This window comes from Aeromonas popoffii, assembly GCF_000820025.1.
GTDB classification, from domain to species: domain Bacteria; phylum Pseudomonadota; class Gammaproteobacteria; order Enterobacterales; family Aeromonadaceae; genus Aeromonas; species Aeromonas popoffii.
Genome location: NZ_CDBI01000047.1, coordinates 1 through 115,343 on the forward strand (window position 1 = coordinate 1; position 115,343 = coordinate 115,343).

Sequence of the window (115,343 nt, forward strand, 5' to 3'; positions counted from 1 at the left end):
AGATTTAGCGAAAAGCTAGCCAAATAGCGGAGCGGTAGTTCAGTTGGTTAGAATACCGGCCTGTCACGCCGGGGGTCGCGGGTTCGAGTCCCGTCCGCTCCGCCAGTAACAAGAAGCCCAGTCTAACGACTGGGCTTTTTTCGTTTCCGACCATTCAACACCCGCTTTTACCATTATCCCCCCCTCTTCCTTTCTCTATGCCGAGCCATCTTGATGATCGCCGCTGGCTTTAGTTGTCGTTATAATGGCCGCCCTCAAGCAAGGTGATGGTATGACAGCAGAATATCTACAGCGATTCGGGGGCATTGCCCGTCTTTATGGTCAGAGCGCACTTGGCTCCTTCAGTCAGGCCAGGGTCTGCGTGGTCGGGATCGGCGGGGTAGGCTCTTGGGCGGCGGAGGCGTTGGCCCGTGCCGGCATCAACCAGATCACCCTGATCGACATGGATGATATCTGCATTACCAACACCAATCGCCAGATCCACGCCATGCAGGGTACGGTTGGTCGCCTCAAAACCGAGGTGATGGCAGAGCGCATTCGCGCCATCAATCCGGATTGCGAGGTGATCGAGGTGGATGATTTCGTCACGCCCGACAACCTGGCCGAGTATATCAAGCGTGAGTTTGACTATGTGGTGGATGCAATCGATTCGGTCAAGGCCAAGGTGGCGCTGATTGCCTTCTGCAAGCGCAACAAGATCCCGGTGATTGTGGCGGGTGGTGCCGGCGGGCAGATGGATCCGACCCAGATCACTGTGGCCGATCTGGCCAAGACCATTCAGGATCCGCTGGCGGCCAAGGTACGCTCGGATCTGCGCCGGCTGCACAACTTCAGCAAGAATCCTGCTCGCAAGTTCGGGGTGGAGTGCGTCTTCTCAACCGAGCAGTTGAGCTACCCGGATGGTCAGGGTGGCACCTGTCAGGCCAAGGCGGCCAGCGATGGCTCCATGAAGATGGATTGTGCCTCTGGCTTCGGGGCCGTGACGGCGGTGACGGCGACCTTTGGGCTGGTTGCCGCCTCCCGGGTATTGAAGAAGATTGCCGAACGGGGCGCTAGAGCCGAACGTCTGGCAAGTGAAACGACAACAGCGATAGAGGCGCCTTTGGCCAGTGATCAGGCCGACGCCTGATCCCGCATTGCCAACACGATCGCTCTGAGCCCGTTACCCCGTGACGGGCTCAAGTGTTTCTCCAGTCCAAGTTCGGTGAAATATCCTTCCATATCAAAAGCCTGGATCGCCGCAGACGATTGGTGGTTGAGCGCCGCCAGCACGATGACGATCAGTCCGCGGACTATGCGGGCATCGGAATCACAGGCAAAGTGCCAGCAACCATCCTCGCTTTTTTCTCCCTTCAGCCAGGCTTGGCTTTCACACCCCTTGAGGCGGAATGCCTCCTGTTGCCATTCGCCGGGTAGCGTGGGCAGCTGTTTGCCGAGCTGGATGATGAGCCGATACTGGTTCTCCCAGCCATGGGCTGCAGCAAACTGCTGGCGGATGGTGTCGGCGTTGGGCTCAAGGCCGATTTGGGTATAGGTTACGAGGCTGTTCATTCGGTGATTTGCCTTAGAAGAAGTCACTGAGTTTGTGCAGGGCGGCCAGCAAGGCGTCGACATCGTCCCGATTGTTGTAACAGGCCAGTGAGGCGCGCAGGGTGCCGCCGATCCCGAGTGATTCCATCAGTGGCATGGCGCAGTGATGGCCGACTCGCAGGGCGATCCCCTGCATATCGAGCAGGGTAGCGGCATCTTGCGGGTGGATATCCTCCAGCAGGAAAGAGACCGATCCGGCACGTTGGTCGGGCTCGCCGACCAGACGCAGCCCCGGCACCTGTTGCAAGCCAGCGACCAGATAGTCGGTCAGCGCCTGCTCATGGCTGGCGAGCCATTGCCGGTCTTGCCCCATCACAAAATCGACAGCGGCGGCGAGGCCGATAGCGCCAGCAATATGGGGGGTGCCCGCCTCGAACTTGAAGGGCAGGGTATTGAAGGTGGTGCCGCTGAAACTGACTCTGTCGATCATCTCGCCGCCCGCCTGCCAGGGCGGCATGCGTTCCAGCAGTTCGGTTCTACCCCACAGCACACCGATCCCGGTTGGGCCATAGAGCTTGTGGCCGGAGAAGGCGTAGAAGTCGCAACCAATGGCCTGCACATCCACTTCAAGATGAGCCACCGCCTGGGCGCCGTCGATCAGCGTCACGGCGCCCACCGCTTTGGCCGCCGCCACTATCTGTTCGACCGGATTGACGGTACCGAGGGCATTGGAAACGTGAGCCACGCTCACCAGCCGGGTCCTTGGCCCCAGCATAGCGTGATAGGCGGCCAGATCGAGATCGCCCCGCTCATCGAGGGGAATGACCCGGATAACCGCGCCGGTGCGCTGGGCGACCAGTTGCCACGGGACGATATTGGCGTGGTGCTCCAGCGTGCTGAGGACGATCTCGTCCCCCGCCTTGAGCTCGCTCATTCCCCAGCTTTGGGCCACCAGGTTGATCGACTCAGTCGTTCCACGGGTCCAGATCACCTCGCGGCTGTGGGGGGCGTTGATGAAGCGGGTGACCGCCTCGCGGGCGGCCTCAAAGGCGCGGGTAGCGCGACCACTCAGGGCATGGGCGGCGCGGTGCACGTTGGCGTTGTCGGCCCGATAGTAGTGCGCGATGGCATCCAGCACTGCTTGCGGCTTCTGGGTGGTGGCGGCGTTGTCCAGATAGACCAGAGGGTGGCCGTTCACCTCCTGCGCCAAGGCCGGAAACTGGCCGCGCAGTCGGGCGTGCTGTTGCTGATTCATGCTCCCCTCGTCATCATCTGGAAAAGTCGGCCATGATCCTGAAAATGGCGTTCGAACACAAGGCGCACGATGCTAGCCGACTGATGGTGTGTGGCGCAGCGATGCGGCTCACCCGCTGATTTCTGTTACAATGCCGCCCCTCATCATAAGCCAAGAGATCCGGCCCATGAAGCTCAACCCCAATCAGAACGAAGCGGTCAAGTTTGTCTCCGGCCCTTGCCTGGTGCTGGCGGGAGCCGGATCGGGCAAGACGCGCGTCATCACCAACAAGATCGCCTACCTGGTACAGCAGTGTGGCTATAACGCCCGCAACATAGCAGCCGTCACCTTTACCAACAAAGCGGCGCGGGAGATGAAGGAGCGGGTCGGTCAGACCCTGGGTCGCAAGGAGGCGCGGGGACTCATGGTCTCCACCTTCCACACCCTGGGCCTCGATATCATACGCCGTGAGCACAAGAGTCTGAATCTCAAGGCTAACTTCTCTCTGTTCGACGATACCGACCAGCTGGCGCTGCTCAAGGAGCTGACCGAGGCTGAGCTGGATAATGACAAGGACAAGCTGTCTGCCCTCATCAGCCAGATCTCCAACTGGAAGAACGACCTCATACTGCCGGCGCGCGCCATGCGTATCGCCCAAGGGCCGGAAGAAGTACTGATGGCCCAGCTCTACGAGCGTTATCACCGCCAGATGGTGGCCTACAACGCGCTCGACTTCGATGACCTTATCGTGATGCCGACCCTGCTGCTCAAGAGCAATGACGAGGTACGCACCCGCTGGCAGAACAAGATCCGCTACCTGCTGGTCGATGAGTATCAGGACACCAATACCAGCCAGTACGAGCTGGTGAAGCAGATCGTCGGCGAGCGGGCTCGCTTTACCGTGGTGGGGGACGATGACCAGTCCATCTACTCCTGGCGTGGCGCCAAGCCGCAAAATCTGGTGCTGCTCAACGAAGACTTTCCGAGCCTCAAGCTCATCAAGCTGGAGCAGAACTACCGCTCCAAGGGGCGCATTCTGAAATGCGCCAACATATTGATCGCCAACAACCCCCACGTGTTCGACAAGGCGCTCTTCTCCGAGCTCGATTACGGGGTGCCGGTCAAGGTGCTGTTTGCCAAAAATGAGGAGCACGAGGCGGAGCGGATCGCCGCCGAGTTGATGGGCCACAAGTTCATGAACCGTACCCGCTTCAAGGATTACGCCATCCTCTATCGTGGCAACCATCAGTCGCGCATCTTCGAGAAGGCGCTGATGACCAACCGCATCCCCTATCGCATCTCGGGCGGTACCTCTTTCTTCTCCCGTACCGAGATCAAGGACATCATGGCTTATCTCAAGCTGCTGGTGAATCCGGACGAGGACACCGCCTTCCTGCGGGTGGTCAACCTGCCACGGCGGGAGATAGGTCCCACCACGCTCGAAAAGCTGGGTCAGTATGCCAACCAGCGCGGCAAGAGCCTGTTTGCCGCCAGCTTCGAGCTGGGGCTGGAGCAATCGCTCTCCGGCCGTGGTCTGGTGGCCCTGCAGGCCTTCACCAACTGGCTGGTGCGACTCGGCGATCAGGCGCAGCGCGGCAACCCGGTGGAGGCGGTGCGGGACATGATCAAGGAGATCCACTACGAGGAGTGGCTCTACGAGACCTCCCCCAGCCCGAAGGCGGCCGAGATGCGGATGCAGAACGTCTCCACCCTCTATCGCTGGATCACAGAGATGCTGGAAGGGGATGAACTGGAGGAGTCGATGACGCTCGCCCAGGTGGTGACCCGTCTTACCCTGCGCGACATGATGGAGCGTAACGAGGGGGAGGATGATGCGGATCAGGTGCAGCTGATGACACTGCACGCCTCCAAGGGGCTGGAGTTCCCCTACGTCTTCATGGTGGGGATGGAAGAGGGCCTGTTGCCCCACCAGACCAGCATCGATGAAGACAACGTGGAGGAAGAGCGGCGTCTCGCCTACGTGGGCATTACCCGCGCCCAGACCGAGCTCACCTTCACCCTCTGCAAGGAGCGGCGCCAGTATGGTGAATCGGTGCGGCCCGAGCCGAGCCGCTTCCTGCTGGAGCTGCCTCAGGACGATCTGGAGTGGGAGAACCAGAAGAAGGTGACGGCCGAGGAGCGCCAGCAGAAGGGGCAAGTCGGGGTTGCCAACCTGAGGGCGCTGTTCAAGAAGGATTGAGCCGGCGGCTAGCCACGCTCACCCTTGGTCTGGGTGAGCAGGGGTGTGATATCGGCTCCCGGCATGGGGGGGGAGATGTAGCGCCCTTGTCCCATCAGGCAACCCATGTCGATCAGCTTCTGTAGCTGTTGCTGGTTCTCGATCCCTTCGACCACCAGGGTGAAGTCCAGATCCTGGCAGATATCGCGCATGGCGCGGATCAGCGCCAAATCCTTGGGGGATTGCAGCATGCGATGGGTGAAGCTGTCATCCACCTTGATGTAATCCACCGGGAAGTGGAACAGGGCGTTGAGGGAGGAGAAGCCGGTGCCAAAATCATCCAGACTGATCTGAATGCCCTTGGCCCTCAGCTCGTGCAGGGAAGTGAGGGCGTCGGAATCTTGCCGCGACAGCTCTCGCTCGTTGAATTCAAAGATCAGATAGCCAGGCGCTATCCCCTCGGTTTCTATGATGTCCATCAGCCGCATGATCTGCTCGTGATTGACCAGATGCTTGCCGGAGAGGTTGATGGCGACCTTGAACTTGCACTGGCCTGAGATGGGCAACCACGCTTTCAACTGTTGGCAGGTGTGGCGCAGTATCTGGTAATCCAGCTCTTGAATGAGGCCGCACTGTTCCGCCAGCGGGATGAAGTCGAAGGCATCCTTGAGCACCCCCTCTTCGGTGATCCAGCGTGCCATCACCTCCAGTCCGGTCAGGCGGCTGTCCTTGAGCCGGATCACCGGCTGGAAATAGGGCAGTATGCGGCCCTCCCGCAGGGCCTTGGCCAGCATCTCTTCTGGTGAAGCCCAGGTCTGGGCAGAACACTCCTCCGAATAGCTGACGATGCGACTGCGTCCGTTGCGCTTGGCCTGATACATGGCCAGATCAGCCTGATGCAGCAGTTGGCTGATGTCGGTGGTCTGCTCCGATACGCTGGCCACCCCGAGGCTGACCGTGATGCTCAGCTCGTTGCCTTGCAGCCGGAAGGGATAAGAGAGGCGGCTGATGATGCGGTTGAGCACAGGGCTGATATCCTCCTCGTTTTTGCTGCTATCCAGATAGATGACGAACTCGTCCCCTCCCAGTCTGGCCACCATGTCGTTTTGCCGGATGCAGCTTTGCAGGCGGCGGCTCATCTCCTTCAGCAGTTGATCGCCAGCGCCGTGTCCCAGGGTGTCATTGACTTGCTTGAAGTGATCCAGATCGATGAAGATCAGCGAAAACCCGGGTGACTTGTAACGGTGGAAGTGGGTCATGGCGTGGTTGAGGTGGTTCATCAACAGGGCGCGGTTGGGCAACTGGGTCAACGGATCGTGCAGGGCATCGAACTGAAGCCTGCGTTCCTGTTCCTGATGCTGCTTGAGCTGCTTCTGCAATCTGAGGTTGGTCTGTCGCAGCTGTTGCAGGCGTTGATTGATGGAGTCTTCCGAGTTGATGTCGTGCAGCTGTTGCCGGATCCGTCTCAGCTCCAGCAGCAGGGTCAGCTGGCTGCGCAAGAAGTCGAGGAACAGCCGATCGTCCGTCTCCAGCAGCTGCGGGGTGCTGATGATGAAATGGGCAAAATATTGCTGCTGTAGCCGTAGGGGTTGGCTGTACCAAAACAGCTGCTCCTTATGCTGCTCTATGTTGTTGGTGCTGTGGCACATGCCCGCGATGAACTCATCGCCGTGCAGCGGCAGCTCGGGATAGATCTTTTCCAACTGGTGGCTGTCGATGCGTACCAGCAGCACGTCCTTAATGGCCAGCATCTGGCGCAGCACGGCTTCCAGTTGGGAGAACAGGGCCTGGCTGGGCAGGGTATTGGCCAAGCGAATGATGCGATTGATGCTCTCGATTTTTTTCTGCCAGTCCGGGTCCTTGCGGATGAGCGGAGAAGCCAGCTCCGAGAATTGCGAGCCGGCCTGGGTTTCATTCAATCGTGTGGCGAGGCACTCCAGCAGCAAGCGTAGGGTGGGTAGCTCCTTGGGCTGGCTGCAGGCCAGCAACCACTGCACCTGACCATGTTCGATGGGAAACACACACCAGCCCTGGGCTTCATCAAGTTGGGTTAGCTGTTCAGTGAGCAGTGACGCTTCCAGCCCCAGCTGCAGTTTGAAACTATCGGAAATCTGATGTTCACATACCCAGTGCAGCCCAGACTCTGACAAGCCCAGCATGCCGAAATGCTGCAGCGGGCAGAGCTGGTCCAATTGCTGGATCAGGGTGTCGTACTCTTTGGGCGTGGCAGAGGAGGGGGCAGGAAAATCCATAATGGCGGACATTAACGCCAGCAAGGGAGTCGAATACTGTGATGCTCTGGGTTGCGCTGACATAGAAACTCCCAATGTGCCTACCCTACAAAGAGTAGTCGGAAGTGAACAGATTGAAAGGGCCGCAAGTGCGGCCCTTTCAATCACTTAGAGCTTGTCGATCATGTAGTGAATGGCGTTTTCGATCTCTTCATCGCTACAGGTGGCGCAAGTCCCCCGTGGCGGCATGACACCCGCCTTGCCAGTGAAGCCTTCGATGGCATGTTTCTTCAATGTATCGATGCCTTGGGCGATGCGTGGTTCCCACGCTGCCTGGTCGCCGCGTTTGGGGGCACCGGCAATACCCATGTCATGACAGGCAAAGCACGCACCCTTGTACACGGCCTCGCCATCACGTGGGCCGGATGGTGCTGCCGCCACAGAAGCTGCGCCTGCGGTCGCAATCCCTTCCAGATCCTTGGCGGTATAGACTTGACCGACAGGTTTGATCCGTTCGGCAATCGCTTCCGGCGACATATCATCGGCAGCAAACACCACGCCGGACAGACTGGCAGCCGTCATCCCGACAACCAGCAAATAGCTCAGTTTTTTCAACACGCTCATGTACTCCCAGCAGGCTTTTATTATCCCTAGAAAACGACGGGATTATAACCGAATAGTTACAGCCATTTAAACGCTTGTGTGTGAAGTGTTAAGCACTCTGCGTGCAAAGTTTCTTCGTCAGATCACAAACTGGCGAGGAGAGGCGCAGAAAAAGAAACCCGGTCTTCACCGGGTTTCATGGGATTGAGCCGCCGGGAGGCTTATCTATCCCAGCTGAGGATCACCTTGCCGGACTGGCCGGAGCGCATGGCATCGAAGCCCTGCTGGAAGTCATCGATATCAAAACGGTGGGTGATGATGGGGGACAAATCCAATCCGGACTGTATCAGGCTGGCCATTTTGTACCAGGTCTCGAACATCTCGCGACCGTAGATCCCTTTGATAAACAGACCCTTGAAGATCACCTTGTTCCAGTCGATGGCCATGGTGGCAGGCGGGATGCCGAGCATGGCGATCTTGCCGCCGTGGTTCATCTTGTCGATCATATCCTGGAAGGCGCTGGGCACGCCGGACATCTCCAGCCCCACGTCGAAGCCTTCGGTCATGCCCAGCTCGGTCATCACGTCGGAGAGTTTTTCCTTGGCCACGTTGACGGCGCGGGTGGCGCCCATCTTGCGGGCCAGATCCAGCCGGTATTCGTTGACGTCGGTGATCACCACATGGCGGGCGCCCACGTGGCGACAAACGGCGGCAGCCATGATGCCGATGGGACCCGCGCCGGTGATGAGCACATCCTCACCTACCAGATCGAAGGAGAGGGCGGTGTGCACCGCATTGCCAAAGGGATCGAAGATGGCAGCCAGCTCGTCCGGGATGTTGTCCGGCAGCTTGAAGGCATTGAAGGCCGGGATCACCAGATATTCGGCGAAGGCGCCCGGGCGGTTGACGCCAACGCCAATGGTGTTGCGGCAGAGGTGAGTGCGGCCTGCGCGGCAGTTGCGGCAATGTCCGCAGGTGATATGGCCTTCGCCGGATACCCGGTCTCCCACGGCAAAGCCGCGGACTTCCTGGCCGATTGCGACCACTTCACCGACATATTCATGGCCAACCACCATGGGCACCGGAATGGTCTTCTGGGACCAGTCGTCCCAGTTGTAGATGTGGATGTCGGTGCCGCAGATGGCGGTCTTGCGGATCTTGATCAGCAGGTCGTTGTGGCCGAGTTCGGGGGCCGGTACGTCCGTCATCCAGATACCGACTTCTTTGTGCAGTTTGGATAGTGCTTTCATGGTTGTTCCTTCATGCCAGTCAATCACGATGAATGCAGAAAAAAGGGGCTGCAGCCCCTTGATTCAAATCAGATAACGCCGAGTTCACGGCCGATGCGGATGAAGGCGTCGATCGCCTTGTCCAGCTGTTCGCGCGTGTGGGCGGCAGACATCTGGGTGCGAATGCGTGCCTGACCCTTGGGCACCACCGGGAAGGAGAAGCCCACCACATAGATGCCAGCAGCCAGCATGCGGCTCGCCATCTCGGAGGCGAGTTTGGCATCTCCCAGCATCACCGGAATGATGGCGTGGTCGGCCCCCGCCAGGGTGAAGCCGGCGGCGCTCATCCGCTCGCGGAAGTAACGGCTGTTCTCTTTGAGGCGGGCGCGCAGGTCGTGACCTTCGGCCAGCATGTCGATCACCTTGATGGTGGCGGCGACGATGGAGGGGGCCAGCGAGTTGGAGAAGAGGTAGGGGCGGGAGCGCTGACGCAGCCAGTCGATCACCTCCTTCTTGCCGGAGGTATAGCCACCGGACGCGCCGCCGAGCGCCTTGCCCAGGGTGCCGGTGATGATGTCAACCCGATCCAGCACGCCGCAATATTCGTGGGTGCCGCGACCGTTCTCGCCGATAAAGCCGACCGCGTGGGAGTCATCCACCATCACCAGCGCATCGTATTTGTCCGCCAGATCGCAGATGGATTTGAGGTCAGCGATGACCCCATCCATAGAGAAGACGCCGTCGGTGGCGATCAGCTTGAAGCGGGCTCCATCGGCATCCGCCTGTTTGAGCTGGGCTTCCAGCTCGGCCATGTCGTTGTTGGCGTAGCGATAGCGCTTGGCCTTGCACAGCCGCACGCCGTCGATGATGGAGGCGTGGTTGAGGGCATCGGAGATGATGGCATCTTCGGCGCCGAACAGGGTCTCGAACAGGCCGCCGTTGGCATCGAAGCAGGAGGAGTAGAGGATGGTGTCCTCGGTGCCGAGGAAGGCCGACATCTTCTGCTCCAGCGCTTTGTGCTGGTCCTGGGTACCACAGATGAAGCGCACCGAAGCCATGCCGAAGCCATGGCTGTCGAGCCCCTGATGGGCGGCGGCGATCAGATCCGGGTGGTTGGCCAGCCCCAGATAGTTGTTGGCACAGAAGTTCAGTACCTGCTCACCGCCGACGGCGATGCTGGCTTGCTGGGCGGAGGTGATGATGCGCTCCTGCTTGTACAACCCCTCAGCTTGCACCTGGTTCAGTTGCTCGGTCAGGTGACGATAGAATCCGTTAGACATCCTCGATCCTTATTGGCTATTTCAGCTGCGTATCAACAGAGGGCAACATTTTACTGCAATCTGTTGCGGCAAATTCAAATGATTGTGCTGATATTCAACAAGTGTGAAACAGATCTCACTAAGCTGGTTGGGCCAGCTGACGGTAGTGTTGTTCCAGCTGCTGGATCTGTCCGGCCACCTGCGGTTGGATATAGGGGCGCAGCAAAAATAGTACCTTCAACACCCCCTGATAGAGCAGCGGTTTGGTGATGCGGGTATTGGGCGCCTGGGCAATCTGGAACGGGATCCAGCAGGTCACCACCATCTTGATGGTCTGGCCAAGGTCGGGCAGGTCTGCGTCGTTGACGTCTATGATGCCCCCTTCACGCAGGCTCCTGAGCAGGGCGACCACGGAGGAGCGCATCTGTTCCTGGGCCTTGAGGTACTTCTGCTGCAGCGGTTCGTCGCGGCTCAGAATGTCCGGCAGGTTGGCGTAGAAAAAGCGGAACTGCCACATCAGATAGAAGATGGCATCCAGATAGCCCATCAGGTTTTCCAGCTTGATTTCGTTACTGCGCGCGGGGGTGAAGCTCTCGCTCAGGTGGCGGGCGTATTGATCAAAAATCGAGTGGATGATGTCTTCTTTATTCCTGAAGTGGTAATAAAGGTTGCCAGGGCTGATGCCAAGATGGGCGGCAATGTGGTTGGTGGTGATGTTGCGCTCACCCTGATCGTTGAACAGCTCGGTGGCGCTGTGAATGATCCTGTCTCTGGTTTTCATCACTGTTCCCTCTGGCGGGCCCGTTGCATCAAGGTCGAATCCCCTTGCGGCCCGTGATAAACTTTTCGGCAATTTCAAATTGGTTCACTATACACAGCTTTAACAAGCAGTCACACGTGACCATCAACGTACGCGAGGCAAACTCCATGATCGTAGTAACTGGCGGTGCTGGCTTTATCGGCAGCAATCTGGTCAAGCAGCTGAACGCTCAAGGACGGACCGATATCGTGGTCATCGATGACCTGACCGATGGCACCAAGTTCGTCAACCTGGTCGATCTGACCATTGCCGATTACATGGATAAGGACGAGTTCCAGGCGCGGATCGTCTCCGGCGACGAATTTGAAGAGTGGGGCGACGGCATCGAGGTGATCTTCCACGAAGGCGCCTGCTCCGCGACCACTGAGTGGAACGGCAAGTTCATCATGGAGGTCAACTACGAGTACTCCAAAGATTTGTTCCACTACTGCATCGAGCGGGAGATTCCCTTCATCTACGCCTCTTCCGCCGCGACTTACGGTGGCCGCAACGACAACTTCATCGAAGATCCCAAGTTCGAGCAGCCGCTCAACGTCTATGGCTACTCCAAGCAGCTGTTCGACCAGTACGTGCGCCGCTGGATGCCGGAGATCAACTCCCAGGTTGTGGGTCTGAAGTACTTCAACGTCTACGGTCCGCGTGAGCAGCACAAGGGCCCCATGGCTTCCGTTGCCTTTCACCTCAATACCCAGGTGAAGAAGGGCGAAAAACCCAAGCTGTTCGAAGGTTGTGACGGTTTCCCGAACGGCGGCCAGATGCGTGACTTCATCTATGTGGATGACGTTTGCAAGGTGAACCTCTGGTTCTGGCAGAACCCGCAACACTCCGGCATTTTCAACTGCGGCACCGGTCGTGCCGAGCCGTTCCAGAACGTGGCCGAAGCCGTGATCCAGCATCACCAGAAAGGGACTATCGAGTACATTCCCTTCCCGGATCACCTCAAGGGTCGCTATCAGAGTTTCACCCAGGCAGACATGACCAAGCTGCGCGGTGTCGGTTATGATGCCGAATTCAAAACCGTTGCCGAAGGGGTCGCGGATTACATGGCCTGGCTCAACCGCTAACGGGTGAGCACAACGCGACCGTTTGAGCGCAAAACCGGAAGCAGACACTCGCTTGCTTCCGGTTTCTGGCGTCTGGCACGGCTTGTCGTTCCTCTCTTCTCCACCGGGTAACCGCGCAATGAATGTATTGATGGCACTCTCCCAGCTCGAAGTGACGGGAGCTGAGGTCTATGCCACCACGGTCGGTAACGAACTGACCCGGCGTGGTCACAACGTTTTTTATGTTTCAGATACCCTGACCAAACCGACCCTTGGTCCCGTCTTCAAGCTTCGATTCAACAAGCGCAGCATACTGCGCCGCTTCTGGCACGTATTTTACCTCATCTATCTCATCAAGAAGCACCATATCCAGTTGGTGCATGCTCACTCCCGCGCCTCTGGCTGGAGTAGTTATGTGGCCTGCAAGCTGACCGGTACTCCCATGATCACCACGGTGCACGGTCGCCAGCCGGTACACGCGTCACGCAAGGCGTTCCACGCCCTTGGCTATCGGGCGGTTGCCGTCTGCGAGGATATTGCCCACCAGATCATCGACAACCTGGGGGTGGATCCCCAGATTGTGCAGGTGCTGCGCAACGGTATTGAAACCGACAAGTTTCAGCCCGAACCCGCGCCGGATAATCCCAAGCCGGTGATCGCCATCATTGGGCGGCTGAGCGGCCCCAAGGGGGAGCTCTGCTATCGCCTGCTGGACGAGGTACTGGATCTGGATGCCTGTCAGGTACGGGTGGTGAGCGGCAGCCAGTTACCCGAGCGTTTCCACCGCTTCCAGCACCAGGTCGATTTCGTCGGTTATGTGGACGATGTCCCTGCCTTGATGGCGGGATGTGATTTGGTGATCGGTGCTGGCCGGGTGGCGATGGAGGCGCTGCTGTGCGGGCGTCCTGCGTTTGCCATCGGCGAGGCCAAGGCGATTGGTCTGGTGACTGAACAGAATCTGGCAGAGGCGCTGGCGAGCAACTTTGGTGACATAGGCCCCAAGGATCTGGCGATCAACTTCACCACCTTGAGGGCAGAGATAGCGCTCGCGTTGACCAGCAAGCGTGTGCCTGAGGCCATTCGCCTGTGCATTCAGGATGAGTACGGCTTGCAGGGGGTTGTATCCGGGCTGGAAGCTATCTATCAGGATGCGGTGGTGGAGACCCTGCGCCGTGAGATGCCGGTCATCATGTACCACCGTTTCATCGAGCATGACAGCGAGAAGGGGGTGCATGGTACCTGGATGCCGATCGCCATGTTCGAGAAGCATCTGCGACTGATGAAGTGGCTCGGCTACGAGACCCTGACGTTCCGCGATCTGGCGGACAAGGGTTTTATCCATCGCCTTGAATACGGCAAGAAGTACCTGATGATCACCGCCGATGACGGCTATCAGGACAACCTGACGCGCATGCTGCCACTGCTGGAAAAATATGGTTACAAAGCGGTGGTGTATGTGGTGACCGGAGAGGCACATAATCGCTGGGATGTGGAGCACCCGACCAACCCGGATTCCCAGGTTTCCTTGATGAATGGGGAGCAGATAAAGGCCCTGGTGGCCTCAGGCCATGTGGAGATTGGTGGCCATACCCTGACTCATCCCCGTCTGAGTCAGCTTTCATCCGAGCAACAAGCTCATGAAATACAGGAAAATAAACGTCAGCTGGAAGCCCTGCTCGGTTATTCGCTGGTCTCGTTTGCCTATCCGTACGGAGATATGAACGACAGTGCCAAGGAGCAAACCATCGCCGCCGGGTATCGTTTTGCCGTCGCGACTAACAGTGGTCCCAGAGCAATGCATCAAGATCCTTACCGGATCCGGCGCATCGCCATTTTCCCTCGTACCGATGTTTTTGGGCTGTGGCGTAAGATCCGCGGGAATTATGTTTTTAGAAAGGCATGATTATGACGCTAGTTAAAAAATACGTTCATCGAATTAGCATTGTACTCTGTTCAATGACGTTGTTTTTCACATTGTGTGGGCTATTTATTGTTCCATTAGGCCAACATTATTTGACTAAGTTGCTGGTTTTATCATCCATAATAGGGGTGATAAATTACTTTGTAGGGAATAAAGAGCTGATTGGTGTATCAGCAAAAAATCTTTACTGGTGCGTGTTAATTTACATTGTGGCAATTGGCATCAGTAGACTGGTTCACGATGATGAAAGCTGGTTGATAAGGAACTTGTTATATATTTTGGCATTCTTCTTATTAATGCCAAGAGAGGCCGTTTTGGTTAGTGTATTCAAACTGGGTTCCCTGGTCGGTGGGATTGCGATTGGTTTGCTTGCTATATGGCAATATCATAATGGAATGCTTCGGGTTGAAGGGTTTACCAATGCTATCCTGTTTGCTCAAGGTGCACTTATTTTGGCCATCTTGAATAGTTTTTTCGCACAGGAATCATCATCTCTTTTGGCTAGATGTCTTTATATTATTAGCTCGATATTTGCAATTTCAGCTATATATCTATCTCAGAGTCGAGGTGCATGGCTGGCACTGGTCGTCGTAGTTACATTTGTACTTTTTGTTAAAGCTATAAAAGAGCCAATAAAATATTTTTCGTGGTTTTTAATACTATCTTGCGTGCTGGTAATTACTTTCTATGAGAGTGATATGTTAAGAGCCCGGATTCTCGAAAGTATTTCTGAAGTTAATATGATGGAGAGCAACGACTATACATCATCATGGGGACTAAGATTAATGGCTTGGAGGAGTGCCTGGGCTGGGTTTGTTGATAACCCATTGCTAGGTGTTGGGTTGGATGGATTTAAAACCATGCAGCAGCAACAACTCTTGGATGGTATAGTAAATAAATTTTATGTTGATTATGGCATGTATCATGCTCATAACCAATTTATTCAGAATATGGTAATCAGAGGCATTTTGGGGCTGCTAGCAGCATTGGCCATATTGGTTTATCCGATGTGGTTATTTTGGCAACAATCAAAATTGGTCTCTGTAGGTTTTATAATTACACTGAGTACATTTGTTTGTGCTCTTACTGATGTTCCGATAGAACACCAAAACACTCTTTATATATATTTGATTTCTTTATTTTTTATCTTTTTTAAGAACGAAGGCAGATTCAATGAAAAGGTTGTCTTATGACTAAACGCCTTTTGTTTTTTATCCATTCTCTAGGTATGGGGGGGGCTGAAAAAGTACTGCTCACATACGTAAAAGGATTGGTGGATAATTATGAATACCATATTACTATTGTTACCAACGAGGATAGTAGTGAATATGTTGTTGCTAAGGAGATCGCCAAGGTAGCAGAGGTAGTTAATCTCGACTTTAAAATGGGTAATTCATTTTTTGCAAAATTGAATGGGTCAATAAAAAAGCGACATGCTATTAATAAATTGGTTGAGAGTAGCGATCTGGTAATTGATTTTCTTGATGGCGATTTCTTCAAGTATTTCAATGATTGCCCTAAGCCAAAGGTGATGTGGTTACACTCAAGTTTTTATAACCTTGAGGGACGTAAACGCCATATGCGAAAGCGGTGCGCAAGTTATGATAGAGTGATCCTGATCTGCCAAGATATGCTTGCAGAACTTCAAAGAGAGCAGATGGGTTGGTTGAAGAATGCTCATGTTTTATATAATCCTTTCGATTTTTTACGAATTATTCATCAGTCTGAGCAATATGAAGAAAACTCTGCGTTAGACAGGAAGCTGCTGCAGGAGGAGTATATCTTGAGCGTCTCTCGTCTAGATGAGCAGACCAAGGATATTGAGGGGCTGATCCTGGCTTATGCCAGAGCGCTGGATAGTGGGCTAAATAAAAAACTGGTTATCATCGGTGATGGCCCAGATAGGGAACATCTAATATCTGTAGCCGAAAAATTTAAATTGCATGATCGAATTCATTTTATCGGGCTTAAAGCCAACCCTTATGTATGGATGAAGCATGCTGATACCTTCGTGCTGAGTTCCCGAGGGGAGGGATTTGGTCTGGTATTGGTAGAGGCGCTATTGTTGTGTGGCAGGGTTATTTCTACCGATTGCCCTGTTGGTCCCAGCGAGGTCCTTGAGCGGGGGCGGCTTGGTACCCTGGTTCCTATGGGGGATGTATCAGCATTGACAGATGCACTTCTCAATCCACCCTCTAAAATATCGAATATTGATCTTAATAAATATTCAAGCGAGAGTGTCTTGCGAGAGTTTGATATGATGTTGCGAGAGCTTTTATAGACTATTTTCTCACCCTTATTCACTGGATGAGGGGTTTCTGAACGGTAGATAACATGATCCCAGTTTTTGTCATCAGTCTTTCCCGTAGCGCCGAACGCCGAGAGATGGCGATCAAGCAGATGAAGCATCTAGGCATTGAGTTCAGCTTTTTTGATGCCATTGATGGCCGTAATTTGACGGAGGAAGATGTTGGGCTTGTTGATATGGTTGCAGCCAGGACCTTTTCAGGCCATGAACTGAGTCATGGCGAGATAGGGTGTGCACTGAGCCATATCAAGCTCTACGAGATGATGGTGGCAAAGGGAATCGAGCGTTGCGTCATTCTGGAAGATGACGCTTACCTACACATGCACTTCAAAAAAATCGTTGAAAGGATAGTTTCATGCAACAGCTCTGACATTGCTTTTCTGCACCATGGCAAGGCTAAAAAGTGGCCTCTTTTGCGAGCCCTGCCAGAGGGTTACCGGCTTGCCAAATACAGGACGCCCAGCAAACACTCCAAGCGTGCTGTGTTGTCTGCTGCCGGTTACATGTTGACGCTGAGTGGGGCCAAAAAATTATTGGCCAAGGCCTATCCGGTGCGAATGCCGGCGGACTACCTGACGGGTCTCCTGCAGCTGACTGGCCTGACCGCTTCCGGCGTTGAGCCCTGCTGTCTGGATGTGGATCTCTTTACCACCACGATTGATGATCGGGCTTATGGCCACTATCTGGAATAAGCATGGGTTGAATAATAATGCCTCTGTCATGGCAGTGGATAGCCCTGACAGCACGGGGTAGAAGATAGGCTGTTGCATTCTGGATAACGTATGAATTTCAAAAAATTGCTCATCAATCAGATTGCCAAGTGGATGATTGGCAGGCAGCCTCTTGCCATTCCAGGTGCGGTAGAAGTGGAACCGACCCGTGTTCTGGTGATTTGTTATGACGCCATCGGCGACTTCATTCTCTCCCTGCCCGCCATTGCCCGGCTCAGGGAGATGTACCCCGCCGCTCGCCTTGAGCTGGTGTGCAGCCGGCGCAACGAGATGCTGGCGGCCTCGGTCGCCGGGATCGATGAATGCCATGTGATCACCTTGAACGATACCCTGTTATCGGCGGGTATGTGGTGTAAGCTGCGTGAGCTCAGGCACCGGCAGTATGACATGGTCATCAACCTGTTCGATGAGCCCGATGACATTGCCATGGCCAAGCTGTTGTTTCTGGCCAATGGTCGCCTGCAGTCATTGCCCTTGCGTTTCAAGAGCGAAGCGCAGCAGCGGGTGCTGCCACTGTTCAACCAAAAGGCCACCATAGTATCGTCACGCCCCATCCGGGAGCATTTTGTCTATCGCATGCTTAGCGTGACAGGCGATCAAACACATGTGCCGGTCACCATACCGTCACCTTGCAATGAGCAGCTGGATACCCGTGCTTATGGCCCCTATCTGCTGGTTAATCTGACGGGCAGTCAGGTGGGTAATTCGATGGTGGATGAGCAAATCAACGGCATTCTGGCCCAATTGCCAGTGTATCCGGGGGTTTCCTACCTGGTCTTCTCCAAGCGCCCTCTGGCATGTCAGCGGCAGGATATGACAGCTCTGTTTCCCGACACCATTCTCGATGCCGCCAAGATCATCAAGGATGCTCGGGGTGTCATCTCGACGGATACCTCTATCATCCATATCTCGTCTTCGTTCGGGGTGCCCACTCTGGTGTTGATGAACAACGAGTCCTGGCGCGATGCGTTTATTCCGCTCTCTGGCCGCAATATCATCCTGAGATCGACCACGGATAGCCTTTCCGCGCTTTCGCCTGTCGAGATCAGCCGTCAGGTCGATGCCCTGATGACACTGTAGTGGTGTCAGCCTGTTATCATATCTCCCCAATTCAACGGCCATCCTGGTAGATTCATGTCATTAATCAACGATCTGCAACTCAAGCGTGACATTCTTCGCCGCAAGGTGGGACGGTTTCTGTTTGATCGAAAACGGCCTGAACCCACCAGGGAGAGCGAGGGAAAAGTCGTCCTGCTGCGCTGGGATGCCAAACTGGGTGATGCGATCGTCTCGTCCTGGGTGGCCCGTGAGCTAAAGCGAGTCAACCCGGCACGTGAGGTATGGATCGTGACAACGGCAGCCATGGCTCCCCTGTTTCGCGAGCATTTCGGCATGGATAGGGTCATCGAGGTGCCCAAGCGCCCCGGTTATTGTCAACTCAGGCGGCTGGCACAGTCACTGGGGGAGGTCGGTTGCCTGGTTCACTTTGGCAAGATGTTGAAGATGAAGGATATCTTTTTCATCAGCCAGGTCAGGGCAGACTGGGTCGCCGGCATGGACGATGCCCTGCAGGCCATCAATCTCAAGCTGGGAGCCGCGTCCAGCGGCATGCACTTCTCCGACAAGTTTGCCCTGCTGTTGAATCGACTTGGGGTGGCAGACCCGGATCAGCGCTACATAATCCCCGCTCCGGGTCAGGAGGCGTCGGTTGCGAGCTGGTGGCCCGATGATGTCGTGCTCTGCTTCAACCCTTATGGCAGCGGCAGCTCTCGCCGTCTGAAGCCCGAGCTGATCCGGCAGATGCTGGAGAGGATGCTGGACGCTTGCCCATTTGCTATCTGCCTGCTTTATCCACCAGGCATGGGGGCTGAAGTAGCAGGGATCCGGGCCGGGCTCTCCCGACCCGAGCGGATGGTATTGTCACCCGATGCGCCCTCGCTGGCGGGCCTTTTCGCCCAGTTGCGCCAGAGTCAGGGTCTCATCTCGGTGGATACGGCGACCATACATATCGCGGCCGGGTTGGAGCAACCCATTCTGGGTCTCTACAACCCGGATATAGGGGGCGGCAACGAGAATTTCATGGAGTGGCATCCCAATTCCCCACTGGCGACCGTCCTGTTCTCGGAGAATCTCCGTGAACAGGACATCAACTCTCTCAACCTGACCGAGTTCGACCGGCTATTCAGGCAGTGGTTGCTTGCCAATCAGGCAGCGCTGTCAGTCGGGCAATCACCAGCTCAGGCGTGATGGCGCGCAACAGGGTGTCGTCGATGAAGTCTTTCTCCGCATTTTGCGGCAGCTGGAAGGCCGGCCCCTTGGCATCGAAGATATCAATGGCCTGATAACGGGGGTGGTTGACCGGGTTGGCGATGATTTTGTCGCCGCCGGGGGCCACTATGGTCAGCAGGGGCAGGTCGATGGCCTGGGCCATGTGGCGGGGGCCGGTATCGTTGCCGACAAACAGTTTGCAGTGGGCAAACAGTCCCACCAGCTCCCGCACCGAGCGGGTCTTGATCTGATCAAATATGCTGCCCTGCAAGGCTTTGGGCAGCAGCGGCTTGAGACCGCGGTTGTACTCCTCTTCCCCTGGCCCGCAGTAGATCAGGATCTGGGCGTTGTGCTGTTCGATGAGCCACTGGGCAACTTGGGCGAAGCAGTCGATGGGCCAACGTTTGTAGTGCCCCAGCGAGTTCACCCCCATGGCGATCAAGGGCCGAGCGAGATCGATGCCGGCTGCCTGCAAGGTTTCACGTCCCTGCTGTTTTTCTTCCTCACTCAGCCAGAGATAGTAATTGCGATCTTCCCTAGCCAGGTTGAGGGGCTTGAGCAGCGAGAACCTGTCGTCAACCAGGGTGCTGTTGCCCTGGAATTCGGTGTCTTTGCGAAAGCGTACAATGCGGTTGTGGCCGAGCCGCCAGGGGAAGGAGTCAAATCCTATCCGCAACCTGGCGCCGGAGAAGAGGCAGGTCAGCAGGCCTATCATCTGGCCCTGGCTGTTGACCACCACGTCATAGTGTTCGCGGCGGATATCCAGCAGCAGGTCTTTCATGTAGCGCCAGTCGTTGCGCCTGGCTTTCTCTATGATGAGGAGTCGATCAATATTGGGATTGCCCTGCGCCATACCCGCGCAATAATCCATGACCAGATAGTGAACTTCCCCGCTTGGATCGTTCTGCTTGAGGTTGTTGCACAGCGCGGTGGAGATCAGCACATCCCCTATCTGTTTGGTTTGTACTACAAGGTATTTCATAAGGCGGGCCTCAATAGAGGTCGTTGTTGGGCATCAGCGTGACAGCATACCGCACAAGCGAGTCAGATGCTGTCGGACAGGAATGAAAATCCGATCTGGCTCAAGCCAATGGTGGTGTGGTGCAGACATGGAGTAGAAGCCCGTCGTTGACGGGCTTCTTGCATCCATTGCTCTATGTTCTGGATCTGATTACATGCTGGACTGTAAATAGCTATAAAAATCATATGTATGATGTGATTTTTATTATTTTTTAAGAAAAAACTACCCAAAATACTACCCAGGCAATGGTGATAGCCCCCTGTTTATGCTGAACCATCCCCACGCTGGCCAAGTAGAGGTGGGAAAAGTGGGAAACCGGGAAAAACTGTGCCTGGAGGTGAGGTTGCAATGGTTGGTGCTTATGTTTTGTCTCTGGCCAGGATTCACTTCACTTGGTTGACGACCGAGTTAAACGCTGCGCTCTGGTGCTGAGGCCATCCAGAATCGAGTCAGCAATCTGGGTGGGAAATGTATCTGGTAACTGCTGACGGACGGCCGAGATCACTTCATCCAGACTACTTGCCATTTCGTTTAGGATTATTTCCATTTGCACCTTCTCAAATCCAACCGCTTTGGCAGTCTGATAGAAATGGCGAGGAAATATCTGCTCTATCGCATATTTCTTGCCCTTGGTCGCGGTCAGGCCCATGGCCAGCTTTGCATCGCGTGGGTGTAGACCTCGACCACCAAACGCGGGATACATGGAGAGGATGTCGTAAAAAGGGGTCAGGCGAAAACGCCCTTCCGGCTCAATAAAGACCGAGAAGTTCTTTGCATGGCCATCGGTGGCCGCCAGCAGCCAGAACAGGACCTGAGATTTCATGAACAGGTAGCGATCCTGTTCCGGTGTCGCAGAGCCCAGCAAGGTTTTCATGATGTCAGTGATCCCCGGTCCGCCATGGCTCTCGTATTTCCGTGCTGATGGAACATTCAATACCTGACAGAAATCTTCTTGGGGAAGGCGCATGATCCAACTGCGATCTGTAGCGTAACGTCTGTCGAAGCGTTCCACCGCAAGTGCTTTGACTTGGCCAACCTGCATCATGAAGCAGTGAGGTACGGGTAGACCAAACTCCTTGGCAATCAGAGTGCAGAGATATTCGTTTTCTACGCTCAGGGAGAGGTCTATCGAGTAGGAGTGGCTTTCAATCTTGCCTATGGGGAGTTTGATAATGTGGGTTGTCGGTGTTGCGTTGAGTGGCAAGTACCAACGGCCATCGAGATAGAGCAGCGCTGTTTTTTCCTGTGCTCCGGCGATGGAGATCCGGAACTCCTCTTGCTCCCTGACCATACCCAAAGGGATTCCTGATTTGTAGCTGGTCAGGATCTGTTCTAGTTCATCATCGGAAAGGGCCTTGTAGTCGATTCGCCTGACATCTGGAACATCGCCCCCTTCGGTAACCAGCTGTAATGCCCCTACGCTATCCTGGCCAATGCAACTGAGCAGATCGAAGGGCTGGGTTGATGCCGCCTGATAGCGTGCTACAACCCTGTTCCTCACCTCCGGATTATCCGGCAGCAGGTTGTCGAAGAAGTTATAGGCTTCATCGCCCCGGTAGGCCTGATGGCGCAATGGCATGGAGAGCGAGATGGGACGGCAACCTGACTGTGCCAGCCATGACTCATGGTACAGAAACTGATGGGCACCGCTGGTAGTTTTGGTGAATGTGCCTACCCGATAGCCGTTCATGTAGACAGCCAGATTGGCCATTACCACTCCTCCTTCCAGCCTGACGAAGGGTTATCGGATGACTCATTGCGGGGTTTGATATCCAGTGATAATTCGAGTGCTGCGAGGATTTTGAACAGGGTCTCCAGCTTGGTGGACTCAGGGTTGAGCTCGAAGCTGGAGACAGTGTCTTGCCTAATTCCCACTTTCTCGGCCACTTTGCCTTGAGAGAGCTTTTGAGAAAGCCTGGCATCCTTGATACAGGCGCTGAGCTGCTTGGCGCTGGTTACTTTCATGATCCGACTACCTGGTCGCGTGCGTTCTTTCAATTTACACGCTATGGCAGGTATATCAATGTTTACCTGTTACAGCGGGTAAATATTTTTTACACGCCACAGGCGGTATTTAACATTTATCCCCTATAGCGGGTAAGAGAACAGCAAACGGGGGGATGACGTCGAAATTTCAATCAATATGGGCAGCCAACCAGTCGAGACCTTGCTCTGCAAACGTGAACAGCTGGTCGCTATAGCCAGGATTGTGAGGGACGCTACGCATTATCGTGCAGCAAACCTACCGCTCCTGACTGAAGTATGTGGGTGGTCTGTATCAAGCGTTCAAAGACAACTCAAAAGCGATCTATTGGTGAAGGCGCAGACTTGAAGTGTATTCCGTCGGATCAAAAGGCTACCGAAAGGTCGTGTTTTGATGCCGTGCGGTGGTTCCAAAAAGGTATGCCCTTCAAAGAGCATTCAGCGCGACATGGTGATGCCATTGCCAGACGTTTCCTTGACCAGAAGGCTCGCCATCAAGAGCTGCTCTCCTTGTTGCTTTATGAGTCTGAAATCAACAAAACTCGGCTGATTTTATGAGAGAATCTTGAGCAATATTGTCCCCCGACCGGAAGAGTGCTCATGGCCGAGATCAACAAAGCGACCCTCACCGAAGCCGACATCATCTCCAAATACCTGCTGCCTGCCATCAAGGCGGCGGGGTGGGATGATCTGACCCAGGTTCGCCAGGAGGTGAAGCTGCGGGATGGCAAAGTGGTGGTGCGCGGCCAGATGGCGGCACGTAAAAAGGTCAAATCGGCCGATATCGTGCTCTATCACAAGATGGGCTTGCCACTGGCGGTGATCGAGGCCAAAGCCAACAAGCATGAGATTGGCAAGGGAATGCAGCAGGGGCTCGATTATGCCCGTCTGCTGGATGTGCCGTTCGTATTTGCCAGCAACGGCGATGGCTTCGTATTTCATGACAAGACCAATCCGGCCAAGCTGGAATCCGAGATCGCGCTGGAGGACTTCCCCAGCCCGGGCCAGCTTTGGGACAAGCTCTGCACCTGGAAGGGTTACACCGAGGCACAGCTGCCTGTCATCAGTCAGGACTATTACTCGGATGGCAGTGGCAAATCTCCCCGCTACTACCAGCTGCAGGCTATCAACAAGACCGTAGAAGCCATATCGAAAGGTGAGGATCGGGTATTGCTGGTGATGGCCACCGGCACCGGCAAGACCTACACAGCGTTCCAGATCATCTGGCGTTTGTGGAAGGCGGGCGCCAAGAAGCGCATCCTGTTTCTGGCCGATCGCAACATTTTAGTGGATCAGACCAAGATCAATGACTTTCAACCCTTTGGCTCAGCGATGACCAAAGTGATAGGGCGCACAGTCGATCCTGCTTTTGAAATTCATCTTGCCCTCTACCAAGCGCTCACCGGACCAGAAGAGGCTCAGAAAGCTTTCAAACAAGTCTCTCCAGATTTCTTCGACCTGATCGTGGTGGATGAGTGCCATCGGGGCAGCGCCGCCGAAGACAGCGCCTGGCGTGAGATCCTCGAATACTTCTCATCGGCCACCCAGATTGGCCTCACCGCCACGCCCAGAGAGACCGAAACCGTCTCCAACACCGATTACTTCGGTGACCCTGTTTATACCTACTCCCTCAAAGAGGGGATCGAAGATGGTTTTCTTGCCCCCTACAAGGTGGTGCGGGTCGATATAGACGTTGATCTGCAGGGGTGGCGCCCAACCAAGGGGCAACTGGATAAACAGGGAAACCCGATTATCGATCGCATCTATAACCAGAAGGATTTCGACCGCACCCTGGTGATCGACGAGCGCACCCGGCTGGTGGCCGAGACCATCACCAACTACCTCAAGAAAACCGACCCGATGGCCAAGACCATCGTATTCTGCAACGACATCGATCATGCCGACCGAATGCGCCGTGCCTTGGTCAACCTCAACCCGGATCAGATGGCCAAAGACGATCGCTATGTGATGAAAATCACCGGCGATGATGACCTTGGCAAGGCCCAGCTCGACAACTTCATCAACCCGAAAAAGCCCTATCCGGTCATCGCCACTACCTCCGAACTGATGACCACTGGCGTCGATGCCAAAACCTGCAAGCTGGTGGTGCTGGACCAAAACATCCAGTCCATGACCAAGTTCAAGCAGATCATCGGCCGTGGCACCCGTATCGACGACAAGTACGGCAAGCTCTGGTTCACCATTCTCGACTTCAAGAAGGCCACCGAGCTGTTTGCCGATCCTCGTTTCGACGGCGAGCCGGAGCGCGTCATGGTGGTCAAACCGGCAGACATCAACAACCCGGATGAAGGCCTGGGCGATCTCATCGACGGCACCGATCCACTGCCAACCGATGAACCCGGCGATAATGACGATCCGTTTGCCCCCGGGGTCGATGAAGAGCCCAGCACTTACACAACCGGTAGTGATGGTGGTCAGAGTGGCGCAGGGGGTCAGGGCGCAGGCCCGCTGGGTGGTCCAACGCCCGGGGTCAGCAAGTATTATGTCAACGGCGTGGCGGTCAGCGTCATCGCCGAGCGGGTGCAGTATTACGATGCCGATGGCAAGCTGGTGACCGAATCCTTCAGGGACTACACCAAAAAGACCCTGCTCAAGGAGTTTGCCACCCTCGATGCCTTCACCAAACGCTGGCAAGCCGCGCAGCGCAAGCAAGCCATCATGGATGAATTGGCACAGGCGGGCGTGCTGTGGGAGGTGCTGCAAGAAGAGGTGGGCAAGGATCTCGACCCGTTCGACCTTATCTGCCATGTGGTATACGATCAGCCGCCACTGACCCGCCGCGAGCGGGCCAACAACGTCAAAAAGCGCAACTACTTCACCAAGTACAACGATACCGCCCAGCAGGTGCTCACCAGCCTGCTCGACAAGTATGCCGATCAGGGGGTGACCGAGATTGAGACCAAGGATGCGCTAAAAGTGGCCCCCTTTACCGAGTTGGGTCGCCCGCTGGAGTTAGCCAAGAAGGGGTTTGGTGGCCCCAAACAGTTCGAGCAGGCCATCACCGAACTGGAGCAAGAGATCTATCGCCACCAAGAGCGCGAGCAGCAGAGCGCCTGACGCCAGGGCTGCAACAGCTCCACAGTGCGGCCATGGCAATCATGGCCGCTTGTTTTATCGATCTTCCTGACGCATTCGCCCCTGTATTCGTCACCATTTTTGTAAAAAGCAGAGAATCCCATGTCATCCATCAGCTCAGTCATCAAATCCATTCAGGACATCATGCGCAAGGACGCCGGTATCGACGGTGATGCCCAGCGCCTCGGCCAGCTCTCCTGGCTGCTGTTTTTGAAAGTGTTCGACGCCCAGGAAGAGGAGCTGGAGTTTGAGCAGGATAACTACCGCTGCCCCATCCCCGAGCGCTTCCTGTGGCGCAACTGGGCGGCCGATAGCGAAGGGCTTACCGGTGATGCCCTGCTCTCATTCGTCAACGATGATCTGTTCGACTCCTTAAAAAACCAGCCTGCCAATATCAGTCTCAACCCCCGTGGCTATGTGGTGAAAGAGGCGTTTTCTGATGCCTTCAACTACATGAAGAACGGCACCCTGCTCAAGCAGGTGATCAACAAGCTCAACGAGATCGATTTTACTGACAGCAGCGAGCGCCACCTGTTTGGCGACATCTACGAGCAGATCCTGCGCGACCTGCAAAGCGCCGGTAATGCGGGCGAGTTCTACACCCCCCGCGCCGTCACCCGCTTTATGGTCAACCGTATCGATCCCAAACTCGGCGAGCGGATCATGGACCCGGCCTGCGGCACCGGCGGCTTTCTCGCCTGCGCCTTCGATCATGTCAAAGAGCACTATGTCGAGACCGCTGCCGACCACCAGACCCTGCAACAGCAGATCCTGGGGGTCGAGAAGAAGCAGCTGCCGCACCTCCTTTGCACTACCAACATGTTGCTGCACGGCATCGAGGTGCCGGTGCAAATTCGCCATGGCAACACCCTCGACAAGCCGCTGTCGAGCTGGGATAGCGATATCGATGTGATCCTCACCAACCCGCCCTTTGGCGGCACCGAGGAGGATGGCATCGAGCAGAACTTCCCCGCCGATCTGCGCACCCGCGAAACCGCCGACCTGTTCCTGCAGCTGATTATCGAAGTCCTTGCCCCGGCAACAAATGGCAAAGGCGGTCGCGCCGCCGTGGTACTGCCCGATGGCACCCTGTTTGGCGAAGGGGTCAAAACCAAGATCAAGCAACTGCTCACCAGCGAGTGCAACCTGCACACCATAGTGCGGCTGCCCAACGGCGTGTTTGCCCCCTATACCGGCATCAAGACCAATATCCTCTTCTTCACCAAGGGCCAGCCCACCCAGCATGTCTGGTTCTACGATCACCCCTACCCGGCTGGGGTGAAAAACTACAGCAAGACCAAGCCGATGAAGTTCGAGGAATTTGAAGCCGAGATCAATTGGTGGGGTGATGAGGCGGACGGCTTTGCTGCCCGAATCGAGAACGAGCGGGCCTGGAAGGTCAGCATCGACGAGATTGCGGCTCGTAACTTCAACCTCGATATTAAAAATCCCCATGTCGGCGAGCAGATAAGTCATGACCCCGACGAGCTGCTGGCGCGCTATGCCGCAGAGCAGACCGAAATTCAGAGCCTGCGTGAGCAGCTAAAAACCATTCTGGGCGAGGCCTTGGGAAACAAGGCACAACTTGGCAAGGGCGAGGCAGGTCAAGACCATGAGTGACACGGCGCAACAGATCGCCATCTTCGAGGGGGAGAGCGGTGAGATCAACGTCACTTTGCAACAGGAGACCGTCTGGCTAAATCAGGCCCAACTGGCCCAGCTGTTTGCCAAAAACAAACGCACCATCTCCGAGCATATTCGCAACCTGTTTAAAGAGGGCGATCTGGAAGAGAGCGCAGTTGTCCGGAATTTCCGGACAACTGCCAGCGATGGTAAAAGCTACGATACCCAACACTACAACCTCGATGTCATCATCTCGGTCGGCTATCGGGTCAAATCACCGCAAGGGGTGCGCTTTCGCCAGTGGGCCACCCGGCTGTTAAAAGAACATCTGGTCAAGGGCTACACCCTCAATCGCCAGCGCTTTGAGCAGAACGCTAGCGAACTGGTGGCCGAGTCGGCCCCGGCACAAAAAGAGACCCTGATCCGCCTGATTATCAATATGCTGACCCCGGCAATAGCTGTGACTGACTTTGGAACGACCCCATGAGCCATCTCGATACCCTGATCACCGACCATCTGGATCTCTGGACTGCGGCGGTGCGCCCCAAAAGCAGTGCCGGGCGCGGTAGCAACAGCAAGCTGGAACTCACCGGCATCAAAAAGCTCCGCGAGCTGATCCTGGAGCTGGCGGTGCGTGGTAAACTGGTGCCGCAAGACCCTAACGATGAACCGGCCTCCGTGCTGCTGGAACGGATTGCCGCCGAAAAGGCGCGGCTGGTGAAAGAGGGCAAGATTAAAAAGCCCAAAGCATTACCGGAAATTAGCGAGGAAGATAAGCCGTTTGGATTACCGGAAGGGTGGGAGTGGGTCAAGCTGGGGGAAATTGGTTATGACCATGGTCAGAAGACTCCTGACTCTTCATTTACCTATATTGACGTGGGCGCAATTAATAAAGAAATGGGCTTTATTGATTCACCGACAGTAATGGCTGCTTCCGATGCACCATCTAGGGCTAGAAAAATTGTAAAGTCTGGAACAATTATTTATTCTACAATTAGACCCTATCTTCTTAATATAGCGGTTATTGATGAAGATATGTCTCCGGAGCCAATTGCGAGCACTGCGTTTGCAATTATTCACCCATTTGATGGTGTTTTAAGTAGCTATGTATATAGGTATCTGCGTTCACCATGTTTTGTAAATTATGTTGAAAGTGTTCAAACAGGAATTGCCTATCCGGCGATTAATGATAAGCAGTTTTTTAATGGAATAATTCCACTTCCTCCAACAGAAGAACAACACCGCATTGTCGCTAAAGTCGATGAGTTAATGGCCCTCTGCGACCAGTTGGAGCGGCGTAGCGAATCACAGCTGGCGGCCCATCAGACGCTGGTGGAGACCCTGCTCGCTATGCTCACAGACAGTGCTGATGCCGACGAGTTGGCGCAAAACTGGGCGCGGCTAAGCACTCACTTCGATACCCTCTTTACCACCGAGGCCAGTATCGACGCCTTGAAACAGACCATCCTGCAACTGGCGGTGATGGGCAAGCTGGTGCCGCAAGATCCGAGCGATGAACCCGCCTCAGCCCTGCTGGCGCGCATCGCCGCCGAAAAGGCGCAGCTGGTCAAAGAGAAGAAAATCAAAAAAGAGAAACCGCTGCCTGCGATTAGTGAAAACGAAAAGCCGTTTGAACTGCCGCAGGGGTGGGCATGGTGTTATCTGCAAGAGATTACTTTTCTGATAACGGATGGGAAACATGGTGATTGTAATAATTTAGATAATTCTGGATTCTATTTTTTATCAGCCAAAAACATCCAGAACGGCAAACTGGTTTACGATAATGCTAGGCAAATTGTTGAATCAGAGTTTGCAGAGATACATCAGCGAACCGACTTGGAAGCAGGTGATATTTGCATGGTAAATACGGGTGCTACAGTTGGTAAAATGGCTATGGCCCAAGATCATATTTATACAAGAAAAACCACATTTCAAAAGAGCGTTGCCGTAATTAAAGTTGCAAGTAATTACATTTCAAATAGATATGTAGCATTATTTCTTGAGTCTGAGATTCCCAATCTATTAAAGCTATCTGGTGGCAGCGCCATTAATAACTTATTACTTGGTGATTTAAAAAGAAAACTATTACCGCTTCCTCCACTCGTAGAACAGCATCGCATTGTCACTAAAGTCGCTGAGTTAATGGTCATCTGCGACCAACTTAAATCCCGCCTGAAAACCAGCCAGCAGACCCAGCTTGCCTTGGCCGAGTCGCTGGTGGAAGGCGCCTTGTCCTGATAAGCCGCTTGCAGCATTCGCCCGATGATAAGAGCCATTGATGATGAAACTCAGTGGTAACGATCCTTGCCCCTGTGGCAGCGGTAAAAAATTTAAACGTTGTTGTATGGCCCGCGAGGGCAAGCTGCATGCCGACGTGCAGGATGAGGTCGCCGCCATATTGGCCATGAACCCACATTTGAGCCTGGCCGATCTCAATGTGGCGTTACAGCACAAAATGGCGGATCGTAATAATCAACCGCATCCCGATTTTTGTGGGGTGACGCCAACCCAAATGGCTAATTGGCTTTATGCACCGTTCGATCAATTACAGTGGCTCACCATCAGCACCCCAGAACATCTTGCTGCCAGCCCGGTGATGCGCTATCTAGGCCTCATGCTTGATGAGGCCATGGCGCAATCCGGGTCATTCAACGCCACCAGCAAAGGCAACTTGCCGACCAAATTAGTCAAACAGGCCTGTGCGTTATTGCCGGAGTTTGCCGTGGCGCAATGCATATCTGACCTCGGTATCTGTGAGTTTGCGGGCAATAACGAAGACAAATTCAATGCCCTGCACTACACCAGAGTGTTAGCCGAACTCAGTGGGATTATTTATCGCCGTAGCGGTCGCTATCATGTGAAAAAAGCAGCGCAAAAGCAGTATCAGGCGGCAGGGATACAGCCCTTTTTTAAACCTATGCTAGCGGCTGCCGTCAGCCAATATAACTGGGCGTATTTTGACCAACATCCATTCGATGTCGATGTGGGTATATTTTGGGTGTTTATGCTGTGGCGCCTGCAACACCACCACAGTGCTGCCGAGTTGGTGCAAGAGGTGATGACGGCGTTCCCCGATGTGCTCTTGACCATCCCTACCGACCATTACTTTTCACCGGAACAAACCTTATCCATGATCATCGAATCACGGTTTATTGAACGATTTTTACAATACTGGGGATTTGTGACGGTTGAGCCGAGGCGTTATATCAACGCTGAACCGGTCGCCAGAAGGGTTCATATCCAGCCTTTGTTACAGCAAACCTTTCAATTCACCCTTAACCGATAGCAAGGTCATCGTGAGCGAATATCAATACTACAAATTTGAGCGTGTCGACGGGCAGTTAGCCCCTCACGCCCGCCAGGCACTCAGAGCCATTTCAAGTCGAGCCGAGATTACCGCGACCGCTTTTCAGGTCTATTACACCTACAGTGACTTGAAGGCTGAGCCTGCTGAGCTGATGTTAAAATATTTCGACATCGGTTTTTACTATGCCAATTGGGGTTCTATTTATGCTTATATCAAGCTGCCTGCCGGCACGATCCCCGATGCGTTACTTGGCGTTTCGCTCGATGGCCTTCATGTAGATGAACGCGATGAATGGCAATTGCTGACTTTTTCCATCGAAGAGTATGGCGAATATTTTGACGATGAACAGGCTGACGACTTTTTCCAGCATTTAGCCGCTTTGCGCAGTGCCTTAATTCAGGGGGATTGGCGTCTTGTCTATTTTATGTGGCTGAAAGAGTGCGAATTTAATGAAGAAATTGATGGGATACCTTTAATTCATTTCGATTTTGAGCACCTCAGTGAGGAGGTGCAGGCGTTTGCCACCCTTTATGATATTCCCTTGGCTTGGGTTAACGCACTGGCGATGGTGCTGAATGCACATCCCAGTCACCCAGCCAAAGAGGCCGAGTTGCAGTTTGACGGGTGGTTCCATCATCTCACTGACGCGGAGAAACAGACGCTATTAAGCACGCTGTTTGAACAAGGCCAGTTAACCCGTCATCAAGCCTTGGCGATGACGCGAAAAGAATCGGCCAACCAGGACGAAGCCTATCACTATTGGTTAACTCCTGACGTAATTACGCCTTACGTTGCACAAGCGCAACGCCAATTACAGCAAGCACAAGCCGACGCGCGCGCAAAGAAAATGGCGCTTGAAAAAGCGGAAAAAGAGAAAGCATTGACGGATATCTACCATCAGCGCGAACACGCTTGGCAGCAAGCACAAGAACAGGCGGATCGCACGTGCGCCAGTGGCTACGATGCGGCATCACGCTATTTGCATCAGTTGTGGGAAGCCTATCAATTCAAAGGCGATAGCCCCGCGTTTGCCCGGCGCTTTAAGCGATTTGTGGTGGCGAACAACAGCCGTAAAGCGCTGTTAACCCGGCTGAAAGATCTCCTGTAGGCGGGTATCCGGTTACGTAACATGAGCCTGCGTTGTTGAGTTATGTTCCCGGCCGCCATGGTGTTCGCCTCAACATGACCCCTGGCGGCGAGCTGGGAGCCATCATCGTCGAACAAAACAAGCAGGCGCGGCATGCCGGTTGTCACCGACATCGGCCCATCTATGTGGCCGGTAAAATGAAAAAAGCCCTGTATCTACCCTGCTATTCACAAGGTAATACGGGGCTTTCAAGAGATCCTTGGGCGGCTGAAAAAACTATTCGATGTTCTGAATTTGCTCGCGCATCTGCTCGATCAGGACTTTCAGCTCGACGGCGGACTGGGTCACTTCGGCATTGATGGACTTGGAGCCGAGCGTGTTCGACTCGCGGTTGAACTCCTGCATCATGAAGTCGAGACGGCGGCCACAGGCGCCACCCTTCTTCATGATCTTGATGGTTTCGCTGATGTGCATCTCCAGACGATCCAGCTCTTCGGCCACGTCGATCTTCTGGGCCAGCATCACGATCTCCTGCTCGATGCGGGCCGGATCCAGCTCCACCTTGGCCTCGGTCAGGCGATCGGTGAGCTTCTGGCGCTGCCATTCGATGATCTGTGGCAGGTGTATGCGCACCTTCTTCACTTCCACCTGGATGCCATCCAGACGCTGCTGGATCAAGTTCTTGAGGTTGGCCCCTTCGCTGGCACGGGAGGCGATAAAGTCTTCCATGGTCTGGTCAAACCCGCCAAGCAGCTCGGTGGCGACGGCGTCCATGTCCTGTTCGGCGGCGGCCATGACACCCGGCCAGCGCAGCACGTCGACCGGGTTGAGCTGGCCCTGGCCTGCTTCTTTCATTACCCAGTTGGCGCTGTCGATGATGAGCTTGGCCAGCTCTTCATTGATGTGCAGCTGGCTGGCGGCCGCCTGAGCGGCTTCGAAACGCAGGTTGCACTCCACCTTGCCGCGTTGCAGCTTGGCACGGAAACGCTCACGCAGCACCGGCTCCAGGCTGCGCAGTTGCTCCGGCAGACGGATATAGGTTTCCAGATAGCGCTGGTTGACCGAACGAATTTCCCAAACGGCTGTGCCCCAGTCGCCCTTGAATTCCTTGCGGGCGTAGGCGGTCATGCTGTGAATCATTGATTGTTCCGGGCTTGATGAAGTGTGCGGCCAGTATACTCAGCCAGACTTGTCCCGTCAGCCATGGCTGTGGCTTTACAACCTGTTCCGGCTTTTGTGGGACTGTGTTGAGCCCGGCCCGGTGCTGCCCTGAATCCTCATTGAGGGCGATAAACGTGGATTCCTGCTCGGTTCCTCACCACTCACGACCGATCAGGAACAGCGTCTTAGCGGCTGATATTTGGGGCTGGATCACTTATACTCCTGCGCCAATTCAGCCAGCCCAGAGGTCCGTTCCATGTCACGTCCCAGCGATCGCAGTGCCGCGCAACTTCGCCCGGTTACCATTACCCGCAATTTCACCAAACATGCAGAAGGCTCAGTGCTGGTGGAGTTCGGTAACACTCGCGTGCTCTGCACCGCCAGCGTCGACACCAGCGTTCCCCGCTTCCTGAAAGGGAAGGGTCAGGGTTGGGTCACTGCCGAATATGGCATGCTGCCGCGCTCCACTCACTCCCGGATGAACCGCGAAGCGGCTTCCGGCAAGCAGAGCGGCCGTACCCTGGAGATCTCCCGTCTGATCGCCCGCTCCCTGCGCGCGGCGGTAGACCTGACCGCACTGGGTGAGCACTCCATCACAGTTGACTGTGACGTGTTGCAAGCCGATGGCGGCACCCGCACCGCCTCCATTACCGGTGCCTGTGTGGCGCTGGTGGATGCGCTGAACTGGATGGTCGAGAAGGGCATGCTCAAGCAGAGTCCGCTCAAGCAGATGATCGCCGCCGTCTCTGTCGGCATGTATCAGGGCGAAGCCATCTGCGATCTGGAGTACATCGAAGACTCCGCCGCCGAGACCGACATGAACGTGGTGATGACCGAAGACGGTCGCATCATCGAGGTGCAGGGCACTGCAGAGGCCGAGCCCTTCACCCATGAAGAGCTGCTGGCGATGCTGGGGCTCGCCAAGGGCGGCATTGAAGAGATTATTGCGCTGCAGAAGCAGTCACTCTCCTGATACCAGGATCTGTTGATGTTTCGGCACAAGTCGCGTTGCAGTGTCAAAGAATGCCAGGCTAGGCGCAGGATGCCGCCAATGGTTATTCCCTTGGCAAGTCCTGCAACAACGCATGGCATCCTTTGCCACGCAACCCGTAGGGACGGGTCTGTTTTTGTGCATAACGTCGTTATTCGATGCCTCGTTTGGATTACCAAACTTCGCATCTCATGCCTAGTTCTGCGCAAAAACCGACTCCGTCGCGTCTGTGACGAAGCGTCAACAGATCCTGCAAACGCGGCATTGGCCGCGTTTTTTTATACCCCCACACAAGTAAACGACAAGCCAAGCAAGGAGCCAGAATGAAAGCCTACCAGCGTCAATTTATCGAGTTCGCCCTGGAGAAACAGGTCCTCAAATTCGGTGAATTCACCCTGAAATCCGGTCGTAAAAGCCCCTACTTCTTCAACGCCGGTCTGTTCAACAGCGGCCGCGATTTGGCCCGTCTCGGCCGCTTCTATGCCGCCGCCCTGATGGATGCCGACATCGAGTTTGACGTGCTGTTTGGCCCGGCCTACAAGGGGATCCCCATCGCCTCCGCCACCGCAGTGCAGCTGGTAGAGCAACACGATGTAGATGTGCCCTGGTGCTTCAACCGCAAGGAGGCCAAGGATCACGGCGAAGGCGGCAATCTGGTGGGCAGCCCGCTCAAGGGGCGCATCATGCTGGTGGACGACGTCATCACCGCCGGGACCGCCATCCGCGAATCCATGGATCTGATCCAGGCCAACGGCGCCTCGCTGGCTGGCGTGCTGATCGCGCTGGACCGTCAGGAGAAGGGCAAGGGCGAGCTCTCCGCTATTCAGGAAGTGGAGCGTGACTACGGCGCCCACATCATCGCCATCATCCAGATGAGTGATCTGATTGCCTATCTGGAAGAGAAACAGGCCGCGCAGCCGGAGTTGGCGGTGCAACTGGAAGCCATGAAGGCTTACCGCGCCCAGTACGGCATCTGATCGCCCGCTGTTCTAGCGCTAACAAGCCATGCATCGGCGCTCGCCTCTTACCCGGGTAATCCGGCAGGGGGCGGGCGCCGTTTTTTCATGTTTAAAAAGTGCGAGTCGTGACTTGAGCTTGCCCTTACAGTAAAGGTTAGGGTTTGGCGGTCGGCAGCCAGTTCGGCCGATTGGTTCCGAGGAGGAACAGCATGAGCACCCCACTTCAACACCCCATTCATCTGCAACTGCCGCTCAGTGGCATGAGCTGCGCCAACTGTGCCAGCCGCATCAGCACAGCACTCAACAAGCTCGACGGCGTGACGGCAACCGTCAACTTCGCGTTGGAGCAGGTGGCCATCGAACTGGGTGACCCGGCCCGCTTGCCCGCGGTACTCGACAGCATCACCGGGCAGGGTTACGGCTACGGCCACGAAACCCTCTCCTTCCAGATCAGCGGCATGACCTGCGCCGGTTGTTCAGCACGTCTCAACAAGATGCTGGCGGCGCTGCCGGGCGTGCTCTCGGCCGAGGTCAATTTTTCCATCGAGCAGGCCCGCATCGAGCTGGTGCCCGGCATGCAGACCCCGGCCTCGCTACGCGAACATATAGAGGCGCTCGGCTTTGGTGCCCAGCTGGTGCAGGGCTCGGCCAGTGCGCGCCGCCAACAGCTGCAGGCCCGTGAAGAGCAGGAAGCTGCCACCACGCACAAGGCGCTGATCCAGGTTGTGATTTCGGCCCTGCTGACCCTGCCGCTGCTGGTGGGCATGATCGCTATGGCGGGGTTGCTCCCTTGGCATCTGCCCGCTTGGCTGGAGCTGCTGCTCGCCACGCCGGTGCAGTTCTGGATCGGTGCCCGCTTCTATCGCGGTGCCTGGCTTGCCCTCAAGAACCGCGCGGCCAACATGGATGTGCTGGTGGCAACCGGCACCAGTGCCGCCTACTTCTACAGCCTCTACCTGCTGCTGACGCTGGGGATGGCCGCCAGCGGCCAGCTCTATTTCGAGGCGAGCGCCATCATCATTACCCTGATTTCGTTGGGCAAACTGCTGGAGGCCCGCGCCCGCCGCAGCACCCAGTCCGCCATTCGCGAACTGATGGCGCTGCGGCCGGAAACCGCCACCGTCTGGCGTGGCGAGCGCTGGCAGAGCGTGGCCATCGACGAGGTGCTGCGCGGCGATCGGCTGCGGGTGCTGGTGGGCGAGCGTGTGCCGGTGGATGGCAAGATAGTGAACGGCGCCAGCGAGCTGGACGAGTCGATCCTCACTGGTGAGAGCCTGCCGGTGCCGCGCAGTGCGGGCGACAAGGTGCTGGGCGGCGCCATCAACTGTTCCGGGGTGCTGGAGATTGAAGCCACGACTGTGGGGGAGGAGTCCAGTCTCAGCAAGATCATCGCGCTGGTGGAGAGTGCCCAGATGGGCAAGGCCCCGCTGCAACAGCTGGTGGACAAGGTCTCCGCCGTGTTCGTACCGGTGGTGATGGCCATCGCCCTGTTCACCCTGCTGGTGTGGTACGCCATCGGCAACGATTTCGGTCAGGCGCTGCTGGCCGCCGTGGCCGTACTGGTGATCGCCTGTCCCTGCGCGCTGGGGCTGGCGACGCCGGCAGCCATCGTCACTGGTACCGGGGTGGCAGCCCGTCATGGCATCCTGATCAAAGATGTGGATACCCTGCAGAAGGCTCACGCCATCAAGGCGCTCATCTTCGACAAGACAGGGACGCTCACTCAGGGGCGGCCGGTGCTGGCGAACTGGAGCGGTAATGACGAGCAGTTACGGCTCGCTGCCGCCTTGCAGCAGGCGAGCGAGCATCCGCTGGCACTGGCGATGCGCGAGGCCGTCGGCACAGAAGTGGCGCTGCCCCAGCCGGAGGCGGTCGAGGTGCGGGTCGGTGCGGGTATTGTCGGTCAGGTGGCAGGCCACAGGGTCGCCATCGGCAATGGATCCCTGCTGGCTCAGCTCGGCATTGATCAACCGCAGCAGGATGAACAGCCCGCCGACGGCGCGACCCGGGTCTGGGTCGCCATCGACGGCGTGGTGGCCGGTATCGCGGCACTGGCCGACACCTTGCGCCCCGAGAGTGCGCAAGCCATCGCTACCCTGCGCCAGCGCGGCATCGCCAGCTGGCTGGTGAGCGGCGATGCGCCGGCCCCCGTGGCCCATATCGCTGCCAAGCTGGGGCTGGATGGGGCGTTTGACTCCGTGCTGCCCGCAGGCAAGGTTGAAAAAGTCGAGGCGCTGCGGGCGCAAACTCGCGGGCTGGTGGCCATGGTGGGGGATGGGGTGAACGATGCCCCCGCGCTGGCCGCGGCGGATGTCGGCATCGCCATGGGCTCCGGCTCTGATGTGGCGATGGAGACGGCCTCCATCACGCTCATGCGATCTGACCCACGATTGGTGGCCGATGCCATCGACATCTCGGCGGCCACCTGGCGCACCATACAGCAAAATCTGTTTTGGGCCTTCGTGTTCAATATCATCGGCATTCCGCTGGCGGCACTGGGGTATCTCAGCCCCGAGCTGGCGGGGGCGGCCATGGCCCTGAGCAGCATCACCGTTTTGAGCAATTCCCTGTTACTGAAACGCTGGCAGCCCAAGACGGGCACCCATGCCGGTCACCATGTCAGCACTGAATCGAACCGCTAAGGAGTCATCCATGAATATCAGCAAGGTAGCCAAGGCGACGGGACTGACCGCCAAGACCATCCGTTACTACGAGAGTATCGGTCTCATCTCGGCGCCGGTGCGCAGCGATAACGGTTATCGCAGCTACACCGAGGGGGCACTGCGGGAGCTGCGCTTCGTCAAGCGAGCGCGGGAGACCGGCTTCAATCTGGAGGAGTGCCAGGAGCTGCTGGCGCTCTACCGGGACGAGCACAGAACCAGTGCCCAGGTGAAGAAACTGGCGCAGGAGAAGATCGTCGATCTGCGGGCTCGCATCGCCGGCTTGCAGGCCATGCTGGCTTCCCTCGAGGGGCTGGTATGCTGCTGCCACGGGGATGAAAGTCCCGAGTGCCCGATCCTGGACGAGCTGGAGCGCGGTTGACTAACCGCTTAATAACCGACGTTTGATTGTTGGTCCGGAAGGGGGAGTGGTAGACTGTGCGGCTTTTGTACAGGGAGTACACAGTTGACTCAGAGTGTGACACGTCAGGTGAAGCAGGCCATCATGGCCCAGCTCTATACTCACGCCTCATTCAGCCTGCCTTGTCTGGGTCTGCTGGCGCTCGGCTGGAGCCTGTTGTTCAACGATTACCTGCCCGCCGGCGAGGCGTTCGGCTGGTTGGGACTGGTCAGCCTGTTGTTGTTTTGTCGCGGCTGGCACCTGCGTTGGCGTCAGCCCAGGCTGGCGCAGATCCCCTTGCCGGTGCTGGAGCGCGAGCTTTTCATCGGGGTCACCATCACCTCCATCATCTGGGCGCTCGGCGTGCTGCTCTACATGGACAAGCTGCCCGACACCTATCGCGCTGCCATGATGATGCTCTCCAGTCTGATCCTCACCGGCAGCGCCATCATGCTGTTTGGCAGCCGCCGTTCCCTCTACGGTGCCGTCTTGCCACTCGGGCTCGCCATGCTGTTCGAGCTGGGGGTCGGCAACGAGCAGGAGCGGATCGTCTCCTGCATGCTGGCGGGCTATCTGTTTGTCTTCTTGCCGACGCTGCTGCGCCGTCTGCGGCGGGATCAGGTCGCCTCCCTCTATCATCGCTTCTCCAACGCCGATCTGGTGGCCGAGCTGAAGGCGGTCTCAGAGCATCTCAAGCTCACCTCCCGGCTGGATGGTCTGACCGGCATCGCCAATCGCGCCCATCTGGATGACAGCCTGGAGCGGGCCTGGCGCCGCTGTCATCGCGCACGCACCCCCCTGTCACTGGTGCTGGTGGATGTGGATTACTTCAAGCAATTCAACGATCTCTATGGTCATCAGCTGGGTGATGAGTGCCTGCAGCAAGTGGCGGGGTTACTGGCCGAGGTGCAGCGCCGCGAGGATGATCTCGCTGCTCGTTACGGCGGAGAGGAGTTTGCTCTGCTGCTGCCTTGTACCAGCATGCAGGGGGCGCTGCAGATAGCCGAAAACGTGCGGGTGGCGCTCAAGGAACTGGGCATACCTCACCAGCAATCCCTGGTCTCCAACCGGGTCAGTTGCAGCTTCGGGGTGGCGACCCTGGTGCCGGATCAGAGCAGTTCCATCGCCCAGTTGATCCAAAAAGCGGATGCGGCCCTCTATCAGGCCAAGCATAATGGGCGGGATCGTATCGAAGTAGCCTTGATGGGTAAGGTTGCCTGAGTTTCACATGACAGATTTAAAGAGGTTGTCTATGCAATGTCATCGTATCGAAGAGCTGCTGGAGTTGTTGCAGCCTGCCTGGATCAAGGAACAGGACCTCAGCCTGGTGCAATTCGTTGCCAAACTGGCGGCGGAAGCCCGCTATGAGGGTGCCTTGTCCGACCTGACCGACGACATGCTGATCTACCACCTCAAGATGCGGGAGTCCGACAAGCAGGCGATGATCCCCGGCCTGGCCAAGGATCATGTACCCGATTTCAAGGAAGCTCTGCTCAAGGCCCGTGGCATCAAGTGATCCCGGCGCGGTGCAAATAGCGCCAAAAAATGGTTTCAAGAGAATCTCTCAAAAAGGTGTTTCGTCAACTGGCGACACGCCTTTTTTGTTGCTTGAAATTGCGACGTCACTCGAACATTAGATACATTTTACCCACACAATTAGCAGGTTGTTTAAGATATAATCCGCTCCATAACAATTAATGAATGGAGCTAAGTGTTGCAATGGCCGACCAGGACAAGATCGATATCAAGGATGTCACCGGCGATGTAACGGGGACGTATAACCCCAATACCTTCAAAGCCAGCGACGACAGGTTCAATCCCGGCAACAGCATCTATGTGAGGGCGCAACCCGGCTACTGGCAGCGGGTACGCAAGGCCATGGGCTGGTTCTTCGTGGTGATCTTCGTCGCCTTGCCCTGGTTGCGTTATGACGGTCGTCAGGCCGTGCTGTTCGATATCGATCATCAGCAGTTCCATATCTTCGGTGCAACCATCTGGCCGCAGGATCTGACCCTGCTGGCCTGGATCTTCATGATCGCTGCCTTCGGGCTCTTCTTCGTGACTACCTTCCTCGGCCGGGTCTGGTGTGGTTATCTCTGCCCGCAGACGGTGTGGACTTTCATGTTCATCTGGTTCGAAGAGAAGCTGGAAGGGGCGGCCAATAAACGGCGCAGGCTGGATGCGGCTCCCTGGAGTGGCGAGAAGCTGGCCCGCAAGGGCGCAAAGCATCTGGCGTGGATCCTGCTCTCCCTCGGTACCGGTCTTACCTTTGTTGCCTATTTCCAGGATGCATTCCAGCTGGTGCCTGACGTTCTCACCCTGCAGGCGAGTGGCTGGGTCATCTTCTGGGTGCTGTTCTTTGCCGCCTGTACCTACGGCAACGCAGGCTGGATGCGCGCCATCATGTGTATCCACATGTGCCCCTATGCCCGCTTCCAGTCCGCCATGTTCGACAAGGACACCTTCATCGTCGGCTACGACACCAAGCGTGGCGAGAGCCGTGGTGCCCGTGCCCGCAAGGTGGATCACAAGGCGCTGGGGCTGGGGGATTGCATCGACTGCGATCTCTGCGTGCAGGTCTGCCCGACCGGCATCGACATCCGCGACGGTCTGCAGTACGAGTGCATCAACTGCGGCGCCTGCGTCGATGCCTGTGACCAGACCATGGATCGCATGGGTTATCCGAAGGGGCTGATCAGCTATACCACTGAGCACAAGCTGGCCCACAACAGCACCCATGTGGCGCGGCCCAAGCTGCTTGGCTATGGCCTGGTGATGGTCATCATGCTGGGGGTGTTCGTCTACAATGCCATGTCCATCATGCCGATGGGGCTCGACATACTGCGGGATCGCAACCAGCTGTTCCGCGAGAACAGTGAGGGGCTCATCGAGAACACCTACACCCTCAAGATCCTCAACAAGACCCTGCATGCCCAGACCTATCAGCTGGATGTGGAAGGGTTACCTGAGCACCAGTGGTTTGGTCCGCGCGACGTGACCCTGAAGGCGGGCGAGATCTACACCTTGCCGGTGAGCGTGGCCGTCGACCCCTTCAACCTGAAGAAGCCGACCCTGGACATCCAGTTTGTGCTCAAGCGGGATGGCGCGGCGCCGGACGACAGCAAGGGCACCCTGCGCCAGGCCAGCAAGTTTATCAGCCGGCTGTGATGCCGGGAAAGGCGAGGGCTGACCGGTCAGTTCAGGCCCCGGTGACCGCAGTGATGACGGGAAAGCGTGGCGCAACCGGTTGGGTTGAACGCCATTGAACCGAGTAGTGATAGACTGGGGCGCAACGGCGCCCCTTTCTTATGGTGGATGACATGCGTTTCAACTATTCCGACCTCAATCCCGATCTCATCATGGATGCGCTGGATCTCAGCGGCCTGCGGCTCGACTCCGGCCTCATCGAGCTCAACAGCTACGAGAACCGGGTCTACCAGTTCCAGGATGAGGATCGTCGCCGCTATGTGGTGAAGTTTTATCGTCCCGGCCGCTGGAGTCGGGCCCAGATCCTCGAGGAGCATGAGTTCGCTACGCGTCTCTGGGATGCGGAGATCCCGGTCGCCGCGCCGCTCGCCTTCGCTGGCGAAACCCTGCTGGAGCACGAAGGCTACCCCTTTGCCATCTGGCAGAGCGTCGGTGGCCGCCAGTTCGAGGTGGATAACCTCGACCAGCTGGAGTGGGTGGGGCGTTTCCTCGGCCGCATCCACCAGATAGGCGCCTGTCGCCCCTTCCATCACAGGGTCCGGCTCGATGTGGAGAGCATGCTGCACGAGCCGCGTCAGCTGCTGGCGTCCGGCGAGTGGCTGCCGAGCGGGTTGGCCAAGCAATTTTTCGGGGTGCTCGACGAGCTGATCAAGCATGTCAGCGATGCCATGACCCTGGATGTGGCTCAGATCTCCCTGCATGGCGACTGCCACCCGGGCAACATCCTGTGGCGCGACGGCCCCATGTTCGTCGATCTTGATGATTGTCGTACCGGTCCCGCCATCCAGGATCTCTGGATGATGCTGAGCGGCGAGCGCCACGAGCAGCAGATCCAGCTCGATACCCTGCTGGCGGGCTACGAGGAGTTCATGGAATTCGACTCGCGTGAGCTGGCGCTTATCGAGCCGCTGCGGGCAATGCGGATCGTCCACTACATGGCCTGGCTGGCGCGGCGCTGGGAAGATCCCGCTTTCCCCCGTCACTTCCCCTGGTTCAATACCGATCACTACTGGCGCCAGCAAATCGCCATCCTGCACGATCAGCTGGAAGCGCTTAAGGCGCCGCCGTTGACCCTGATGCCAAACTGGTGACATTGAGGGGATATTGAGCGACAGAAGGGACTCGAACTCCTGCTCTGACCATTGACGGCGGGATGGCGACACAATAGGCTTGGCACTGCTTCGGTTCGCCGGGCGTGCCTCACAGTGATCCCTTAACAGGAAACATCATGAAAAAAGTTTTATTTTTCCTTGCTGCCATGCTGATGATCCCCATGGTTCACGCCGCCCCCGAGTTCAAGGAAGGCGTCAACTACGATGTGGTCAAACAGACTGGCACTGCCCAGCCGGAAGTGATGGAGTTCTTCTCCTACTACTGCCCGCACTGCGCCACCTTCGAACCGATCGTTGAACAGTTGAAGGCTGGGTTGCCAGAGGGTGTGCCCCTCAAGAAGAACCCGGTTGCCTTCCTCGGCCGCGAGATGGGGCCGGAGATGCAGCGTGCCTACGCCGTCGCCAGCCTGCTCAATGCCGAAGCCAAGCTGACTCCGGCCATCTTCACCAAGATCCACACCCAGCGTCAGCCGCCGATGAGTCGCGATGACGTGAAGCAGATCTTTGTGGACAATGGTGTGCCAGCGGAAGAGTTCGACGGTGCCGTCGACAGCTTCGCCGTCTCCGGCATGGTCTCCCAGTTCGATCGCAACACCGAGAGCTACAACATTCGCGGTGTGCCGGCCTTCTTGGTCAATGGCAAGTACATGGTGAAGATCGAATCCATTACTTCCCAGGAGCAGTTCAACCAGCTGGTGAAATTCCTGTTGGCCAAGAAAGACTGATGGTTGCCTGACATCATGAAAAAAGCCCGCCGGTGAAAATCGGCGGGCTTTTTGTTTTCTGGTGCTCTGGAAGATCAGACCCCGACGTGAAAGGCCTGCTTGAGGTTGCGTATGAAGTCCGCATCCCGGCACAGGGTCTTGCCCGGGCTGTCGGAGATCTTGGCCACCGGGCCGCCGTTGCACTCCATCAGTTTGAACACGATGTTCATGGGACTGACGCCGGGCAGATCGCAGGTGAGCTTGGTGCCGATGCCGAAGCTGGTGTTGATACGGCCCCGGAAGTGACGGAACAACTCGACGGCCTTGTCGAGGTTGAGCCCATCGGAGAAGACCAGCGTCTTGTCGGTGGGGTTGATGCCGAGCCGCTGGTAGTGGCTGATGGCCTTCTCGCCCCACACCACGGGATCGCCCGAGTCATGGCGCAGCCCCTGATAACGGCTGGCCAGCTCGAAATCGAAGTCACGCAAGAAGGCATCCATGGTGATGCAGTCGGTCAGGGCGATACCGAGGTGGTTGGTGAACTCGTCCAGCCAGCTGGTGAGGGCGGCGCGCTGGCTGTGCTCCAGCGGGAAGCCGAGCTGCTGATGGGCCTGGAACCACTCGTGGGCCTGGGTGCCCACTGCCGACAAGTGGTACTTCTGGGCCAGCAGGTAGTTGCTGGTGCCGCGAAACGCTGGCAGGCGCTCCTTGAGGCGGCCCACCACGGCATCCTGCACCGCGTGGGAGAAGCGGCGGCGGGTGCCAAAATCAATGAGGTTGAACTCACTCATCTCCTCGGCGCTGAGTGTATGTTCCAGCTTGTCGATCTTCTGATCGAGCCGCTCCAGCGCCTGGCAGACGCCAAACTGGGGGTAGCGGAAGCGGTTGCGCATCTCGCTGATGATGGCGAGCACCGGGATCTCCCACAGGATCACATCCTGCCAGGGCCCTTCGACCCGCACATTGATGCGGCCATCCTGCTCGAACACTTTCAACAGGGAAGCATCGAGCGGCTTGCGACGGAGGTGGTCGAGGTAGTCAGGGGTGAAGAAGGGGCGCTCGGCCAGAAAATTGAGTTCGGGTCTGGTCAGCCGCAAGGAGCCGGCGAGGCGAAGCTGCTCCTCGATCTGGCCCATCATGGGCAGCAGATCCTCTTCGTTGCGGCTGTGGAATTCGGCCACCACCTCGGCATCCGGATAGCGATGGAACACCGCCTGCTGCATATGCAGCTTGTAGGCGTCGGTGTCGAGCAGGCTGGTGAGAATCGGTGGCATATCAGGCGTCCAGCAGGCGTTGTACATCGATCAGGGTCTGGGCCAGTTCGGCGCCAGCCTCGATCATCTGGGTGTGGGCGCTGGCAACCGTCTCGGGGGCGATGCCACGGCAGGCATCGAGATGGACGATCACCCGGAAACCGGCGTGGCGCAGCTGCAGCACGCTGGTCTTGACGCAGTAGTCGGTGGCAAGGCCGCCGACCAGCACCGTGCTGACCTTGCGGGCTTGCAGAAACTCGATGAGCCCGGTGCTGCGTTGTTCGGCCAGATCGTGGAAGCAGGTGCCGTAGGGATGCAGATCCGGCTCGATCCCCTTCCAGACGAAGAAGTCGTAATCGATGGGGGCGGGCAGACCATCGAGCAGTTCGAACCCCCGGGTGCCCGGTACGCAGTGCACCGGCCAGGTGAGGTCGGCGTTGGGCAGATTCAGCGGCAGCAGCATGCCGGCAGGATCGGAGACGGCCCAGTCGGCATTGGCGGGGTGAGCGTCCTTGCTGCCGATCCGCAGCGTGGCGAGGGTGGCCTGAGCGTTGAGCGCAGCCACAATATCATCACCGCCCGCGACGGGCAGTTCGTTCGGGCAGAGGGGGGTAAATCCCTTCTGCGCATCAATATCCAGGCTGGCGACGGTTCCCATTGAGTGGCTCCTGCACATACTATTCGTGTGATATTATCTACCAAACATTAATCGAAGGCGAGCAGGGCGATCGGCATGTTGAGAATGAGTCTGGATATGGTGGTGCTGCGCTTGCATGACGAGCGGATCGAGCTGCTGCTCGAGACCCGTGATCGCCCCCCCTTTGCCCACTGCTGGCAGCTACCCGGCTTGCGCATCGACGAGGCACTGGATCGGGATCTCGATGCCACCCAGCGCCGCCTGCTGGCGGAGTGGGGGCTGGGCCACTGCTACAGCGAGCAGGTCTGCACCCTCGGCAATCTTGAGCGGGATCCCCGTGGCTGGTCCACGACCCTGGTCTATCTCTGTCTGGTCGATCCCGGGATCGAGGCCATTCACGGCTGCTGGCATCCGCTCTCCAACCTGCCGGGGCTCAGCCTCGCCTTCGATCACACCCAACTGATTGCCAAGGGGCTGGAGCGGCTGCGGATCAAGAGCCGCTACAGCACCTTGCCGCTGCAACTGCTGGGGCCCGAGTTCACCCTCTCAGAGGTGCAGCGCGCCTTCGAAATTATCCTGCAAACTCCCATGAATACGGCAGCGTTTCGCAAGCGGATCCATCGCGCCGACATTCTGGTGGATACCGGCCGCAAGCGTACCGGCAAGCAGCGTCCCGCCATTCTCTACCGGCTGGAGAGTCCCTGCTGCGTGATGTTCGATCAGGTGATGCATGGAGCGGAAGCATGAGTGCGGATCCCGTCCGTGTGCTGGTGAGTGCTTGTTTGCTGGGTCAGCCAGTGCGTTACGACGGCCATAGCAAGGGAATTGTCAGCGATTGGTTGAGTGCGCTGGGGGCCGAAGGGCGAGTGCTGGCCTTCTGCCCCGAAGTGGCGGGCGGTTTGCCGACCCCGCGTCCCCCTGCCGAGCGACAGGGTGAGCGGGTGGTGACCGCGAGCGGGCTGGATGTGACTGCCGAGTTTGATCGCGGCGCCGAGCTGGCGCTGGCGATCTGTCAGGCGCAGGGCATTCGTTTCGCCCTGCTCAAGGAGGGGAGCCCTTCTTGCGGTAGTGGCCGTATCTACAACGGCCGCTTCGAAGGCGTTTCTGTGGTGGGTGAGGGCAAGACCACGGCCCTGCTGCGTCGGCACGGCATCGCCGTTTTCTCGGAAGATCAGTTGGCCGAGCTGGCCTCTGCACTCTCTTTGGATCCCGCTTTGGCGGCAACAGGCAGCGGTTCCTGATCCCGTTGCCAGCTTTCCAGCAGCTGGTCTTTCTCCTGCCAGCGCTGGTTCAGCCACTCCTGAAAGCCCCGTTTGAATTGCTTGTCATTGAAGTAGTCGCCGACCAGCGCCTCATCCACCGGTAGCTCCTCGATGCGCACCTGAATGCGTTTGACCCGTCCCATCAGGAAGTCCTTGAACGGGGTCTCGGCGTTGTCCGGATAGCGGATGGTGACGTTGATCAGGCTGTCGAACTGCTCCCCCATGGCCGCCAGAGTGAAGGCGAGCCCGGCTGCCTTGGGCGGCATCAGGTGACGGTAGCGGGAGCGCGCCGCGTCCCGCTTGGGCTCGGTGAAGCGGGTGCCCTCCACGAAGTTGATGACGGTGGTGGGGATGTGGCGAAACTTCTCGCAGGCGCTGCGGGTGCTCTCTATGTCCTTGCCGCGCAGATGCGGGTTGCGCAGCAAAAATGCCCGTGAATAGCGGCGCATGAAAGGCATGTCCAGCCCCCAGCAGGCGAGTCCCAGCAGCGGTATGTAGATGAGCTCGTGCTTCATGAAGAATTTGGGCACCGGCAACCTGTCCCGGAACAGATGGCCCAGCACCACTATGTCGGTCCAGCTCATGTGATTGCTGACGATGAGATACCAGCCATCCTTGCGTAGTTGAGTGTCATCTTCAACCTGCCAGTCAATGCGGGTGGTGAGGCGGATCACCAGGGCGTTGCAACCGAGCCACAGCCTCATGAAACGGTTGTTGAGCCGGCTGCAGGCGCGGCCAAAGGCCGGAATGGGCAGCAGCAGCTTGGCCAGCGACACCAGCAGGATCAGGCTGGCGCACAGGGCGGTGAACAAAATGGTCAGGCTGGTGCTGATGAGCAGCACCAGGGGGCCGGGGAGCAGGGTTAGCATGGGCGTCGTTTACTGCGTCTTGTCTGCCAGCAGCTGGCTCAGGGTCTGGTCTTTCTCGTGCCAGATCCCGTTCAGCCACTGTTGAAACTCTTGTTGGAACTCGGGGTTATTGAAGTAATCCCCCACCAGCTTGCGGTCGATCGGCAAATAGCGGACCTGAACCTTGATTTGCCCGACCCGGCCGCACATGAAGTCCCAGTAGCTGGGGATACCGCCCGGATAGGCGATGGTCACATCCACCAGTTTGTGCAGTTGATCGCCCATGGCCGCCAGGGTGAAGGCGATGCCCCCAGCTCTCGGGTGCAGCAGGTGGCGATAGGGGGCGGCCTGTTTGTCGTGTTTGTGGGCGGTGAAGCGGGTGCCCTCCACGAAGTTCATCACACTCACCGGAATGTGGCGGAATTTGGCACAGGCCCGGCGCGTTGTTTCTATGTCTTTTCCCTTCAGATGTGGCCTTTTTTCCAGAAATTTACGGGAATAGCGTCGCATGAAGGGGAAGTCGAGCGCCCACCAGGCCAGACCGAGAAAAGGCACCCAAATCAGCTCTTTCTTGAGAAAAAACTTCAGAAACGGGATTTTTTGATTAAAAACCCGCTGCAGTACCAGTATGTCGACCCAGGATTGATGGTTGGCAATGACCAGATACCACTCATTCCGGCTCCCTTTGTCCACTCCGACCACTTCGAAAGGGGTTTTGATGATGGTTTTCTGGATAAGATTGTTGAAACCGATCCAGCAGCTGGCACAGCCATCGAGCAGGGCGTTGCAGAGGGTTCGCCAGCCCTTGAGCGGTAGCGGCAGCTTGAGCAGACCCAGCAAGAAGATGGGGATGCACCAGAAGAGGGTGTTGAAAAAATAGAGCAGGGTGGAGAGGCTGCCGCGCAGTCGCTCTGTCAGCTTGTTGGGCATGAGTTCGGGTCCGTCTTGCTGTCGATAAAGGGTCATCAAGTGGTCAGATCTGTGGCCATAATATCAGCCGATCGCTCGCGAGACCATGGAGAGCGCTCTCGGCAGCAAGGGACTCAGTTTACGCAATTCGGCCTATTCAGCCGCTGCGCAGCCGCGACAGCAGCCGATCCATGGCGCGGTAGCCGAGCGCCTCGATCAGATGCTCCTTGCCGATGGCGGGCTGCCCGGCCAGATCCGCTATGGTACGTGACACCCGCAGGATACGGTGCCAGGCCCGGATGCTGAGCCCCAGCTTCTGGATGGCGTTCTCCAAAAACTCGGCATCTTGCGGCGATAATCGGCAAATATCCTCTATCTCGCGACTATCCAGCAGATTGTTGAGCTTGCCATTGCGGCTCAGCATGCGCTCCCGCGCCGCCAATACCCGCTCGCGGATCTGCTGGCTCGACTCCCCTCGTTCCGCCTTGCCGGTGAGGCTCCCCTTGGGCAGCAGCGGCACCTCCACCGTGAGGTCGAATCTGTCGAGAAAGGGGCCTGAGAGTTTGCCGAGGTAGCGCAGGATCTGATCAGGGCTGGAGCGGGTCTGGCCGTCACCATAGTGGCCGCAGGGGCTGGGGTTCATGGCGCCGATCAGCTGGAATCGGGCGGGGAAATCCACCTGACGGGCGGCCCGGCTGATGGTGATGTGGCCCGTCTCCAGCGGTTCGCGCAGAGAGTCGAGTACCTTGCGCTCGAATTCGGGCATATGTGTATGTTTTTAAAGCAACCCTATATGTGTATGTCTATACTTTATGTACATAACTTCAGTTCCAAATTGAAATTGATTGGTATATTCCATGGTGCATATGAAGAGTGGAAAGAATATTGGCGTATATATTTTGCCTAGATTGATATTATCTAACATAAGTTCGAATGAGGATGTTGAGACTAAAAAAAGAAAAGTTAGAGAATACGAATACTACTATAAAGAATCGGAACGGCCGAGTTCTTATCATTCGATGAAATTCAATCGCTTTCCTGTCTTATTAAATAATGATAACTCTGTTTGGAAGGAGGGGACTATATATCTACTTGTTCGAGCTGTTGGAGTGATCGGTGTTAACATGCTGACATTACATAACTTGGCATATGATTTAAGCGCTTATAAAAAATTTCTATATGATGAGAAGCTTGAAGTTACATATATACCAGAAAGAAAATCGATGAGGCCATACTATCAATATAAATACCATCTAATTTCATTATGTAATGATAAAAAGATCTCATTCAACACAGCGAAAAGAAGAATAAGTAGCGTTATTGGCTTCTATAGATGGATGAAAATAGCAGGGTTAATTGATATGACATCATCTTTATGGAACGAGAAGGATATCTATATTAATGTATCTGATACCTTTGGGTTGATGAAAAAAATTAGGATTGTAAAAACTGATTTATCTATAAAGGTAAAGAATCAGAATAGCAATAACCAGTTCGCGATTTATGATGGTGGTGCTCTTAAACCGTTAACTAAAAAAGAACAAAAAGCCCTACTTGAAACGTTACTAGAAAGTAAAAACATCGAGATGCGATTGATTTTCATGCTGGCACTTTTCACTGGAGCGAGAATTCAAACTATTTTAACTCTGCCTTATTCAGTTTTCCTAGATGAGCTAGCCTCTGGTGATAAGTATAAATTTATTTCGATTGGGTTTGGTACTGGGGTGGACTCAAAAAATAATAAACGAACGGTAATTTCAGTTCCTAGCTGGCTTTATGTGAAAGTTAAAATCTATGTTAATAGCCAAAGGGCAAGGAAGAGACAAGATAAGGCTAAACCTGCTAGCGTATCTCGATTGGTTTTCCTCACATCTCAAGGTTCACCATACTATATGCCAAATGAGGAAAGAGAAAAATTCCTTGATGGTTATGTGACTACTTATATAAGTAATGGCCAGTCTGTTAGGCAGTTTTTAGCAAACAAGATAATTCCTACTATGAGAGCTAAACTGAACATTGATGATTTCACATTTCGATTTCATGACTTGAGAGCCACATTCGGCCTTAATATTACTGAGCTTCAGTTACTAATGGTTGAGAAGGGCGTGATAAGTCTACATCAAGCTAGGGAGTTTGTTAAAACTGCTATGGGACATTCTAACTATCGCACTACAGATGGGTATCTAAAATATAGTCGTGAGATTAATACCCTGACGCAATATCAGGATGACTATGAGAGTTACATTAAACAGCTTATAGGTGGGCTGTATGATTGAAAATTATATGTTGAGAGAGTTTATCAATGTTACTTTACCACTTGAAAAGCATATCTCTCCAATAATGCCAGAAAAAGTTGTGTTGATCTTTCCTGATGTTGGGCGCTGTGATATTGGGGCATTATGCTATTCGCGTAGAAAAAGCATGGCTACATGGCGGAAAAGTAGAGAAGTTGATAGTGATAGCATAATACCTCATAGAATAGATGCGATTAAAGAAATTATAAATATAGTTTCAGATGAATTCATAATATCTAGTGTGACGCCTTTAACCTTATCTAGAATGACTAAGGGATTTATTAGATTTATGGATTGGTGTGACTTTAATGGTCATAGCGATGTGCTGCTTAGTCAAGATGACGCAGTTAATGCATGTGGTGCTTTTATAAATGAACTCAAGCATAAATTAAGAAGTGGAGAGCTAAAAAGTCAGAGCGCAATAAATTTACAACATGCAATGCTGACTTATATGAGTCGACTTTTTGATATAGATCTTAAAGAACATCTCCATTTAATCACAATGACTCGTGGATATACGCCGACGGATCCCCCTGATGAGCGGGATGTGAAACAGCTGCTCTCAATTTGTAAGTGCTCATTTAATAGTATAGCTACATTCATTGTTGAATCGATGCCATACCCCTACATGATTACAATGCAAGATGTGCAGTCAACACAAGAAAGAGTTTGGATTTTTCCCACTGTCCAGTGGATGAAAAACTTGGAAACAAAAAATAGGCAGGGGGTATATAACCATAGTAGCGGAGGGTTATATGATTTAGAAGAAATTAAGCACTTATATACATCTGAACGAAATGCAAAAGCAGCTATTAGAAATGCGAAGAAACTAATCGACCTTGCCAATAGTGACCCCATGCATACATCTAGGTTAGGGGTATACAACTTTGCTGTGTTTTCGTTTATTCATTTATTTCTGGCTAATACGGGCATGAATTTACAGCAGCTTATAATGCTTGAGTGGGATGCTAGTTATAGCACAGAGAGAGTTAGTCATCGGTTCTATCAGGTAAAGGCACGTTCTGGAAATAAAAATGTATATTTTGAAATACAAGGGAGTTTTCTTCCTATATTTAAGCGCTTTATTTCTCTGCGAAATTTTATTTTAGGTGGCAAAGAATTTAAATATTTGTTCTTTACATTTTCAAAAATAAGAGGTTGGCAACCTGTAAAAATTCAATGGGGAAGTTTGTACCAATTCAACAAGCAACTGTCTCGAGTGTTTGATAGCATTCCGAATATAACATCGCGCATGTGGAGAGCATTTAAGAGTGAATGGTATATTCAAAACTCTGATGTAGCCGTAACAGCGATGGCCCTACAGAATACTGTGGATACAGTAAAAAAAAGATATGTTAACGGCTCATCCACCAAAGGCATAAATGAGATGTCATTTTTCTTAGAGCAACTATCTAAAGTGACTATTGTTGAGCCTGGTCGTGTTGTTGGAAGCGCTACTTCTATAGGTGGATGCTCAGTTATGCATGAGAGTAATTTAATAATACCAGATTGTTTTAAACCTGAGAGCTGCTTGTTCTGTGATAAATATGTCATTCATGCTGATCATGATGACATTTTGAAAATACTTGGATTTAGAGCTTACTTAAATCGACTTGGTGATCTTGGGTTATCTCTGGAACAACTAGATAGGGTTCATAAGCCGATATTAGAGCGACTGTCTGAAATTCTCAATCAAATCTCTGGGAGAGGTGATGATCTCTATCAGATGGTTAAAGTAATTGACTCTGATTCAGAGTCAAATCAAACATATGGTAGTTATTGGGACTACAAAATAATGATGTTAGATAGGTTACTGTAAATGAAACATGAAATTTTATATAATAGTAACGTGAATGCACAAGATGAAAAATCTAAACCTGATGGTTTGTATTATATTGGAGTGGAACCAAAGGATGAATTTGTAGTTAGTCGAGACTCTGACGGGGGGATACTGTCATATTATTTTGATGATGTATGGAACTGGTCTAGCTATAATAATGGTAAAAACGCAGCATTTAATTTTTACGTGAAGTCAAATAAGGAGACACTTTTTTCCTTATGTCTAAAAAAGGAAATGAAGTGGATATTCTTTTCTTTAATATGGATGAATAAAGGGCCAATCCTTTCATTTAGGACTCTTAGTAGCTATCTTAGCTTACTTAGAGTATTGGGCCTTTACCTTGTCGATAAAAAATTAACCTACAAAAAATTCTTTTCTAATAATAAATATATTGATGGTTTTTCTAATTCGATCAACCAAGGTCGTATGTCAAAATTAGGTATGTTGATTCGGCATTGTCACTCGTTGTTTAATATTGATGTTATGAGATCAGATAAAGAAGGAATTCTTTTATCCATCAACAAAAAGAAAAATGAATACATAAGCGGTCTGTGTCAACACCCCCCTATACCATCGAGAATATATTCAAATGTTATCAAGTTTGTTAAGGATGATTTGGATGACATTTCATCATCAATAGACAAAATAATCGAGCTATCTCACCGTTGTATTGAAGATCCAATCTTAGGTCTTGGAAGGGGCGGGATCAAGAAAAAAAGAGCCAGAGGAGAAATTGTTTATTGGAATAAGGGGAAAGTTAGCTTCCTAGAATTACTAGAAGAATATAGTTTAGTATCATTTTTCAATCGTCATAATTTAAGGAAGGACCGGCAAGGGTTGTCATTTGCATGTTCATTTATACAAAAATGTGCTGCAGTAGCTATACAAATTTTTTCTGGGATGCGTATTAGTGAGGTCGACTCGCTTCCTTACGGTTGCATTAAAGAGCATATATTAAATGGGAAAGTGCATTATCTAATAGAGGGGTTTACCACAAAGTTCAATCATGGAATAAAATTAAAAGCAAAATGGGTGACGAATAACGACGGTGTTACTTCAATATATTTAGCAAGGAAAATCTCTGATCTTATATATTCAGTTTCTCATATGAGAGTTCCTGATGAAGATAGAGTTTTATTTGCAAGCATAACTCAACTACCATTTTCGCCTGGGATGAAACAAGAGGTTAGTGCGATAACTAGTATTAAAATAAATAAGTATGTTTCAGAGAAAACGCTTGAGGTTATTAACTCAGATATTGATGAGCTGAAGATAATCGAGCCATTTAGAAATTGGGATAATGACGAAAAGATTAAAGTTGGTGAAAAATGGCCATTCACTAGTCATCAAGCAAGAAGGTCATTGGCATTATATGCATCACATTCAGGTTTGGTGTCATTACCATCGCTCAAACTTCAACTAAAGCATATAACGACAGAGATGACTCTATATTATGCTAAAGGAAGTGAGTTAGCTGTCAATATAATCAACCCTAAATCAGACCATTTTGCGAATGAATATCAAAAGTCACAACATTTTTCACAGGCACAGTCTTACCTAAATGTTATTTTTGATGAGAATTCAAAATTGGCAGGTGTGCATGGTTTAATCGTAAATCGTCAGTCATCCTCTGAGCACACTGTTATATTTAACGATAGGGTCGAGACTGTTAAGAAGTTTCAGAAGGGAGAGCTATCATATAGAGAAACTTTCTTAGGTGGATGTACATTAATTGGCGAGTGTGACAAGCGAATAACAAACCCATTTACGGAATGTTTAGATTGCGCTAGTGCTATTATTAAAAGGGAAAAACTAGATAAAATAATAGCAGATCAAACAAATTTAATTAAAATGCTTGATGAAGGTAGTTTTGAGTGGAAGAAGGAGACGAAAGAGTTGAATTATTTGCTTGGATTTAAGGATAAATGTAACTGGGGTGCGGAATGAGTTCAATAAATGATTATTATGAGGCTTTGCAACGGTTGGTTGAAGGTAAGCCAAAAATAGTGCCGCTAGAGAGTAATATTAATAATGATACGGTCGCATTAGAGGCTGGTCGAACTCGTGGCTCAATTAAAAAATCTAGAGCAAATCATGAGAAACTAATAAACGATATAAGGCTTGCTGAGCAAGGGCTTCTTATAGAGAAAGACTGTGACGTAAAGCATGAAGCAGATAGGGAAAGAGTTGTTTTTTTAAAAAGCATGTTAGATGAGAGCCTTGAACGAGAAATATCACTATTATTTGAAAATTTTAATCTTCATCAGGAAATTTTAAAGTTAAAAGAACGAAGAAAGTAGATGTAGATTTTATGCGGGATAATGAATAGTTAACGATAACATACTGTTTTTGTTATGACTTTATTTTCGCATGAGAAAAATCTGAAATTTTCTCATGCGAAAATTTCTTAGGAAATCTGCCTTGCGAAACTTATTTTTAAGCTATCTATAGTGTGGATATATATCACAATTATATTTTTAACAATTTTTGTGATGAATCTTTTCCTCTATCCAGAGGAAATGTTTTACTTAGACATTTAGAAGCTATGTGATATGCATTTTTTGATTTTAAGTCGCAAAAACTATCTAATTTTGTTGAAAGGGATATTAGCAACTGGCAAGCTTGGGTAATGTTTTCATAAGAAACCTACTGTCTAGTAGGCTGTTGAGGGGAGTATTGATGCCGCTGACACTGAGATCTGTAACACATGATGAGCTTTGCCATGGTTCTCGTTGGATCATCTCTAACGAAGATGACCTAGCATGTAAGGTTGCGTATCTGGCATTGGGGCAGTCCCGTCATGTGGCAAAAATACTATCTCATCTCGATCCAGCTGCTCCTCAAACCCGTGCTGATGCTGCTCGTGGGGCAATAAATCTCCTGACGGTCTCGCAAAATGTTGATCCTTATCATAGAGATGGATGGGTCTTCCAAGCGATCTCTTGGATTGCAGCATACAGGAATGAAGTCGGTGCAATTGTTCGAGCTCCACACAATATCCTTGCGCACAAGGGATTTGATGGTATGCAGCTAAAATTAGATGTGAATAATGAGAAAGTTATTAGCGTTGTGATTTTCGAGGATAAGGCGACAGATAACGATAGATCGACCATTCGAGAGGACGTATGGGCGGGTATCCGAGCATTAGAAAATGGTGAGAGGATGCCTGAACTTATTCAAGAAACTGGCGCTCTTTTGGAGGCAAATCAGTTACGGTTTCGAACGTTGGATATTGATGCGGCTGTTGAGACCATTGCATGGGATGAGGCTCGTAGCTATCGGGTCGCGATCACGGTTGATGCTAAACGTGAGGATGATAAAAAACGAATGGCTCTTTTCAAGGGCTTTGATGTGGTTGCACCAGGTGCACTGTCTCGTCGGCAGGCTGAGACAATGTGCATCCCTGAGTTGAGGCAGTGGATGGATCAATTTGCAAATAAAGCAATAAAGCAGATTGAAAATTGGAGGAGTAATGTTTGATCCGGTAACGACAAAGCTGATAAGTGATGCACCGCCACTTAACTCATTAGACCTAGAGACACTTCCACAAACATTTACTCATGTATTTGCCGAGATTATTGCATCCCGTATTCGACTACGAGATTCCGCTTCTCTTGATATGGCTGAACGTTCCGCAGATTTAGTAAAAATTCTTAACCAGATGCGTCGCTTGGCTGCGGCACAGGAGCTATTGGTTGCTACTTCACCTAATCGTGCCGATCGTGCGGCAGCTGCCTTTGTTGCTGGAACAGCACACCAGCTTTGTCTTATGGCGGAGATCGCAGGAGAAGATCATAAACCACGAATACCTTTCATTAATGCCAATAGTGTCGCGCCAGAGATTTGTTGCACTTTACTTTTTTTGATTGCTGATTCTCAAAGTGATGCTGCCGAGATGGCTAAATATTTGGCTAAAGATATAGATATTCAATCGGCAGAAATGCAGCTAATTAAAGCTATAGGCGATCTCGCAACGGGCAGACTTTCAAAAATTATAAATTCAAAAGAAAATATAATTTATAGTGAACCAGTCGATCAAAGTGGGCTTGGGTTAGCAGTTGATGCTTTGTTGAAACACTTGCACCACGGCGTTTTCTTGCTAGCCTCAGAGTTGCTAACAAAATCTAATAATAAAGCTGAAGTATCTTCAGCCCAGACAGTGTTTATTGAAGTAATCGGTCTATGTATGGAGCCCATCGACGGGGTGTTTGATATAGATGGGCCAGATTCTTATAGTATTTTTCCTGGTCCTCTTCATATCGCTAAGTTGCTACTAGCAATTTCAGGCGATCTTGCTACTGCAACGATATGTCGTGTGCAAGCACCTTTAGGGGTTGATGAAAAACAATGGTGGAGCTTCATTCATCGATCCGCACTTGAACGTCCATATTTATGGCGTAATCATCGTGCGGCTCTTGAAGAGGGGTATCTTGAATACGGTGTTTCAGCTGCTGTCAGCTTTCCTACAGGAGGTGGGAAATCCACTCTTGCTGAGTTGAAGATTGCGGTGACTCTCTTTCGAGGTCATAAAGCAGTTGTACTTGCACCAACGTTAGCACTGGTCGATCAAACTGCATCTGTACTTCAAAATACTTTCAGGGGCACCGATGTATTAGGTGACCTGGATGATGAGATTGCTTTTTCCTCGGCAGTTGAATTGCCTGAAGTTATCGTCACAACACCAGAGCGATGTTTAATGCTGCAATCATTACAGCCTGATGCATTTAGAGATGTTGGGCTAATAATGTTTGATGAGTGCCATCTTTTGCATCCACGAGATTCAGACAGAAGCCGACGAAGTATTGACTCAATGCTGTGTATCCTGAACTTAACCCAGTTGGCTCCTGAGGCAGACCTTTTGCTTATATCGGCAATGATGAAAAATGCCGAAGAGATAGCTGGATGGATTGCTGAGCTGACAGGCAGACGTTGTCTTGCACTCGATTTGGCGTGGAAACCTACTCGCCAAGCTCGGGGTTGTGTCGCCTACAGTTCAGATCGAATCACTGAACTCGAAACGTTACTTCAGCAAGGACAAAAAACTTGTAATACGAAAAATGTCCCAACGAAGATTAAGTCGCAGCTAGTTGCATATCCGCAAGCATTTTTCTGCTTAAGGCAAACTTGGGCGACTAGAACACGTAGTGATTATGCACTCATGGACTTACTTGATCAGCCTGTAGCACTAGGAACTGGAGTACGTACGGCCCCTAAAAAGTGGTATCTAACACCAAATGCTAATCAGGTGGCAGGGGCTATTGCTGCTGCGGCTGCCAGAGTCGGTTTGAAGACACTTATCTTCGTGCAAAGCACAGTCATGGCAGAATCTTCTGTTCGCAATTTTCAGACGCTGCTACCTAAAATTCGAGTTGTACTGACCAAGGAGGAACAAGCATTTAGAAAAATTGTAGAAGAAGAGTTAGGTGGCCCGCAATATTGCTATTTAAAACTGGATGATAGCGGTTGTGTTGTTGGTGGCGCATCAAGTCATCATGCCCAACTGCTTAAACCTGAACGATTTCTACATGAGTCTTTGTTTAAACGCCGTGATGGTATAAAAGTCCTTTTCGCCACGTCCACGCTTGCTCAAGGTATGAACCTTCCGAGTGATATAGTATTAATTGCTGGTGATAGTCGATGGGATGTCGATGGTGATTCAATGAAGCAACTTGATGCTCATGAATTGCTTAATGCTGCTGGGCGAGCTGGTCGTGCAGGTGAGGGAGGGCAAGGATTTGTTTTAGTTATTCCTAGTAAGGTAATTAGCTTCGATGACAAACAAAATAATATAACCAAGCACTGGATGACTTTGCAGAGTATCTTCTCACAATCAGATCAGTGTTTAGAGATAGATGACCCACTATCTACATTACTTGATTATATTCATGATGGTATTTATGAAGGCAATCAGGATTATTTCCTCGCTCGGCTACCAGTCGGTGACAATGATGTTTCAGATGGCCCTGCAAAGTTGATGATTAGCAGGTCTTTTATTGCTTACCGCATGCGGAAAGAAAATAGATATGAATGGATAGAGAGTCGTATAAACTCAGCTATTGAACGGCGAGCAGCTCTTGCACCAAAGCAGGAGATAACTTGGCTTGAGCGTTTAGCTTCATCCACAGGGCTGCCCTATGAAATTATCGCAAGTTTAACGAGCCTCTTGGAATCTGAAAGGTTTGAAGGTGATTCTTATCAATGTATGGAAACACTATTTAACTGGATTCATACTCGCCCAGAATGGCTGCTCCAATTGATACGACCAAATGATATTGAAGGTTTGTTTGGTGAAAGTTATAGATCTCTCAAAAGTGATGTAGATAGAGCAAATAGGGCCTTGCCAGTCATTAAATTATTACTTAAAGCATGGATGGATGGCAAGCCACTGTGTGAACTTGAACGCGCTATTGGTACACCTGAGAATAGAATAAAGACTTGTGAAACTGCACGACATTTTGCTGTTCGTCTGACAGCTGATCTTGCATTTTTAGCTGGCCTTCCCGCTAGAATTATTACAGCAAAAGCTGCCATTGTTTGTGAAGAGCCATTGGTTAAAACGACTTTGATAACATTAAGCGGAGCCGTCAGAAAAGGCTGCTCCAGCCCCGAGATTCTTGCCAATGCCGTCTTTCTTAAGTCATATTCTCGGCCAGCTGCACGAGTGAAGTTCGAACAGATTCTACCTTATATGGTATCTGGTGGTCAGTTTGATAGCTTTGATAGCGTGCAGGTAAGAGTTCGCCACGCACATGATCTAGCATTATTTAGTAACCTATAACTTTTATCTAGCATATACGAGGTTTTTATAAAAATGTTTGATGAAATACTTTCTTCTTTAAAAGGGACAGCTAAAACACGTATTAGTGACCCGATTATTGGATCATTCTTGATATCATGGTGCATATTTAACTGGAAGCCTCTTGCGCTTTTGTTTTTTGGCAATGGGAAAGCATATGAAAGAATTGAGATCTTTTATCAACATTACTCTGAGAGTGATTTTTTACAGGAGTGGACTATATTTATATGGCCATTTTCATTCACTTTTTTCTATTTATTAGTTTTCCCATGGCTCTCTCTATGTGTCAAATCGATTCAATCTAAAGCGACTAAACTTCAACATAAGCAGGCTGTAGAGCTTGATATCGTAAAAGCTAATCAACAAGAACTTTTAAATAAAGCGTTATTACGAGCAGATCCTGATAAAAGATTTTTAGAGGAAGCTATTCAGCTAGAGTTTCAACGAGAAACTATATTTATGGAGAAAGAAAAGGAGAGGGTTCTTTTGCTAGAGTCAATGGCCAAGAATGCTGCTGAGATTGCTGCAAAGAGTAAATCAGATGCCAATATATCTCGAATTGAAGAAGAAAAAAAATTAAAGCAAGTTGAGATTGAACGGCAACGTTTTGAAATAAGTAATATGCGCAATCAATCAACGCTGGCATCACACAGGTTTCCATCTGCTTATTTTTTCATGGATTTAATTGAAAGAAGTTTGAAAGATGATGAATATACCGTGTCACTTTCATTTGTAGGTGATGTGGTTGCTGCAATTTTTGGATACGATGACTTACATGCAATCTTGAACGATAGTGATTTTTGTAATGAAAACTTCTCTAATGTGAGCTACATTTATTACGATGAAAATATTCTGGTAAAACGACTTGAAGAAATCATAAGTGATATTTCAAGTGGGAATGAAGGCATTACAACTGAAGCAATCTATGACCACATTCAGATGATCTTCGAAAAATTACCGTATGAATTTATATCTGCGGATAGTCTTGCTGAGTTAGCTAGAGAGTCTATTGAGGCAGACTCATATGATTTGTTGGCAGGCGATGGTGTGTCAGGGGCAATTGCAGAGTCTGATACCATTTTTGAAGAGGTCTATGTTGAAGGAATTCTAAATTCACATTTAGAGGATGGATTTAATGTCGAGTTAGATGCAAGTGCTAGTGGTCACCACCGTAAAGAATATGACATTCCTGGACGTAGTATGAGGATTCATATAAAGGTATCTTACCCCGCTATCATTGGTAAGTATTGTTTAGGCCCTATGGAAGTTGATGAGGTGCACGGAGCATTGGTCGATCTATGGGATGATGAAAATGAACCTAATATTAGGCAGCTTAGTTTTGAAGTATGAGAGTTATCATATTATTTATATATGATAACTCTGACTGGCGAGCAAGTCAGACAAAATGGAAGGGATAATACAGTATGTCGGAAATTCTTGGTTATGCAGTATATAGTGAAATAGAAAATGGATTTTTAGTTGAGGCTTCACCGAGCTTTTATCATTGGGATCCAGCCTCTGCGATTATGTATGATAGCCCTAATGATGCATGGGCTTCAGCAAGCAAGAGAGGGCATGGTCTAGCAGAAGCGGTTGTTATTTATCGTAATAATGATGGTTCGCTTAGTTTTGACACGGTAGAACGAGCCAGCAAAGCCACTATTGGAAGTTGGATCGTTACTGTAAAATTGGATATATCTCCTAAAGTACCTCATTATGTGACCAGTGCTGGTAAAAAAATAAAGCTTTCTAGCAAAGAGGTGGATGCTAAGGGGTATCATAAAAAAGCCAAAGCTGATCAGATTGCGACAACCTTAAATAAGGTAACTGGCATTACTGCTAGCGTGCATGAAATTATCGTGACATCAAGCGATAAGGTGTAGATCTTTATTCATGCATGGAAGGATTCAGGGGAGCAGTATGCAAGCCGAAAGTCAGCCCAACAAAGAGCCTAAATCCAGATTTAGTTAGCCACTACAGTGGCTCACTAGATTAGCTCTTGGGAATGACCCTGCACTCGCCCGAAATCAGGATCGGGTTCGAATCCCTGCTCAGAAAACATCAACTCCCCTCGGCGCTGCTCTTGAAGATTAGTAAGGGCTTGGAAAAAGCAGCTTTCGCACAAATGAAGCTCGAAAGCCTCGCCATCATGACTGGAGCCGTATCCCCATTGAGCTTGTAGCATTCCAAACTGAGGGCTGTGGCGTCCATGCTTAGAGGTGCTTTCATCACATATGTCGCAGCAGACATCAGTTACGACGTCTACTTCCTTCCTAGTAATCACTTTCATGACTTAGTCCCTCAATATCGAGCTGCCTTAATGATTGGGATGCGGTATAGACCCTCGACTTCAGCGTATCAGTTCCGCGTAATCAAAAGTAGTTTCCTTACCTCTCTGTAAGCTCATGTTTTCCAGATTTCTATCCAACACAAACCTCTTTAATTTTCTTCACTTATCTGGAAAATTCCCCTGAGCATTGGTAGATCCGTGTTTCCAGACTTTTTCCAGAGAAAAATGTAAAGGGTAAGATGAGCAACAGGATGAAACTTTATTATCATCCCACAAAATCTCTGTGGTTAGTAGTGACATAAAAAATGTACATATAGTTAATAGATGTACATATTAATATGTACATAAATGTCCATACGATATTATCAATGTGTTTATGTATGTTACTGATATAAATAGATAAAATTTGTCCATGTAATGGACAATATATACATACTGGCAGTTCGTCGAGAAACAGCACGCCATTGTGAGCCAGCGATATTTCGCCGGGGCGTGGGTGGCTGCCACCGCCCACCAGCGCCACGGCGGAGGCACTGTGATGGGGCGTGCGATAGGGTCTGTGGTGCCAGTGACCGGCGCGCGGGGTCAGGCCACCGATGGAGTGGATGGCGGCGGTCTGCTGCGCCTCCTGCTCGCTGAGTGGCGGCAGAATGCCGGGCAGGCGGCTGGCCAGCATGCTCTTGCCGGTGCCGGGCGGGCCGATGAACAGCAGGTTGTGGCTGCCGGCGGCGGCGATCTCCAGCGCCCGCTTGGCCTGTGACTGGCCGATCACATCCTGCAGATCCGGCACATCGGGCAGGGCATCCGTGGTCTGGGGGTCCGGCAGCGGCAGCTCGTACTGACCGGCCAGCCAGGCTGTGACGGCCAGCAGTTGGTGGGCGGTGCGCACCTCGGCATCCTGGATCAGCGAGGCCTCCGGGCCGTTCTCCCGCGGCACCAGCAGGGTGCGCCCCGCATCGCGGCAGGCAAGCACGGCGGGCAGCACCCCAAGCACGGGACGGATCTCGCCGGTCAGGGCCAACTCCCCCAAAAATTCGTGATCGAGCAGGTATTTTGCGGGGATTTGCTTGGAAGCGGCGAGAATGCCGATAGCGATGGCCAGATCGAAACGGCCTCCCTCCTTGGGCAGATCGGCGGGCGCCAGATTGACGGTGATGTGCTTGCTCGGGAACTCGAAGTTGCCGTTGAGCAGAGCGCTGCGCACCCGATCCCGCGACTCTTTTACCGAGGTTTCCGGCAGGCCGACCATGTTGAAAGCGGGCAGGCCGTTGGAGAGGTGAACTTCCACCGTGACTTGTGGTGCCGCGATCCCGAGGCTGGCACGGCTATAAACCACAGCTAATGACATAAATCCCGTCCTTGAGTTGATATATGTTCTGACTAACGGCTTATTGTTGGTTTTTTATTCCAGGGTTCCGGCTGGGGAATAGCCAAAATCAGTGGGTTGTCACAGAAAAAAGGCTTGCCCAATAAAAATCACCATGCTAGTTCTAATAGCCATTCGCGGTGCAAACCGCCCCAATTTCACAGGATTTCCGGTTGTAACTATGAACATGGCCTCCCGTTTCGTCAGCATTATTGTGGTCCTAGTGGTGATTATTATCTCACCGCTCGGGGCTCGTTTAGCTGCACGGAACAAGGGATAGACCCACCACCGGACAGAACGAAACAAGCGACCCCCGAGCCTCATAGCTCGGGGGTTTTTTTTCGACTACAGGACAGGATTTTCCACATGAACGGCGCGCAGTTTTTGGTACAGGCTCTCAAGAAACAGGGTGTGACCCAGGTGTTTGGTTACCCGGGCGGAGCCATCATGCCGGTCTACGACGCCCTGTATGACGGGGGTCTTGCCCATCAGCTCTGCCGCCACGAGCAGGGGGCCGCCATGGCGGCGGTGGGTTATGCCCGCGCCTCCGGTCAGGTGGGGGTCTGCATCGCCACCTCGGGCCCGGGCGCCACCAATCTGGTGACCGGTCTGGCGGAGGCGCTGCTCGATTCCGTGCCGCTGGTGGCCATCAGCGGTCAGGTGCCCTGTTCCGCCATCGGCACCGATGCGTTTCAGGAAGTCGACGTGCTCGGCATGTCCCTCTCCTGCACCAAGCACTCCTTCATGGTGACCGATGCCGCCGATCTGGGGCGTGTGCTGGCAGAAGCCTTCGCCATCGCCACCGAAGGGCGTCCGGGGCCTGTGTTGATCGATTTTCCCAAGGATGTGCAACTTGCTGCCGTGCTGGCCCAGAGCCCGCTGTTTGCGGTGGAAGAGCCAGAGGCGCTCAATCCCTCGGAGTTGACCGCTGCTCGCACTCTGATCGCCGCTGCCGAGCGCCCGGTGCTCTACGTCGGTGGCGGGGTGGGCATGGCCAATGCCGATCAGCAACTGCGCGACTTTGCTGCCGTCACCGGCATGCCTGCGGTCACTACCCTCAAGGGGATTGGTGCGCTCGATCCCGATAGCGCCGTTTATCTGGGCATGCTCGGCATGCACGGCACCAAGGCTGCCAACTACGCGGTGCAGCAGTGCGATCTGCTGGTGGTGGTGGGAGCCCGTTTCGACGACAGGGTAACCGGCAAGCTGGAGGAGTTTGCCCCCGAGGCGAAAGTGATCCATCTCGATGTGGACGCCGCCGAATTTGGCAAGCGCCGCGCCGCCGAGGTGGGTATCACTACGGATCTCAAGCTGGTGCTGCCAGCGCTTGGGCAGCCTCTCGCCATCGACCCATGGCGTGAGCACTGCGCGAACATGGCCCGTGAGTATGCCTTTCGCTATGACCATCCCGGTCAGCCTATCTATGCTCCGGCGCTGCTCAAGCAGCTCTCCGCCCGGCTGCCGGAGACCAGCGTGGTGGCCTGCGATGTGGGTCAGCACCAGATGTGGGTGGCCCAGCACATGCGCTTCACCAGTCCGCGCAATCACCTCTCCAGCGCGGGTCTTGGCACCATGGGGTTCGGTCTGCCCGCCGCCATCGGCGCCAAGATGTCTAGACCGGAGGATGAAGTGGTGCTGGTGAGCGGTGACGGCTCTTTCATGATGAACGTGCAGGAGCTCGGCACCATCCGCCGCGCCCAGCTCAAGGTGAAGATGGTGCTGCTGGATAATCAGCGCCTCGGCATGGTGCGTCAGTGGCAGGAGCTGTTTTTCGATGGCCGCTACAGCGAGACCATCCTCTCCGACAACCCCGATTTCGTCGCGCTGGCTGCCGCCTTCGGCATTCCGGGCGAGACCATCACATGTAAGGAGCAGATAGCCGGTGCCCTCGATCGCCTGCTGGCCTGCGAAGGCGCCTATCTGCTGCATGTGGCTATTTCAGAGGAAGAAAACGTCTGGCCCCTGGTTCCGCCGGGAGTCGCCAACCACAAGATGATGGAGCAACGCCCATGAACCCGCACACCCTTGCACAGCCAGCATTTGAACAACACACCCTGCATATCCACGCCCAGCCCAGACCCGAAGTGATGGAGCGGGTGCTGCGGGTGGTGCGTCACCGTGGCTTCAATCTCTGCGCGCTTAGTATGGAAACGAGAGCGGAGCAGGATTGCCAACAGCTGCGGATCACGGTTACTGTCGAGTCGGTTCGTCCCATCCAGCAGTTGTGGAGCCAGCTGGTGAAGCTGGTGGACGTCTCCCGGGTCGATGCACTGGAACAGCAACCCCGGATCAGAGCTTAAGGAGCCAAGCCAATGTCACAGCCTTCCCAATCCGCCACTCACCCGCAATACATCTGGTTCAATGGCAAACTGGTGCCCTGGCAGGATGCCCAGGTACACGTCATGAGCCACGCCCTGCACTACGGATCCTCGGTGTTCGAAGGGGTGCGTGCCTACGATACCCCCAAAGGCACCTGCATCTTCCGTCTGCAGGAGCACACCCGCCGCCTGTTCGACTCCGCCAAAATCTACTGGATGGACGTGCCCTACAGCGAGTCCGACGTGAATGAAGCCTGCCGCACCGTGGTGCGCGAGAACGGCCTGAAGAGCGGCTATCTGCGTCCGCTGGCCTTTGTCGGCAACGTGGGGCTGGGGCTGCATCCGCCGCTGGATGCCAAGGCTGATCTGATGGTGGCCGCCCTGCCGTGGGGCGCCTATCTGGGTGAAGAAGGGCTGAAAAACGGGGTGGACGTCTGTGTCACCTCCTGGAACCGGCTCGCCCCCAACACGATCCCCACTGGCGCCAAGGCGGGCGGCAACTACCTCTCTTCCCAGCTCATCAGTCGCGAGGCCAAACGCAACGGCTTCGCCGAGGGGCTGGCGCTGGATGTGAACGGCTACCTGAGCGAAGGGGCGGGGGAGAACCTGTTCCTGGTGAAGAATGGCGTGCTGTTTACCCCGCCCGCCACCGCCGCCATCCTGCCCGGCATCACCCGCGACACCATCATGACGCTGGCCCGTGATCTGGGTTACGAGGTGCGCGAGCAGGCGCTGCCCCGCGAGGCGCTCTACGTGGCGGACGAGATCTTCATGACCGGCACCGCCGCCGAAGTGACGCCGGTACGCTCGGTCGATCGGATGAAGGTCGGCGCTGGCAGCCGTGGCCCGGTGACCGAGCAGCTGCAAAACGCCTTCTTTGGCCTGTTCAACGGCCAGACCGAGGACAAGTGGGGCTGGCTGACGCCAGTTCACGACTGATGAGAGAGGGGAGGTGTCATGCCTCCCCGAGTCGCTTCCGGTGAGGGCTGCCCAGTGGAGTCCTCACCAGGATCGATTCAGATCCACTCGTATCATCACCGCATAACGCATCGAGCCCATATGGGCATTCAGGGAGTAGAGATAATGCCGAAGTTGAGATCCGCCACCACCACCCACGGACGTAACATGGCCGGGGCCCGCGCCCTCTGGCGTGCCACCGGCATGACCGATCAGGATTTTGGCAAGCCCATCATCGCTGTGGTCAACTCCTTCACCCAGTTCGTACCGGGTCACGTGCATCTCAAGGACTTGGGGCAACTGGTGGCCCGCGAGATCGAAGCTGCGGGCGGAGTGGCCAAAGAGTTCAACACCATCGCCGTGGATGACGGCATCGCCATGGGCCACGGCGGCATGCTCTACTCCCTGCCATCGCGCGAACTCATCGCCGACTCGGTGGAGTACATGGTCAACGCCCACTGCGCCGATGCCATGGTTTGCATCTCCAACTGCGACAAGATCACCCCGGGGATGCTGATGGCTGCCCTGCGCATCAACATTCCGGTGATCTTCGTCTCCGGCGGTCCCATGGAAGCGGGCAAGACCAAGCTGTCGGATCAGATCATCAAGCTGGACCTGGTGGATGCCATGATCCAGGGCGCCGATCCCAAGGTGTCCGATGCCCAGAGCGAACAGGTGGAGCGCAGCGCCTGCCCCACCTGCGGCTCCTGCTCCGGCATGTTCACCGCCAACTCCATGAACTGCCTGACCGAGGCACTGGGCCTCTCCCAGCCGGGCAACGGCTCCATGCTGGCGACCCACAGCGACCGCGAGCAGCTGTTCAAGCTGGCGGGCCAGCGCATCGTGACCCTGGCCAAGCGCTGGTATGAGCAGGATGACGAGACCGCCCTGCCGCGCAATATCGCCACCAAGGCGGCGTTCGAGAACGCCATGGCGCTGGATATCGCCATGGGCGGCTCCACCAATACCGTGCTGCACCTGTTGGCGGCGGCGCAGGAGGCCGGGGTGGACTTCACCATGGCCGATATCGATCGCATGTCGCGCAAGGTGCCCCAGCTCTGCAAGGTGGCGCCCTCCACCCAGAAGTACCACATGGAAGATGTACACCGCGCCGGTGGTGTGGTGGCGATTCTGGGCCAGCTTGAAAAAGCGGGACTGGTGCACGGGGATACCCGCACCGTACTGGGTGGTTCCCTGGCCGAACTGCTCAACGAATATGACGTCAGCCGCCAGCCGAGCCAGGAGGTGGTGGACTTCTATCGCGCCGGGCCGGCCGGGATCCGCACCACCAAGGCATTCAGCCAGGATTGTCGTTGGCCCGAGCTGGATGTGGATCGCGCCGAAGGCTGCATCCGCTCGCTGGAAAATGCCTACAGCCAGGAGGGCGGCCTCGCCGTGCTCTCCGGCAACCTGGCGCTTGATGGCGCCATCGTAAAAACGGCCGGTGTGGATGACGAGAACCTCTGCTTCCGTGGCCCGGCCCGGGTATTCGAGAGCCAGGACACGGCGGTTGCCGGCATTCTGGACGGTACCGTCAAGGCCGGTGAAGTCGTGGTGATCCGCTACGAAGGGCCCAAAGGGGGCCCAGGCATGCAGGAGATGCTCTATCCCACCACTTATCTGAAATCCATGGGATTGGGCAAGCAGTGCGCCCTGATCACCGATGGCCGCTTCTCCGGCGGTACCTCGGGTCTCTCCATCGGTCACGTCTCGCCGGAGGCTGCCTCCGGCGGCACCATAGGTCTGGTGGAGGATGGCGACATCATCAACATCAACATCCCGGCCCGCAGCATGGTGCTGGAGGTGGCCGACAGCGTGCTGGCCGCCCGCCGTGTTGCCGTGGAAGCCCGTGGCTGGAAGCCGCTCGACCGTCAGCGTCAGGTCTCCTTTGCCCTGCGCGCCTACGCCATGCTCGCCACCAGCGCTGACAAGGGCGCGGTGCGTGACCGCAGCAAGCTGGAGGAGTAAACAATGGTCTCTGCGGCTGATTATCTACGCAAGGTGTTGCTCTCCCCCGTCTATGAGGCGGCGCGGGTGACACCATTGCAGACCCTTAAAAAATTGTCCGAGCGGCTCGGCAACCATGTCAGTTTGAAGCGGGAGGATCTGCAACCGGTCCACTCCTTCAAGCTGCGCGGCGCCTATCACAAGATCGCCACCCTGACCCAGGAGCAGAAGGATCACGGTGTCATCGCTGCCTCTGCCGGTAACCATGCGCAGGGGGTCGCCCTGTCGGCGGCCAAGCTTGGTATCAAGGCGATCATAGTGATGCCCAAGACCACGCCGGACATCAAGATCGATGCGGTGCGTCGTCAGGGTGGCAACGTCATGCTGTTTGGCAACAGCTTCGACGAGGCTTACGGCGAGAGCCGCCGCCTCGCCGAACTGGAGGGCTACACCCTGATACCGCCGTTTGACGACGTCGAGGTGATCGCCGGGCAGGGCACCATCGGCAAGGAGCTGCTGGATCAGGACATTCACCTCACCCACGTCTTCGTGCCGGTGGGCGGCGGCGGTCTGGCCGCCGGGGTGGCGGTCTACATCAAGCAGCTGCTGCCGGATGTGAAGGTGATTGGGGTGGAGGCGGAGGGCTCTGCCTGCCTCAAGGCGGCCATGGCGGCGGGCGAGCCGGTCAATCTGGAGCGGGTCTCGCTGTTTGCCGACGGGGTGGCGGTCAGGCGCATCGGCGAGGAGACGTTTCGCCTCTGCAACCAGTATCTGGACGAGGTGGTGACCGTCTCCAATGACCAGATCTGCGCCGCACTGAAAGACATCTTCGATGACTGCCGCGCCATCGCCGAACCCTCGGGCGCCCTGTCGCTGGCGGGGTTGAAAGCCTACAGCGAGCGGGAGCAGGTCAAAGGCGGCCGGATGGCGGCCATTCTATCGGGTGCCAACGTCAACTTTCACAGCCTGCGCTACGTGTCGGAGCGTTGCGAGATTGGCGAGAAGCGCGAGGGCATGCTGGCGGTGACCATTCCCGAGCGCAAGGGGGCTTTCCTCGACTTCTGCCGTCAGCTTGGGCCCCGCATGGTGACCGAGTTCAACTACCGCTACTCGGATGCGGCCCAAGCTTCGCTGTTTGTCTCGGTGCGCCTCACCGGCGGCGACGAGGAGCTGGGCCAGATCATCGATCAGCTCGGCGGCAATGGCTATCCGGTGGTTAATATGACCGAGAGCGAGCTCGCCAAGAACCACGTGCGCTACATGATTGGCGGCCGCCCGGCCCGGCCCCTCGGTGAACGTCTCTACAGTTTCAAGTTTCCGGAGCAACCTGGCGCCTTGATGCGCTTCCTCGAGACCCTGGGCTGTCGCTGGAACATCAGCCTGTTCCACTACCGCAACCACGGCGCTGACTATGGCCGGGTGTTGTGTGCCTTTGAGCTGCCAGACGAAGACGTGGCAGCCTTCCACGACTACCTGCGCGAGATTGGTTACGGCTGGAAAGAGGTGAGCGACGACCCCGCCTACCGGCTGTTTCTGGCCAGCTGATGATGAGCAGAACACAAGCAGGGAGGCCGCAAGCCTCCCTCTTTTTTTGCGGCCGTGGCGGTTGGTAAACAGGGCAACTTATTGGGCCCGGTTGCTCCCTGCCGCTCCCTACGACGATTCTGCGTCTGCGCCGTTTTTCCAGTCGGAAATGTCGGCAGCTTCACACTATTGAGTCCCAAGTCATTTGAGGCCGGCGATAGATGGGATAACCTGACGAACGGTGCCGTATTTGCCCCATCAGGGAAGATAAGCGCATAACGACTCATTGCAGAGGCTTTCACCATGAATAAATCGATACTTGCCGTGCTGGTCTGCGGCCTGCTTACGACGGGGGCCGTGCAGGCAGCCGCCCAGGACAACACCTGGTATGCCGGCGGCAAGGCCGGTTGGTCCAGGTACTTCGACATCGACCAGAAGCAGGTTGTCTCGGATCCCCTGGGCGCGCGGCAAAACATCAGCACCAGCAAGAATGCACTCGGGCTGGGGGCGTTCGCCGGTTATCAGCTCAACCCCAACCTGGGTTTCGAGTTCGGCTATGACTGGCTCGGCAAGTACACCTCGTCCGGTTATCTGAGTGGGGTCAGGGTGGAGGAGGAAGCCAAAAATCAGATGCTCCAGGCCACCATGAAAATAGGGTTCCCGGTCAATGATGTGCTGGATCTCTACGGCCGGATCGGTGGTGGTTATGCCTGGACCAATAGCGAGCTGTCGGCCCAGACTACGACCGGTTTTATCAAGGAGACCGGCAACAATCATGGGGCCGTGTTTGTCGGGGCGCTGGGGGCTGAATACGCGATTGAGCGTGATTGGGCCGCCCGCATCGAATATCAGTACACAACGCCGCTGGGGGATACCTCCCTCGATCGCTCCGGCATTGAGATGGATAACGGTCTGCTCTCCGTCGGCATGCTCTACCGCTTCGGTCAGCATGGGAGGGATGTGGTGGCCCCGGCACCGGCGCCCGCCGTGGCGCCAGCTCCTGCTGCCGTGGTCGTCACCCGGCAGTTCAGCCTGAGCTCGGACGTGCTGTTCGAGTTCAACAAGGCCACCCTGAAGCCGGCTGCCCGTCAGGCGCTCGATACCCTGTTCAGCCAGATAGTTGCCGCCAATCCCAAGGATGGTGAGGCGACTGTGATCGGGCATACCGACCGCCTAGGTTCCCATGCCCACAACCAGACCCTGTCGGAGCAGCGTGCCCGCAGCGTGGCCGACTACCTGATCGCCCGGGGACTGGTTGCCGACAGGGTGCGGGTCGAGGGGCGTGGCAAGTCCTACCCCGTGACCGGCAACAACTGTACCAGCAACTCCAGATCTGAGCTGATCGCCTGTCTGGCACCGGATCGTCGGGTGGAAGTGCGGCTGGAAGGTGTCTCCCTGGCCGCCAAGTAACTGTACTGGTGTGAATCACAACAAGGGAGGCACGGCCTCCCTTGTTGTTTATATGGCCTTGAGTTGCCACAGCCTCAACCGCTGAAAGCCGTGGCTCAGCAGGATCAGGAGCAGGGCACCGGGCAGCACGGTTTGCCACAGGAAGGGCCACTCCTGTCCCGTCATCAGTACCAGCAGGGGGTTGGCACCAGCGGGAGGGTGTATGAGCGCCATTCGGTGCATCAAGGTGATGGCCAGACCCACTCCCAATGCCAGTTGCAGCTCCAGCGGCAAGGGGAGCGACTGTACCAGCAAGCCGACCGTGGCTGTCAGCAGGTGGCCTCCGAGCACATTGTTCGGGCGGGCCAGCGGGCTGGCCGGCAGTGAAAACAGCAGCACGCAGCTTGCTCCGAAGGGCGCCATGATCAGGACAGTGTGCCAGCTGATGTTCAGCCAGCCCAACACCCCGATCGCCAGTGCCGCGCCCACTCCTGCCCATAACGGGTCATGCCATTTTGTCATCACGTTTCCCTCTTGGTTTGTCTGACGTGATTAGGCACATTAGGTAGACAGATCGGTGTACTTCAAGGGGAAAATGACGTGAGTGAAAAACGGCAGCAGCTGATGGAAACCGCCTATCGTCTGTTCAATCGTCATGGTTTTCACGCAACCGGTATAGATCGCATCTGGGCGGAGGCGGGTAGCACCAAGCGAACCCTCTACCGCCATTTTCCCACCAAGGATGCCTTGATCGAGGCTGTACTGCTCTCCCGCGAGCAGGAGTTCTTCGCTCTGCTCGAGGGGAAGCTGGCAGGTCTGGAGGGGAGGGAGAGTCGGTTGCACGCCCTGTTCGACGGATTCGGGGAGTGGTTTGGCCGCAGCGACTTCTATGGTTGCAACTTCATCAATGCCAGCGCCGAGTTTGCCGACTCGCGTCATCCGGTCCGCAAGCTGGTGGTAGCACACAAGCAGGTGCTGCTGAACTGGGTCAGGGAGCAACTCGAGTGCAGCCTCTTGCAAGCCACCGGGATCTGCCTGCTGCTGGAGGGGGCCGTGGTGATGGCTCACAGCTATCAGCAGCCGCTGGCGCTGGAGCAGGCCAGATCACTGGCCCTGGCCGTGTTATGTGCCGATGGCGAGTCACCACTGCTGGCGAGTTGCCGCCAGCGCCTGAGCGGCAGGTGAACTGGCTCAGTTCAGCTCGGTGGGGTCTATATCCAGACTCCAGCGCACCTTCTTGGTCTCCGGCCAGCCCTCCAGCTCCTTCACCGCCCAATCCAGCAGCTGGGCCAGCGGTGCCCGGTTCGGCCCCTGTACCAGCAACTGCATACGGAACTTGCCCGCCTTGCGCTCCATAAAGCCGCTGATGGGCCCCAGCACCTGCAGATGGGGATAGCGGGCGCTGCGCAGGGTATCGGCGAGGCGGGTAAGGAACAACTGCACCTCGTCGCGGCCCGTGGCCTCAGCCCGGAACAAGCTTTGATAGCTAAATGGCGGCAACCCCAGCAGGCGACGCTCTTTCAGCGCCGTGTCGGCAAAGTGGCCGTAACCGTTCTGGGTCAGATCCTGCAACAGGGCGTGCTCCGGATGATGACTCTGCAGCACCACCAGCCCTGGCTTGCTGGCGCGACCGGCGCGGCCCGCCACCTGGGTGTAGAGCTGGGCCAACTTCTCGGCGGCGCGAAAATCGGCGGAAAACAGGGCGCCATCCACATCCAGCAGGCCCACCAGGGTTACATCCGGAAAGTGGTGCCCCTTGGCCAGCATCTGGGTGCCGATCAGTATCTTGTACTTGCCCGCCTTGATGTCGCCGAGATGGGTCTCCAGCTCCCCCTTACGGCGGGTGTTGTCCCGATCGATGCGCACCACGGGGTAGTGCGGGAACACCGTGGTGAGCAGCTGCTCCAGCTGTTCGGTGCCCACTCCCGAGCCGATCAGCTCGTTGCTGCCGCACTCGGGGCAGCTGTGGGGCAGGGGGCGCACGCTGTCGCAGTGGTGGCAGTGCAGGCGACGCCCTGCCTGATGCCAGGTGTACCAGGCGTCACAGCGCTCGCAGGCGGCGCTCCAGCCACACTGGTGGCAGATAAGCGACGGGGCATAGCCGCGCCGGTTGAGAAACAGCATTACCTGATTGCCTGCCGCCAGGTGCTCCGCCATCAGCTGCTCCAGCTGGGGGGAGAGCCCGGCCTGCAGCCGCACGCTCTTGATGTCCAGGATCACCTGGCGGGCGGTCTGGGCGTTGCCGGCGCGCCGCGTCAGGCTGAGGTGGTGATACTTGCCACTGCGGGCATTGTGCAGCGTCTCCAGCGAGGGGGTGGCCGAGCCGAGCAGGATGGGGATACCGGCGCGATGGGCCCGCATCACGGCCAGATCTCGGGCGTGGTAGCGAAAACCGTCCTGCTGCTTGAAGGATCCGTCGTGCTCCTCGTCGATGATGATGATGCCGAGGTTCTTGAACGGGGTGAAGACGGCGGAGCGAGTGCCGATCAGGATGGCGGCGCCGCCATCGCGGCAGGCGAGCCAGGCGTCAAGCCGCTCCCGATCGTTCATGGCCGAGTTCATCGCCACCACGGGCACCTTGAAGCGGCGACGGAAGCGGTTGATGGTCTGGGGGGTGAGGCCGATCTCCGGCACCATCACCAGCGCTTGCTTGCCCGCCCTGAGCAGGGGCTCGAGAATGCTCAGGTACACCTCTGTCTTGCCGGAGCCGGTGATACCATCGAGCAGGAAGGCGCCGAACTGGTTGCTCTGGCTGGTGACGGCGGATACCGCCAGCGCCTGCTCGCCGTTGAGTCGCAGCCCCTCTCCCGCGTCAAAAGACGTCGCCCAGTCGCCGTCATGGCTCGGCTCCAGCGAACGCTTCTCCAACAGCCCCTTCTTCTCCAGCGCCGTGAGTGCCGCGCTCTGGATCTCTTCCTGCTTGAGGGCTGACGGCGTCTGCGGCCCCTTGCGCAGCAAGGCGAGGGCCTGTTGCTGCTTGGCGGCACGCTTGAGCTCGTTGAGATCGATCGCCATGCCGGCCTCGGTGGCAAACCAGAACTCCAGCTCCCGGTAGGCGGCGGGCTCCCCCTTGCGCACCAGCACCGGCAGGGCGTGAGGCAGCACCTCCCCTAGCGGATGCTGGTAGTAGTTTGCGCTCCAGGCCATCAGCGCCAGTATGTCCGGCCCCAGCACGGGGGAGTTATCAAGCACTCGCTTGATGGGCTTGAGCTTGTTGCGGGGCACCAGGCTGTCGGTCGGATGCTCCACCACCAGCCCGACCAGGGTCTGGGGACCGAAAGGGATCTCGACCCGACAGCCGGGCTCAGGCAGGGGCAAGGGAGAGAGATAGTCGAAGTGACGGCGTAACGGTACCGGCACAGCCACACGAACCAGATCCAGCGTTTGGGAAGAATTCACCAGGGATTGCCTATTTTTTCTGCGAAGCCACTTGCCTGATCTCAGGCATTTCCTATATTATTCGCAGCCTTTGAAACTGTGTTCAACAATCGTGTGGTGTCCGACAGAAGATCGGATAGCGACACGGCCTGATAATTGAGGTTGTCCATGAAAGCTGGTATTCATCCTAACTACGTAGCCATCACCTGCAAGTGCTCCTGCGGTAATGTGATCAACACTTTCTCTACCCTGGGTAAAGATCTGAACCTGGACGTGTGCTCTGCATGCCACCCGTTCTATACCGGCAAGCAGAAAGAAGTTTCTAGCGGCGGCCGCGTAGACAAGTTCAACAAGCGTTTCGGTGGCTTGACTGCCAAGAAGTAATCTTGCTTCTGAAGAATTCTGAAAAAGGCGCCCATCGGGCGCCTTTTTTATGGGTTGGCGTTTTGTATTGAAGCGGTTTGCCCTATGGTGTTGGCTCAATCATGGGAGAAGAACAGATGCGCACATGTCTGGTGATGGGAGCTGCGGGGTATATAGGGTCTTACCTGGTACCCCACCTGCAAGGGCTGGGTTATCGGGTGATCGCCGGGGCTCGTCGCCCTTGTCGTCTGCCGCCGGGCGTGGAGTTTCGCCTCGCCGACAGCCTCAAGCCCATCACACTGCTGCCCGCGCTGACGGGCATAGACACCGTCTTCTATCTGGTGCACGCCATGGGGGCTGGCGCCGACTTTCACCGGCTGGAGCAGCAGGGGGTGAAGAACTTCGCCGCCGCCGCCCGCGCCTCCGGGGTGCGCCGCATCATCTATCTGGGGGCCATCCAGCCCGAGCGTTGCAATAGCCGTCATCTCAACTCCCGCCGCCATTGTGGCGAGCTGTTTCGTGACTCCGGTGTGCCGACGGTGGAGCTGCGCTCCGGCATCATCGTAGGGCCGGGCTCGGCCGCCTTCGAGGTGATGCGGGATCTGGTGTTCAACCTGCCCATGATGGTCACGCCCAAGTGGGTACGCTCTCGCACACCGCCCATAGCGCTCTCCAACCTGCTGCACTATCTGGGCGGGCTGGTGGAGGTCGAGGGGGTGGATGGTCAGGTGCTCAATGCCGTTGGCCCCGAGCTGCTCAGCTATCAGCAGCAGTTGCAGAAGTTCGCCGCCCATATCGGCAAGCGTTGCCCCATCATCCCCATCCCGTTTCTGAGCCCGCGGCTCTCCGCCTGGTGGCTGCAATTTGTCACCTCTGTGCCGCAACCCGTGGCCAAGGCGCTGGTGGGCGGCCTCAAGCACGACATCCCGGCCGATGACGGCCCGCTGCGGGCCCTGCTGCCACAAACCCTGCTCAGCTTCGACGAGGCGCTCGGGGAGAGCCTGGCGCTGGAGCAGAAACTGGGGGCCGAGCAGCAGGGGCTGGAGACGCCGCTGGGGCTGCGCTGGCGCCATCCCGAGTACGGCTTCTATGATCGCACCGCCAGCGGGGAGGCCATCTGTCTCGCCGCTCCCGAGGTGGTGTGGCAGGTGTTGCAGCAGCTGGGGGGCGAGCAGCGTTACTTCTACATGAACGAGCTGTGGGTGGTGCGGGAGTGGATGGATCACCTGATCGGTGGCCCGGCCCGCACCCGTGGCCGCACTAACCCGGATCGCTTAGTGAAGGGGGACATGCTGGATTCCTGGCAGATCCTCGGGGTCGACGAGGGACGCAGGCTGGATCTGCTGTTCAACATGAAGGCCCCGGGAGTGGGGCGGCTGGCGTTCAACATACTGCCGGAGGAGTCCGGCCTGACCCGCATCAAGGTGACGGCTCACTGGCATCCTCAGGGCGCCTGGGGGCTGGCCTACTGGCTCGCCATGCTGCCATTCCATCTCTTCATCTTCCAGGGGATGACGGAGGCCATCGCCAGACAGGCAGAGCTGAAAGCGGGTATCCCTGTGATGGAGTGAAACCATATCTATAACTAAATGGGTATTAGTGATTGGTGTGACATGCTAATTACTGGCTTGTCAGTGGCGGCAAAACGATACTTTCCTCTGTGAAAGCGCGATGGTTTTCTTTATGATCCCCAGCCCTCGCCCGCTGGCGAGCCCATGCACCACTCTATTCACTTCCGTATCGGGGTCCCCCATGTCCGATCTTCGTCAACAAGCACTCGATTACCATGCCCAGCCTGTGCCGGGCAAAATTGCCATCGCCCTCACCAAGCCTGCCGAGACAGCTCACGATCTGGCGCTGGCCTACAGCCCGGGTGTGGCCGAGCCGGTGCGCGAGATTGCCGCCAATCCGGCCGATGCCTACCGCTATACCGGCAAGGGCAACCTGGTGGCCGTCATCTCCAACGGTACCGCTATCCTGGGACTGGGCAATCTGGGCCCGCTGGCGTCCAAGCCGGTGATGGAGGGCAAGGCCCTGCTGTTCAAGCGCTTCGCCGGCATAGATGCCATCGACATAGAGGTGAAGCACGAGACCAGTGCGCAGTTCATCGACACGGTTGCGGCCATCGCCGACACCTTCGGTGGCATCAACCTGGAAGACATCAAGGCGCCAGAGTGCTTTGAGATCGAAGAGGCGCTGATCGCCCGTTGCGACATCCCGGTGTTCCACGATGACCAGCACGGTACCGCCATCGTCACAGCTGCCGGTCTGCTCAATGCGCTGGAAGTGCAGGGCAAGCGCATCGAACAGAGTCGCATCGTCTGCATGGGGGCCGGGGCTGCAGCCACCGCCTGCATGGACTTGCTGATCAAGTGCGGTGCTGCGCCACACAACATCTTCATGCTCGACCGCCAGGGGGTTATTCACACAGGCCGCAGCGATCTGAACCAGTACAAGCAGCGCTTCGCCAACGACACCCCGCTGCGCACCCTGATGGATGTCATTGAAGGGGCGGATGTGTTTGTCGGTGTCTCCGGCCCGGATGTGCTGCCCGCCGAAGCGGTTGCCCTGATGGCGCCGCGCCCGGTGATCTTCGCCTGCTCCAACCCGGACCCGGAGATCAAGCCGTCCCTGGCCCACGCGGTGCGCGATGATCTCATCATGGGCACTGGCCGTTCGGATTATCCGAACCAGATCAACAACGTGCTCTGCTTCCCCTTCATCTTCCGCGGCGCGCTGGACGCCCGCGCCAGCCGCATCAACGATGCCATGAAGATAGCTGCGGTGGAGGCGATCCGCGGTCTGGTGAAGGAGCCGGTGCCGGCCGAGGTGCTGACCGCAGCCGGGGTGAGCGAGCTTTCCTTCGGCAAGGATTACGTCATTCCCAAGCCGATGGATGCCCGCCTGCTGCCACGGGTGGCCCGCGCCGTGGCGCTGGCGGCGGTAGCCTCCGGCGTGGCGCGCATCGCGCTGCCGGCAGACTACATGCTGGAATAAGTCGTCGGCGCTATACCGACCACGACAAAAGGGGCCCCATGATTGGGCCCCTTTTTGTTACAGGAAGCTTGATACGTCGTTATTTGGTCTTGGGGGCGACCTGGACGGCCGGTGCTTTGGCATGAGTGGCATTGTGATGCTTTTTCACCACCTTGGTCGGGGTCGCCTCGGGGGCGGCGGCCTTGGTGGGGGTGGCGGCCATGGTGAAGCCGGAGGTCAGGGCGAAGACTGCGGCCAGGCTCAGGGGGATCAGCTTGTTCATATTCCAGTTCCTCATTCGGGTTGATGACATGGAGCGTTGCTCCATGACGTCATCCTAGGGCCGTTCCGCTGGCGCTTCAGTGAGTGGCTGGTGACGGTTTGTATCCAAATGTACAGGTAGCGTCAGGCAGAAGCGGGCGCCGACCGCGCTGGGCAGCAGCTGCACTTCACCGCCGTGGTGGCGGGCTATGCTGCGCACGATGGCGAGGCCGAGGCCAGCGCCGCCAGTGCGGCGATCCCGGCTCTGATCCAGGCGCATGAAGGGTTCGAAGATCTGGGGCGCCAGCGCCGGATCTATGCCGGGGCCGTCATCTGCCACCTCCAGCAGATAGTGATCCTGCTGCTGGCTCATGGCGAGGGTCACCCGGCTGGTGGCGTGGCGCAGGGCGTTGCCGATGAGGTTCTCCAGCGCCCGGTCCAGCAGGCGGGGATCGCCGTGCCAGAGCAGGGGATGGGCGGGACGACTGAATTCGAGCCGGGTTTGTGGCCGCAGCGCTTGCCAGTCCGGGAGGCGGCTGCCGGCCCAGCTGGTCAGCTCCAGTTCGCTGTATTGCAGCGGCAGCTCGGGGCGATCCAGCCTGGCGTAGGTGAGCATCTCCTCGATGAGGGCGTCCAGTGCCCCCAGATCGCGTTCCAGCCCCTGTTGTTCCGCTGCCGATGGCTGCGGATCCAGCATGGCGAGCCGGTAGCGCAGCCTGACCAACGGGGTGCGCAGCTCGTGGGCGATGGCATCGGTCAGCTGTTTGCGAGTGGCCAGCATGGCTTGCAGCTGTTCCGTCATCTGATCGAAGGTGCGACCCACCCGGCCCAGACTGCTGCCGGCGGGCAGGCCGGTGCGGCTGGAGAGATCCCCGTCACCAACCCGGCGGGCGGTTTGTTCGAGCCGTTGCAGACCACGCCAGTGCGGGCGCAGCCAGAGCAGTATGGGCAGACCGAGGGAGAGACCGATGGCCAGCAGTAGCCCCACATCGACCCAGTGCAGCTCGTGCAGATAGGAGAGATAGGGCACGGGGCCGACGATCAGCACCTGATCGGTGCCCGGGATGCGTTGCAGGAAGGTGTCATCCTCCTCGACGATGACTATGTTGCCCGCCTCGAGAAAGGCCTGATCCTCCTTGGCCAGCGGCTGGTTGGCGAGGGCGCCGATCTGCAGCGGCAGGGTGAGCTGGCGGCTCTGCTCCCCCATGCGCGCGGGCCAGTGCTCCGGCGGCAATCGCGCCAGTTCGCCGGTGAGCAGGCCGAGGGAGCCTTGCATCATCCGCTCCAGATAGCGGTCGCCCGCCCGCTCGGCGCTGACCTGATAGACAAAACCGACCAGCAGTATGGCCAGGGTGAAACAGCCGATCAGCAGCAGGTAGAACTGGATAAACAGACGGCGCATTGGGTGTGCTCTCCCGTGGTCAGTGGCGGATGGCCCTATGATTCCCAGGCATGGGGCACCAGCAGATAACCCTTCTGGCGCACCGTCTTGATGCGGGTCGGGTTGTTGCTGTCATCCCCCAGCTTGCGGCGCAGGCGGGAGATGGCCACATCCATGCTGCGGTCCTGACCGTCGTAGTCGCGGCCACGCAGGTTGCGAAACAGCGCCTCCCGTCCCAGGATCTGGCCCGCATGGCAGGCCAGCTCCCACAAGAGGTCGAAGTCAGCGGTGGAGAGGGGGATGCTGTCGCCATCGAGGCGCACATCCCGACCCGGCCCGTCGATCTGCAGGCGACCGAACTGCAAGCGCTGGGGCGGCGTACTGGCCACGGCTGCTTGCGGTGCCTGTCCCTGCTGGCGAAACTGGACCCGCAGCCGAGCCAGCAGCACAGGGGGCGGCGTTGTCTTGAGGATGTAGTCGTTGGCACCCAGCTCCAGACTCAGGATCTGGTTCATGTCGCTGTCGAGGGAGGTGAGCATGACGATGGGGCCCTTGAAGCGTGGCCGCAGATCCCGGCACAGGGAGAGACCATCTTGCCCTGGCAGCATGATGTCGAGCAGCACCAGATCGGGTTGCTCGGCTTCGATTCTGGCAAGTGCCATGTCGCCTCTGGGCTCCAGCAGCACGTCGATGTCGTGGCGGGCAAGCCAGCTGCTGATGAGCTGGCCTATTTCGGGATCATCTTCAACAAAAAGAATGCGTTGCATTTTGGCATGACACCCAGGCTGTGGCGCGGATGCGCGTGCCGCCAGCATAATGGCTCCCGGCCCGGCGTGCACAGGGATAACTAATCAAACAGGGCCCTTGGGCCCTGTTGTCACGCTGGTCGTGGAGACCCGCCGAATCAGCCTGCCTTGCGCTTCAAGTAGACCCCGGCTTCCATGTGATGAGTCCAGGGGAACTGGTCAAACAGGGCGAGGCGGGCGATCTCGTGGGTCTCGCCAAGCAGCTGCATGTTGGCTTGCAGTGTCTCCGGGTTGCAGGAGATGTAGAGGATGTTGTCGTACTCCTGCACCAGTTTGACGGTGGCATCGTCGAGACCGGCGCGGGGCGGGTCGACGAAGATGGTGTTGCACTGGTAACTATTGAGATCGACCCCCTTGAGGCGGTTGAACTCCCGCTCGCCACGCATCGCCATGGTGAACTCTTCGGCCGACATGCGCAGTATGATCAGGTTGTCGATGCCGTTGGCGGCGATGTTGAACTGGGCTGAGTCGACGCTCGGCTTGGCGATCTCGGTGGCCAGTACCTTGCGAAAATTCTGGGCCAGGGCGATGGAGAAGTTGCCGTTGCCGCAATAGAGTTCCAGCAGATCTCCCTCGCTCCCCCTGGTCACATCCAGCGCCCAGCCCAGCATCTGCTCATTGATGGCCGCGTTGGGCTGGGTGAAGCTGTTCTCCACCTGCTTGTAGGTGAGCTCACGGCCCTGCACTGTCAGCCGCTCGATGACAAACTCCTCACCCAGGCAGATCTTCTGTTTGTGGGCGCGGCCAATCAGCCGCAGGTCGAACCCCTGAGCCCGCAGATCGGCTTGCAGCGTCTCGGCGGCTTGCTGCCACTCGGCTTCCAGCTTGCGGTGATAGAGCAAGCTGACGCAAAGCTGGCCGGATTGGGTGGAGAGGTAATCGATCTGGAACAGCTTGCGGCGCAGCACGGGGTGCGGGCGCAGCCCTGCCAGCAGCAGCGGCATCAGCTGGTTGATCAGAAGGCTGGCGGTGGGGAAGTGATCGACCCGGATGATCTCCTTGGTGGCCGGTGCATACATGCAGTGGAAGAGGTCATCCCCCTCGTGCCAGATGCGAAATTCGGCGCGCATCCGGTAATGCTCGGCGGGGGAGGCATGCACCTCCAGTGAAGGCGGATTGAAGCCGGCAAACAGCTGGGTGAGTCGCTCGCTCTTCTCATCGAGCTGGGCCTGATAGTCGGTGGGGGTCCGCAGGGCCTGAGCATTGGCGACAGCCCGCTGGGGTTGAGCATCGGCGGGAGTCCGCTGGGATTGGGTCATGATTTACCTCACATGCACGCCGGCCGGGCCGGGTCGAAATCGGGGGAAGGCAACGGGCCACCCAAAGGGTGTGGATTTTAAAAGGCCGTTGCAGATTGTCCAGTATTTTGTGGTCAAGAAGTGTTCAGTCAGGCCGATACCTGATCTACAGGCATGGTGGGAGGACACATTATGCAAATCGACGGCGTGGGCTCAGCCCAAACCAAGGGAGTGGGCGTTTCGCCCAAGGCACCCCAACAGGCACAAGAGAAGCAGACCCGTAGTGCAGAGGAGGTCTCCCTGCACAAGCCGCCCAAATGGGCGCAGGTGCTGGTGCAGCAGGCGTTGCAGTTTGCGCTGGAGATCAATGGCCAGGGTTATCAGGCTCCGAAGGCAAAAGAGCCCGAGGAGATAACGCCGGAGACCCTGTTCGACTTCCAGTCGGTGGCGGACAACGTGTTGCAGTTTATCACCGGACGGCTTGGCGCCGCGCGGGCCGATGGCAAATCCGACGACGACCTGACCAATATGATGGAGCAGGCCCGCAAAGGAGTGGACAAGGGCTTTGGTGATGCCCGCAAGCAGTTGGGTGACTGGGCTACCGATAACGAAGACATCAAGACGGGCATAGATCAGAGCTACAAGCTGATCCAGAAGGGGCTCGATCAGTTCGAGAAAGAGTTCTTCGGCAAGGTCTCTTCTACCGACATGGGGCAGGCCGAAATGGCCAGTCGCCAGCAGGGATCGCTTGAGATCCAGACCAAGGATGGCGACAAGGTAGTGCTGCGCTTCAATGACAATTGGCAGCTCAAGTCACATAAAGACGACAGCGGCAGCCAGTTCAGCCTCAAGTCGAGCCAGAGCTTCAGCTTCTCGCTGGAAGGGGATCTCAGCAGCGAGGAGATGGACTCCATCGGCAAGCTGGTCAAGGGGATCGACGATCTGGCGGGCAATTTCTTCTCCGGCAATTTCGAGGATCTGCTGAAAAAGGCGGGCGAACTGAAGCTGGATGACAGCCAGCTCGCCTCCTACTCCCTCAAGCTCAAGCAGAGCGTCAAGCTGAGCCAGACCTACCAGGGGGCCAGCTCGTTGCAGGATCTCCTCAAGCCGCTGGCGGACTATCTGCCCAAGCTCGATCAGGTGCAGCAACAGGCGGATGCCCTGCTGCCGAAATCGCAGCAGCAGGCACTGACTCCTGCGGTGCTGGCGGCCCGCGGCCAGAGCGAACCGGCCCAGGCCAACAGCTTTACCAGCTTCAACCAGCGGATGCTGGAGGCGCTGCGAATGATAGGCCAGTTCCAGCCTGCGACCGAGCCCACCAGCAAGCGCGTCTGAGCCGCCAGCGTGCAACGCAAGCCATGACCTGCCGTTTGCCTGCTCCCCCGGGGGCTGGCAAACTGGCTCTTTTCCCAATCCGGCGACCTTATGAACCCCAAGAAGCCCAGAGACAAGCGCGAGCTCTGCTACCCCTTCATCTTCGAAACCCAGTTCCAGTGTGATTACGAGATCGCCACCGACGAGCTTTGCTGTCAGGTGGGGGCCGTGCTCGCCCAGTTGCCACTGGCAGAGGGGACCCAGGAGGTGGTGGCCGACCTAGGGGCCCTGCAGCGGCTTATCTACAACCTCAACGGCTCGGTACGGGGCAAGCTCGGTATTTTTGAAGAGGATCTGGCGTGGCTGAAAACACGGTATGACCACTACAACGAGGCGAGCCGTGGCCGGGTTACGGGTTTCGTGCTGCCCCAGGGGCCCCAGCCCATTCCCACCCTGCACCTGTGCCGCTGCGGCAGCAAGAAGGTGGTTCGTCTGCTGGTGCGCCTCGAGGAGAGCGGTGTCCGCTTCGATCCCATCCTCTATCGCTTCGCCAACCTGCTGGCCAACTTCTTCTTCGTGCTGACCGTCTTCCTCAAGCAGTTGTGGCAGGTGGAAGAAGTGCCCTACGTCAGCATCAATTACTGACAGGCAGGCTTATCGCCAGACAGCTGCTAGCTGATTGCCCTGCATAAAAAAACCGGAGCCTTGCGCTCCGGTGTTGATTTTCAGCGCGCCAGCAGCGCACTCAGCTGGAGAGCAGCACTCTGGCCGAGTTGGCCGGGATGGTGAGTTGTACTTCACCCTGCACCACTTCGAACTTCTCACCGTTGAAGGCGTCTGTGAAGCGGCTGGCCGGGCTGGCGGTCTGCCACAGGGGCAGGCTGATGGTGCGCGGCTCGGTCGGATGACGGTTGCAGGCAACCACCACCTGATCGCTTTGCAGGGTGCGGGCGAACACATAGCTGTGCGGGCCTGCATAGAGGGTCTGAATGTCACCACGGCGCAGGGAGGGGCGCTGGCGGCGTATCTGGATCAACCGGCGGTAGTGGTCGTGCAACACGTGATCCCAAGCCGTGGTTTCCCAGGGGAAGCAGCGACGGCAGTCCGGGTCGTTGCCACCCGAGAGCCCCACCTCGTCACCGTAGTAGATGGAGGGTACGCCGATATAGGTGAGCAGCAGGGTGGCGGCCAGGGCCATGCGCTGCTTGTCTTCGCCCAGCAGGTGGAGGAAGCGGGCGGTATCGTGGCTGTCCAGCAGGTTGAACTGGGCCAGCTGGTTCTTGAACGGGATATGGGCCCGCGCCAGTTTGAGCCAGCGATCCAGCTCCCCGGCGCTGATCTTGATGGGGTGATAGGCGATGTCCTGCCCCGTCAGAAAGGCGCGGATCGGGTGGGCGAAGCCATAGTAATTCATGGCGCCATCCTCCTGATCTCCTTGCAGCCACTGGCTCGCCTCGCAGAAGTGCTCACCGAGCACATAGGCATCCGGGTTCTCCTGCTTCACGGCGCCGCGAATGGCGCGCACATGGCCGCGATTGCCCTCGGCCGTGCCACGCTCCCCCAGCATGTGGATCACATCGAAGCGCCAGCCATCGATCTGGTAGGGGGCCCGCATCCAATAGCGCAGGATGGCGTCATCGGCGCGATAGATGGCGTCCTGCACCTGTTCGCTGGCAAAGTCGAGTTTGGGCAGGCTGCGAATGCCCTTCCAGCTGACATAGTCCCCTTCGTTGTCAAAGGTGTAGAAGCTGCGCCACGGCGAATCCGGGTTGCGCTGGGCCCCCAGCGGCGGGCAGAACCAGGGGTGCTGGGTCGAGGTGTGGTTCACCACGGCATCCAGGATGACCTTCATGCCGCGCTGGTGCAGGTTGCGGGTCAGCTCGGCGAACTGCTCGTTGCTGCCTAGGTGGGTGTCCACCTTGAAGTAGTCCTGGGTATCGTACTTGTGGTTGCTCGGCGAATCGAAGATGGGGTTCAGGTAGAGGGCCGTGACCCCGAGAGATTGCAGGTAGTGCAGCTTGGCATCGATGCCCGCCAGATCCCCGCCGTAAAATTCACAGGCGCCATGCCCCTCTTCGTGACGGCTGACCGGCTCACCCCACGCCTTGCTGATGACCGCCTTGCCTCTGTACTCGTATTCGTGATGCTTGACGCTCAGCGAGGGATCGCCGTTGCAGAAGCGGTCGGGGAAGATCTGGTAGAACACCTGATCCTGCACCCAGGCCGGGGGCTGATGCAGGCTGTTGAAGCGAAAATGTTGCTCGCGTGGCGGTATGGCCGGGCTGACACCCGCACCGTGCAGCCACCACTGCTCTTCGTCGGTCAGGCACTTGAAACAGTAGAGGTGGATATCCTGTCCTTTGACCAGCGGCAGGGTCGCCTGCCATACCTGCAACCTGTCCCGGGTGGAGACTGGCGTCATGGCCACCAGGTACTCCTCGTTGTCTGGCTCGTGGCGCAGCCACACCTCCCGAATGGGGGTATCCAGCGCGCTGAACAGGGTGAGTTGCAGGGTGTTGGCGCTCTCTTTGAACCAGGGCGCCACCTGGGGATGAAACAGAAATGGATGGGTCATGATGCTTATTGAGTCAGAAGGTCGGCGAGGGCATTACCCTGTTCGTGAAGTGTTTCGAGCTGGCCTGCCAATGACACGGGATCCAGCCCCAGCTGATCGGCGAGCGGCTTGGGGAAGCGGGCAATGATGGTCTGGGCTGGCACACCCGCATTCCAGGCGAAGGAGATAAACACGGCGAGCCGGATCAGCACCGCCTCCTTGCTGACCGGATCGTGGGAGAGGGGCTCCAGCTGCTGTGAGATGGCGTTGACGAAGGACTCCGACAGGTTCCAGCGCCGCGCCAGCTCGGCACCGAGCTGGGCATAGTCGTAGCCCAGCATCTCCCGCTGAGCCTCGACCCGACTGCTGCCCTTCTGGATCGCCATGTTGATGATCTCGGCCTCTTCCGGCAGGGTACTCTGGATGAGCAGCTCACCTATGTTGTGGATCAGCGCACAGGTGAAGGCGGTCTCGGGATCGAGCACCTTGGCCTCTTGGGCCAGGGTCCGGGCTATGGTGGCGACCTGGAAGGTCTCGGTCCAGAACTTGTTCTTGTCGAAGCTGGGGGGCGCCTTGAAGCTGCTGATGATGCCGGAGGCGACCACCACGGAGCGCAGCCGGTTGAAACCGAGGCGGATCACCGCCTGTTCGATGGAAGTGACCTCATTGCCGCGGCGCAGGGCGGCCGAGTTGGCCATTCGCAGCACCTTGACGCTGATCACCTGGTCCATGGCGATCTTGGCCGCGATCTGGTCGATGCGGGCGTTTTCATCGTTGAAGCTCTGCATCAACTCATGCAGCAGCTGCGGGATAGTGGGGAGTTGTTTGATCTTGCCAAACAGACGATCCATCGACATGGCTGAGACAGCCTCCATTGCGAACACTGCCTCACATTGTGCCACAGGCGGGGCACATGTTCCTGTTTGTGGTACCGGTTTGTGAGCGTCAGCGCACCCAGTCTTGCAGCTGGTATTCCAAACGGTGCCGTTTCCCTTCTAGGACCAGGGTCTGGGTGGTGCCGCTCAGGGTGACCCCTTCGGTCAGGGTGGTGATGACGGCCTGTTCTATGGCGTCGAGCTGTGCCTGACAGGCCATCTCTGTGCTGCCCAGGCTGGTGACCCAGAATCTGTCGCCCTCGAGGTGCCCCTGGCCAAAGTAGCGATTGCAACCGGCGATACCGTTGACGGTGAAGTGCTCACCTATCTCGAAATCGGGCGGGTTGTCTCGTGAGGCAGTGATGGCCTGGCCATCCAGCTTGTCGAGCACCCAGTGATGGTGCTGTAACTCTTGCTGGACGAACGAGGGAGTACTGCTGCAGGCGCTGAGCAGGATCAGGGCGAGCAACAGTAGCAAGAATCTGGGCATGGAAGGGCTCCAATAGTGGGAGCGACAAGCATACCTCCTGCACAGCCCTCGGGGCAGGGCGAGGGGGGCGGCCCCCGACCACTTCTGTCGCCCTGCAGGTCAGCCCTGTGTCGTTAAATGGCAACACTTGTTGGTCGGCGGGATTTGTTCGATGCCAACAAGATGACCGCAACCCTGAGCGCTTTGTATCAGCGGTTGAATAGACGCTCGGCGTAACGGGCAAGTCCTGCCGCCACCGAACCGAAGTCATCGCCACCTTCAAGCGGAATCGTGGGCAACTTCTGACGAATGTAGGCGGCGATGAGCGGCGAGCGGGCACTGCCGCCGGTGACGAAGATACGGTCGGGCTGCACACCCGCGGCGGCAATGGCTTGCTCCATCAGCTCGCCAATCTTCTCCAGCAGCAGGGCCGAGGCGTTGGCCAGCTGCTCGCGATTGAGTTCAGCCTCCAGTCCCTTCTCCAGCTCGCTCAGAGACTGATGACTGGATGCCTGCTCCGAGAGGGCGATCTTGCCCTGCTCGGCGCGCCACACCAGCTGGTGGCTCAGCTTGTGGGCCCGCAGATTGGCAAGGCGACCCAGCTTGCTGCCTGGCTGGCTGTCGAGCTGCAGATCCTGCAGCTGACGGGCGGTATCCAGGCTGTAGAAGCGGCCCTGGGCACTGACGTCGTTGATAGCGGCCGCATCCCAGAACAGCGGGTGGGGCAGTGGTTTGCCGGTCTTGAGGGTCTCGTGCATGCCGAGCAGCGGCATCATCCCCTCTACCGTCAGCCGGATGTCGAAGTCGTTGCCGCCGATGCGCTGGCCGCTGTGGCCGAGCAGATCGCCGCTGCGATCCAGCTGGTCGCGATGGCTCGGGCCCATCCGCAGCATGGAGCAGTCTGTGGTGCCGCCGCCGATATCCACCACCAGCACGATGGCGTCTTCGTCCAGCCGTGCCTCGAACTCGAAACCGGCCGCCACGGGTTCATAGAGGAACTCCACCTGTTCGAACCCGGCTAGACGGGCCGCCTCGGTGAGGATAGCGATGGCCTGGCTGTTGCTTTCCTCCCCGGCCAGCCCCTGGAAGTTGACTGGACGACCGATCACGGCGCGGCGCACCTGAGTGCCGAGCTGCTGCTCCGCCTCGCGGCGCACGTGCAGCATCATGGCGCAGACGATGTCCTCGAACAGCGCGATTTGGGGGGCCTTGAGGCCGTAGGCGCCGAGGAAGGATTTCGGCGACTTGATGTAGTAGCCATCGTCCGGTTCCTCCAGATAGCGCTCCAGCGCCGCGGCACCGAAGCTCAGCTCGTCGATCAGTCCCTCTTCCCGCATCTGGCGGCGCACCGCCTGGGCCCGGGCGACCACGGGGCCGCGCAGCTTGAGGTATTCTGCCTGCTGGGCCGGGGCCAGCCCTTCGGCCAGGAGACCTGCGATGGCATCTCTGTGGGGCGCATGCAGGGTGGAGGGGAGATAGCGGGAACCGCACAGGGTCAGCAGCCTGGGGCTGCCTTGTTCCATCACGGCGACGGCACAGTTGGAGGTACCGTAATCAAATCCGATAAACATGGGCAGCCAGACTCCTGAATAAAAAAGGGCTGGTAGCCTACCCGATGGCGTCAGGTCTCACAACCCGGCGCCATGGTTATTGCGGCTGCAGGGGAGAATTGTATGACGAAGAGCATGTTGGTGTGGAAAACAGAGGGAGTGGCTCCCTCTGTTGCTCATGACTGCGGGGGCGAGAGGATTACTCCACCTCGTTGTCGCTGCGGCCCTGGCTCTCGATGGCCTTGAGGTTGCCGAGGGTGGTATCGGCGATGGCGTGCAGCGCCTCGCGGGTCAGGAAGGCCTGATGACCGGTAAACAGCACGTTGTGGCAGGCCGACAGGCGGCGGAACACATCATCGGTGATCACCTCGTTGGACTTGTCGGAGAAGAAGAGATCCTCTTCCTCTTCGTAGACGTCCAGCCCCAGCGCGCCGATGCGGGCGGTCTTGAGTGCCTCGATGGCGGCATTGGAGTCGAGCAGGCCGCCCCGGCTGGTGTTGATGATCATCACTCCGTCCTTCATCTTGGCGAATGCCTCCTTGTTCAGCAGGTGATAGTTCTCCTTGAACAGCGGGCAGTGCAGGCTGATGACGTCGGACTGACGGAACAGGGTGTCGAGATCCACGTATTCGGCCCCCAGCTCGATGGCTGCCTGACTCGGGTAGGGGTCACTCACCAGCAGCCGCATGCCGAAGCCCTTGAGGATACGCAGGGTAGCGATGCCGATCTTGCCGGTGCCGATAATGCCGGCGGTGCGGCCGTGCATGTTGAAGCCGACCAGGCCTTCCAGCGAGAAGTTGGCATCGCGGGTGCGCTGATAGGCCTTATGGATGCGGCGGTTGAGGGTCATCATCAGCCCCACCGCGTGTTCGGCGACGGCTTCGGGGGAGTAGGCGGGCACGCGCACCACTTTCAGCCCCAGCTCCTTGGCGGCGACCAGATCCACGTTGTTGTAACCGGCGCAGCGCAGCGCGATCACCTTGGTGCCGTTGGCGGCCAGCTCGGTCAGTACCTCCCGATCGGCATCGTCATTGACGAACAGGCACACCACGGGGAAGCCGTGGGCCAGCCGGGCTGTCTTGGCCTCCAGCCGCACGTCGAAGAACTCCAGCTCGTAACCGTACTGGCTGTTGGCCTGATTGAAGTGGTCCTTGTCGTAGCTCTTGGTACTGAAAACGGCGATGTTCATGGTGGGCTCTCCGCAACTAATGATGTAGTTAAATTACAACAAATAAAGCGTGTCATCACGGGTTAAATGGTGGCTTTTCAGCCCCACGGCATGATGGGAACCGCGCTTACTGCACTTTTATACGAGCCATTCACCAGTTTGGTGCTGTAGGTCAGATAGACCAGCGCATTGCGCTTTTCGTCGTAAAAGCGCACCACTTTCTGCTCTTTGAACACCAGCGAGGTGCTGACGTCGAACACCTCTTCCCCCGCCTTCAGCTTGGCAGGCAGTGTGATGGAGCCAATCTGGTGGCACGACAAAGAGGCGTGGGAGGGGTCTTCCGCCAGCCCCAGCCCGCCCTTGACGCCACCGGTCTTGGGGCGAGCCAGATAGCAGGCGACGCCCGTGATGCGGGGGTCATCGAACGCTTCCACCAGGATCTTGTGGTTGGGGCCCACCAGCTTGAAGGCGGTGCTTACCTCACCTATGGGATCGGCTTTGTCGGCCAGGGCCGGGCCGGCGAGTAGTGCCCCCAGCAGCAGGGGCAGGGCAGGACCGAATCTGTTACTGGGCGTGTGACGGTATGACATGGTCTCTCCTGTTGGCCTCCCTCAGTAGGGAATGCCCAGACGACGATAGAGGCTGGCCAGCACCCAGGCGGGGCTGATCAGTAGAAATGGCAGGTCGGCGAGGAAAAGAGGAGGGGCGATTCCCCTCGATCCTGTGGCCGGCACACTGGGCTATCCAGAGCAAGGTCAGTGAGCAGAGGTCGATGCCGGGCACGGCCAGTTTGTGGATCGTCACTTTGACGGTGTGCTGGTGGCACTGGCCGTCGTCGTTGAACCATTCATCGAGCCGTTTCATGGCACCTCCCTGGCGCTGCGGTTTGACCCCTCAGCTGGCTGGCACGTCCCTTGCCAGCGCTGCCATCGCCTCTGCGTCTCTTTGCGCGAGCTAGGTCATGGCGCTGGGTCATCCCCACGCTGAGCCCTGAATCCCCTTATTGGGGTGGATATTCCCAATATTGGGCCGGAATGCTCCTGAGCAAGGGGGTCATGTCCGGATTGGGCAGTGAAATGGTGACCCGCTGGTTCAGATTGGCGCTGGCGAGGGCCTCACGGATCTTGGGGTTCTCACGGAAGAACGTCATGAAGCTGCCATCGGCATAAGCACGTTCCAGCCCGGTCTGGATCGCCTTGGCCAGCTTGGGATACTCGGGGCTGACGAAGAAGAACTCGGCGAAGGGGTAGCGGAGCAGCAGGTGCTGATCTATCACCAGATTCGGATATTGCGCCACCAGCTCGCTGCGTTCGGCGAAGATTTCTACCAGATTGCGCGGGAAGAAGTCGAGTTTGTCGCCGTCGTTGGTCAGGCGAAACAGGTTGCTGTAGCGTCCCGAGTAGGTCGGAATACCGGCATTCTCCAGGATCTTGTTGTCGGCCCAGCCGATCCCCTGGGCCGCCTTCAGTTGCTTGAGATCGGTCAGCGAGTTGACCTGATTGAACTTCTCCTGGGCATCGGCGTGGATGAAGGAGAGGCGTAGCCCTTCCAGACCGCGAAACAGCGGTATGGGGACGGCGATGAGGGAGGATTCGAGTGCGCTGGAGGTGCCCATCCAGAACACATTGATGGTTTGGCCCTTGCTCAGCTGCTGTTGCAGGCTGTGCTGGTTGAGGTTGAGTTCGATCTGCTGGATGCGAAATGGCTGCCCGGCATGGGTCAGCGCCAGTTCCAGCAGCTTGAGCTGGTATTCCTTGTCGAGATCGTTGATCGGTCGGCTGGGGACCTTGACCGTGAGGGTCTGTGCTTGTGCCAGCAACGGCAGACACAAGCACAGTTTGAGGAACCATTTCACTCTCTGCTCTCCTGTAGATTCCGGACTTGCCCGGAGTCTAACAGAACTTGTCACTCTCTTGTGCGACGCCGTGATCAGGGCTCATGTGCAGCTTTTGGTCCGCATTTATCAACATAAACGCCGGTTCCTTTGCTGCGCATGGTTGACGACTTCTCGCGACCGGCTCGTGACGGTTCTTCGAAGAATCAGGCGACGCGACGATACACATGGGTATCGTTGAACTCCTTGGTACTCTGGCATTCGAGACAGAAGCGGGACTCGGGACGAGCCTGAAGTCGCTTGAGTGAGATCTCGTCACCGCAAGATTCGCAGTAACCAAAATCCCCTTCGTTGATACGCCTTAATGCACCCTGCAGCTTGCGCAGGTGCAACTTGTCATGCTCGATGCGGTTCAGCTCCAGACGACGGGCTTCCTCGATACTGGCACGGTCAATTTCATCTGCCATCTCGTTGGTATCGGTGGCGATGGCCTGGCTGGCCTGGGAATTGAGGCGATCCTCGAGTTCGAGGATCTGGCGCTCGATCTGCCCCTTGTAAAAGGCCAGTTGGTCTTTAGTCATGAAATCACACATACGGTTTACTACCAGTCAGTTACTAACCCAATTATCCCTGTTTATGGGGGCTGTCTGCCTGCAGACCAAGCCCTGTGTCCTGCATTTGCACCAAATCCAAGCAGGAGAGTGCAAATCAGGGCGGGCCTTGTACCAAAAAAAAGCAGGTATGCAAAGCAAATAGGGCAAGGATTGTGCGCCCTTGCAAAAAAATGACCCGATTCGGACAGGGGCTGACTGAGAACATGGGGGATCAGGCCCCTTCGGTGGCACTGGGATTGCCGTCAGCGTTGAGGGCGCCAGGGTGTTTAGTATTTGGTGTCGCCATGGTCATTATATGCACCGTTACTTATCATTTTTTAAACACCACTGCTTGACATTGGCTATAACGGCGGGCTTTTATGGTGGTGTTGATTACAATTCGATAACAAGGGTGTTCCATATATTAGACACCCTTGCCAATGGCAATCGTAAAGTCGGGGTTTAACATGGACAGTATCAAGGGCTGGATGGAGAGCAATCGCATCACGGAAGTGGAGTGCCTGTTTCCGGATTTCACCGGTAATGCCCGAGGCAAGATCATTCCAGCCAACAAATTTTTGCGCGAAGGGGGCATGCGGTTGCCCGAGGTCATCTTCACCCAGACGGTGACCGGCGAGTACCCGGATGACGACAGCATGATAGACCCGCTGGAGCGGGACATGCAGCTCTACCCGGACCCCAACACCATTCGGTTTGTGCCCTGGGCGCTGGAGCCGACCGCTCAGGTGATCCACGACTGTTTCGACATCAATGGCAAGCTGATCGACATAGCGCCGCGCTCCGTGCTGCGTCGGGTCCTGTCATTTTATGAGAAACAGGGCTGGAAGCCGGTGGTGGCGCCCGAGCTGGAGTTCTATCTGGTCAAGCGCAACGAAGACCCCGACTATCCGCTGGTGCCGCCCATTGGCCGCAATGGCCGTCCCGAGACGGCCCGCCAGTCGTTCAGTATCGATGCGGTCAACGAATTCGACCCCATCTTCGAGGACATGTACGACTACTGTGAGGCGCAGGAGCTGGAAGTGGACACCCTGATCCACGAATCCGGCGCCGCCCAGATGGAGATCAACTTCCTGCACGGCGATGCCATCGATCTGGCGGATCAGGTGTTCCTGTTCAAGCGCACCATGCGTGAGGCGGCCCACAAGCATGGCATCTACGCCACCTTTATGGCCAAGCCGATGAGCGACGAGCCGGGCTCCGCCATGCACATCCACCAGAGCCTGGAAGATGTGGACGGTCGCAACCTGTTCGGCACGGAAAATGGCGGCAATACCGAGCAGTTCATGCACTTCATCGCGGGCCTGCAAAAGTACACCCCGGCGGTGACTGCCTTGCTGGCGCCGAACGTCAACTCCTACCGTCGCCTCACCTTCGGCGAGAGCGCGCCGCGCAACGTGCAGTGGGGGGTGGAAAACCGCACCTGCGGCCTGCGCGTGCCCTTCTCCGAGGCCGGTGCTCGCCGGGTCGAAAACCGCTTCGCCGGGGCCGATGCCAATCCGTATCTGGCCCTGGCCGCCACCCTGGCCTGTGGTTACCTCGGCATGATGGAGAAGCTCGAGCCGCTGCAGGAGATGAAGTCGAGTGCCTATGATCTGCCCTACAGCCTGCCCCGCTCGCTGGAGGAGGCCCTGAGCCACCTGGAACAGTGCGAGCCCATCAAGGAGATGCTGGGGGAGCGCTTCATCCGGGCCTTTGTCGCGGTCAAGCGCAAGGAGTACGAGACCTACTTCGGGGTGATCAGCCGCTGGGAGCGGGAGTTCCTGCTGCTGAACGTGTGATCCGGATGCGTGCTTGCCACGCGCCGCCCAGATAGGGGGAGGCCAATGACGGCTTCCCCTCTGCTCACTATCGCATCAACACCCACCGGTGAGTGGCAGTGCTGTGAGCGCGCCAGCCGTCCTCACCGACTGACGAAACCGTCTCGCTTAAATCGAAGGAACCGAGGAGCAAGCAATGAAGCAGACCACACGTGAGTGGCAACAGCTGGATGCCAGCCACCACCTGCACCCCTTTACCGACTTTCAGGCGCTCAACAAGAAGGGCAGCCGCATCATCACCAAGGCCGAAGGCATCTATCTGGAAGATTCGGAGGGGCGCCGCATCCTGGACGGGATGGCGGGTCTCTGGTGCGTCAACATGGGTTATGGTCGGCAGGAACTGGTGGATGCCGCCACCAAACAGATGCAGCAACTGCCCTACTACAACCTCTTCTTCCAGACCAGCCACCCGCCTGCGGCCGAGCTGGCGACCCTGCTGGCCGAGATCACCCCCTCCCATCTCAATCACGTCTTCTTCACCGGTTCGGGCTCCGAGTGCAACGATACCGTACTGCGCATGGTACGCCACTACTGGGCCAGCAAGGGGCAGCCGGACAAGCAGGTGATCATCAGTCGCCACAATGCCTACCACGGCTCGACGGTGGCGGGCGCCAGCCTGGGCGGCATGAAGGGCATGCATGCCCAGGGTGGCCTGCCCATCCCCGGCATAGTGCACATCGATCAGCCCTACCACTTCGGTGAGGGGCAGGGGATGAGCGCCCATGAGTTTGGTCTGGAGCGCGCCCGCCAGCTGGAACAGAAGATACTGGAACTGGGGGTGGACAAGGTCGCCGCCTTTATCGGCGAGCCCATCCAGGGTGCCGGCGGCGTCATCATCCCGCCCGACAGCTACTGGCCCGAGATCCAGCGTATTTGCGATCACTACGGCATCCTGCTCATCGCCGACGAGGTGATCTGCGGTTTCGGCCGTACCGGTCACTGGTTCGCCAGCGAAGGGTTTGGCATCAAGCCGGACCTCATGTGCCTGGCCAAGGGGATTACCTCCGGCTATCTGCCGATGGGGGCCGTGATGGTGGGTGACAGGGTCGCCAAGGTGCTGGTGGAGGAGGGCGGCGAATTCAACCACGGCTTCACCTATTCCGGGCATCCGGTGGCCTGCGCCGTCGCTATCGCCAACATTACGCTTATGCAAAACGAAAGCATAGTTAAGCGAATCCATGATAATATCGGCCCCTATTTGCAGCGCCGCTGGCGCGAACTGGCAGAGCATCCGCTGGTGGGAGAAACCCGTGGCAAAGGCCTGGTGGCCGCGCTGGAAATAGTGCAGGACAAACAGACCAACAGCCGCTTCCCGGCTGCGCTGCAGGCCGGTATGACCTGCCGGGAGTTCTGCTTTAACAATGGCTTGGTGATGAGGGCTGTCGGCGATACCATGATCATATCGCCCCCCTTGGTGATCACTGAGGAACAGGTGGATGAATTGGTCAATCTGGCCAGGCTCAGTCTGGATCTGACGGCTGCAAAGCTGAAAGGGTAGGTGAGTGCCGGGCAGGTTGGCTTGCGCATACAATTTGCTTAGGAGACAAGGACGATGTCTTTCAAAACGGGAATGATTGCCGCTTCTGTCGCGCTGGTCATGATGAGTACCGGGGCGATGGCTGAGAACAAGGTGTTGCACGTCTACAACTGGAGCGACTATATCGCGCCGGATACCCTGGAAAACTTCCAGAAAGAGACGGGCATCAAGGTGGTATACGACGTGTTCGACAGCAACGAGGTGCTGGAAGCCAAGTTGTTGGCGGGCAGTTCGGGCTACGACATAGTCGTGCCGTCCAACCCCTTCCTGGCCAAACAGATCAAGGCGGGCGTGTTCCAGAAGCTGGACAAGTCCAAGCTCTCCAATTGGCAAAACATGGATGTCGACCTGTTGAAGGCGCTCGATCCGAGCGACCCGGGCAACCAGTACTCCATTCCTTACATGTGGGGCACCATTGGCTTCGCCTACAACGCCGAGAAGGTGAAAGCCGTGCTGGGCAAGGACGCGCCTGTGGACTCCTGGGATCTGGTGTTCAAACCGGAGAACATGGCCAAACTGAAAGAGTGTGGTGTCTCTTTCCTCGACTCACCGACCGAAATGCTGCCGGCTGCCCTGCAATATCTGGGCTTCAAACCGGATAGCCAGAAGCCGGACGAGTTGAAGCAGGCCGAGGCACTGTTCCTCTCCATCCGTCCCTATACCGCTTATTTCCACTCCTCCAAGTACATCTCGGATCTGGCCAACGGCAACCTGTGTGTCGCTGTCGGTTACTCGGGGGACTTGCAGCAGTCCAAGGCGCGGGCGGCGGAGGCCAAGAACGGCGTGACCCTGACCTACACCATTCCGAAAGAGGGGGCTGGCAGCTTCTTTGACATGCTGGCCATTCCGGCCGATGCCAAGAACGTCGAGGCCGCCCACACCTTCATCAACTACCTGATGAAGCCGGAAGTGATCGCCAACATCACCAACGTGGTGCAGTTCCCGAACGGCAACAGGGCGGCGACCCCGCTGGTGGATGAGCCTATCCGTACCGACCCGGGTATCTACCCGAACGCGGAGACGCTCAAGAAGATCTATACCTTCCCGGATCTGCCGGCCAAGACGCAGCGTCTGATGACCCGCAGCTGGACCAAGATAAAATCAGGCAAGTAAGTGATGAGTGCCCCTCCCGGTCTGCAGTTCGGCCGGGAGGGTGGTGGCAACCCGACAGGTTGGACGGAGCGCATGGATGCGCACTGGCATACCAAAAAACATGAGGACTGATATACGTGCACACAACCAAGATAGTGACGATGGCCCTGGCGTTGGGGTTGGCAAACGTGGCCCAGGCAGCCCCAGTGGTTCATTTTTACAACTGGTCCGATTATATCGGCGAGACCACCCTCAGTGACTTTCAGCAGGCAACCGGGATCCGGACCGTCTACGACGTGTTTGATTCCAACGAGACCCTGGAAGGCAAGCTGCTGACCGGACGCACCGGTTACGATCTGGTGGTGCCTTCCAACAATTTCCTGGCCAAGCAGATCAAGGCCGGTGCGTTCCAGAAGCTGGATCCTGCCCTGCTGCCCAATCTGGTCAATCTGGATCCTGTGTTGCTCAAGCAGCTCGACAAAGTGGATCCGGGTCATCAGTACGCCGTGCCCTACCTGTGGGGTACCAATGGCATCGGTTACAACGTTGACAAGGTCAAGGCCGTGCTGGGGGTCGACAAGATTGACTCCTGGGCCATGATTTTCGAGCCGGAAAACATGCAGAAGCTGGCCCGTTGCGGCGTCGCTTTTCTCGACTCGGCCGACGAGATGATCCCGGCGGCGCTCAACTATCTCGGGCTAGATCCCAACAGCCAGGAACCGGCCGATCTCAAGCGTGCCGAGAGCCAGTTGCTCAAGGTGCGACCCTATGTGGCCTACTTCCACTCCTCCAAGTACATAGGCGATCTGGCCAATGGCGACATCTGCGTCGCAGCCGGCTTCTCCGGCGACATATTGCAGGCGGCGGCTCGTGCCGACGAGGCGGGCAAGGGGATCAAGATTGCTTACAGCATCCCGAAAGAGGGGGGCAACCTCTGGTTCGACATGATGGCGATCCCGGCGGATGCCACCAATGTGAAAGAGGCGCACGCCCTGATCAACTACGTACTCCAGCCAGAGGTGATAGCCAAGATCAGCAACCATGTGGGCTATGCGAATCCCAATGCCAAGGCGGGAGAGTACATGGACGAGAGCGTGCGTGATGACGAGTCCGTCTATCCACCCCAGGCGGTGCTGGAACGGCTGTATGTGCAGCAGGCACATCCCCGTGCGGTGCAGCGTCTGATCACCCGGAGTTGGACCAAGATCAAGTCCGGAACCTAACCTTGGCGCCCGTTCGGGGGCGCCAGACTGTTTTATGGATCGGCCCAGGCCGGTATCACGTTTGGGAGTTTGGTAATGGCGATAGCCTCCAGTGCCTACAAGAAAGCCCTCGAGGGCAACCAGCAGCGCAAAGAAGTGCTGGTTAAGATTGACAGGGTAAGCAAGCAGTTCGATGAAACGCTGGCGGTCGACAACGTGTCCCTCAACATCCACAAGGGCGAAATCTTCGCCCTGCTGGGGGGGTCCGGTTCCGGCAAGTCGACCCTGCTGCGGATGCTGGCTGGATTCGAGCGCCCCACCGAGGGGCGCTTGTTTCTCGATGGTGTCGACATCACCGACATGCCGCCCTATGAACGTCCCATCAACATGATGTTCCAGTCCTACGCTCTGTTCCCCCACATGACGGTGGCGCAGAACATCGCCTTCGGTCTCAAGCAGGATGGCCTGCCCAAGGCGGAGGTGAATGCGCGGGTGGAGGAGATGCTCAAGCTGGTGCAGATGACCCAGTATGCGCGCCGCAAGCCGCACCAGCTCTCCGGTGGTCAGCGCCAGCGGGTCGCCCTGGCCCGTTCCCTGGCCAAGCGCCCCAAGCTGTTGCTGTTGGACGAACCCATGGGAGCACTGGACAAGAAGCTGCGTTCCCAGATGCAGCTGGAGCTGGTCGAGATCATCGAGCGCGTCGGTGTAACCTGCGTCATGGTGACCCACGATCAGGAAGAGGCCATGACCATGGCCGAACGGATCGCCATTATGCATCTGGGCTGCATCGAGCAGATCGGCAGCCCCATGGATATCTACGAGACTCCGGCCAGCCGGCTGGTGTGCGAGTTCATCGGCAACGTCAACCTGTTCGACGGTCTGTTGGTGGAGGATGAGCAGGACCATGCCACCATCGCCTGCGCCGACTTGGAACAACCCATCTACGTGGGCCACGGCATCAGCTCCCGCGCCGAGAACAAGAAGGTGACCTACGCCCTGCGGCCGGAAAAACTGCTGATGAGCACCCAGAAACCGACCGAGATTGAGCACCCGGACTTCAACTGGACCAAGGGTGAGGTCTATGACATCGCCTATCTGGGCGGCCACTCGGTTTACCACATCCAGCTGCCCTCGGGCAAAATCGTTCAGGCTTTCATCGCCAACGCCGAACGCCACGGCAAGCGGCCAACCTGGGATGATCAGGTGTTCCTCTATTGGGAAGATGACAGCGGCGTGGTGTTGCAATCATGAAGGCATTGAGACGACTGAAGCGACTGGGTGGGCGCCAGCTGGTGATCGGCATTCCGTTCTTCTGGCTGTTCCTCTTCTTCTTGCTGCCCTTCATCATAGTGGTGAAGATCAGCTTCGCCGAAGCGGACGTGGCGATCCCGCCCTACACGGACGTGGTGAGCTGGGCCGACAATCAGCTCACCATCTTGCTCAACATGGGCAACTACCTGCTGCTGTGGGAGGATGAACTCTACATAGCGGCCTATCTCGGTTCTCTCAAGATTGCCTTCGTCAGCACCCTGCTCTGTCTGCTGATCGGCTATCCCATGGCTTACTCCATCGCGCGGGCCAACAAGGAGACCCAGACCGTTCTGCTGCTGCTCATCATGATGCCGACCTGGACCGCGATCCTGATCCGGGTCTATGCGTGGATGGGGATCCTCAGCAACAACGGTCTGCTCAACAGCCTCTTGCTGGGGATCGGGGTGATCGATGAACCGCTGCAGATCCTCAATACCAACCTGGCGGTTTATATCGGCATCGTTTACTCCTACCTGCCGTTCATGGTGCTGCCGCTCTACGCCAACCTGGTCAAGCACGATCAGAGCCTGCTGGAGGCGGCCTCTGACCTCGGTGCCCGCAACCTGACCCGCTTCTGGCAGATCACGGTGCCGCTGTCCAAAAACGGCATCATAGCCGGCTGCATGCTGGTGTTCATTCCCGTGGTGGGCGAATTCGTGATCCCGGAACTGCTCGGCGGCCCCGAGACCCTGATGATCGGCAAGGTACTGTGGCAGGAGTTCTTCAACAACCGCGACTGGCCTGTGGCGTCGGCCCTGGCGGTGGTGATGCTGGCAGTGCTTATCGTGCCCATCATCCTGTTTAACCGCAACCAGGCGAAAGAATTAGAGGGCAAGGTATGAAGCGTTTCGGTTTTGCCAAGCTGATGTTGTGGCTGGGGCTGCTGTTTATCTACCTGCCCATGGTCATCATGGTGATCTACTCCTTCAACGCCTCCAAGCTGGTGACTGTGTGGGGGGGCTGGTCGCTCAAGTGGTACTTCGGCCTGCTCGACAACAAACAGCTGATAGGCTCTGTGCTGCGCTCGCTGGAGATTGCGCTCTATACGGCGGTTGCCGCCGTGGCGCTGGGGACGGTGGCGGCCTTCGTGTTGACCCGGATCCCGCACTTCCGCGGCCGGACCCTGTTCGGCGGGCTGGTGACGGCACCCCTGGTGATGCCCGAGGTGATCACGGGTCTATCGTTGTTGCTGCTGTTTGTGGCCATGGCCCAGCTGGTGGGTTGGCCTGCCGAGCGTGGCATGGTGACCATCTGGATCGCTCACACCACCTTCTGTACCGCCTATGTGGCGATCGTGGTGTCGGCGCGCCTGCGGGAGCTGGATCTCTCTATCGAGGAGGCAGCCATGGATCTGGGTGCAAAACCCTGGAAGGTGTTCTTCTTGATCACCATCCCCATGATAGCCCCCTCGCTGGCGGCGGGTGGCATGATGTCGTTTGCTCTGTCGCTGGATGATCTGGTGCTGGCGAGCTTTGTCTCGGGTCCGGGGGCGACTACCTTGCCGATGGAGGTCTTCTCGGCGGTGCGACTCGGCGTGAAACCCGAGATCAACGCGGTAGCCAGTCTGATCCTGTTATCGGTGTCGCTGTTCACCTTTGGTAGCTGGTACCTGATGGCCAAGGCTGAGAAACGCCGTCGCGCCGAGATAGCCATGACCACCCAGATGCAGGCCGTCGTCTGACGCCATGATAAGATCCGCCTACTCTCGTCAACCTGGAGGATGAGTATGCGGATCTCCCTTTTTAGCGGTCGTGGCACCGAGCTGGTGCCCGGCCTCACCACCTCCATTCACAAGCAACCGATCTCTGCGTCCGTTCGCTGTACCTTTTCCGGTCTGGAAGGCGATGAGCAGTGTGACCTGCGCCACCACGGTGGCCCGGATCGGGCGCTCCACTACTATCCTGCCGATCACTATCCCTGGTGGCAGACCTGGCAAACCGCCATGGGCCTTGCTGCGCCCCGCACACCCTGGCAACCCGCCGCTTTTGGCGAGAATCTGTCCGGCCTTGGGTTGACCGAGCAGCAGGCCTGCATTGGTGATATCTATCGGTTCGGTGAGGCGCTGATCCAGATAAGCCAGCCGAGATCCCCCTGTTTCAAGCTCAACCAGCGTTTCGGTTATGGTCAAATATCACAGGTGATACAGCTCAATGGCCGCTGTGGCTGGCTGTTGCGGGTGCTGGAGGAGGGGGCGGTCGCACCGCAGGAAACTATGGTGCTGGTCGACAGGCCCTATCCCGCCCTGACGGTGAAGCGGACCGCCGATATCCTGTTCAATCTGGTACGGGACGAAGCGGATCTGCTGTTGCTGCTGGAGAACCCGGCGCTCTCTCCCAATTGGCGCCAGCATGCGGCCAACTGGCTGGAACATGGGAAGGTGGCCGACTGGCAGCGCCGCTTGCTGGGACCCGCCGAATTTCAGCTTCCCTAGGGTGGGTTGGAGAAATGTCACGCCCTTACGCCCTTTCTGTGAACCCGGTGCCAAAGCGCTGAATAGTTGAACGAACGGCCATTTTTTTCCCTTAAAACACAAAAAAGGCTTGTGTCATGTCGGGGCATTAGGTAAATTCTCGCCCCGCAGACATCGGTGTGTAGCGCAGCTTGGTAGCGCACTTCGTTCGGGACGAAGGGGTCGGAGGTTCGAATCCTCTCACACCGACCATATTAGAAAAGGCCGCTCAATGAGCGGCCTTTTCGCATTCGGATTTTACCGATCCCGGTACGGAATGTCTGGCTGGTTGTGGCATGCCGAGGTCGTTGCAGCTTTCTTGCCCATCTTTCCTGGTGCCGTCGTAGTGTGCAGGCATTAAAAGGGCCACCGCTCGGTGGCCCAGGGTGGAGTCTGATCCTGACTCCGGCACTCTAGATTGTGGCAATCTCGCTATGGGTCTTGTCTATGGTGCCCTCCTTGCGCGCAAGGCGCTTACTCAGATATGCCAGTGCTGATGCCGCAATGCCTTGAAGCTGTGTTGAGGTTGCAAGGCCGCGTGCTTGGGGTACTCACTAATGAAATGTTCGATTCCCTCCATCAGTTGTGAACGTAATGAAGACACGGGTTCATGCCAGGCTTGCAGGCATAAATGGCCGGGGATCAACTGCTCCTGATAATCTTCCAGCAGCTGCTCTGGCCAGGGTTCAATACCAGAATTGCGTTGCAGTAGATAATGGGTGGCGGGTTCACGGGCATAGATGAACTGAATCTGGGCCAGATCGCGTTGGCTTAGCGTTTGACTGTTGATATGACAGGTCAAATATTTTCCCGTCTTCAGATCCAAGAAGTGACCGCGTTGCCGACAGGCTACGATGCGATACCAAGGCAGGGGCGAACAGAGAGAGTATCCCTCAAGCTCCTGTTCCAGCCAGTGGCGACACTCGGGTGTCTGCACCTCGTCGAGCATGGACTCGATCTGTGTCAACAAGGCTCTGGATGGTTTGGTGGCCCGTTTCGTACTCATCGCCTGCAATCCTCCCTCTGCACACAATCCCGAATGTCAGTATGGACCCGTGGGCGGCAGAGGGGGTAACGATTCTAATGATTAAAATCAGATTAGCAGTGTTGTTTTTATGCAATCGGTGAGTCAGCCCACCAGATAGGTGCCGGTCCCGAAGGCGATGTGGGTGCCCTCTTCATTGTGCAGTTCCATCCGGGCGACGGCGACCTTACTGCCGGCACGGATGATGTGGGCGGTGGCGATGAACTCGTTGCCGCGGCCCGGGCGCAGGTAGTCCACGCGCAGGTCTATGGTGCCGAGGCGGGAGAAGCGCTCTTTGAGGTAGTTGGGGGAGAAGTCTTCCAGCTCGTCGATGCAGGAGGCGGCGACTATCATGCCGCCGGCCACATCCAGCAGGCTGGCGGTGACGCCGCCGTGCAAGATGTTGTGGAAGGGGTTGCCGATTAGCTTGTCATCCATCTTGATGCGCAGCTCCACCTTCTCGAAGTCGTAGTGGGTCACCTGTATGCCAATCAGCTTGTTGAACGGCATCCGCTCGGCGAACAGGTTGGCAATACCACTGAGCGCCATCTTCTTCAGCATGTGTTTCATTCTCTGATACCGCTCCCTGTCATCAACGCCGAGTAAAAACGCCAGCCAGTCTGCAACACATCATTAACAGTCGCAATGGCAGGTTTATTGTGAGCGGCGGCTGCTTTAGAATGGCGACCCCAAAGGAGAGCCCATGACCGTCATTGCCGAAACCTTGCCCGATACACCTCTTGCCCTGTTGCAGGCGGTATTCGGCTACCAGCAATTTCGGCCGGGCCAGCTGGAGATCATCGAGCAAATAGTGGCGGGACGTGATGCCATGGTGCTCAAGCCCACCGGTGGCGGCAAGTCACTCTGCTTCCAGATCCCGGCGCTGCTGCGCCCCGGGCTCGGGGTGGTGGTCTCCCCGCTTATCTCGTTGATGAAGGATCAGGTCGATAGCCTGCGGGCCAACGGTGTGGCGGCCATCTACATCAACTCGGCCCTGAGCCGGGAGGAGATGATCCAGAACTTTGCCGCCATGCGCCGTGGCGAGATCAAACTGCTGTATGTCTCCCCCGAGCGCTTGCTGCAGCATGAGTTCATGGATCGGCTGGCGGAGCTGCCGCTCGGCTTGTTCGCCATCGACGAGGCCCACTGTGTCTCCCAGTGGGGTCACGATTTTCGGCCGGAATACGCGGCGCTCGGGCGGCTAAAGCAGTGGTTCCCCCAAGTGCCAGTCGTGGCGCTCACCGCGACCGCCGACGAGGCGACCCGCAGCGACATGCTGCACCGGTTGGAGCTTAACGATCCCTTCGTCCACACCGCCAGCTTCGACAGACCCAACATTCGCTACAGCCTGGTGGAGAAGTTCAAGGCGGCGGAGCAGTTGCTGCGCTACGTGCAGAGCCAGAAGGGCAACTGCGGCATCGTCTACTGCTCCAGCCGCAACCGTGTGGAAGAGGTCGCAGAGCGCCTCTCCCGCCATGGCAGCAAGGCGGCGCCCTACCACGCCGGCCTGCCGTTGGCCCAGCGCCAGCAGACCCAGGATGCCTTCCTCAAGGATGACATCGAGATAGTGGTGGCGACGGTGGCGTTCGGCATGGGTATCGACAAGCCGAACGTGCGTTTCGTGGTGCACTACGACATTCCCAAGAACATCGAGTCCTACTATCAGGAAACGGGCCGGGCTGGCCGTGACGGTACCCCGGCCGAGGCGCTGCTGCTGTACGATCCCGCCGACATAGGCCGGGTGCGGCGCCTGCTCGACAACATAGAAAATCCCCAGCAGTTGCAGGTTGAGCAGTACAAGCTCAACGTGATGGCGGCCTTTGCCGAGGCGCAGACCTGCCGTCGTCAGGTGCTGCTCAACTATTTCGGCGAGTACAACGACAAGCCGTGCGGCAACTGCGATATCTGTCTGGATCCGCCCAAGAGTTATGACGGTACCGAAGATGCCCAGAAGGCGCTCTCCTGCGTCTGGCGGGTGGGCCAGAACTTCGGGGTGGGTTACGTGGTGGAGGTACTGCGTGGCTCTCTCAACCAGCGCATCAAGGATCACGGCCACGACAAGCTGTCGACCTACGGCATCGGCAAGGATCAGAGTCACGAGTACTGGATGAGTGTGATCCGCCAGTTGATCCACAAGGGGCTGCTGACCCAGAACATCACCCGCAATCTGGTGCTGCAGCTGACCGAAGCGGCCCGCCCTGTGCTGCGTGGTGAGATGAAGCTGGAACTGGCGGTGCCACGGTTGCAGCCCATCTCCAGTCGCAAGGAGAAGCGCAACGGCCTGCTGGACAACGCCAACTACGACAAACGGCTGTTCAAGGAGCTGCGCGGCCTGCGCAAGCAGATCGCCGAGGATGAAGAGGTGCCGCCCTACGTGGTGTTCAACGATGCGACCCTGGTGGAGATGGCCCAGCTGATGCCGATGACCGAGGGCGAGATGCTGGCCATCAATGGCGTCGGGCATCGCAAGCTGGAGCGCTTCGGCGAAGCCTTTATGGACCTTATCATCGATTACTGCCGCCGCTAGGAAAGCAGGTCCATCAGGAATGGGGCGCCCGTCCGCCGGGCACCACGAGGCTATTTCAAGCCGGCGTAGTAGGCCGCCAGGTTCTCCATATCGGCCTCGGTTAGCGGGGCCATGAAGGGCAGCATCAGGGGTTCCTTGCGACTGCCCTCCTTGAAAGCTTTCAACTGCTTCACCAGATAGGCGTGGTTCTGGCCAGCCAGATGGGGATAGCCGGGGATCAGTGCCTTGCCTTCAACCCCATGGCAGGCGGAGCAGACCACCGCCTTGGCCTTGCCCGCTTCGATATCGGCCGCCTGGGCTTGTCCCCACAACAACATCAGCAGGGGCAGGGCGCCCAACCATCTTTGCATCTTTTTCCCCTTGAAATGAAATAGCGCGATCGCCTGTTAGCCTGAGTGGGCCGACGGCGGTATAAAGAGTGACACGAGCATACGCAGGGACGAATCGCACTACCATGAAGCTGATCAACACTTTTGCCACTGAACTGCCCTGGGCCTGTGAGCCCGTGGCCCCCCAGCCGCTGCACGAACCTAGCTTGCTGCACCTCAACCACAGCCTGCTGAACGAGCTGGGACTGGGCGATGTCAGCGAAACAGACTGGCTTGCCTGCTGTGGTCTGGGTCAGCCGCTGCCCGGTATGCAGCCGGTGGCCCAAGTCTATGCGGGCCATCAGTTCGGCGGTTACAGCCCACGCCTCGGTGATGGGCGTGCGCTGCTGCTGGGTGAGCTGCGGGCGCCGGATGGTCAGGGCTGGGATCTGCACCTGAAAGGGGCGGGCAAGACGCCTTTCTCCCGCTTTGGTGACGGTCGCGCCGTGCTGAGATCCAGCATCCGCGAATATCTCGCCTCAGAGGCGCTCCATGCCCTCGGCATTCCCACCACGCGTGCGCTGGTACTGGTTGGCAGCAAGGAGCCTGTCTACCGGGAGCAGGAAGAGACGGGCGCAACCGTGCTGCGAACTGCTCCCAGCCACCTGCGGTTCGGTCACATCGAATATTTCGCCTGGAGCGGGCAGGGGGAGAAGATACCGCTGCTCATCGACTATCTGCTGCGTCACCACTTCCCCGAGCTGGACAGCGGGGCTGAGCTGTTTGCCGAGGTGGTACGGCGTACCGCGCGGCTCATCGCCAAGTGGCAGGCGGCGGGCTTCTGTCATGGGGTGATGAACACCGACAACATGTCGCTGCTCGGGCTGACCCTGGATTACGGCCCCTACGGCTTCATCGATGCCTATGTGCCCGATTTTGTCTGTAATCACTCGGATCCGGGCGGTCGCTATGCACTGGATCAGCAACCCGCTGTGGGTTACTGGAATCTGCAAAAGCTGGCGCAGGCGTTGGCAGACCATGTGGATGGCGACGCCCTGGCCGCCGCGCTGGCCCAGTACGAGCAGCAGCTGATGCTGCACTACTCCGAGCTGATGCGCGCCCGGCTCGGGTTGGTGGTGTGGGAAGAGGAGGACCCGGCGCTGTTCCGCGAGCTGTTCCAACTGCTGGCAAGCCAGAGAGTGGACTATCACCTCTTCCTGCGCCGCCTGGGTGAGCTGACTCAGCAGGGGGAGTGGCCAGCCGCTCTGCTGGCTCTGCTGCCGGATCCTGCGCGCTGGCAGCAGTGGCTCGCGCTCTATCGGGCGCGACTGGTGCGGGAGGGAAGCGAGGATGCCGTCCGCAGGCGGCAGATGGATGCCATCAATCCCAAGTACGTGCTGCGTAATGCCCTGGCCCAGCAGGCGATAGATGCCGCTGAGGCGGGGGATATGACTCCGTTCGAGCGGTTGTTTGCGGCCTTGCAGCATCCCTATGACGAACAACCCGAGTATGACGACCTGGCGACACCGGTTCCCCGGTGGTATTGCGGTGGCGAGCTTTCTTGCAGCAGTTGAGGGATGAGAGATGGATTGGCGTGTAACGCGGACAGACACGGAGTCAGCCGTGCTGATGCTGGATTGCCCCGGGCTCTGCTGGGATACCTTCCCGGCGCTGGCAGGGACTTTGCTGCAGGAGTGGGAGCTCAGGCTGCTCGACAAGGAGTGGGGCGCCGATCGTCACGGCTGGTTGCTGGAATTTGAAGGGAGTCAGTTCAGGCTGGAGTATGAACACCATAGCGGTTGCTGGCTGACGGCGGTGCAGCCGGTCGATCGCGAGGTCTTGTTCTGGCTTGGCTGTCAGCATAACAAAGGCTGAGCGGGCTGCTTGGGGGGCATGACCTTGCCCTTTGATGACAATGGCCGCTGGTTGAATCAATAGCATAAAGATTGAACTATCAGTTGGGGGGCGTATAATCGCGCCCCTCAATTATCGCCAATGGTGGCGGTATGGGTTCCCTAACCCCATTAACCAAAAAGGTCACAATATGAATCTGACCCCTGCTCAGCACCAGACGGCGCTGGTGCGTCTCTCGTTGTTCCACATCCTGATCATTGCCAGCAGCAACTATCTGGTGCAGCTGCCGATTACCATCTTTGGCTTCCACACCACCTGGGGTGCCTTCAGCTTCCCGTTCATCTTTCTGGCCACCGATCTGACGGTGCGGATTTTCGGTGTCGGTCTGGCCCGCAAGATCATCCAGACCGTGATGCTGCCTGCGCTGGCTGTTTCCTATGTGCTCTCCGTGCTGTTCTTCGAGGGCAGTTATCAGGGCATGGGCAATCTGGCGGAGTTTAACCTGTTTGTGGCTCGCATCGCGCTGGCCAGCTTTATGGCCTATCTGGTGGGCCAGTTTATGGACGTGGTGGTATTCAACCGCCTGCGGCGGCTCAGGGCCTGGTGGGTGGCACCCGCCGCCTCGACCCTGTTTGGCAACCTGGTGGATACCATCGCCTTCTTCAGCATCGCCTTCTGGCGTAGCACGGATCCCTTCATGGCCGAGCACTGGGTCGAGATCGCAACCGTGGACTATGTGTTCAAGTTGCTGATAAGCCTTGGTCTGTTTGTGCCTCTCTACGGCGTCTTACTGCGTTATCTCAGCAGCAAGCTGGTGGGTGAGGCCGGATTGGCCGGCCTGCAAGCGGCGACGCGCCAAGCCTGACGCAATTGACCATCCCCCGGGATGGTCAATTTTTTTGCACTTTTGGCAAATAAGAGTTGCTTAGTTAAATGAGAATGATTATTGTTAACTTGTTTTCCGGGAAAGACTTCATTCGTTCCAACGTGATGGACTTCTTGTGAAGGCACGACATTGCTCACATTGCTTCCAGTTATAGGGCCAGTTCTTCTGGCCCTCTTTTTTTGTTTTTTTCAGCAAGTGACAGCCATAAAAAATGGGAGCCAAGGCTCCCGTCGTTACATAGGTTGCGGCTTACTCGATATCGAGCGCCTCAGGGGAGAGGATCACCCCCGTGGTATCGGCGTAGAGGTGGTCATCGGGCAGGAAGGTGACGCCACCGAAGTTGACCGGCAGATCCGTCTCCCCCACGTCCTTGCTGTCGGCGCCCACCGGAATGGCAGCCAGTGCCTGAATGCCGATATCCAGATCCTCCAGGATGTCGACTTCGCGCACGCAGCCGTAGCAGACGATGCCTTCCCACTCGTTCTCGGCTGCTGTAGTGGCAATTTCGCTATCGATCAGGGCACGGCGCATGGAGCCACCGCCATCGATCAGCAGCACGCGGCCGACGCCGTTCTCTTTAACGAGCTCACGGATCAGGCCATTCGATTCGAAGCATTTGACTGTGGTGATGACGCCGCCGAAAGAGGCACGGCCGCCGAAGGAGCAGAGCATGGGTTCGAGCACATCCACCATGTCCTGATAGATGTCGCACAGTTCTGAAGTGTTGTATTCCATAGTGTCAAATCCACGGCTGGAAACAGGTGGGATCCAGTATAAGGAGTGGGACTGGCATTTCAATGAATATTCCTTGAACAACAACGGGGATAGCGTTTTCTGCGTAATCTCCATGCAGTCAATGCCCTGTTCGTGAGAGGTCCATCGTGCTGATCCGTCCTAAGTTGATCCTGAACACAGTGCTGGCGGCCAGCGAGGTGAACCGCAACGTCAACAACATCCGCGACATCGCCCAGGAGGCGGGTCTGATGGCGGAGGAAAATGCCACATCCAGCCATGGCTTGACCGAGCAGGCCAAGCTGCTCAATCAGGCGGTGGCTAGGTATCGGGTCTAGCAGCCCGCCCCCTGGAACAGAGAAAGGGGTCCGTGCAGGACCCCTTTTTTGATCGGGACGACTCGTCCTTACTAGATGAGGAACAGGGTCGCCAGCCCGAGGAAGATGAAGAAGCCGCCGGTATCCGTGATGGCGGTGATCATCACGCTGGCACCGATCGCCGGATCCCGGCCGAGACGTGACATCGTCATGGGGATGATGACCCCCATCAGGGCGGCGACCAGCAGGTTGATCATCATGGCCAACGTCATCACGGCGCCCAGCGCGGCATCCTGATAGAGGGCATAGGTGGCCAGCCCCATGGTGCCGCCCCACACCAGGCCGTTGATAAGTGCCACCCCCAGTTCGCGCCACAGCAGGAAGGAGACGTTGCCGGCCTGGATGTGCTGCAGCGCCAGCGCCCGCACTATCATGGTGATGGTCTGGTTGCCTGTGTTGCCGCCGATCCCCGCGACTATGGGCATCAGGGCCGCCAGCGCCACCAGTTGCGATATGGTGTGCTCGAACAGACCTATGACCCGGGAGGCCACGAAGGCGGTACAGAGGTTGATGGCGAGCCAGGCCCAGCGGGTCTTGACCGCTTTGCTGACCGGGGCGAATACGTCTTCATCTTCGCTGATCCCCCCCATGCGGCGCAGATCTGTGTCGCTCTCCTCATACACCAGATCCACCACCTCGGCGACGGTGAGGCGGCCCATCAGCTTGCCGCGTGCGTCCACCACGGCGGCGGAGATCAGGTCATCCCGCTCGAAGGTACGGGCCGCTGCCTCGTCGTTGTCCTCCGGATCGAAGGTGACCGGATCCCGCTCCATCACCTCGGCGACCAGGGTTGCCGGCTTGTGCAGCAGCACTGTGGTGAGCGGCAGCTCCCCCTGCAGTCGGTTGCGCCTGTCGATGACGAACAGCTTGTCGGTGTTGACGGGGATCTTGCCACGCAGGCGCAGGTAGCGCTGCACGGTCGCCAGACTCACCTCGGCGCGCACCGTGATGAGCTCGAAGTCCATCATGGTGCCGACCGTGTGCTTGCCGTAGCGGATCACCTCTCTCACCCGATCTCGCTGGGGAGGTGCCATGGAGGTGAGCAGTCGGCCCATCAGGTTGCGGGGCAGATATTGGCCGAGGTAGATCTGATCGTCTATGTCCAGGGTACGCAGGGCATGCAGCAGCGCCTTGTCGCTCATGCCGCTGATCAGGCTGTCCCACACTGTCTCCGAGGCCTCGACCAGCACCTGGCCATGCTTCGCCTCATCCACCAGTTGCCACAGCACGTGGCGCTCGTCCGGTGGCAGGGATTCCAGCGCATCGGCGATATCTGCGGCGGGCAGGCGGTTGACCAGATTGGTGATCTCGCTGGTCTGGTCGCGTAGCTCGGCATCCTGTACCGCCTGCGGATCCAGCAGGCTGTCGGTGAGGGCATCATCGACCAGCAGTAGGGTGAGAATGCGCGATCTGTCTTGTTCACGCTGCTTGGCGCTGTTCTTGACGGGGAGAGACATGACACAGAATTCCTGAATTCGGTTGGCCGGATGACCTTCCCTATAGGATACCAGACTCAAAACAAGAGGTTATGACCATGAATGCGGTAAGTGCGGATAAAAAAACCGCCACCATGATGGTGACGGTCTCAATGGCGAGCCTGACGGCGGGCTCAGGCCAGTGCAGCGCACCTGTCTGGCCGGGATGCAGTGCGGGCAGCGACGTGAGACTGACATGGCATAAAAAAACGCCTCCGCAGGGGGAGGCGTCTTGATACGGAAGGGTGCTGCGCTTGTGCTTACAAGATGAAGCGGCTCAGATCCTCGTCCTCGATCAGCGCCCCTAGGTGGGCATTGACGTAGTCGGTATCGATGACGAAGGTCTCGCCGGACTTCTCGGAGGCATCATAGGAGATGTCTTCCATCAGCCGCTCCATGACGGTGTGCAGGCGGCGGGCACCTATGTTCTCGGTGCGCTCGTTGACCTGCCAGGCCGCTTCGGCCAGACGGCGGATACCATCTTTGGTGAACTCGATCTTGACCCCTTCGGTGGCCATCAGCGCCTGGTACTGATCGGTGAGCGAGGCGTTCGGCTCGGTCAGGATGCGCTCGAAGTCATCTGTGGTGAGCGCGGTCAGCTCGACCCGGATGGGCAGGCGACCCTGCAGCTCTGGGATGAGATCGGACGGGCGGGCCACCTGAAAGGCACCGGAGGCGACAAACAGTATGTGGTCTGTCTTGACCATGCCGTGCTTGGTGCTGACCGTGCAGCCCTCCACCAGCGGTAGCAGGTCGCGCTGTACCCCCTCGCGGGAGACATCGGGGCCCGAGCTCTCGCCGCGCTTGCAGATCTTGTCGATCTCGTCGAGGAAGACGATGCCGTTGTTTTCGACCGCCGCAATCGCCTTCTGCTTCAACTCTTCCGGATTGACCAGCCGGGCTGCTTCCTCTTCGATCAGCACCTTCATGGCCTCTTTGACCTTGATCCTGCGCTTCTTCTTCTGGTTCTGCCCCAGGTTCTGGAACAGCCCCTGCAACTGGCTTGCCATCTCTTCCATGCCAGGGGGGGTCATGATGTCGACACCCATGGGACTGGCTGACAGCTCGAGTTCGATCTCCTTGTCATTCAGCTGGCCTTCTCGCAGCTTCTTGCGGAAGATCTGGCGGGTGTTGGAGTTGTCTGCCTTCTCCTCCTCGCCCCAGCTGTTGCGCGGGTTGGGCAGCAGGGCGTCGAGGATGCGCTCCTCGGCGGCTTCCTCGGCGCGGTATTTCATCTTCTCCATCTCGGTCTCGCGCACCAGCTTGATGGCGACGTCGGTCAGATCGCGGATGATGCTGTCCACTTCCTTACCCACATAGCCCACCTCAGTGAACTTGGTCGCTTCCACCTTGATGAAGGGGGCGTTGGCCAGCTTGGCCAGACGACGGGCGATCTCGGTCTTGCCGACCCCGGTCGGGCCTATCATCAGGATGTTTTTCGGGGTCACTTCGTGACGCATCTCTTCATCGAGCTGCATCCGGCGCCAGCGATTGCGCAGGGCGACGGCGACGGCACGCTTGGCGTCGGCCTGACCAATGATGTGTCGGTCCAGCTCGTGGACGATTTCTCTCGGGGTCATCTCGGACATGATGGAGTTCCTGTATCCGGGGCGGGCAGGGCCCACCCCTTGGAGAATGGGTTACGTGGCTGGCTTATTTAGCAGAATAGTTCAGCACTTCAATGGTGTGGTGGCCATTGGTGAAGACGCAGATGTCGCCCGCAATCTTGAGGGACTTCTCGACGATGGTCTTGGCATCCAGCTCGGTGTTTTCCAGCAGCGCGATGGCGGCGGACTGGGCGAAGTTGCCACCCGAGCCGATGGCGATGAGATCGTGCTCCGGCTGCACCACGTCACCGTTACCGGTGATGATGAAGGATTTGTGTTCGTCGGCCACCGCCAGCAGCGCTTCAAGGCGGCGCAGGGCGCGATCGGTGCGCCAATCTTTGGCCAGCGCCACGGCGGCGCGCTCCAGATTACCCTGATGGGCCTGCAGTTTTGCTTCGAAGCGCTCGAGCAGGGTGAAGGCGTCGGCGGTGCCGCCGGCGAAACCGGCCAGCACCTTGCCGTTATAGAGACGATGAACCTTGCGGGCGTTGCCCTTCATGACGGTGTTGCCAAGAGAGACTTGGCCATCGCCACCGATGACGACCTGACCGTTGCGGCGAACTGAAACTATGGTAGTCACTTTACTTACCTCGCTTGAGCCGAATAACGGCCAGACTGTGCATGGCAAGAAAGATGGGGATGGCAAGCGGGTTTTTCAAGCCTGTTGTTTGGCGGGACAAAATGGGGCGGGGCAGGTGCAGTGGCGAGTGGTACCAAAAGAAACAGGGCCGGGTGTTGCTACCCGGCCCTGATCACTCATCCGCTGGCGGTGGTCATCCCTTTTTGGGGATGCAGCCGCTGATGCCGGCGCTTTGCAGCTTGCGGTTGGCCGCATCGACGGCCGCCTTGCCGCTAAAGGGACCCACCATCACCTTATAGACGGTGCCATTGTCGCCATTTACCATCTGCAGGCTGGAGGAGAGGCCAGCGCCAAAGGCGATACGCGCCTTGAGCGACTCGGCAGAATCCTGCGAGCGCAGCGCGGCACATTGCATCATGTAGCGACCGCTGTCGGCCGCCGCCTGAGCCCTGGTGGTCTCGGCCCGTTCCCGTTCCAGCTCGGCCCGCAGTTCACGCTCCATCCGTTCCCGCTCAGCTTGGCGGTCGATCACCTGCACCTGGGCTGTGGCCACGGGGGCGGGCTTGGCGGGTTGAACCGGTTGCGGCTTGTAAGGCTGCACCTGACCTATGGGGGTGCCCGGCTGGGGAATGTCGGTCGGCACCGGCTGCGGCAGTTTCTCCGGCTGCAGGGTCAGGGTCTGGGCAGGGGGCGGTGGCAGCACACCCGGTCGGGGGGGCGGCTCTGTGATATCGACCTGCTTGTTCTCCAGCCGTTCGATATAGCTCCACTTCTCCTGCGGCAACCCGTTGTTTTGCGTCTTGGGCTTGTTGGCCTTGACCTGTTCTTCAATGGTGGGGGCATCGCTGCCCTTGCCGTTGATCATGTAGAGGAAGCCACCAAAGCCTGCCAGCAGTGCCACGACCAGCAGGATTGGAATAACAGGAAAGCGGCGAGGGGCCGCTTTCTTGGTATTGCGGCCACCCGCCCGACGTCGCGGGCGGCTGCCGACATAATCTCGGGTTGCCATCTATTACATGCGCTCCAGGGTATGGATACCCAGCACGCCCAGACCCAGTTTCAGGACCTTGGCGGTGGCGGCGCACAGCAGCAGACGGCTCTGACGGCTTGCTTCGTCCACGCCATCTTTGTTGATCGGGCAGGCTTCATAGAAGGTCATGAAGTTGCCGGACAGCTCGTAAAGGTAGGTACAGAGCAGGTGTGGCATGCCTTTGTCTGCCACGCCGTTGACCGCGTCGGAGAACTGGATCAGTTTCTGGGCCAGGGTCTCTTCGGCTTCCTCGTTCAGGGTCACAGTGCCGGTCAAGGTCTCGGCATTGACGCCGGCCTTGCGGAAGATGGACTGGATACGGGTGTAAGCGTACTGCAGGTAAGGGGCTGTGTTGCCTTCGAACGACAGCATCATGTCCCAGTCGAAGATGTAGTCTGTGGTGCGGTTCTTGGAGAGATCCGCATACTTGACCGCACCCATGGCGATGGCGTGTACCACTTCTGCCTTCTCTGCGGCGGAGAGATCACTGTTGCGGTTCTCCAGCAGGGCGCTCGCGCGCTCCTCGGCTTCGTTGAGCAGATCAACCAGCTTGACGGTGCCACCGGAGCGGGTCTTGTAGGGACGACCATCCTTGCCCAGCATCATGCCGAAGGCGTGGTGCTCAAGGGGGACGGATTCCGGCACATAGCCCGCCTTGCGGGTGATGGTCCAGGCCTGCATCAAGTGCTGGTGCTGACGGGAGTCGATGAAGTACATGACGCGGTCGGCGCCCAGGGTCTCGTAACGATACTTGGCACAGGCGATGTCGGTAGTGGTGTAGAGGAAACCGCCATCGCTCTTCTGGATGATGACGCCCATGGGCTCGCCATCCTTGTTCTTGAACTCGTCCAGGAAGACCACGGTCGCCCCTTCGCTCTCGACCGCCAGACCCTTGGCTTTCAGGTCGTCCACGATTTGCGGCAGCATGTCGTTGTACATGGACTCGCCCATGATGTCCTTGTTGGTCAGGGAGACATTCAGGCGGTCGTAGTTGATCTGGTTCTGTTCCATGGTCATGTCGACCAGCTTCTTCCACATGGTACGGCAGTACTCATCGCCGCCCTGCAGCTTGACCACGTAGTTACGGGCACGCTCGGCGAAGGCTTCGTCTTCGTCGTAGCAACGCTTGGCCTGGGTGTAGAAGGCTTCGAGATCCTTGAGCGCCATGTCGCTGGCGTGCTCGTTGGCCATCTTCTCCAGATAGGCGATCAGCATGCCGAACTGGGTGCCCCAGTCGCCGATGTGGTTGGCGCGCACTACCTTGTGGCCGAGGAATTCCAGGGCTCGGGCGGCGACGTCACCGAGCACTGTGCTGCGGATGTGGTGCACCGCCATCTCTTTGGCCACGTTCGGCGCCGAGTAATCCACCACCACGGTCTGCGGGCTGGGCAGTTTCACGTTGGCGTTGGCGCTGGTCACCATGGCCTCGACCTGGCCGGCCAGCCAGCGCTGGTCGAAGAAGAAGTTGATGAAGCCGGGGCCGGCGATCTCGACCTTGGCGATCAGGTCCGAGGCGGGCAGGTGCTCTATGATGGCAGCGGCCAGCTCACGGGGGTTCTTGCGGGCCGGTTTGGCCAGCAGCATGGCCAGGTTGGTGGCCAGGTCACCGTGAGCCTTCTCCTTGCATCGGTCTACTTGCACCCGGGCTTCCAGGTCCGCCGGCAACACGCCTGCTGACTTGAGATTGGCTACCGTTTGTTCAAGTAGATGATGAATATGCTCTTTCATAACTGACCACCGAGGTTGCGCGTCGAAAAATGACTGATATATAAGGGCGTGAATTTTACCCGCATCGGCCCGAGAAAACTATAGGGACGGCCCGCCAGAGTGGGTCGGGCGGATATTTCACTGCATTTGTCACCCGTATCCAGAATATTCAATGGAATAAATGGTGCTTATCCATTTCTACTGCATATCGAAGCGGCTTGTCCAGGCTATTTTCCCCTGATTGTTAAGGGTTTTTTTTATTCCAACTCGGTCTGAATGATCTGCCCTTCCACGGCGGTCGTATCGACAGGTATCTTCCACAGAGGAATATTCTGATGAAACTGGCGCTGTTTCCCCTCTCGGCTCACCTGCTGCCCGGTGGCATCATGCCGCTGCGCATCTTCGAGCCCAGATACCAGCGCATGATCGCCGCGGCGGGAGATCAGGGCTTCGTGCTCTGCATGCTCGACCCCCGTCAGCCTGATGCGCTGCGTAACATGTATCCCATCGCCACCCGGGTGCGGATCATCGATTTCGATCAACTGCCAGATGGTCTGCTGGGGATCACAGTGCTCGGCATTGAGCGAGTCAGGATCGCCGAGCTGTGGCAGGAGCCCGACGGGCTGAGGATCGGTGAGGTGGCGCTGCTGCCGCCCTGGCAGGCGGGTAGGCTCAATGCCGATCAGCACTCCCTGGCCAGGGCACTGCAGGATGTGTTCAATGACTACCCGGAATATGCGGCGCTCTACC

At 56.8% G+C, this 115,343-nt stretch carries 99 protein-coding genes, 2 tRNA genes and 3 pseudogenes (1 of these 104 running past the window's edge); 62 read left to right on the plus strand and 42 right to left on the minus strand.

The window, feature by feature from the left end:
- The first annotated feature begins 28 nt into the window (after positions 1-28).
- Both BN1129_RS08615 and tcdA read left to right on the plus strand, forming a co-directional pair.
- A tRNA-Asp gene (locus BN1129_RS08615) sits at positions 29-105 on the plus strand.
- A gap of 166 nt (positions 106-271) precedes the next feature.
- The gene (gene tcdA, locus BN1129_RS08620; RefSeq protein WP_042036025.1) at positions 272-1,129 is read left to right on the plus strand and encodes a tRNA cyclic N6-threonylcarbamoyladenosine(37) synthase TcdA; all 858 of its coding nucleotides are present in this window, start codon (positions 272-274) and stop codon (positions 1,127-1,129) included.
- Here tcdA and BN1129_RS08625 read toward each other — a convergent pair.
- Together BN1129_RS08625 and BN1129_RS08630 are read right to left on the minus strand one after the other, a co-directional pair.
- Positions 1,114-1,551: a SufE family protein gene (locus BN1129_RS08625; protein ID WP_042035848.1), complete on the minus strand. Its 438-nt coding sequence runs from the start codon at positions 1,549-1,551 to the stop codon at positions 1,114-1,116. The genes tcdA and BN1129_RS08625 overlap by 16 nt on opposite strands.
- 13 nt (positions 1,552-1,564) lie before the next feature.
- Positions 1,565-2,785, minus strand: coding sequence for a SufS family cysteine desulfurase (locus tag BN1129_RS08630; RefSeq protein WP_042035849.1), 1,221 nt, complete (start codon positions 2,783-2,785; stop codon positions 1,565-1,567).
- Between the two features lie 166 nt (positions 2,786-2,951).
- Here BN1129_RS08630 and rep point away from each other — a divergent pair, with 166 nt between their 5' ends.
- Positions 2,952-4,964, plus strand: coding sequence for a DNA helicase Rep (rep, locus tag BN1129_RS08635; protein ID WP_042035850.1), 2,013 nt, complete (start codon positions 2,952-2,954; stop codon positions 4,962-4,964).
- Between the two features lie 8 nt (positions 4,965-4,972).
- On the opposite strand, the gene BN1129_RS08640 is transcribed toward rep, so the two are convergent.
- The 5 genes from BN1129_RS08640 to BN1129_RS08660 all read right to left on the minus strand — a co-directional run bounded on the left by BN1129_RS08640 (position 4,973) and on the right by BN1129_RS08660 (position 11,046).
- Complete coding sequence (locus BN1129_RS08640; RefSeq protein ID WP_042035851.1) at positions 4,973-7,258, minus strand: putative bifunctional diguanylate cyclase/phosphodiesterase; 2,286 nt, start codon at positions 7,256-7,258, stop codon at positions 4,973-4,975.
- An 84-nt stretch (positions 7,259-7,342) separates the two neighbouring features.
- Positions 7,343-7,798, minus strand: coding sequence for a c-type cytochrome (locus BN1129_RS08645; RefSeq protein ID WP_042035852.1), 456 nt, complete (start codon positions 7,796-7,798; stop codon positions 7,343-7,345).
- A 200-nt stretch (positions 7,799-7,998) separates the two neighbouring features.
- Positions 7,999-9,027 (minus strand): L-threonine 3-dehydrogenase, encoded by a 1,029-nt coding sequence (tdh, locus tag BN1129_RS08650; RefSeq protein WP_042035853.1) that lies wholly within the window; start codon positions 9,025-9,027, stop codon positions 7,999-8,001.
- A gap of 68 nt (positions 9,028-9,095) precedes the next feature.
- On the minus strand, positions 9,096-10,286 hold the full coding sequence (locus tag BN1129_RS08655) for a glycine C-acetyltransferase (protein WP_042035854.1): 1,191 nt from the start codon (positions 10,284-10,286) through the stop codon (positions 9,096-9,098).
- 118 nt (positions 10,287-10,404) lie between these two features.
- Complete coding sequence (locus BN1129_RS08660; protein ID WP_042035855.1) at positions 10,405-11,046, minus strand: TetR/AcrR family transcriptional regulator; 642 nt, start codon at positions 11,044-11,046, stop codon at positions 10,405-10,407.
- A 146-nt stretch (positions 11,047-11,192) separates the two neighbouring features.
- Here BN1129_RS08660 and rfaD point away from each other — a divergent pair, with 146 nt between their 5' ends.
- From rfaD to BN1129_RS08695, 7 genes are all read left to right on the plus strand, one after another.
- Entirely contained in the window at positions 11,193-12,149 is a 957-nt protein-coding gene (rfaD, locus tag BN1129_RS08665; RefSeq protein ID WP_042036026.1) for an ADP-glyceromanno-heptose 6-epimerase, read from the plus strand.
- Positions 12,150-12,267: 118 nt separating this feature from the next.
- The gene (locus tag BN1129_RS08670) at positions 12,268-14,031 is read left to right on the plus strand and encodes a bifunctional glycosyltransferase family 4 protein/polysaccharide deacetylase (protein WP_042035856.1); all 1,764 of its coding nucleotides are present in this window, start codon (positions 12,268-12,270) and stop codon (positions 14,029-14,031) included.
- Positions 14,032-14,033: 2 nt separating this feature from the next.
- Positions 14,034-15,242 carry an O-antigen ligase family protein gene (locus BN1129_RS08675; RefSeq protein WP_042035857.1) on the plus strand — a complete coding sequence of 403 codons (1,209 nt, stop codon included), beginning with the start codon at positions 14,034-14,036 and terminating at the stop codon, positions 15,240-15,242.
- On the plus strand, positions 15,239-16,330 hold the full coding sequence (locus BN1129_RS08680) for a glycosyltransferase (RefSeq protein ID WP_042035858.1): 1,092 nt from the start codon (positions 15,239-15,241) through the stop codon (positions 16,328-16,330). Before BN1129_RS08675 ends, BN1129_RS08680 begins: the two co-directional genes overlap by 4 nt.
- 53 nt (positions 16,331-16,383) lie before the next feature.
- Complete coding sequence (locus BN1129_RS08685) at positions 16,384-17,049, plus strand: glycosyltransferase family 25 protein (protein WP_042035859.1); 666 nt, start codon at positions 16,384-16,386, stop codon at positions 17,047-17,049.
- Positions 17,050-17,139: 90 nt separating this feature from the next.
- Positions 17,140-18,168 (plus strand): glycosyltransferase family 9 protein, encoded by a 1,029-nt coding sequence (locus BN1129_RS08690; protein ID WP_042035860.1) that lies wholly within the window; start codon positions 17,140-17,142, stop codon positions 18,166-18,168.
- A gap of 54 nt (positions 18,169-18,222) precedes the next feature.
- Positions 18,223-19,335 (plus strand): glycosyltransferase family 9 protein, encoded by a 1,113-nt coding sequence (locus BN1129_RS08695; protein WP_042035861.1) that lies wholly within the window; start codon positions 18,223-18,225, stop codon positions 19,333-19,335.
- Here BN1129_RS08695 and BN1129_RS08700 read toward each other — a convergent pair.
- The 3 genes from BN1129_RS08700 to BN1129_RS08710 all read right to left on the minus strand — a co-directional run bounded on the left by BN1129_RS08700 (position 19,271) and on the right by BN1129_RS08710 (position 22,342).
- Positions 19,271-20,338, minus strand: coding sequence for a glycosyltransferase family 9 protein (locus tag BN1129_RS08700; protein ID WP_042035862.1), 1,068 nt, complete (start codon positions 20,336-20,338; stop codon positions 19,271-19,273). The genes BN1129_RS08695 and BN1129_RS08700 overlap by 65 nt on opposite strands.
- Positions 20,339-20,765: 427 nt before the next feature.
- On the minus strand, positions 20,766-22,088 hold the full coding sequence (locus tag BN1129_RS08705) for a type II toxin-antitoxin system HipA family toxin (RefSeq protein ID WP_042035863.1): 1,323 nt from the start codon (positions 22,086-22,088) through the stop codon (positions 20,766-20,768).
- Positions 22,088-22,342, minus strand: a complete 255-nt coding sequence (locus BN1129_RS08710; protein ID WP_042035864.1) for a helix-turn-helix domain-containing protein — start codon at positions 22,340-22,342, stop codon at positions 22,088-22,090. Before BN1129_RS08710 ends, BN1129_RS08705 begins: the two co-directional genes overlap by 1 nt.
- A gap of 618 nt (positions 22,343-22,960) precedes the next feature.
- Between BN1129_RS08710 and hsdR the strand changes: the two genes are divergently transcribed.
- From hsdR to BN1129_RS08740, 6 genes are all read left to right on the plus strand, one after another.
- Positions 22,961-25,438, plus strand: coding sequence for an EcoAI/FtnUII family type I restriction enzme subunit R (hsdR, locus tag BN1129_RS08715; RefSeq protein ID WP_042035865.1), 2,478 nt, complete (start codon positions 22,961-22,963; stop codon positions 25,436-25,438).
- A 120-nt stretch (positions 25,439-25,558) separates the two neighbouring features.
- The gene (locus tag BN1129_RS08720) at positions 25,559-27,076 is read left to right on the plus strand and encodes an N-6 DNA methylase (protein WP_042035866.1); all 1,518 of its coding nucleotides are present in this window, start codon (positions 25,559-25,561) and stop codon (positions 27,074-27,076) included.
- Positions 27,069-27,566: a virulence RhuM family protein gene (locus BN1129_RS08725; RefSeq protein WP_084204609.1), complete on the plus strand. Its 498-nt coding sequence runs from the start codon at positions 27,069-27,071 to the stop codon at positions 27,564-27,566. The genes BN1129_RS08720 and BN1129_RS08725 overlap by 8 nt, the downstream gene beginning before the upstream one ends.
- Positions 27,563-29,317 carry a restriction endonuclease subunit S gene (locus BN1129_RS08730; protein ID WP_042035867.1) on the plus strand — a complete coding sequence of 585 codons (1,755 nt, stop codon included), beginning with the start codon at positions 27,563-27,565 and terminating at the stop codon, positions 29,315-29,317. The genes BN1129_RS08725 and BN1129_RS08730 overlap by 4 nt, the downstream gene beginning before the upstream one ends.
- Before the next feature lie 40 nt (positions 29,318-29,357).
- The gene (locus BN1129_RS08735; protein WP_209418493.1) at positions 29,358-30,365 is read left to right on the plus strand and encodes a YecA family protein; all 1,008 of its coding nucleotides are present in this window, start codon (positions 29,358-29,360) and stop codon (positions 30,363-30,365) included.
- A 10-nt stretch (positions 30,366-30,375) separates the two neighbouring features.
- On the plus strand, positions 30,376-31,494 hold the full coding sequence (locus BN1129_RS08740; RefSeq protein WP_042035868.1) for a hypothetical protein: 1,119 nt from the start codon (positions 30,376-30,378) through the stop codon (positions 31,492-31,494).
- A 255-nt stretch (positions 31,495-31,749) separates the two neighbouring features.
- On the opposite strand, the gene BN1129_RS08745 is transcribed toward BN1129_RS08740, so the two are convergent.
- Positions 31,750-32,613 (minus strand): YicC/YloC family endoribonuclease, encoded by an 864-nt coding sequence (locus BN1129_RS08745; RefSeq protein WP_042035869.1) that lies wholly within the window; start codon positions 32,611-32,613, stop codon positions 31,750-31,752.
- Positions 32,614-32,890: 277 nt separating this feature from the next.
- On the opposite strand from BN1129_RS08745, the gene rph reads away from it, so the two are divergent.
- From rph to BN1129_RS08790, 9 genes are all read left to right on the plus strand, one after another.
- Positions 32,891-33,607, plus strand: coding sequence for a ribonuclease PH (rph, locus tag BN1129_RS08750; protein ID WP_021138508.1), 717 nt, complete (start codon positions 32,891-32,893; stop codon positions 33,605-33,607).
- A gap of 341 nt (positions 33,608-33,948) precedes the next feature.
- Positions 33,949-34,602, plus strand: coding sequence for an orotate phosphoribosyltransferase (gene pyrE, locus BN1129_RS08755; protein WP_042035870.1), 654 nt, complete (start codon positions 33,949-33,951; stop codon positions 34,600-34,602).
- A gap of 191 nt (positions 34,603-34,793) precedes the next feature.
- The gene (locus BN1129_RS08760) at positions 34,794-37,226 is read left to right on the plus strand and encodes a heavy metal translocating P-type ATPase (RefSeq protein WP_042035871.1); all 2,433 of its coding nucleotides are present in this window, start codon (positions 34,794-34,796) and stop codon (positions 37,224-37,226) included.
- 10 nt (positions 37,227-37,236) lie between these two features.
- Positions 37,237-37,626, plus strand: coding sequence for a Cu(I)-responsive transcriptional regulator (gene cueR, locus BN1129_RS08765; protein ID WP_042035872.1), 390 nt, complete (start codon positions 37,237-37,239; stop codon positions 37,624-37,626).
- Positions 37,627-37,710: 84 nt separating this feature from the next.
- Positions 37,711-38,865 (plus strand): GGDEF domain-containing protein, encoded by a 1,155-nt coding sequence (locus tag BN1129_RS08770; protein ID WP_042035873.1) that lies wholly within the window; start codon positions 37,711-37,713, stop codon positions 38,863-38,865.
- A gap of 31 nt (positions 38,866-38,896) precedes the next feature.
- Positions 38,897-39,160, plus strand: coding sequence for a YihD family protein (locus BN1129_RS08775; RefSeq protein WP_042035874.1), 264 nt, complete (start codon positions 38,897-38,899; stop codon positions 39,158-39,160).
- Between the two features lie 203 nt (positions 39,161-39,363).
- Positions 39,364-40,812, plus strand: a complete 1,449-nt coding sequence (gene ccoG / locus BN1129_RS08780) for a cytochrome c oxidase accessory protein CcoG (RefSeq protein WP_042035875.1) — start codon at positions 39,364-39,366, stop codon at positions 40,810-40,812.
- A 140-nt stretch (positions 40,813-40,952) separates the two neighbouring features.
- Positions 40,953-41,942: a serine/threonine protein kinase gene (locus BN1129_RS08785; protein ID WP_042035876.1), complete on the plus strand. Its 990-nt coding sequence runs from the start codon at positions 40,953-40,955 to the stop codon at positions 41,940-41,942.
- A 137-nt stretch (positions 41,943-42,079) separates the two neighbouring features.
- Positions 42,080-42,688, plus strand: a complete 609-nt coding sequence (locus BN1129_RS08790; protein WP_042035877.1) for a thiol:disulfide interchange protein DsbA/DsbL — start codon at positions 42,080-42,082, stop codon at positions 42,686-42,688.
- Between the two features lie 74 nt (positions 42,689-42,762).
- On the opposite strand, the gene pncB is transcribed toward BN1129_RS08790, so the two are convergent.
- Both pncB and BN1129_RS08800 read right to left on the minus strand, forming a co-directional pair.
- The gene (pncB, locus tag BN1129_RS08795; RefSeq protein ID WP_042035878.1) at positions 42,763-43,941 is read right to left on the minus strand and encodes a nicotinate phosphoribosyltransferase; all 1,179 of its coding nucleotides are present in this window, start codon (positions 43,939-43,941) and stop codon (positions 42,763-42,765) included.
- Between the two features lies 1 nt (position 43,942).
- Complete coding sequence (locus BN1129_RS08800; RefSeq protein WP_042035879.1) at positions 43,943-44,578, minus strand: nicotinamidase; 636 nt, start codon at positions 44,576-44,578, stop codon at positions 43,943-43,945.
- Between the two features lie 75 nt (positions 44,579-44,653).
- Here BN1129_RS08800 and BN1129_RS08805 point away from each other — a divergent pair, with 75 nt between their 5' ends.
- Positions 44,654-45,304: an NUDIX hydrolase gene (locus BN1129_RS08805; protein WP_042035880.1), complete on the plus strand. Its 651-nt coding sequence runs from the start codon at positions 44,654-44,656 to the stop codon at positions 45,302-45,304.
- Positions 45,301-45,798, plus strand: a complete 498-nt coding sequence (locus BN1129_RS08810) for a 2-thiouracil desulfurase family protein (RefSeq protein ID WP_042035881.1) — start codon at positions 45,301-45,303, stop codon at positions 45,796-45,798. The genes BN1129_RS08805 and BN1129_RS08810 overlap by 4 nt, the downstream gene beginning before the upstream one ends.
- Here BN1129_RS08810 and BN1129_RS08815 read toward each other — a convergent pair.
- The 3 genes and pseudogenes from BN1129_RS08815 to BN1129_RS08825 form a co-directional block, all read right to left on the minus strand.
- On the minus strand, positions 45,729-46,688 hold the full coding sequence (locus tag BN1129_RS08815) for an acyltransferase (RefSeq protein WP_042035882.1): 960 nt from the start codon (positions 46,686-46,688) through the stop codon (positions 45,729-45,731). The two genes, BN1129_RS08810 and BN1129_RS08815, sit on opposite strands and share 70 nt — an antisense overlap.
- 9 nt (positions 46,689-46,697) lie before the next feature.
- Positions 46,698-47,597: an acyltransferase gene (locus BN1129_RS08820; RefSeq protein WP_042035883.1), complete on the minus strand. Its 900-nt coding sequence runs from the start codon at positions 47,595-47,597 to the stop codon at positions 46,698-46,700.
- A 136-nt stretch (positions 47,598-47,733) separates the two neighbouring features.
- Positions 47,734-48,342: pseudogene (locus BN1129_RS08825) on the minus strand (magnesium chelatase subunit ChlI family protein); the annotation flags it as partial.
- A gap of 100 nt (positions 48,343-48,442) precedes the next feature.
- Between BN1129_RS08825 and BN1129_RS08830 the strand changes: the two are divergent.
- The 8 genes from BN1129_RS08830 (at position 48,443) to BN1129_RS23255 (ending at position 60,389) form a co-directional block, all read left to right on the plus strand.
- Entirely contained in the window at positions 48,443-49,852 is a 1,410-nt protein-coding gene (locus BN1129_RS08830; RefSeq protein ID WP_167335269.1) for a tyrosine-type recombinase/integrase, read from the plus strand.
- The gene (locus tag BN1129_RS23245; protein WP_157013310.1) at positions 49,845-51,689 is read left to right on the plus strand and encodes a hypothetical protein; all 1,845 of its coding nucleotides are present in this window, start codon (positions 49,845-49,847) and stop codon (positions 51,687-51,689) included. The genes BN1129_RS08830 and BN1129_RS23245 overlap by 8 nt, the downstream gene beginning before the upstream one ends.
- Positions 51,690-53,657, plus strand: a complete 1,968-nt coding sequence (locus BN1129_RS23250) for a site-specific integrase (protein ID WP_157013311.1) — start codon at positions 51,690-51,692, stop codon at positions 53,655-53,657.
- Complete coding sequence (locus tag BN1129_RS22410; protein ID WP_084204611.1) at positions 53,654-54,010, plus strand: hypothetical protein; 357 nt, start codon at positions 53,654-53,656, stop codon at positions 54,008-54,010. Before BN1129_RS23250 ends, BN1129_RS22410 begins: the two co-directional genes overlap by 4 nt.
- Positions 54,011-54,389: 379 nt before the next feature.
- Positions 54,390-55,190 carry a hypothetical protein gene (locus tag BN1129_RS08840; protein ID WP_042035885.1) on the plus strand — a complete coding sequence of 267 codons (801 nt, stop codon included), beginning with the start codon at positions 54,390-54,392 and terminating at the stop codon, positions 55,188-55,190.
- Positions 55,183-58,488, plus strand: a complete 3,306-nt coding sequence (locus BN1129_RS22415) for a DEAD/DEAH box helicase (protein ID WP_084204612.1) — start codon at positions 55,183-55,185, stop codon at positions 58,486-58,488. The genes BN1129_RS08840 and BN1129_RS22415 overlap by 8 nt, the downstream gene beginning before the upstream one ends.
- Positions 58,489-58,521: 33 nt before the next feature.
- Positions 58,522-59,856 carry a cell envelope integrity TolA family protein gene (locus tag BN1129_RS08845; RefSeq protein ID WP_157013312.1) on the plus strand — a complete coding sequence of 445 codons (1,335 nt, stop codon included), beginning with the start codon at positions 58,522-58,524 and terminating at the stop codon, positions 59,854-59,856.
- A gap of 74 nt (positions 59,857-59,930) precedes the next feature.
- Positions 59,931-60,389 (plus strand): hypothetical protein, encoded by a 459-nt coding sequence (locus BN1129_RS23255; RefSeq protein WP_157013313.1) that lies wholly within the window; start codon positions 59,931-59,933, stop codon positions 60,387-60,389.
- Between the two features lie 104 nt (positions 60,390-60,493).
- On the opposite strand, the gene BN1129_RS22420 is transcribed toward BN1129_RS23255, so the two are convergent.
- Together BN1129_RS22420 and BN1129_RS08855 are read right to left on the minus strand one after the other, a co-directional pair.
- Complete coding sequence (locus BN1129_RS22420) at positions 60,494-60,796, minus strand: hypothetical protein (RefSeq protein ID WP_084204613.1); 303 nt, start codon at positions 60,794-60,796, stop codon at positions 60,494-60,496.
- Positions 60,797-61,232: 436 nt separating this feature from the next.
- A pseudogene (locus tag BN1129_RS08855) lies at positions 61,233-62,144 on the minus strand (YifB family Mg chelatase-like AAA ATPase); the annotation flags it as partial.
- 384 nt (positions 62,145-62,528) lie between these two features.
- On the opposite strand from BN1129_RS08855, the gene ilvG reads away from it, so the two are divergent.
- The 6 genes from ilvG to ompA all read left to right on the plus strand — a co-directional run bounded on the left by ilvG (position 62,529) and on the right by ompA (position 70,318).
- Entirely contained in the window at positions 62,529-64,175 is a 1,647-nt protein-coding gene (gene ilvG / locus BN1129_RS08860) for an acetolactate synthase 2 catalytic subunit (RefSeq protein WP_042035888.1), read from the plus strand.
- Positions 64,172-64,462 (plus strand): acetolactate synthase 2 small subunit, encoded by a 291-nt coding sequence (ilvM, locus tag BN1129_RS08865; RefSeq protein ID WP_042035889.1) that lies wholly within the window; start codon positions 64,172-64,174, stop codon positions 64,460-64,462. The genes ilvG and ilvM overlap by 4 nt, the downstream gene beginning before the upstream one ends.
- A 12-nt stretch (positions 64,463-64,474) precedes the next feature.
- Positions 64,475-65,419, plus strand: coding sequence for a branched-chain amino acid transaminase (locus BN1129_RS08870; protein WP_042035890.1), 945 nt, complete (start codon positions 64,475-64,477; stop codon positions 65,417-65,419).
- A 144-nt stretch (positions 65,420-65,563) separates the two neighbouring features.
- Entirely contained in the window at positions 65,564-67,405 is a 1,842-nt protein-coding gene (ilvD, locus tag BN1129_RS08875) for a dihydroxy-acid dehydratase (protein ID WP_042035891.1), read from the plus strand.
- A gap of 3 nt (positions 67,406-67,408) precedes the next feature.
- The gene (gene ilvA / locus BN1129_RS08880; RefSeq protein ID WP_042035892.1) at positions 67,409-68,929 is read left to right on the plus strand and encodes a threonine ammonia-lyase, biosynthetic; all 1,521 of its coding nucleotides are present in this window, start codon (positions 67,409-67,411) and stop codon (positions 68,927-68,929) included.
- 282 nt (positions 68,930-69,211) lie between these two features.
- Positions 69,212-70,318 (plus strand): porin OmpA, encoded by a 1,107-nt coding sequence (gene ompA, locus BN1129_RS08885; RefSeq protein ID WP_042035893.1) that lies wholly within the window; start codon positions 69,212-69,214, stop codon positions 70,316-70,318.
- Between the two features lie 48 nt (positions 70,319-70,366).
- Here the strand turns inward: ompA and BN1129_RS08890 are convergent, their stop codons facing one another.
- A complete protein-coding gene (locus BN1129_RS08890; protein WP_042035894.1) occupies positions 70,367-70,819 on the minus strand; it encodes an HPP family protein in 453 nt (150 codons plus the stop codon).
- 78 nt (positions 70,820-70,897) lie between these two features.
- Here BN1129_RS08890 and BN1129_RS08895 point away from each other — a divergent pair, with 78 nt between their 5' ends.
- Positions 70,898-71,482, plus strand: coding sequence for a TetR/AcrR family transcriptional regulator (locus BN1129_RS08895; protein WP_042035895.1), 585 nt, complete (start codon positions 70,898-70,900; stop codon positions 71,480-71,482).
- A 6-nt stretch (positions 71,483-71,488) separates the two neighbouring features.
- On the opposite strand, the gene priA is transcribed toward BN1129_RS08895, so the two are convergent.
- Complete coding sequence (gene priA, locus BN1129_RS08900) at positions 71,489-73,696, minus strand: primosomal protein N' (protein ID WP_084204614.1); 2,208 nt, start codon at positions 73,694-73,696, stop codon at positions 71,489-71,491.
- Between the two features lie 147 nt (positions 73,697-73,843).
- Here priA and rpmE point away from each other — a divergent pair, with 147 nt between their 5' ends.
- The 3 genes from rpmE to BN1129_RS08915 all read left to right on the plus strand — a co-directional run bounded on the left by rpmE (position 73,844) and on the right by BN1129_RS08915 (position 77,035).
- On the plus strand, positions 73,844-74,059 hold the full coding sequence (gene rpmE / locus BN1129_RS08905; protein ID WP_042035896.1) for a 50S ribosomal protein L31: 216 nt from the start codon (positions 73,844-73,846) through the stop codon (positions 74,057-74,059).
- Positions 74,060-74,175: 116 nt separating this feature from the next.
- Positions 74,176-75,609 carry a DUF2867 domain-containing protein gene (locus tag BN1129_RS08910; protein ID WP_042036035.1) on the plus strand — a complete coding sequence of 478 codons (1,434 nt, stop codon included), beginning with the start codon at positions 74,176-74,178 and terminating at the stop codon, positions 75,607-75,609.
- Positions 75,610-75,790: 181 nt separating this feature from the next.
- The gene (locus BN1129_RS08915; RefSeq protein WP_042035897.1) at positions 75,791-77,035 is read left to right on the plus strand and encodes a malic enzyme-like NAD(P)-binding protein; all 1,245 of its coding nucleotides are present in this window, start codon (positions 75,791-75,793) and stop codon (positions 77,033-77,035) included.
- Between the two features lie 79 nt (positions 77,036-77,114).
- Here the strand turns inward: BN1129_RS08915 and BN1129_RS08920 are convergent, their stop codons facing one another.
- From BN1129_RS08920 to trmA, 4 genes are all read right to left on the minus strand, one after another.
- On the minus strand, positions 77,115-77,297 hold the full coding sequence (locus tag BN1129_RS08920; RefSeq protein ID WP_042035898.1) for a hypothetical protein: 183 nt from the start codon (positions 77,295-77,297) through the stop codon (positions 77,115-77,117).
- Between the two features lie 54 nt (positions 77,298-77,351).
- Complete coding sequence (gene rstB, locus BN1129_RS08925) at positions 77,352-78,677, minus strand: two-component system sensor histidine kinase RstB (protein WP_042035899.1); 1,326 nt, start codon at positions 78,675-78,677, stop codon at positions 77,352-77,354.
- A 35-nt stretch (positions 78,678-78,712) separates the two neighbouring features.
- The gene (gene rstA / locus BN1129_RS08930) at positions 78,713-79,423 is read right to left on the minus strand and encodes a two-component system response regulator RstA (RefSeq protein ID WP_042036036.1); all 711 of its coding nucleotides are present in this window, start codon (positions 79,421-79,423) and stop codon (positions 78,713-78,715) included.
- A 137-nt stretch (positions 79,424-79,560) separates the two neighbouring features.
- Positions 79,561-80,721: a tRNA (uridine(54)-C5)-methyltransferase TrmA gene (gene trmA, locus BN1129_RS08935; RefSeq protein WP_042035900.1), complete on the minus strand. Its 1,161-nt coding sequence runs from the start codon at positions 80,719-80,721 to the stop codon at positions 79,561-79,563.
- Between the two features lie 171 nt (positions 80,722-80,892).
- On the opposite strand from trmA, the gene BN1129_RS08940 reads away from it, so the two are divergent.
- The gene (locus BN1129_RS08940; protein WP_042035901.1) at positions 80,893-82,035 is read left to right on the plus strand and encodes a DUF5610 domain-containing protein; all 1,143 of its coding nucleotides are present in this window, start codon (positions 80,893-80,895) and stop codon (positions 82,033-82,035) included.
- Positions 82,036-82,125: 90 nt separating this feature from the next.
- The gene (locus tag BN1129_RS08945) at positions 82,126-82,659 is read left to right on the plus strand and encodes an ATP--cob(I)alamin adenosyltransferase (RefSeq protein ID WP_042035902.1); all 534 of its coding nucleotides are present in this window, start codon (positions 82,126-82,128) and stop codon (positions 82,657-82,659) included.
- Positions 82,660-82,759: 100 nt separating this feature from the next.
- Here the strand turns inward: BN1129_RS08945 and malZ are convergent, their stop codons facing one another.
- The 9 genes and pseudogenes from malZ to BN1129_RS08990 form a co-directional block, all read right to left on the minus strand.
- Complete coding sequence (gene malZ, locus BN1129_RS08950) at positions 82,760-84,589, minus strand: maltodextrin glucosidase (protein ID WP_042035903.1); 1,830 nt, start codon at positions 84,587-84,589, stop codon at positions 82,760-82,762.
- A 5-nt stretch (positions 84,590-84,594) separates the two neighbouring features.
- Entirely contained in the window at positions 84,595-85,443 is an 849-nt protein-coding gene (locus BN1129_RS08955; protein ID WP_042035904.1) for an HDOD domain-containing protein, read from the minus strand.
- Between the two features lie 70 nt (positions 85,444-85,513).
- Positions 85,514-85,933, minus strand: a complete 420-nt coding sequence (locus BN1129_RS08960) for an META domain-containing protein (protein ID WP_042035905.1) — start codon at positions 85,931-85,933, stop codon at positions 85,514-85,516.
- Between the two features lie 188 nt (positions 85,934-86,121).
- On the minus strand, positions 86,122-87,483 hold the full coding sequence (gene yegD, locus BN1129_RS08965; protein WP_042035906.1) for a molecular chaperone: 1,362 nt from the start codon (positions 87,481-87,483) through the stop codon (positions 86,122-86,124).
- 178 nt (positions 87,484-87,661) lie between these two features.
- On the minus strand, positions 87,662-88,651 hold the full coding sequence (locus BN1129_RS08970) for a 2-hydroxyacid dehydrogenase (protein WP_042035907.1): 990 nt from the start codon (positions 88,649-88,651) through the stop codon (positions 87,662-87,664).
- 77 nt (positions 88,652-88,728) lie between these two features.
- The gene (locus BN1129_RS08975; protein ID WP_042035908.1) at positions 88,729-89,220 is read right to left on the minus strand and encodes a CreA family protein; all 492 of its coding nucleotides are present in this window, start codon (positions 89,218-89,220) and stop codon (positions 88,729-88,731) included.
- A gap of 21 nt (positions 89,221-89,241) precedes the next feature.
- Positions 89,242-89,494 (minus strand): annotated as a pseudogene (locus BN1129_RS24490) (DUF962 domain-containing protein).
- A gap of 136 nt (positions 89,495-89,630) precedes the next feature.
- Entirely contained in the window at positions 89,631-90,485 is an 855-nt protein-coding gene (locus BN1129_RS08985) for a hypothetical protein (RefSeq protein ID WP_042035909.1), read from the minus strand.
- Between the two features lie 185 nt (positions 90,486-90,670).
- The gene (locus BN1129_RS08990; RefSeq protein ID WP_042035910.1) at positions 90,671-91,057 is read right to left on the minus strand and encodes a TraR/DksA family transcriptional regulator; all 387 of its coding nucleotides are present in this window, start codon (positions 91,055-91,057) and stop codon (positions 90,671-90,673) included.
- Positions 91,058-91,524: 467 nt separating this feature from the next.
- Between BN1129_RS08990 and BN1129_RS08995 the strand changes: the two genes are divergently transcribed.
- The 9 genes from BN1129_RS08995 (at position 91,525) to BN1129_RS09035 (ending at position 100,699) form a co-directional block, all read left to right on the plus strand.
- Complete coding sequence (locus tag BN1129_RS08995) at positions 91,525-92,856, plus strand: glutamine synthetase family protein (protein ID WP_042035911.1); 1,332 nt, start codon at positions 91,525-91,527, stop codon at positions 92,854-92,856.
- 175 nt (positions 92,857-93,031) lie between these two features.
- Complete coding sequence (locus BN1129_RS09000) at positions 93,032-94,393, plus strand: aspartate aminotransferase family protein (RefSeq protein ID WP_042035912.1); 1,362 nt, start codon at positions 93,032-93,034, stop codon at positions 94,391-94,393.
- Positions 94,394-94,447: 54 nt separating this feature from the next.
- Positions 94,448-95,545 (plus strand): polyamine ABC transporter substrate-binding protein, encoded by a 1,098-nt coding sequence (locus tag BN1129_RS09005; RefSeq protein WP_042035913.1) that lies wholly within the window; start codon positions 94,448-94,450, stop codon positions 95,543-95,545.
- A 140-nt stretch (positions 95,546-95,685) separates the two neighbouring features.
- Positions 95,686-96,747 carry a polyamine ABC transporter substrate-binding protein gene (locus BN1129_RS09010; protein ID WP_219927925.1) on the plus strand — a complete coding sequence of 354 codons (1,062 nt, stop codon included), beginning with the start codon at positions 95,686-95,688 and terminating at the stop codon, positions 96,745-96,747.
- A 75-nt stretch (positions 96,748-96,822) separates the two neighbouring features.
- Positions 96,823-97,977 (plus strand): polyamine ABC transporter ATP-binding protein, encoded by a 1,155-nt coding sequence (gene potA / locus BN1129_RS09015; RefSeq protein ID WP_042035915.1) that lies wholly within the window; start codon positions 96,823-96,825, stop codon positions 97,975-97,977.
- Positions 97,974-98,879: an ABC transporter permease subunit gene (locus tag BN1129_RS09020; protein WP_042035916.1), complete on the plus strand. Its 906-nt coding sequence runs from the start codon at positions 97,974-97,976 to the stop codon at positions 98,877-98,879. Before potA ends, BN1129_RS09020 begins: the two co-directional genes overlap by 4 nt.
- The gene (locus BN1129_RS09025; protein ID WP_042035917.1) at positions 98,876-99,718 is read left to right on the plus strand and encodes an ABC transporter permease subunit; all 843 of its coding nucleotides are present in this window, start codon (positions 98,876-98,878) and stop codon (positions 99,716-99,718) included. The genes BN1129_RS09020 and BN1129_RS09025 overlap by 4 nt, the downstream gene beginning before the upstream one ends.
- Positions 99,719-99,763: 45 nt before the next feature.
- On the plus strand, positions 99,764-100,468 hold the full coding sequence (locus tag BN1129_RS09030) for an MOSC domain-containing protein (RefSeq protein WP_042035918.1): 705 nt from the start codon (positions 99,764-99,766) through the stop codon (positions 100,466-100,468).
- 154 nt (positions 100,469-100,622) lie between these two features.
- A tRNA-Pro gene (locus tag BN1129_RS09035) sits at positions 100,623-100,699 on the plus strand.
- A gap of 265 nt (positions 100,700-100,964) precedes the next feature.
- Here BN1129_RS09035 and BN1129_RS09040 read toward each other — a convergent pair.
- Both BN1129_RS09040 and BN1129_RS09045 read right to left on the minus strand, forming a co-directional pair.
- A complete protein-coding gene (locus BN1129_RS09040) occupies positions 100,965-101,492 on the minus strand; it encodes an AbiTii domain-containing protein (RefSeq protein WP_042035919.1) in 528 nt (175 codons plus the stop codon).
- A 123-nt stretch (positions 101,493-101,615) separates the two neighbouring features.
- Entirely contained in the window at positions 101,616-102,080 is a 465-nt protein-coding gene (locus BN1129_RS09045; RefSeq protein ID WP_042035920.1) for a thioesterase family protein, read from the minus strand.
- Positions 102,081-102,213: 133 nt separating this feature from the next.
- Between BN1129_RS09045 and recQ the strand changes: the two genes are divergently transcribed.
- Positions 102,214-104,037, plus strand: coding sequence for an ATP-dependent DNA helicase RecQ (gene recQ, locus BN1129_RS09050; RefSeq protein ID WP_042035921.1), 1,824 nt, complete (start codon positions 102,214-102,216; stop codon positions 104,035-104,037).
- Between the two features lie 50 nt (positions 104,038-104,087).
- Here recQ and BN1129_RS09055 read toward each other — a convergent pair whose 3' ends face one another.
- Positions 104,088-104,387, minus strand: coding sequence for a c-type cytochrome (locus BN1129_RS09055; RefSeq protein WP_042035922.1), 300 nt, complete (start codon positions 104,385-104,387; stop codon positions 104,088-104,090).
- Between the two features lie 104 nt (positions 104,388-104,491).
- Between BN1129_RS09055 and BN1129_RS09060 the strand changes: the two genes are divergently transcribed.
- The 3 genes from BN1129_RS09060 to BN1129_RS09070 all read left to right on the plus strand — a co-directional run bounded on the left by BN1129_RS09060 (position 104,492) and on the right by BN1129_RS09070 (position 107,064).
- Entirely contained in the window at positions 104,492-105,919 is a 1,428-nt protein-coding gene (locus tag BN1129_RS09060; RefSeq protein WP_042035923.1) for a protein adenylyltransferase SelO, read from the plus strand.
- A 10-nt stretch (positions 105,920-105,929) separates the two neighbouring features.
- Positions 105,930-106,220 carry a DUF3630 family protein gene (locus BN1129_RS09065; protein ID WP_042035924.1) on the plus strand — a complete coding sequence of 97 codons (291 nt, stop codon included), beginning with the start codon at positions 105,930-105,932 and terminating at the stop codon, positions 106,218-106,220.
- A gap of 169 nt (positions 106,221-106,389) precedes the next feature.
- Complete coding sequence (locus BN1129_RS09070) at positions 106,390-107,064, plus strand: 7-cyano-7-deazaguanine/7-aminomethyl-7-deazaguanine transporter (protein WP_042035925.1); 675 nt, start codon at positions 106,390-106,392, stop codon at positions 107,062-107,064.
- A gap of 270 nt (positions 107,065-107,334) precedes the next feature.
- On the opposite strand, the gene rraA is transcribed toward BN1129_RS09070, so the two are convergent.
- Complete coding sequence (gene rraA / locus BN1129_RS09075) at positions 107,335-107,820, minus strand: ribonuclease E activity regulator RraA (RefSeq protein WP_021138460.1); 486 nt, start codon at positions 107,818-107,820, stop codon at positions 107,335-107,337.
- A gap of 146 nt (positions 107,821-107,966) precedes the next feature.
- On the opposite strand from rraA, the gene BN1129_RS09080 reads away from it, so the two are divergent.
- On the plus strand, positions 107,967-108,155 hold the full coding sequence (locus BN1129_RS09080) for a hypothetical protein (protein ID WP_042035926.1): 189 nt from the start codon (positions 107,967-107,969) through the stop codon (positions 108,153-108,155).
- A 71-nt stretch (positions 108,156-108,226) separates the two neighbouring features.
- Here the strand turns inward: BN1129_RS09080 and mgtE are convergent, their stop codons facing one another.
- The 5 genes from mgtE to argS form a co-directional block, all read right to left on the minus strand.
- Positions 108,227-109,651: a magnesium transporter gene (mgtE, locus tag BN1129_RS09085; RefSeq protein ID WP_042035927.1), complete on the minus strand. Its 1,425-nt coding sequence runs from the start codon at positions 109,649-109,651 to the stop codon at positions 108,227-108,229.
- A gap of 278 nt (positions 109,652-109,929) precedes the next feature.
- Entirely contained in the window at positions 109,930-111,258 is a 1,329-nt protein-coding gene (hslU, locus tag BN1129_RS09090) for an HslU--HslV peptidase ATPase subunit (protein ID WP_042035928.1), read from the minus strand.
- Between the two features lie 64 nt (positions 111,259-111,322).
- Positions 111,323-111,856: an ATP-dependent protease subunit HslV gene (gene hslV / locus BN1129_RS09095; protein WP_042035930.1), complete on the minus strand. Its 534-nt coding sequence runs from the start codon at positions 111,854-111,856 to the stop codon at positions 111,323-111,325.
- Between the two features lie 193 nt (positions 111,857-112,049).
- Complete coding sequence (locus BN1129_RS09100; protein WP_042035932.1) at positions 112,050-112,865, minus strand: SPOR domain-containing protein; 816 nt, start codon at positions 112,863-112,865, stop codon at positions 112,050-112,052.
- 3 nt (positions 112,866-112,868) lie between these two features.
- A complete protein-coding gene (gene argS, locus BN1129_RS09105; protein WP_042035933.1) occupies positions 112,869-114,614 on the minus strand; it encodes an arginine--tRNA ligase in 1,746 nt (581 codons plus the stop codon).
- A 314-nt stretch (positions 114,615-114,928) separates the two neighbouring features.
- Here argS and BN1129_RS09110 point away from each other — a divergent pair, with 314 nt between their 5' ends.
- Positions 114,929-115,343, plus strand: partial view of an LON peptidase substrate-binding domain-containing protein gene (locus BN1129_RS09110; protein ID WP_042035934.1) — the 5' portion only. 152 nt of this gene lie beyond the right edge of the window; 415 of the gene's 567 nt are visible here — the first part of the coding sequence; its start codon is at positions 114,929-114,931; the stop codon falls past the right edge of the window.

Coding starts and splice junctions, on each gene's coding strand:
- BN1129_RS08820 (WP_042035883.1), bottom strand. CDS start 47,597: ATGCCCAACAAGCTGACAGAGCGACTGCGCGGCAGCCTCTCCACCCTG.
- BN1129_RS08845 (WP_157013312.1), top strand. CDS start 58,522: ATGTTTGATGAAATACTTTCTTCTTTAAAAGGGACAGCTAAAACACGT.
- BN1129_RS08805 (WP_042035880.1), top strand. CDS start 44,654: ATGTTGAGAATGAGTCTGGATATGGTGGTGCTGCGCTTGCATGACGAG.
- BN1129_RS09065 (WP_042035924.1), top strand. CDS start 105,930: ATGGATTGGCGTGTAACGCGGACAGACACGGAGTCAGCCGTGCTGATG.
- BN1129_RS09010 (WP_219927925.1), top strand. CDS start 95,686: ATGGCCCTGGCGTTGGGGTTGGCAAACGTGGCCCAGGCAGCCCCAGTG.
- recQ (WP_042035921.1), top strand. CDS start 102,214: ATGACCGTCATTGCCGAAACCTTGCCCGATACACCTCTTGCCCTGTTG.
- BN1129_RS09025 (WP_042035917.1), top strand. CDS start 98,876: ATGAAGCGTTTCGGTTTTGCCAAGCTGATGTTGTGGCTGGGGCTGCTG.
- BN1129_RS09070 (WP_042035925.1), top strand. CDS start 106,390: ATGAATCTGACCCCTGCTCAGCACCAGACGGCGCTGGTGCGTCTCTCG.
- BN1129_RS08760 (WP_042035871.1), top strand. CDS start 34,794: ATGAGCACCCCACTTCAACACCCCATTCATCTGCAACTGCCGCTCAGT.
- mgtE (WP_042035927.1), bottom strand. CDS start 109,651: ATGTCTCTCCCCGTCAAGAACAGCGCCAAGCAGCGTGAACAAGACAGA.
- BN1129_RS09005 (WP_042035913.1), top strand. CDS start 94,448: ATGTCTTTCAAAACGGGAATGATTGCCGCTTCTGTCGCGCTGGTCATG.
- argS (WP_042035933.1), bottom strand. CDS start 114,614: ATGAAAGAGCATATTCATCATCTACTTGAACAAACGGTAGCCAATCTC.
- BN1129_RS08710 (WP_042035864.1), bottom strand. CDS start 22,342: ATGAAAGTAACCAGCGCCAAGCAGCTCAGCGCCTGTATCAAGGATGCC.
- BN1129_RS08955 (WP_042035904.1), bottom strand. CDS start 85,443: ATGGAGGCTGTCTCAGCCATGTCGATGGATCGTCTGTTTGGCAAGATC.
- hslU (WP_042035928.1), bottom strand. CDS start 111,258: ATGTCCGAGATGACCCCGAGAGAAATCGTCCACGAGCTGGACCGACAC.
- BN1129_RS08695 (WP_042035861.1), top strand. CDS start 18,223: ATGTCATTAATCAACGATCTGCAACTCAAGCGTGACATTCTTCGCCGC.
- BN1129_RS08730 (WP_042035867.1), top strand. CDS start 27,563: ATGAGCCATCTCGATACCCTGATCACCGACCATCTGGATCTCTGGACT.
- pncB (WP_042035878.1), bottom strand. CDS start 43,941: ATGCCACCGATTCTCACCAGCCTGCTCGACACCGACGCCTACAAGCTG.
- cueR (WP_042035872.1), top strand. CDS start 37,237: ATGAATATCAGCAAGGTAGCCAAGGCGACGGGACTGACCGCCAAGACC.
- BN1129_RS08910 (WP_042036035.1), top strand. CDS start 74,176: ATGCGCACATGTCTGGTGATGGGAGCTGCGGGGTATATAGGGTCTTAC.
- rpmE (WP_042035896.1), top strand. CDS start 73,844: ATGAAAGCTGGTATTCATCCTAACTACGTAGCCATCACCTGCAAGTGC.
- BN1129_RS08790 (WP_042035877.1), top strand. CDS start 42,080: ATGAAAAAAGTTTTATTTTTCCTTGCTGCCATGCTGATGATCCCCATG.
- ilvM (WP_042035889.1), top strand. CDS start 64,172: ATGAACCCGCACACCCTTGCACAGCCAGCATTTGAACAACACACCCTG.
- BN1129_RS08815 (WP_042035882.1), bottom strand. CDS start 46,688: ATGCTAACCCTGCTCCCCGGCCCCCTGGTGCTGCTCATCAGCACCAGC.
- BN1129_RS08800 (WP_042035879.1), bottom strand. CDS start 44,578: ATGGGAACCGTCGCCAGCCTGGATATTGATGCGCAGAAGGGATTTACC.
- BN1129_RS08680 (WP_042035858.1), top strand. CDS start 15,239: ATGACTAAACGCCTTTTGTTTTTTATCCATTCTCTAGGTATGGGGGGG.
- BN1129_RS08975 (WP_042035908.1), bottom strand. CDS start 89,220: ATGTCATACCGTCACACGCCCAGTAACAGATTCGGTCCTGCCCTGCCC.
- BN1129_RS23250 (WP_157013311.1), top strand. CDS start 51,690: ATGAAACATGAAATTTTATATAATAGTAACGTGAATGCACAAGATGAA.
- BN1129_RS08670 (WP_042035856.1), top strand. CDS start 12,268: ATGAATGTATTGATGGCACTCTCCCAGCTCGAAGTGACGGGAGCTGAG.
- BN1129_RS09060 (WP_042035923.1), top strand. CDS start 104,492: ATGAAGCTGATCAACACTTTTGCCACTGAACTGCCCTGGGCCTGTGAG.
- BN1129_RS08630 (WP_042035849.1), bottom strand. CDS start 2,785: ATGAATCAGCAACAGCACGCCCGACTGCGCGGCCAGTTTCCGGCCTTG.
- BN1129_RS08640 (WP_042035851.1), bottom strand. CDS start 7,258: ATGTCAGCGCAACCCAGAGCATCACAGTATTCGACTCCCTTGCTGGCG.
- yegD (WP_042035906.1), bottom strand. CDS start 87,483: ATGTTTATCGGATTTGATTACGGTACCTCCAACTGTGCCGTCGCCGTG.
- BN1129_RS08785 (WP_042035876.1), top strand. CDS start 40,953: ATGGTGGATGACATGCGTTTCAACTATTCCGACCTCAATCCCGATCTC.
- BN1129_RS09040 (WP_042035919.1), bottom strand. CDS start 101,492: ATGAGTACGAAACGGGCCACCAAACCATCCAGAGCCTTGTTGACACAG.
- BN1129_RS09030 (WP_042035918.1), top strand. CDS start 99,764: ATGCGGATCTCCCTTTTTAGCGGTCGTGGCACCGAGCTGGTGCCCGGC.
- BN1129_RS08940 (WP_042035901.1), top strand. CDS start 80,893: ATGCAAATCGACGGCGTGGGCTCAGCCCAAACCAAGGGAGTGGGCGTT.
- BN1129_RS09100 (WP_042035932.1), bottom strand. CDS start 112,865: ATGGCAACCCGAGATTATGTCGGCAGCCGCCCGCGACGTCGGGCGGGT.
- BN1129_RS22420 (WP_084204613.1), bottom strand. CDS start 60,796: ATGAAAGTGATTACTAGGAAGGAAGTAGACGTCGTAACTGATGTCTGC.
- BN1129_RS08920 (WP_042035898.1), bottom strand. CDS start 77,297: ATGAACAAGCTGATCCCCCTGAGCCTGGCCGCAGTCTTCGCCCTGACC.
- tcdA (WP_042036025.1), top strand. CDS start 272: ATGACAGCAGAATATCTACAGCGATTCGGGGGCATTGCCCGTCTTTAT.
- rph (WP_021138508.1), top strand. CDS start 32,891: ATGTCACGTCCCAGCGATCGCAGTGCCGCGCAACTTCGCCCGGTTACC.
- ilvG (WP_042035888.1), top strand. CDS start 62,529: ATGAACGGCGCGCAGTTTTTGGTACAGGCTCTCAAGAAACAGGGTGTG.
- BN1129_RS08970 (WP_042035907.1), bottom strand. CDS start 88,651: ATGAACATCGCCGTTTTCAGTACCAAGAGCTACGACAAGGACCACTTC.
- BN1129_RS09045 (WP_042035920.1), bottom strand. CDS start 102,080: ATGAAACACATGCTGAAGAAGATGGCGCTCAGTGGTATTGCCAACCTG.
- rfaD (WP_042036026.1), top strand. CDS start 11,193: ATGATCGTAGTAACTGGCGGTGCTGGCTTTATCGGCAGCAATCTGGTC.
- BN1129_RS08830 (WP_167335269.1), top strand. CDS start 48,443: ATGAAGAGTGGAAAGAATATTGGCGTATATATTTTGCCTAGATTGATA.
- BN1129_RS08625 (WP_042035848.1), bottom strand. CDS start 1,551: ATGAACAGCCTCGTAACCTATACCCAAATCGGCCTTGAGCCCAACGCC.
- BN1129_RS08840 (WP_042035885.1), top strand. CDS start 54,390: ATGCCGCTGACACTGAGATCTGTAACACATGATGAGCTTTGCCATGGT.
- BN1129_RS08775 (WP_042035874.1), top strand. CDS start 38,897: ATGCAATGTCATCGTATCGAAGAGCTGCTGGAGTTGTTGCAGCCTGCC.
- rstB (WP_042035899.1), bottom strand. CDS start 78,677: ATGCGCCGTCTGTTTATCCAGTTCTACCTGCTGCTGATCGGCTGTTTC.
- BN1129_RS23255 (WP_157013313.1), top strand. CDS start 59,931: ATGTCGGAAATTCTTGGTTATGCAGTATATAGTGAAATAGAAAATGGA.
- rraA (WP_021138460.1), bottom strand. CDS start 107,820: ATGGAATACAACACTTCAGAACTGTGCGACATCTATCAGGACATGGTG.
- BN1129_RS08705 (WP_042035863.1), bottom strand. CDS start 22,088: ATGGCCAATCTGGCTGTCTACATGAACGGCTATCGGGTAGGCACATTC.
- BN1129_RS23245 (WP_157013310.1), top strand. CDS start 49,845: ATGATTGAAAATTATATGTTGAGAGAGTTTATCAATGTTACTTTACCA.
- BN1129_RS08915 (WP_042035897.1), top strand. CDS start 75,791: ATGTCCGATCTTCGTCAACAAGCACTCGATTACCATGCCCAGCCTGTG.
- malZ (WP_042035903.1), bottom strand. CDS start 84,589: ATGACCCATCCATTTCTGTTTCATCCCCAGGTGGCGCCCTGGTTCAAA.
- BN1129_RS08700 (WP_042035862.1), bottom strand. CDS start 20,338: ATGAAATACCTTGTAGTACAAACCAAACAGATAGGGGATGTGCTGATC.
- BN1129_RS22415 (WP_084204612.1), top strand. CDS start 55,183: ATGTTTGATCCGGTAACGACAAAGCTGATAAGTGATGCACCGCCACTT.
- BN1129_RS09000 (WP_042035912.1), top strand. CDS start 93,032: ATGAAGCAGACCACACGTGAGTGGCAACAGCTGGATGCCAGCCACCAC.
- BN1129_RS08660 (WP_042035855.1), bottom strand. CDS start 11,046: ATGAAAACCAGAGACAGGATCATTCACAGCGCCACCGAGCTGTTCAAC.
- rep (WP_042035850.1), top strand. CDS start 2,952: ATGAAGCTCAACCCCAATCAGAACGAAGCGGTCAAGTTTGTCTCCGGC.
- BN1129_RS08870 (WP_042035890.1), top strand. CDS start 64,475: ATGTCACAGCCTTCCCAATCCGCCACTCACCCGCAATACATCTGGTTC.
- BN1129_RS08725 (WP_084204609.1), top strand. CDS start 27,069: ATGAGTGACACGGCGCAACAGATCGCCATCTTCGAGGGGGAGAGCGGT.
- BN1129_RS08745 (WP_042035869.1), bottom strand. CDS start 32,613: ATGATTCACAGCATGACCGCCTACGCCCGCAAGGAATTCAAGGGCGAC.
- trmA (WP_042035900.1), bottom strand. CDS start 80,721: ATGACCCAATCCCAGCGGACTCCCGCCGATGCTCAACCCCAGCGGGCT.
- BN1129_RS08675 (WP_042035857.1), top strand. CDS start 14,034: ATGACGCTAGTTAAAAAATACGTTCATCGAATTAGCATTGTACTCTGT.
- hsdR (WP_042035865.1), top strand. CDS start 22,961: ATGGCCGAGATCAACAAAGCGACCCTCACCGAAGCCGACATCATCTCC.
- tdh (WP_042035853.1), bottom strand. CDS start 9,027: ATGAAAGCACTATCCAAACTGCACAAAGAAGTCGGTATCTGGATGACG.
- BN1129_RS08720 (WP_042035866.1), top strand. CDS start 25,559: ATGTCATCCATCAGCTCAGTCATCAAATCCATTCAGGACATCATGCGC.
- BN1129_RS08990 (WP_042035910.1), bottom strand. CDS start 91,057: ATGTGTGATTTCATGACTAAAGACCAACTGGCCTTTTACAAGGGGCAG.
- ilvA (WP_042035892.1), top strand. CDS start 67,409: ATGGTCTCTGCGGCTGATTATCTACGCAAGGTGTTGCTCTCCCCCGTC.
- BN1129_RS08685 (WP_042035859.1), top strand. CDS start 16,384: ATGATCCCAGTTTTTGTCATCAGTCTTTCCCGTAGCGCCGAACGCCGA.
- BN1129_RS09020 (WP_042035916.1), top strand. CDS start 97,974: ATGAAGGCATTGAGACGACTGAAGCGACTGGGTGGGCGCCAGCTGGTG.
- BN1129_RS08690 (WP_042035860.1), top strand. CDS start 17,140: ATGAATTTCAAAAAATTGCTCATCAATCAGATTGCCAAGTGGATGATT.
- ompA (WP_042035893.1), top strand. CDS start 69,212: ATGAATAAATCGATACTTGCCGTGCTGGTCTGCGGCCTGCTTACGACG.
- ilvD (WP_042035891.1), top strand. CDS start 65,564: ATGCCGAAGTTGAGATCCGCCACCACCACCCACGGACGTAACATGGCC.
- potA (WP_042035915.1), top strand. CDS start 96,823: ATGGCGATAGCCTCCAGTGCCTACAAGAAAGCCCTCGAGGGCAACCAG.
- BN1129_RS08890 (WP_042035894.1), bottom strand. CDS start 70,819: ATGACAAAATGGCATGACCCGTTATGGGCAGGAGTGGGCGCGGCACTG.
- pyrE (WP_042035870.1), top strand. CDS start 33,949: ATGAAAGCCTACCAGCGTCAATTTATCGAGTTCGCCCTGGAGAAACAG.
- BN1129_RS08735 (WP_209418493.1), top strand. CDS start 29,358: ATGATGAAACTCAGTGGTAACGATCCTTGCCCCTGTGGCAGCGGTAAA.
- BN1129_RS09055 (WP_042035922.1), bottom strand. CDS start 104,387: ATGCAAAGATGGTTGGGCGCCCTGCCCCTGCTGATGTTGTTGTGGGGA.
- ccoG (WP_042035875.1), top strand. CDS start 39,364: ATGGCCGACCAGGACAAGATCGATATCAAGGATGTCACCGGCGATGTA.
- BN1129_RS08960 (WP_042035905.1), bottom strand. CDS start 85,933: ATGCCCAGATTCTTGCTACTGTTGCTCGCCCTGATCCTGCTCAGCGCC.
- rstA (WP_042036036.1), bottom strand. CDS start 79,423: ATGCAACGCATTCTTTTTGTTGAAGATGATCCCGAAATAGGCCAGCTC.
- BN1129_RS08945 (WP_042035902.1), top strand. CDS start 82,126: ATGAACCCCAAGAAGCCCAGAGACAAGCGCGAGCTCTGCTACCCCTTC.
- BN1129_RS08810 (WP_042035881.1), top strand. CDS start 45,301: ATGAGTGCGGATCCCGTCCGTGTGCTGGTGAGTGCTTGTTTGCTGGGT.
- BN1129_RS22410 (WP_084204611.1), top strand. CDS start 53,654: ATGAGTTCAATAAATGATTATTATGAGGCTTTGCAACGGTTGGTTGAA.
- BN1129_RS08995 (WP_042035911.1), top strand. CDS start 91,525: ATGGACAGTATCAAGGGCTGGATGGAGAGCAATCGCATCACGGAAGTG.
- BN1129_RS08645 (WP_042035852.1), bottom strand. CDS start 7,798: ATGAGCGTGTTGAAAAAACTGAGCTATTTGCTGGTTGTCGGGATGACG.
- BN1129_RS08655 (WP_042035854.1), bottom strand. CDS start 10,286: ATGTCTAACGGATTCTATCGTCACCTGACCGAGCAACTGAACCAGGTG.